Raw genomic sequence first — 115,343 nt, 5'->3', positions numbered from 1 at the left:
CAACGACGCCGAAGTCCCGCACACCCCGGACTCGATCTTCCCCAACAACTGGTGGAGCAGCCACCCCGACGGCACGCTGGTGCTGTACCCGATGCAGGGCCACAACCGGCGCCTGGAGCGGGACAAAGGCGTGCTCGACTGGCTGCGCGATGAGTACCGTGTCGAGCAGTTGCTGGACCTGTCCAGCCTCGAACAACAGGAAGTATTCCTCGAAGGCACCGGCAGCATGGTGCTCGATCGTCAGCAGCGGATTTGCTACGCCGGTTATTCCACGCGAACCCATAGCCGTGCCCTGGATCAGGTGGTCAGTCATCTGGGCTACGAACTGTGTGCGTTCAACGCCGTGGACCGTCAGGGCGTCGCGATTTACCACACCAACGTGATGATGAGTGTCGGTACGCACCTGGCAGTGGCGTGCCTGGCATCGGTCAGTAATCCCGGTGAACGGCTGGCCTTGCGCTCGCGGCTGGAGGCCAGCGGCAAACAGGTGATCGCGCTGGACTTGGCCCAGTTGGAGTCCTTCGCCGGCAACATGCTGGAAGTTCACAACGCCAACCATGAGCCGTTGCTGGTGATGTCGCGCACGGCCTGGCAATCGCTGGACGCAGCTCAGCGGCGTGTTATCGAAAGTCACGTCAAGCCGCTGCCGGTGAACATCGACACCATCGAACGCATTGGCGGCGGCAGCGCCCGCTGCATGTTGGCAGAAGTCTTTCTCCCCAAACATCTGGCCACTCAGGAGCAAACACGATGATCGTCCGTCCCGCCACACCGGCAGACCTGCCGGCCCTGTTAGCCCTGGCCCATAGCGCCGGCACCGGTTTGACCACATTGCCCGCGGACGCCGCACGGTTGCGCCAACGCCTGGATTGGGCGGCGAAAACCTTTGCCGGCGACGCCGAACGTGCCGATGCCGATTACCTGTTTGTACTGGAGAACGACCGGCAGCAAGCGATTGGCATTTGCGCCCTGGCCGGGGCCGTCGGGCTGCGCGAACCCTGGTACAACTATCGTCTGGGGCTGTTGGTTGCCGCGTCGAAAAACGTCGGGATCAACCAGCAGTTGCCAACGTTGTTCCTGGGCAACGACATGACCGGCCATTCGGAGCTGTGTTCGCTGTTCCTGCACGCCGATCATCGCAGCGGTCTGAATGGCCGCTTGTTGTCCAAGGCGCGGTTTCTGTTTCTGGCGGAGTTTCGCCAACACTTCGGCGACAAGGTAATTGCCGAGATGCGCGGTTACTCGGACGAAAGCGGCGTTTCGCCGTTCTGGGAGGGCCTGGGCCGGCATTTTTTCAAGATGGATTTCGCCGACGCCGATTACCTGACCGGGCTGGGCAACAAGACGTTTATCGCCGAGCTGATGCCCAAATTCCCGCTGCCTACCTGCCTGTTGCCGGAGGCGGCGCGCACGGTGATTGGCCGCGTTCATCCCAACACCGAGCCGGCGCTGGGCATGCTCAAGGCCGAGGGATTCGAGCATCGGGATTACATCGACATCTTCGACGGTGGCCCGTTGATTGAATGCGCCACCGGGGACATCCGTGCGGTGCGTGACAGCGAAGTGTTGCAACTGAGCATCGGCACGCCGGGGGAGCAGGCGCAGACGTATCTGGTGCATAACCGCCAATTCGCCGACTGCCGGATTACGGCGGCAGCGGCACGGGTGGCGGCGGGGACATTGATTGTCGAAGCGCAGACCGCAAAGGCACTGGGTTTGCGCGCCGGGGACTCAGTGCGGGCGGTGAGTCTGGCGGTTCCGGCGTCGCTCCGGTCGGCCGCCTGAATCCGCATGCCCGGCATCATCGCTTTTGTTGCAGCGCCACGCGCCGACCGCTCATGAAACACAGCGATCCGCCAATGGCGGTCAGTGCACTCAGGGCATAGAACATGGTCGGCGCCGGGGTGTGCATCAGCAAAAAACCGCAGATCACCGGGCTTAGCGCACCGCCGAGGGCCGCCAGGTTCTGCGCGCCGTAGTAGCTGCCGCGCAGCTCTTCCGGGGCCAGGGTGTCGACGAACAGGAACTCCGCCGGGTAAATGATCATTTCGCCGAGGGTGAAGATGAACATCGCGATGCACCAGCTCAGCAGACTGTCGGCCAGGCTGAAACCGATCAGCCCGACGATGAACAGGCTGGTGCCACCCGCGATCCAGAATCGCAGCTGCTCACGCTTGAGGAAACGGCCGATCTGGTATTGCAGGAGGATCACGCTGATGGCGTTGCAGGCGAGCAGGGCGGCCATGGTTTGCAGGGCTCGCTTGGAGTCGTGGGTCACCAGCAGGTATTGCGACAGGTACAGGGTGAAGCGACCATGGACCACGGTGCTGAACAGGCAACCGCCGGTGAACATGATCAGTGTGCGGTCGTTCTTCAGGGTGATCAGGGTTTTCATGAAGCTTTGTGGCTGACCGGCAGAGGCCGTCTGGGCCGGGTCTTTCGGAATGCCGATCATCAAGAAAATGCTGAAGAACGCTATGCCCCCGGCAATCAGGAACGGTGCAATCGGATACACCCCGGCGATCACCACGCCGAGCATGGGGCCGGTGGCGTAGCCAATGTTGGTCAGGGTGTAGCGCAGGGAAAACGCCTTGGCCCGTTGGCCCATGGGCAGTTTCTCGCTGAGGATCGCCTTGGAGCCGATAAGGAACAACGCTGACGCGGTTTCGGTAATCACCAGGGTGGCAGTGGTCAGGTAGAGGTTGTTGGCAAACGTCAGCAGCACAAAACCGATGGCGCTGGAGAGCATGGCCAGGATCAACAGCCGGCGTTTTTCCAGACGGTCGATGATGTAGCCGCCGTACAGGGCGAGCAGGGTAGCGATGAACACCGCGATGCCCAGCAACAGGCCGACGTCCTGTTGGTTGAGGCCCAGCTTGTTGCTCAGGAACAGGGTGAGCAGCGGGCTGGTGATGGCGCGGCTGACCACGATGGTCAGCGAGACAATCATCAGGCGCCGGATGACGAGCGAGTATTTGGCCACTGTACTGCGATGTCCTTATGCTGATTTTTTAGTGTTCGACTTGATATCGGGTTGCAGCCATTCGCGGGCAAGCCCGCTCCCACAGTGGATCAGGTTGCCAACAGGTCCTGTGACTGCCGCAACACCCCTGTGGGAGCGGGCTTGCCCGCGATGGGGCCAGATCAGCCGCCAATATGCTCAAGTCATCCACATCAATGACTAACAATCCCGATGATGCCCTAATGCTGATTTCTAGTGTTCGGCGTGATTTCGAGTTGCGGCCATCGCGGGCAAGCCCGCTTCCACAGTAAATCAGGTTGCCAACAGATCCTGTGACTGCCGCAACACCCCTGTGGGAGCGGGCTTGCCCGCGATGGGGCCAGATCAGCCGCCAATATGCTCAAGTCATCCACATCAATGACTAACAATCCCGATGATGCCCTAATGCTGATTTCTAGTGTTCGGCGTGATTTCGAGTTGCGGCCATCGCGGGCAAGCCCGCTCCCACAGTGGATCAGGTTGCCAACAGGTCCTGTGACTGCCGCAACACCCCTGATCTAGACACAAGCGGGCTTGCCCGCGATGGGGCCAGATCAGCCGCCAATATGCTCAAGTCATCCACATCAATGACTAACAATCCCGATGATGCCCTAATGCTGATTTCTAGTGTTCGGCGTGATTTCGAGTTGCAGCCATTCGCGGGCAAGCCCGCTCCCACAGTAAATCAGGTTGCCAACAGGTCCTGTGACTGCCGCAACACCCCTGTGGGAGCGGGCTTGCCCGCGATGGGGCCCTACCGGTCAGCACATTACTTGAGGTAATCCCGATAATGCCGCTCATACACCGCCGCCGGATGATCCTCGCTCACCTGCGCCGCCGAGTCCGCCCACCATTGCGCAACGTCACCCGCCGTGGCAATCCATACGTCATCGTGGCGTTGAATCCCCTCCAGCAACTCGCGCAACACGCCAATGCGTCCCGGTGTGGCAATGATTTCCGGGTGCAGGCGCAGCACATAACACAGGCCAAACCGGTGAAAGCCGGCGAAGTCCATTTGCAGGTTGCCCAGCGTATGGCTATAGGAAGCGATCCGCGATTGTGCTGGTGGCACAGCCGGGCTGAGGTTGAAGGCGAAGTACGGCTCGTCCTCCAGTTCGTAATGCAGCGGCAGATCGATCACTTGCGGCGCGGTGGGATGGGCGAACGGCAGATCATCGCCACGCCATGACGACGACCAGCGAATGCCTTCATCGCTTAGCGCTTCGATAAACCCAGGCGCGCCGTTGCCGGCCGGGAGGCGAAACCCGGTTGGACGCTGGCCGGTCAACGCGCTCAACGCTTCGCAACCCTTGGCGATGTCGGCACGCTGAGCCGCCAGATCGAGGTTGTCGTAGTTCTGATGGCGATAACCGGCGCAGGCAATCTCGTGCCCGTCGGCCAGGATCGCACGAATGTGCTCGGGGTTTTCCTCAGCGACGATGCCCGGAATACACCAACTGCTGGCGACGCCCAGCGTCTTGAACAGATCAAGTAACCGCGTCACCCCGCGTTGGCTGCCGTAGCGCCAGACCGACAGCGTCTTGTCGCGCCCGGCGACTTCCGGCGCCTGGGTCAGAATGCCATGAATGTCGTTGTAATCGACGGTCAGCACCACGGCGCATCGATAGCCCTGGGGCCAGACATTGGAGTCAGCCATGGTGATGCTCCTTCAGCCACCACTGGGCGACATCGCGGCAGGTGGCGAACCACACGTCATCGCGTTGGCGCATGTGTTCGAAGAGTTTTTCCAGCAACAGGATGCGTCCCGGTTTGCCGGTGATCTTGGGGTGAAACAGGGTGGTCAGGCACAGCCCTTCGTCCATGGCACCGTCGTATTCGCGGCACCAGTTATCGAGCGTCAGTTCATAGCTGGCGGTGCGGTCCAGCCCGGACGGGAAATCCGGTGCGCGGGTGTAGGCGAGGGAGGCGTAATCGTCCATTTCCCAGCGGCCGGGGATTTCCACCAGCGGTGTGGCGTGGCCTGGTACTTTCACCAGGTACGGCCGGTCATCGCCGCGCATGCTGCTGGAGTAGGTGACGCCAGCGTCCACCAGCATGGCCGGCGTCTCGGCGCGCCAGTCGCCGGACGGCGTCCGAAAACCCTCGGCGCGAATGTGCAGGTGTTTCCAGAACACCTCGCGTGAGCGCTGCATCACGTCTTTCTGCTGTTGCAGGTTCAGGGCGTAAAAGGATTCGTGTTTGTAGCCGTGGTACGCCACTTCATGCCCGCGTTCGACAATCGCCTGACATTGCGTCGGCCAGTTCTCCACGACCCAGGCCGGAACGAAAAAGGTTGTGGGAAGGGCGAATGCATCCAGCAAATCGAGCAGGCGCGGCAACGCACGATAAGGCCCATAGCCGCCGAAACCGAAGTACTCGGGCTTGCGCCAGATCGAGCCGTTGAGCATCGCATCGCCGGTCGGGCCGTCGAGGTCGAAGGCCAGGGCGAGACAGGCTTTGTAGGGAGCAGGCCAGGTGGGTTGGGGTGAGGAGGACATCGGTGGCTCTCCATTGATTCAGGGGCACAGCACAAGACTTGTGGGAGCGAGCCTGCTCGCGAAGAGGTCCTTTCAGCCATCAGTGATGTCGGCTGGCACAACGCTTTCGCGCGCAGGCTCGCTCCCACAAAGGGCATCACTCAGCGTTACTGACCGGCGTTGATCGTCACCGTCTTGATCGCACCCAACTCAAGATCCCACTTCTTCAAAATGGTCTGATAGCTGCCGTCATCGATCATGCTCTGCAACGCGCCCTTCACCGCCTCGCTCAATTCAGGCTTCTTCTTGCTCACACCCAAGCCGGTGAACTGCACGGTCAGCGGCAGGCCCACGGTCTTGTACGTGTCCTTTTCCTGATTTTTCAGGTACGACAAGGTCTCGCTGCCCTGTACTGCCGCATCAATACGGCTCTGGCGCAATTGCGCGCGGGCATCCGCCGAGCCTTCGGTGCCGATGACCACGATCGCAGGCTTGCCATTGGCTTCGCAGTTGATCTTGCTGGAGGCGGCGATTTCAGCCGGGAACGTGGTGCGGCGACTGGTGCCGACTTTCTTGCCGCACAGGTCGGTGATCTCGTTCAGGGCCTTGTTTTTCTGCAAGGTGTAGAACTGCGGACCGCTGGTGAAGTAGTCAACGAAGGTCACACTGGCCTGACGCTCGGCGGTGTCGGTCATGCCCGACAGCACCAGGTCCACACGGTCGGTGGTCAGTGCGTTGATCATTTGCTCGAAGCCGGTTTCCTGCCATTTGATCTTCACACCCAGACGTTCGGCCAAGGCGTTGCCCAGGTCATAGTCCAGGCCGGTGAGGGTGTTGGTGGCCGGGTCCTTGAAGTCCATCGGCGGGTAGTTGGGCATGATTGCCACAACGATCTCGCCCTTGGCCTTGATCGCGGCCGGCAACTCGGCGGCGAAGCTGACGCCGGTCGCCATCAGGCCGGCGAGTACTGCGGGGATGACAAAATTCTTCATGGTCGTTCTCTTATGAATGTTGTGAGCGCCAAAGGGCACTTAGGTTCGAACGGCAGAAATGAAGCTTTGGGTGCGCGGGTTTTGTGGGCTTATTAGAATTTCTTCGGGGCTTCCAGCCTCCACGATCTGGCCGCCGTCCATGAACACCATGCGGTTGGAGACTTCGCGTGCGAAGCCCAGTTCATGGGTGACGACGATCATGGTCATGCCGGTCTGCGCCAGATCGCGCATCACCGACAGCACCTCACCGACCAGTTCCGGGTCGAGTGCCGAAGTGGGTTCATCGAACAGCATCAGCTTGGGCCGCATGGCCAGCGCACGGGCAATCGCCACCCGCTGCTGTTGCCCGCCCGAGAGTTCGACCGGGTAGCTGTCGCGCTTGTCGGCCAGGCCGACGCGGGCCAGCAGTTCCAACGCTTCTTCGTGCGCCTCCTTGGGCGAACGCTTGAGTACCTGGCACGGACCTTCGATGATGTTTTGCAGCACGGTCATGTGCGGAAACAGGTTGAAACGCTGGAACACCATGCCGGTGGACAGGCGCTGCCGGGCAATCTGCGACTCGTTGAGCTCGTGCAGCTTGTTGCCGACCACGCGGTAACCGACCAGCTCGCCATCGACCCAGAGGCCGCCCTTGTCGATTTTTTCCAGCTGATTGACGCAGCGCAGCAAGGTGCTTTTGCCCGAGCCCGACGGGCCGATGATGCACAGCACTTCGCCTTGCTCGACTTCGATGTTGATGTCCCTGAGCGCGTGGTACTGGTCGTAATACTTGTTCAGGCTCACGGCCTTGACGATGCTTCTCATGTTCGACTCCTCAAGAACGCTTGCCGGCGCCGCGAGCGAAACGACGCTCCAGACGGCTTTGGCCGAAGGACAGGACCGTGACCACCGCCAGATACCAGATGCCGGCGACGATCAGCAGCTCCATCACGCGGGCGTTGGCGTAGTAGATGTTCTGGGCGTTGTAGAGCAGTTCCGAATACTGGATGACGCTCGCCAGCGAGGTCATTTTCACCATGCCGATGAACTCGTTGCCGACCGGTGGAATGATGATGCGCATGGCCTGGGGCAGGATAATCCGGCGCAGCGCTTGCAGACGCGGCATGCCGATGGATTTGGCCGCTTCGTACTGACCGGTGTCCACTGATAGCAGCCCGGCACGCACCACTTCCGCGGTGTAGGCGCCCTGATTGATGCTCAAACCGAGCAGCGCAGCCACGAACGGCGTCATCAGGCTCACGGTGTCCATTTCGAACAGGCCGGGAATGCCAATCGTTGGGAAAATCAGCGCCAGGTTGAACCACAACAGCAGTTGCAGGATCAGCGGCGTGCCGCGAAACAGCCAGGTGTAAGTCACCGCCACATAGCGCAGGATCGGGTTGGCCGACATGCGCATGATCGCCGTGATCACTCCGAAGACAATACCCAGCGCCATCGCGAGTACCGCCATGACGATGGTGTTGAGCAAGCCCCAGATGATCGCCTGGGAGGTGAGGAACTGGCCGATGTACGACCATTCGATCTTGCCTTCGGCAAACGCCCGGACCAGCCCGAAGATCGCGATGACGATCACGGTGGCGAAGAAAATCCGCCCGTAATAGCGCCGTGGCACGTGTTGGTACTGGGTAATGTCGAACTGGTTCTCCGCCAGTTTGCGCTCCGCCTGGAGTCGTTCTGCCTGAGTCTGGCTCATGTTGTTTCTCCGTACTGATTTTTCTGACCAAGCACAGTCCCTGTGGGAGCGAGCAAGCTCGCTCCCACAGGGGGTTGTGTCGTGGTTTAGAGGCGAAACCCCTGATAATCCTCGGTCCATTTCTGCTGGGCGGCGAGGGCGGTTTTCAGCCGGGCGATCTGTTCGCGCACCTGTTGCGGCGCGGTGCCGCCCCAGCCACTGCGGGCAGCAATGGCCGCTTCCAGCGTCAGGCTGTCGCGCACTTCCGGCGTCAGGCGCGGATCGATCTCGGCCAGCAGCGCCGGCGACGCTTCCCACAATTCGATGTCGTGTTTCTCACAGGCCTGAACCAGCGCGCCGGTGATTTCATGCGCTTCCTTGAACGGCACACCACGTACCGCCAGCCAGTCGGCGACTTCGGTGGCAAGGGTGAAACCCAGCGGCGCTTGCCGACGCAACTCTTCGACGTTGACCTTCATGCTCGCCACCATCCCGGCCATGGCCGGCAGCACCAGCAGCAGGGTGTCGACGCTGTCGAGCACGCCGTTCTTGTCTTCACTGAGATCGCGGTTGTACGACAGCGGCAGCGATTTGAGGGTCGACAGCAGGCCGGTGAGATTGCCGATCAGCCGGCCAGCCTTGCCCCGGGCCAGTTCGGCGATGTCCGGGTTTTTCTTCTGCGGCATGATCGAGCTGCCGGTGGCGTAGGCATCGTCCAGGGCGACCCAGCGAAATTGCCGGGACGACCACAGGCAAAACTCTTCGGCAAGGCGCGAAATGTTGATGCCGAGCATGCTGGCGATAAACAGGAATTCAGCAACGTGATCACGGCTGGCCACGGCGTCGATGGAGTTTTCACAGACGCCGCTGTAACCCATTTCCTTCGCCGACTGCTGTGGCAGGCGAGCGATGGCGGAACCGGCCATGGCGGCGGCACCGAGTGGCGACAGCGAAGTGCGCACATCCCAGTCCACCAGACGTTGCACGTCACGCAGCATCGATTGGGCGTGGGCCAGCAGGTGATGGGCGAAGACAATCGGCTGGGCCTGTTGCAAGTGGGTAAAGCCGGGGCAAATGCTTTCGATGTGCTGTTCGGCCTGCTCAACCAGCGCCTGTTGCAGGGCCAGCACTTCGACCGCCAGGGTACGCACGTGATCGCGCAGAAACAGGCGCAGGTCATTAGCGGTCTGGTCATTGCGTGAACGCCCGGCGCGCAGCTTGCCGCCGAGGGTGCCGAGGCGTTCGGTCAGCAGGCGTTCGATGAAGGTATGCACGTCCTCGTCGTCGAGGGTCGGCGCGATGCTGCCGGCGCGAAAGTCTGCACCGATGCGCTCCAGGGCGTCGAGCATCGTCAGGGTTTCCTGCTCGCTCAGAAGGCCGGCACGTTGCAGTTCACGGGCATGGGCCCGGGAGCCGGCGAGGTCATACGGGGTGAGGCGAAAGTAGCGCTCGGGGCAACGGGACAGGGCCGCCAGGGCTTCGGACGGGCCGCTCTTGAAGCGGGCACCCCAGAGACGGTCGGTGGTTTGAGACATTGTTGTTTTCCTCGTCGGTAACGCGAACTGAATGCGGCATGCAAAGCCTGGAACGCGGGTCGCGGACGATAAAAATCCGGCGGCCGGGGAGCGGCTTAAACGGTGTTCCAGGGCAGGGGAGAAAGCGCAGTTGCAAAAGGGCGAGAGCTGATCGAAGTGTCAGCTTTTAACAGTTCTGAATCAGTGAGTTGGCACTGATGTTCGGCTTTTATTAGCAGTTGCCAAGCCTTGTTTTCTGTGTTCATTATTATTAGTCGGCACTGTTTTTGTTGTTGGACACAGATTGTTGAATAGGGCACCCGAGGTCAATAAGCATTATGGAAACCCCACTTTCCAATTCCGGAAACCCGCCGCCGAAAACGACTCAGCGGGCACCGTTGGCGCTCAGCGGCCTGGACTTCAAATTGCTCAAAGTGTTCAAGGCGGTGGTCGAGGCCGGCGGCTTCAGTGCTGCGCAAAACGAGCTGAACGTGGGTCTGGCGGCCATCAGCAAACAAATCTCCGACCTGGAGATTCGCATCGGCATGCGCCTGTGTACCCGAGGTCGGGAGGGCTTTCACCTGACCGAAGAAGGGCGTCTTGTGTATCAGGCCTCCATCGACTTGTTCACCTCGGTGGACAACTTTCGTGATCGCCTTAGTTCGGCGCAGAACGAACTTGTCGGTGATTTGGGTGTGGGTGTTATTGACAATACAATTACCGATATCCATTCACCGTTAGTTTCGGCACTTAGAAGAATGAACGATGAGTCGCCGAAAGTAAGATTTCAACTTCAGGCCTCGCAACTGGACGAAATCGAAAGAGGTGTTGTCGAAGGTCGGCTGGTGGCCGGCATTGTGCCGGTTTATCAGAAAAGAGAAGAGTTTGATTACTACGCCCTGTACGAGGAGCGCTCAGAGGTTTATTGCGCCGTGGGCCATCCGCTATTCACCGTGCCAGACGCAGAAATCGGCAGCAACGTACTCAAGGATCACGAGTGCATCAACCATCGCTACGCGATCCATCGGGACAAACTGAGTTTTGCCCGTTACGACAGCTTTTCCGCGTCGGCCACCCAGGTCGAGGCCGTGGCCCTGCTGATCAAGACCGGTCGTTTTGTGGGTTTTCTGCCGCAGCACTACGCGGCCAATCTGGTCGCCCAAGGCCAGTTTCGAGCGGTGCGCCCGGACGTGATCAGCATCGTCACGCCGTTCAATCTGATCCTGCGGCACAACACCGTGCGCAGTCCGCTGGTCAAGGCGTTTGCCTTGGCGCTGGGGGCGGATTTGAAGGCGCCGGTTTGAGATCAGGGTAATTGCAGGCGCATGGCACAACGTCGTTCTGCGGGCAATCCGTAGGCGATTTCGTTACTTAATGCAGCCGCCAGGCGTGGATTGATTTGCTTGCCCGTTAATGTTTGAAAACCCAATCGTTGATAAAACGGTTCATTCCACGACACGTCGCGAAACGTGGTCAGGGTCACGGCTGTGAGTTGGCGTTGTCCGGCGTGTTCAAGTGCCGCTAACAGCAACTTTCGACCGGCCCCTTGTCCCTGAAACCCCTCGGCCACCGACAGTTCCTGAATATGCAGTTCATTGTCGATTTCAATGGCGCTGACAAAACCGATAAGTGGGCCATCGGCTGATTGCGCCACCCAGACATGTGCCGTTCCGATGGCATGCCGGTGATGCAGTACGTCGGGGACGTCCGCGTCCGCGAGCCAGGCTAATGAAGGATCTTTGCGAAACAATGCTGCTGCAGACTGCTCGATGGCGGGCAGGGCATCAGCGTCGACGAGGCGGGCAGGGCGAATAATAATGGTCATGGTGATATTCAGGTAGGCGCAGCCGCAGGCTGCGATCTTTTGATCTTTCAATCAAGATCGCAGCTTGCGGCTGCGCCTACAAGGCCTTGATCAAGGCAACAAATGCAGCAGCACGTAATCGTTTTTATCAAAACGCCCGGTCAAGACCGGCTGCAAACCACCTACTGGTGTGTCGCGAAGCGCTTCATAGCTCTTCTGGTCCATCATCAACCATAGGGGGCGCGGCAGGTTTTCCAGCTCCTGGGCTGACTCGCTGAAACGCGGTTGCAGTTCCTGTTCGATGTTGACCATGAACTTGATTGCCTTCGCATCCCTGCCCATGCCATAGAGCAGCAGTGGCGCAGGAGCCTGTTGCACCTGGGCCAGTGCGGCACGGCTGAAGGTGCGCGAATCGTAGAGCTGACGCTCGACCGGTTCAAACACCAGGATGTACACCGACCACAGTGCCAGGACCGCGGCAAAGGCCAGCGCCTGCGCGCGCCAGGCCGAACGGAAAACGACTGCCAGAGCGAACAGTTGCAATACGCCCAGTACGATCAATACCGGTGTCAGCGCGGTCAACTGCTCGGGAAAACGCCGCTGGGCAACCAACAACCCGGCAATCATCAGCCCCGGAAGTACCAGCCACAGTCCCTGCATCAAGACGCGCAAGGCCTTGAACAACCGGCCCTGAGTCGCCTGGAACGGATACGCCGCAATGATCGCCGCTATGGGCAACATCGGCAGCACGTAGCGTGCCTTCTTCGCCTGCGGAATAGACAGCCCGATCATCACGATCAAACCTGCCGCTGCGCAGTACAGCACCAATTGCGATTGCGCTCCCCATTGTCGCGGAGTGGTGAGTGCGATCGCCGCCAGTGCCAGCAATGCCAGCGGATAGGCCAGTGCGTAGTTGCCCATCGAACTGGTGAAGTAATACAGCGGATCGCTGACGCCTTCAGTGCCGTCCATGCGCCCCATGAACTGCATGCGGATGACGTCCTGCATGAACGCCGAGCCACCGCTGACCTTGGCCAGCAACAGCAGCACACCCACCGACACCACCAGCAACACCGCAGCCAGCGATCCGAAGACAAACAGGCGTTGCCACTGGCGGTTGAGCAGCAGATAACTGCACAGCATGCCGGTCGGGATCACCAGGCCGATCGGCCCGCGAATCCCGAAACCCAGCACCAGTAGCGCAAATATCAAGCCCCAACGGCGCGGTGCAGCGAAGTGATCGGCGGCATAACCCAGGTAGAACACCGAAAACGCCACCGCCGCGAGCATCAGGTCCAGTGACACGGCGCGTGCTTCGGTGATGAAGGTATTGGTCAACAGCAGCGATGCGATGCTCAGCAACGCCCAGCGACTGGAGTAGGGCGCCAGCAAGCGGTACATCAAGGTGACAATCACCGCACCTGCCAACGCGCTGGGCAACCAGGCGCTGAGGGCGTTGACCTGGCCGAATGGCAGCGACAGCAACCAGACGAACAGGGTGGTGAGGCCGGAGTAGTCCGCGTAAGGCTGACCATAGGTGGTCGGGAACAGCGTCGGCCCGTTGCGCAGCATTTCCTGTGCAAACAACACGAAGCGCGAGTCGAATCCGATGGCTGTTTGCTGGTAAACACCCGCGATGAACAGCACCAGCGCCAACAGCCCCAAACCAAGGGACTGTCGGCGGATCGCGTCAGTGGGTTGAACCGTCACCGTCAGGCGTCCACAGAGGTGTTAGGCCACTGTTGGGATGGAATCGGCAATTTGCGCGATTCGCCACGACCCATCGGGAAGTACAGGAAGCCGCTGCGAGCCAGGCGCTCGGCGTCGTACAGGTTGCGGCCGTCGAAAATCACCGGCGCCGCCAGACGCTCGCGGATCAGGTCGAAATCCGGTGCCTTGAACTGCTGCCACTCGGTACAGATGATCAGCGCGTCCGCGCCGGTCAATACCGATTCCGGTGTGCCCATCAGCATCAGTTTCGATTCGTGCGGATACAGATGTTGGGTTTCCTGCATCGCTTCCGGGTCGAACGCACGCACGTTGGCGCCGGCTGCCCATAGCGATTCCAGCAGCACACGGCTTGGCGCGTCACGCATGTCATCGGTGTTCGGTTTGAATGCCAGGCCCCACACGGCAAAGGTCTTGCCCGCCAGGTCGCCTTTGTAGAACGCATTGACGCGCTCGAACAGCTTGTGTTTCTGGCGTTCGTTGATGGCTTCCACCGCTTGCAGCAAGTCGCTGGAGCAGTTCGCTTCCTCTGCACTGTGAATCAATGCACGCATGTCTTTAGGGAAGCACGAACCACCATAACCGCAGCCCGGATAGATGAAGTGATAACCGATGCGTTGGTCGGCACCGATGCCCAGACGCACGGATTCGATGTCGCAGCCCAGGTGTTCGGCCAGTTCGGCGATCTGGTTGATGAAGCTGATCTTGGTCGCCAGCATGCAGTTGGCGGCGTACTTGGTCAGTTCGGCGCTGCGCAGGTCCATGAACATGATGCGGTCATGGTTGCGGTTGAAGGGCGCATAAAGTTCGCGCATGACTTCGCGAACTTCGTCACGCTCGCAACCGACGATGATGCGGTCAGGGCGGCGGCAGTCGGCGACGGCAGTGCCTTCCTTGAGAAACTCGGGATTGGAGACGATATCGAATTCAAGTTCGCGGCCGTCCAGCTTGCCCAGGATATGAGCGCGCAAGGTGTCGCCCGTGCCGACTGGAACGGTGGACTTTTCCACCAGAATCAGCGGTTGAACGCGGTGACGGGCCACGGCGTCGCCGACCGACAGCACGTAGCTCAGATCCGCCGAGCCGTCTTCGCTCGAAGGCGTACCCACGGCGATGAACAGCACTTCACCGTGCTGCACGGCGAGTTTTTCGTCAGTGGTGAACTGCAGGCGCTTGGCCTCAAGGCTTTCCTTGACCAGGCTGGCCAGCCCCGGTTCGAAAATGCTGACGTGGCCCTGTTTGAGCAGTTCGACCTTTTTGGCGTCGATGTCCATGCAAATCACATCGTGGCCGACTTCGGCTAACACAGCAGCCTGCACCAGGCCAACGTAACCGCTACCAAATACACTGATTTTCATGGGGTATTCCTAAGAACTGGCTTACGAGCAGGTCGAGAGTTGATGGTAATGACCCCGAGAATGACCAGGGCCACCCCAAGGCTTTTGGAAAGACTGAAATGTTCGTTGAACACTGGCAGCGTGGCAGCCAGCAGGTACACCAGCGCATAGCTGATGCTGAGCAATGAGTAGGCCCGGCCCAGCGGCAGGTCCTTCAGGGCAATCAGCCAGCAGAGCATCGACAGGGCATAGGCGAAGATCGCCAGCAGTACCACGCCGAGGGCGGCCAGATCGACCGTGCCATTGCTCAGGGCCGCCAGCCATTGTTCGGGTTGTGGCAGGCGGCTCATGCTCCAGCGCATACCCAGTTGGGCGCTGCTGACCAGCAGCACGCTGCCCAGCGCGAAGGTGATTCCACTGCGCAGGCTCATGCGTGTTGCCCCAACAAAACCACGCCACCCATGACCAGGGCGACACCGAGCCAGTGGCGACGGTCGACGGTTTCATGAAAGACGAAGCGGGCCACCAGGGTGATCAGCACAAAATTGAGGCTCAGCATCGGGTAAGCGACACCGACTTCAAGCCGTTGCAGCACCAGCAGCCACACCAGCAAACCGAATCCGAGGGACAGCAGTGCCAGCCACAACCAGGGCGAGCGCAGTTTCTCGGCCCAGCTGGAGTCTTCGCCGCGCCAGCTTTCTACCGCGTACTTCTGGGCAACCTGGCCCAGGCACGTCAGCAGGCAGGCGACCAACAACAGAATCAGGCTCATGAAGCGTCCTGCGGGAAAATAATGATCACCAGATTGCCTTGCTCGTAGCGCTTGCCGTCTTTGGGCAGCAGATCCACCTCCTGCAATTCATCGTCACCCTTGACGCGCATGAGCACACCCACCGAACCACTGCGACGTGCCTCGGTCATCCATTGCTGAACCATTTCGGTGGTGATGCGGCGGTTCTTCACGTCCGGGAAGTCCAGACCGTACTTGAGTTCGCCAACGGTGTTGTAAAGCGCAATTTCAGGGCGTTGCAGGCGCCAGGCGAGGGCCGCGGCGGCTCCCAGATCGTTACTCAACAGGTGGCTGGTCTGGCCGAGTTCCTGAACGTGTTCGAGGATGAATTGATCGGGAGTCTTGTTGGACACCACCGAGTTCGGCAGGCCGGCAGGTATCAGGCCAACGAAGATCAGGCTGCCAAACGCCGGCGCGGCCCAGCACTGCAGGGGTCTGAAGGCTTGCAGCAGGTTGGCCATGATCCAGCCGATCAGGCCGATGAACACCAGAATCAAATGGTGCAATTCAGCTTCGTATAGCGGCTTTTTCAGTTCCAGGTAAACCAGGGCCAACAGCACAACCACGCCCAGTACCAGGTTGAGCAAACCGTTGATTCCCACTGCCCGGCCTTTCTCAAGCTTGAGGCGGTCGGCCAACGCATTGCCCAGCAACAGGGCCAACGGCAGCAGGCACGGCAGGATGTACGCCGGCAACTTGCCCTTGCTCAGGCTGAAGAAAATCAGCGGCATCACCAGCCACAGCAACACAAAACCGATGTTTGCCTGCCGGCGGCTCTGCCAGGCCTGCTTCAATGCCGAGGGCAGCAACGCCGCCCAAGGCAGACTGAATGCCACCAGCATCGGCAAGTAATACCAGAACGGTGCGTCGTGCTGCGCATCATCGCCAGCGAAGCGACGAATGTGTTCGTGCCAGAAGAAGAACCGCCAGTAATCAGGCTCCTCTGCGTGCACGGCCAGCACCCACGGCAGGCTGATCGCGATGGCCACGACCACGGCGATCGGCCCGTAGACCAGCAGTTCACGCCAGCGTTTCTGCCAGATCATCCACGGCAGGGCAATCAGTACCGGCAGCGCCCAGGCGAGAAACCCCTTGGTCATGAAGCCCATGCCGCAGGCCAGTCCCACGGCCGCCCAGCCCAGCAGACGCTGGGTGCGTCCCACGCTGTCGAGGGCAAACCACAGGGCAACCAGGCTCAGGTTGACCCAGAACGTGAATTGCGGATCGAGGTTGGCGTAACCGGCTGCCCCGGCAATAACGGTGAAACTCATGTACAGCAAAGCGCAGGCAAAACTTTTGCGCGGCTCGTTCCACAGGCGGCGGGCCACCAGGAAACACAGCAGCCCGCTCAGCACAGTGCTCAGGGCCGAAGCAAAACGTACGCCGAACAGATTGTCGCCAAACACCGCCTGACCGATGGCGATCATCCAGTAACCGGCCACCGGTTTTTCAAAGTAGCGCAACCCCATGAAATGCGGCGACACCCAGTCACCGCTCAGGAGCATGTCCTGGCTGATCTGGGCATAGCGGGTTTCATCGGGAATCCACAAACCATGGCTGCCCAACGGCAACAGGTAGGCGATGGCGAAAATCGCCAGCAATAACGGTAATGCCCAGCGTTTGGTCATGCGCCTTGCACTCCCAGCCAGCCTTCACGGCCCTCAAGGGCGCCGCGCAGAACGCGACCGGCAGGCAGGGTAGCGATAGACTCGGGCAGCAAGTCGCCCAAGGGTTGGAAATGAATGTCGCGCTGGCGGGCATCGGCCAGCAGCTGACGAAAATCGTTAGCCATCAGAATCCCTTCTACCTCGGCATGGATCGTGTAGACGTTCAGTTGTTCAGGGGTGAAGCGGTTGAGGATGAATGCGTTGAAATCCTTGGCGGCCACGGTGGGGCCTACGACCTCGTCAAAGGTCGGCAGGTCCACCGGGATTTGCGGCGCGCCAAGGCTGCCATCGTTCAATGTCGGTCGAAACAGCGCCTGGCCCCGGCAATCGCTGTTGTAGCGAAAGCCGAAACCCTGCTTGGCCTCGATCACGCGCTCGTCCGCCCGCCAACCGGCGGAGGCCGAGCACTGCACCTTTTCCCCGAGGATGTCGCTGAGGGTGTCTACGCCCCGGCGAATCTGTTCGATCAGTTGCGCATCGCTCCAGCGGCCGGCATTGGCCTGCCAGCCGTGGTGATCCCAGGCGTGCAGGCCAATTTCATGGCCGGCTGCCTGGGCCTGGCGCATCAGGTGCCCCAGGTCGCGACCGATCGGTTTGCCGGGCCAGGCGGTGCCGGCCAGCAAAATATCCCAGCCGTACAGGCCGGCGGCGTTGGAACGCAGCATCTTCCAGAGGAATTGCGGGCGGATGAGGCGCCACAAGTGGCGCCCCATGTTGTCCGGCCCGACGCTGAAAAAAAACGTCGCCTTGACCTGGGCCTCATCGAGGATTTCCAGCAACCGGGGCACCCCTTCACGGGTGCCTCGATAGGTGTCGACATCGATACGAAGGCCTGCCTGCATCAGCGCTTGTCCGCGATTTCGAGCATGGCTTCACGCAGGAAGAAGTCCAGCGTGTTGCCGATGGTTTCGCTCATTTCAACGGTCGGTTCCCAATCCAGCAGACGCTTGGCGTTGGCAATGCTTGGCTTGCGGTGTTCCACGTCCTGGTAACCGGCACCGTAGAACGCCTTGCTTTCCACGTCGCGGAAACCGGCGAACGGAGGGAAGTTGGCGCGCAGTGGGTGCGCTTCGAACTGACGCAGCAGCTCTTCGCCCAGCTGACGAATGCTGGCTTCGTTTTCCGGGTTGCCGATGTTGATGATCTGACCGTTGCAGGCGTCGTTTTCGTTGTCGACGATGCGTGCCAGGGCTTCGATGCCGTCAGCGATGTCAGTGAAGCAGCGTTTTTGTTCGCCACCGTCGAACAGGCGGATCGGCGTACCTTCAACCAGGTTCAGGATCAGCTGGGTGATGGCGCGGGAGCTGCCGATACGGGCCGAATCCAGACGGTCCAGACGCGGGCCCATCCAGTTGAATGGACGGAACAGGGTGAAGTTCAGGCCCTTGGCGCCGTAAGCCCAGATCACGCGGTCCAGCAGTTGCTTGGAGACCGAGTAGATCCAGCGCTGCTTGTTGATCGGGCCAACAATCAGGTTCGAAGTGTCTTCGTCAAAGTTCTTGTCCTGGCACATGCCATAGACTTCGGAGGTCGACGGGAAAATCACGCGCTTGTTGTACTTGACGCAGTAGCGAACCAGTTTCAGGTTCTCTTCGAAGTCCAGCTCGAATACACGCAGCGGGTTGCGGGTGTATTCGATTGGCGTAGCGATGGCCACCAGCGGCAGGACCACGTCGCACTTCTTGATGTGATATTCGATCCACTCGGAGTGAATGCTGATATCGCCTTCCACGAAGTGGAAGTTCGGATGGCTGCGCAGGCGCTCGATGGCGTCGGAGCCGATGTCCAGGCCATAGACGTCGTATTTGTCGTCACGCAGCAGGCGCTCGGACAAGTGGTTGCCGATGAAACCGTTGACGCCCAGGATCAGCACGCGGGTGCGACGTGGGGTACGGCCGGATTCAGCGCCGCGCAGTACGGAGCCGTCTACCAGACCCAGTTCGGCGGCCAGTTGCGGGCCACTGAGGAACAGGCCGTTGTCGTTACGCTGACCGGAGGTAATGATCAGCGAGTCTTCGCCGCAAGCGATGCGCAGCGGGTCGACGCTGATCACACGGCCAGGTGCCTGACCTTCGTTGCCCTTGGCGACTTCGGCGCTCCAGACAATCAGTTTGTGCTCGCCCACGGCGCAGAACGCACCCGGGTACGGCTGGGTAACGGCACGCACCAGGTTGAACAGCTCTTCAGCCGGTTTCTTCCAGACCAGTTTGCCGTCAGCCGGGGTGCGGCGACCGTATACGCTGGCTTTGGACTCGTCCTGGGCGGTTTCGGTGATTTTGCCTTGCAGCAGGGTCGGCAGGGTGTCACGCAGCAGGGAAGCGGCGGCTTCGCGCAGCTTGCTGTGCAGGGTCAGGGCGGTGTCGGCGCGGTCGATGGCGACACGGTGCTGGGCAATGATTGCGCCGGCATCGGCACGTTTGACCATGCGGTGCAGGGTCACGCCGGTTTCGGTTTCGCCTTTGACCAGTACCCAGTTGGCCGGTGCGCGACCACGGTAGGTTGGCAGCAGCGAACCGTGCAGGTTGAACGCGCCTTTGCTGGCGGTGGCCAGCAGTGGCTCGCTCAGCAGGTTGCGGTAGTAGAAGGAAAAAATGTACTCAGGGTTGAGCTTGGCAATGCGCTCGATCCACAGCGGGTGGTTGACGTCTTCCGGGGCGTGTACCGGGATGCCTTTGCGAGCGCACAGCTGCGCAACGGAGCCGTAGAAGGCGTTTTCCTTCGGATCATCGGCGTGGGTGAAGACCGCACCGATTTCGAAACCTGCGTTTAACAGGGCTTCAATGCCGGCAATGCCGATATCGTGGTAGGCGAAGACAACTGCTTTTGCGCTCATGAGTGAACCTGATCTGAAGAAGTGGAAGTGAGACCGTCTACGGTAACAACGGGAGCAGGGGAGGCGGGCTGGTTACGCAGGACCTTCTCGATGAAGAACCGCGGGCGTGCCCGGACATCGCTGTACATGCGGCCCAGGTATTCACCCAGAAGGCCCATGCCGATGAATTGACCGCCAGTGAAAACGAACAGCACGGCGAACAGTACGAATGTACCGCCGCCCGCCCAGCCGGCACCGAAGGCCAGGCGCAGGACAATCAGCGCGATGGCGAACAGCACACCCAGACCGGCCATCGCGAAGCCGACGATGCTCAGCAGACGCAGCGGCGTGGTGGTCATGCAGGTGACCAGGTCAAACATCAGGTTGACCAGTCGCATCGGGCTGTACTTGGATTCGCCGTGTTCACGCTCGGCGTGCATCACCAGGATTTCCGTGGTGTGGCGCGCAAAGCTGTTGGCCAGAATCGGGATAAAGGTGCTGCGTTCGCGGCAGGCGAGCATGGCGTCGACGATGGTGCGGCGGTAAGCACGCAGCATGCAGCCGTAGTCGCTCATGGCCACACCGGTGGAACGCTGCACGGCGAGGTTGATCAGTTTCGACGGCCAGCGACGCAGGGCCGAGTCCTGACGGTTGTTGCGCACGGTGGCAACCACGTCATAACCGAGCTCGGCCTGGGCCACCAGGCGCGGGATTTCTTCCGGCGGGTTTTGCAGGTCGGCGTCGAGGGTGATCACCACGTCGCCCTTGCACTGCTCAAAACCGGCCATGATTGCCGCGTGCTGTCCGTAGTTGCGGTTCAGAATCACCGCCACCACGCAGCTGCCTTCGCGAGCGGCGGCGTCTTCAAGCAGTTGCGCCGAACTGTCACGGCTGCCGTCGTCAACCAGCACGATTTCGTACTCGTGGTTGAGTTGCGCGCAGGCTGCTTCAGTACGACGCAGCAGCTCTGGCAGGCTGTCTTCTTCGTTGTAGACCGGTATGACGATCGACACGCATTTGATTGGATAAGGTTTCAAAGGCTTCTGTCCATAATGGTTTCGATGGCGCCGACCACACGGTCAACGTCATCGGTGGTCATGTCGGGGAACAATGGGATCGAGCATAGCCGTGCCGAGTTCCATTCGGTATTGGGCAAGTAGATGTTCGGGAAGCGCTGACGATAATAGGTATGCAGATGCGTGGCAATAAAATGGATTCCTGTGCCGATATTCTGCTCCTGCAAAGCTTTCATGAACGCTTCACGGTCCAGTCCGCAACGTTCGGCGTCGATGCGCAGGATGAACAGGTGCCAGGCATGCTGTTGCGCATGTGTCGGAATGGCCAGCGGTTGTACCGGCGAGCCTTCCAGGCGTTGCAGGTAGTGCTGGGCCAGTTTGGTGCGTTTGGCGTTGATGTCGTTCAGACGCTCCAGTTGCACCAGGGCAATGGCGGCGTTGATGTCGGAGAGGTTGTATTTGAAGCCGGGTTCCATGACCTGGGCCTGCGGCTTGCGCCCACCGGTCAGCCGGTCGTAAGCGTCAACGCCCAGACCGTGGAACTTGAGCATGCGCACGCGGTTGGCCAGCGCTTGATCATCGGTAACGAACATCGCGCCTTCGGCGCAGGTCATGTTCTTGATCGCGTGGAACGAGAAAATCGCCGTGCCCTGGGAGCCGACATGACGACCTTTGTAAAAGGTGCCGGCTGCATGGGCGGCGTCTTCGATCACCGGGATGCCGTGCTTGTCGGCCAACGCGTAGAGCGGGTCGAGGTCGAAGGCGGCGCCGGCGTAGTGCACCGGGATGATCGCTTTGGTACGAGGCGTGATGGCCGCTTCGATGCTGGCGAGGTCGCTCATCAGCGTGTCGCGGTCGACATCGACAAACACCGGCGTCGCGCCGAGCAGACAGATCATGTTGGCCGTGGAGACCCAGGTCTGGGACGGCGTAATGACTTCGTCCCCGGGACCGATGCCCAGGGCCAGCAGGGTGATGTGCATGCCACCGGTGGCCGAAGACAAGGCCACGGCATGACGGCAGCCGACATAGGCGGCGAACTGCTCTTCCAGAGCCTGATTTTTAGGCCCGGTGGTGATCCAGCCGGAGCGGAGTACCTGCTCTACAGCTGCTATTTCTTCATCGCCGATACTGGGGCGCGAGAAGGGGAGAAAAGCCTGACTCATGGGGACCTCGGGGCCGGAACATCAACAATTTTCGGGTATAGAGCCTTGGATCCACATTAAGCGTAGACGCTAAAACGGAAGCTGCATCAATTAGTTACAGGGTAAATGTGACAAAATTCGTGGATTGACTTGTCGGTCCTTGAACGTCAGGTTGGGGGGATGGACATGGCTTGCTCAATGGCGCCGAGATTAAGACTAAAAATGTGAAAGGGACATGAAAAAGCGGTGGCCGATTCGTTTTTCTGCGCTCCAGACAGCAATAGTTCAGACTTCTGCCAATTTTTGTTACTTATCCGGGTCATTTTGCGATGGATTGCTTTGGAGGCCGTGCGTCACCTCTTTGATCGTTGTGTTGAATCGTTTTCATTCAGGACTGTTCGTTTGACTGACTTACCCGCTATCGACCCCGTGGCTGCCAAAGCCAACCCATTGACCCTCTATCTGGCACGTCTGGCGCCTTCCAGCCAGTTGACCATGCGCTATGTGTTGCAGGACGCCGCTGACCGGCTGGGATTCGACGAGATCAATATCGAGGAAATTCCCTGGCATCAACTTCAGCCGGAAGACGTCATCGCGTTGGTGGCGACCTTGCGCACCGATGGTTATGCGCCCAATACCTCTTCGTTGTACGTGAATGCGGTGCGCGGGGTGATGAACGAAGCCTGGCGCATGAGCCTGATCAATCAGGAACACCTGTTGAAAATGCGCTCGGTCAAAGGCATTGCCGGCACGCGGCTGTCCCAGGGACGCAATCTCAAGCGCACGCTGATTCAGGAATTGATGGCGGTGTGCGCGGCGGATCCGCGGCCCCAGGGCCTGCGGGACGCGGCAATCATTGCGGTGCTGTACGGTTCAGGCATGCGCAAGTCGGAATCGGTAAACCTAGACCTCAATCAGCTGGATTTCACCGAGCGCAGCTTGCGGATCACCGCCAAGGGTAATAAACAGCTGATCAAGTACGCCCCGGCCTGGGCGTTTGAAAAGCTGCAAGCATGGCTGGAACTGCGGCGCAATCAGCTCGGCGAAGGCATCGAGGACGATCCGTTCCTGTTCAACCGCATCCGTCGCGGCAGCCACATTACTCGCGAGCGCATCACCAAACATGCGATCTATTACATTGCCCGCCAGCGTGGTGCGCAGGTCGGGGTGAAGATCATGCCCCACGATTTCCGGCGCTCGTTCATCACTCGGGTCATCGAAGAGCATGACCTGTCGATCGCCCAGAAACTGGCGCACCACAGCAACATCCAGACCACCGCCAACTACGATGTGCGTGATGACAATGAGCGGCGCCGGGCAGTGGATCGCTTCGATCTTTGATGCCCACTGAATAAAAGCGCAGGAGCTGCCGCAGCCGGCGGCTCCTGCCGCGCAGATTTATTCAGGGGTTAGGAATAAACGCCACGCTCTGGTCTTCCCGGCCATGGAACATGCGCTGGCCGTTGGTAGGTGTGGTGGTGATGACTTGATGGTCTGCACTCAGGTAGTCCAGCGGCACCGCTTCGCCAGTGCGGTATTGGGCCACAATAATGGTGCGCTTCGGATCCCAGTGTTCACCACTGGTGGTCTCCAGCCATTTCATCAGTCCGGCGCTGTCGCCAGTGCGCGGGAACTCCTGGCTTTCCTGTACGTAGTAGAACGGTGTACCACCGGTTTGCAGGTACATCGGCACTTTGTTGTCGACTTCAATCATGACCATGCGCCACTCGTTCAACGGCGCACGTTTGCTCGCTTCAAGTTTGACGGTGTCACCGAATGCAATCGCGCCGCCACCGCCATTGGTCCAGGGATAGATAACGCCCAGTATCGCCACCAACAACACGGTGGCCGCACCGAAGCCGATTTTCCAGCCTTTACCCCCAAACCGGCCTTGCGCGTTGCGTTCAGCGAACCGTCGGGTCAGCCACCAGGCGCCGAGCAGTTGTGCGAAAGGCACCAATGGCAGCACGTAATAGCTGCGACGGCTGCCGCTGGCGGTGAAAAACACCATCAACAGGCCCAGGCCCCAGATCAGCCAGCGGGTATTGGGTTCAATAGTGCGCCAATTGCGCGCCGCGACCCACAACGCGAGCAGCCAGCACGGCGCCCACGGCAAGGTGTAGACCGGCAGGTAAATCAGGTAAGTGTAAATCGGACCGAACTGATCGAATGGCTGGAAGAAGCGCACCACGTTTTCGCGCAGTACCAGACCCAATCCGCTTTGACCGTAGGTCGGCGCGCCGTAGAAGTGGGACAGGACAAACGGCGTCATATAGAACGCGCCGGCAATCACCAGCGCTACGCACAGTCGCAGATTGAGGTGACGTTTCCAGCGACCCTCCTGCAACAAATGCGGCAACAGCAGCAGCCCCGGCAGAATGAAACCGATCAGGCCCTTGAGCAGCGAGGTCAGGGACAGCAACAGGAAAAAAACCAGATAGCGCGTCAGCCGAGTGTCGTCCGGTCCGCGCCAGTACCACCACACGGCGGCGAGTACGCCGCACACAGTCAGGATGTCGGCTGTGGCAACCCGCGCCCAGAAAATGAAATAGAACGTGGTCGCCAGCATCCAGCCGGCAATCAGCCCGGTGCCTTTGCGGAACAACTGCTCACCGAGCAGGTACACCAGCCACACGCTGAGCCAGGCGGAAAGCACCGAGGACAAACGCAGCGACCAGTGTCCCAGTTCGCCTCCGGCGAGCCAGGCCGTGGCGGTAATCAGCCAGTAGGAGGGCAGGGGTTTGTCGTAGTACGTCATGCCCTTGAGATAAGGGTCGAAGTAATCGCCGCTCTGGAGCATCTGCAGGGCAATGTTGGCCCAGCGGGTTTCCGCTCCCCACAGCTCACGCGAGCCCAGCCCCAAACACAACATCAGGGCGGTCGCGCCCAGCAGGAGCCATAACGCACCCCTGTCACTTGCCCAGAACTTCATTGAGGTTTTTTTCCTGTGTCAGCGTTTTAAGACGCGGGCGCAAACCTGTGGGAGCGAGCCTGCTCGCGAAGGGTGAATATCAGTCAACATTGGGTTAACTGACACACCGCATTCGCGAGCAGGCTCGCTCCCACAAGGGTTATGTGCTCATTTCAGTCATGCAGCTCAAGGCCGGCTTTGCGGGAAGATCAGGATCTCCAGATTGCCACGCTGGTAGCGCTTGCCATCCACCGGCAACATCGCGACCTCCTGGACTTCCTGCACGCTGTTGACGCGCATGACCACGCCCACCGCCCCCTTTTTACGGGCCTCGGTCATCCACTCGCCGACGTTTTCCTTGGTGACTTTGCGCGACGCCATGGCCGGGTCATCAAGGCCATATTTCAACTCGCCGACAGTGTTGAAGAGATCGACTTGCGGGCGTTTCAGTCGCCACGACAGGGCCGATGCCGCGCCCAGGTCATTACTCAGCAACGAGGTGGTTTCGCCCAGTGCGTCAATATGCTCGGCAATGAACTGATCCGGCATCTTGCTGTTGACGATCTGCCCAGGCATTGCCGCCGGCAGCAAAGCCACCAGCAACCAGATACCCAGCGCCGGAGCGGACCACAGCAACAATGGTCGCGAGATTTGCAGGGCGCTGGAGATAATCCAGCCCGCCAACACGATGTAGGCCAGCGACAGGCTGAACATCTCGGTGTTTTCGTATATTCCCCGGGTGGCCTGGAGATAAATCAGCGCGATCAGCGCCGCGCCGGCCAGTACCACATTGAATATGCCATTGACCCGGATCGCCCGACTTTTTGCCTGTTCAAGCAGGCCGACCACGGTGTGGCCCATCAGCAAGGCCAGCGGCAACAGGCACGGCATGATGTAGGTCGGCAGCTTGCCTTTGCTCAGGCTGAAGAACGCCAGCGGCAGAACCAGCCAGAGCAACAGGAAACCCGTCGCCGGTTGACGCTTGTTTTTCCAGGCATCGATGAGCGTCGACGGCAGCAGCGCCGCCCATGGCAGGCTCGATGCCGCCAGCAGCGGCAGGTAGAACCACCATGGGCGTGCGTGCTGTGCATCATCGGCGGAGAAGCGACGGATGTGTTCATGCCAGAAGAAGAACCGCCAGAAATCCGGTTCCTGATGGTGAATGGCGAGCACCCACGGCAGGGAAACCAGCGCCGCAACCACCGTGGCCACCGGCCCGTAACGCAACAACTCGCCCAGGCGGCGTTGCCACAGCATGTAGGGCACAGCGATCAGCACCGGCAGCAGCCAGGCGAGAAACCCCTTGGTCATGAACCCCATGCCGCAGGCGACGCCGAGCATCGCCCAGGCGCCGATTCGTTCACGGGATGAGCGGCTATCGAGGGCAAACCACAGCGCCACCAGGCTCAAGTTGACCCACAAGGTGAATTGCGGATCCAGATTGGCGTAGCCCGCCTGACCGGCAACCAGCCCGAAGCTCATATAAAGCAGTGCGCAGGCGCCACTCTTGAGCGGGTCGTTCCACAGACGCCGGGCAATCAGGTAGGCCAGCCACACGCTGACCCCGGTGCTCACGGCCGAGGCGATACGCACGCCAAACAGGTTATCGCCAAAAATCGCCTGACCGATGGCGATCATCCAGTAACCGGCAATGGGTTTTTCGAAATAGCGGATGCCCATGAAGTGCGGGGCTACCCAGTTGCCACTCAGCAGCATTTCCTGGCTGATCTGGCCATAACGGGTTTCGTCGGGGATCCAGAGACCGTGGGTCATCAGTGGCAGCAGATAAAACAACACGAACGCCAGCAGCAAGCCGGGAACAATCCAGCGTTCAACGGCGGTTGAGGTTCGGGAGGCGTTGCGGGCCAAAGGGTTGGCAGGGGGAGGCAATATTGTGTGATGGAGCGTCATGACTCGACCTTAACGCGGTAACGTTACTGGGTTCAGTGCAACAGCTCGGCGCAATCCTGCGAGAGCAGAGCACTGGATTAAATGAATGCAGGTATGTCGGCAATTGAGGTGCGTGATCTCCCTGATCCGAAGCACTATTAGGCTTACTAGCTGAACGGTTCCTGAAGAATTCAAGCTTGAAACGAAACCATGTCCAATAATTGAATGAAAAATTTCACTTTAAGCTAAGTTTTTTCGCCGGAAGTTGCATAGCTTGCTATGCAATATTCCTGATGGGTGAAGCACTCATAATCCGATAATTGACGTTAAAGGTTATAGGTCATTCGCCCTCTACTACTTCAGTGGTTTTTCACTCAACAGCGAAGACCAGTCACCGGGATTCAATATGCCCAGTACTTTAAGTTGGCCGCTGGCACCCATGCTGACGAATAACGAACTGCTGTACTCGCTGGCCGCCGCGTGTTTGAAACCGGTCTGGCGCTCGAAGTCGCTGATGCAGCCGCTGTGAGTGACCAAGACCATATTGCGTTCGGCAACCTTGTGCGCAATGACGTCGTTACGCAGGGTGTCGCCACAGCTGCGTAGCCACTCCTGACTGTCCACGTCCTTGCCCACGAGGGCGTCGGCTGTTTGCCGGGTGCGGGTCACTGGGCTGCTGATCACATCGGTTTGCGACATACCCAGTCGCGCAAACCCTTGGCCTACTGTGGCGGACGCCTCGTTACCTGATTTAGTGATGCCATCGGCAGGGCCCAGGCAAGGATTGCTGGAGCGATCGCAGCGCTCGGCATGACGCACCAGAACCACCACCTCACCTGCGCGCCAATGCCGCAACAATTCCTCTTGCGCCTGAGGCCCGGCGGCGGCCAGGTTGATCGGAGACCTGGGCAACATGAAAAACGCTGTCACCAGGATCGCCACAATCAACACGCCCCCTGCGACAGAAGCCTTGCTGATACGCGATCTCATCCATCGCGGGGCTGTATTGGCGGGTAATGCGGAGTCGACCACGGTCTTGCCTCTTTTTGGAACCGGTACGCTGCGCACGAGGCAGCAGTCGCCGGGAAAGTATCGACGGAATCGTAAATGGTTTACTTGCACGGCTAACAATGTCTCGCACACTAAAAGGGCGTGCGTATGAACGGGGTGAAATGGATGTGAAAAATTTGCCTGAACACACCTGAATGATTGATGAACGACTTCTGTTTAGTTCTGTTATGCAGAACAGCGTAGTCGCTTCTGGAAGAAGTGAAGGGCGCGCTTGCACATTGATAACAAAAGAAAAAGAATAGTTATTTCAAACTATTGCGGAGGGCATATCGGGGGTGCGCGAGGGCGGAGCAAGCGCCCGTACTCGACGTGTGACCACTGCGCGTTTGAACCGGCGAAGACGATTTTCAGCCGGCGGTCGGGCAGCCCTGACGATTCCCGGCGGCGGCCTGGGTAATCAGAACAGCCAGGCGTCTGACGTTGTTTTGCTGCGCCGTCACCAGCTCGTCGATGGACGTACCTGAAGGCGTTTGCAAGGTGCTTCGGCACGTGACCAGCGCATTATCCGTCTGCCCGGAAGTGCGCAGGCGCCACTTCACATCGATCAGCCCGTACTGACCGGGAATCGAATCGAAGCGCTGCACATCCACCCGCACTGACACCTTGCGCTGTGGGCTGGCATTGGCCAGTTGATCCACCAGCGCGCTGCGCAGTTCGTCGGCCAGGCTTGCGCCCCACCAGTCGGTTTCGAGGATCGCCAGACCGCTGTTGCCCTGGCGGATGACGATCTGTGGCCGGTCCACCTGGGGCGGCACGCTGATGCCTTCGATCTGGATTTCGCCGACGCCGTTGTGTGCGCCGCCCCCCGGTTGCGCCGGGGTCAGGGTGTGAAAGTGAATCGGATCACTGCGACAGGCAGTCAGCAATAACAGCGTGGCGAGCAACGTGAACTTCAATGCCATGGTCAATAGCTCCTTTGATCAGTTACGCGGCGGGCCTTGCATATCGGACGGCGCGGCGTTGTCGGGACGGCCGCGGATGAGCGATTCCGGGTGGCGTCCCAGGTAGTCCGAGAACTCACGCAACGAGCGCGACATACGTTTGAGCTCGTCCAGGGTCTGCGACAGCTGCTCACGTTGTGGCGAATCTTCGGCCAGGGTCGAGTTGGCCGATTGCAGGGTCTTGCTCACGTCTGCCAGCGTACTTTGCACGCTGGGCAGGGTCTTGGTATTGAACTGCACCAGGCTTTTACGCAATTCGGTCAGGTTGCCATCGAGGTTGTTGGCGATGCGTTCCACCGGCAGTTTGGCGATGCGGTCGACCATGGCCTGCAGCTTGTTTTGCAGCTCTTCGAGACTGCCGGGAATGGTCGGAATCACGATAGGGCGGGCGTTGACATCGAACGCAACTTTCTCCGCTTTCGGGTAGAAATCCAGCGCGATGTAAAGCTGGCCGGTCAGCAGATTGCCGTTGCGCGCCTGGGCACGCAGACCGTTTTCGATGAACGTGCCAATCAGGCGTACGCCGGCGGCTTCGTCGTCGGGATCATGCAACAGAGCCTTGACCAATTTGTCGTGTGCCCGCCCAAGCCGCTGCGGGTAGATCACAATGCCGACATTGATCGGGAAACTTTGTTTTTTCTCGTCGAAATCCAGATTGATTGCCACCACCTTGCCGATTTCAATGCCAAGGAATTCCACCGGCGCATCGACCTTGAGCCCGCGCAAGGCCTGGTCGAAACGCAGGCTGAGGTATTGCGGCTTGCCATTGGGCGGGGCGAGGGCGGTTTGCTGGTCGGGGAACAGCTCGTAGGCGTATTCCTCGGCGGCGGCTTTGTCGTTGGGGCTGTAATCCGGGGCGCGGAAGGCAATACCGCCGACCAGCATCGAGGACAGGGATTCGGTCTTCAGCGCAAAACCATTGGCGCCGACGCTGACGTCGATGCCGCTGGCGTTCCAGAAGCGGGTGTTTTCGGTGACGTAGGCATCGTTGGGCGAGTGGATGAACAAGTCGATATTGACGCCTTTGCCGTCCTTGTCCAGGGCATAACCGACCACCTGGCCCACCGGGATCTTGCGGTAATAGACCGGCGAGCCGATATCCAGCGAACCGAGGTCCGGGGTGTGCAGGGTGAAACGTTTGCCGGGCTCGCCATAGGTGATGGCCGGCGGATTTTCCAGGCCTTTGAAGTTTTTCGCGCGGTTATTGGCCTGGCCAATGTCGGCGCCAATGTAGTCGCCGGACAGCAGGGTATCGATACCTGACACGCCACCGGCACCAATGCGCGGGCGCACTACCCAGAACTGTGAGTCTTCGCGGGTAAAGCTTTCTGCCTGTTTGGACAGCTTGATCGTGGCGACGACGTTTTTCTGGTCGTCGGTCAGTTCCACGTCCGAGACATGCCCGATCACCACGTTGCGGTATTTGACCTCGGTCTTGTTGGCGGTCAGGCCGTCGCCGGTCTTGAACGTCACGACAATGCTCGGGCCTTCCTGCAGCAGGTTGTGCACCACCAGTGAAATCCCGATCAACACAGCCACGATCGGCACAATCCACACCAGTGAAATGGTGAAGCGGCGAGTCTTGATACTCGCCTGACCCGGGGCCTGCGGCCCGTCAGTGGCTTGCGACTTCATTCGAGACCTCATTGTTGTGTGGGGTTTCGCCCTGTTCATCCCAAATCAATCGCGGATCGAAACTCATCGCCGAGAGCATGGTGAACACCACCACCATGCCAAAAAACAGTATCCCCGGGCGCGGCTCGATATCCCCCAGTGCCTGGAACTTCACCAGTGCCGCCACAAGCGCCACGACGAGCACATCGAGCATTGACCAATAGCCGATCAGTTCGACAAAGCGGAACAACTTCGAGCGTTGTTTACGCGCCCAGTGGCTGTCGCGCTGCACCGTCACCAGTAACAGCGTCAGGGCCACGAACTTGATGCCAGGCACCGCGATACTGGCGATGAAAATGATCAGGGCGATGTCCCAGGCGCCGCCTTCCCAGAACTCCAGCACGCCGCTCATGATGGTGCTGTCGGCCCCGGCGCCGAGCAGCTTGGTGTTCATTACCGGCAGCAGATTGGCGGGGACGTAGAACGCCAGGGCGGTGAGCATGTAGGCCCAGGTGCGGATCAGCGAATTGGTTTTGCGCCGGTGCAGGGGGGCGCCGCAACGCTCGCACTCGTCGGGTTCATCGGTCATGTCGCAGGCCATGCCGCAGCTGTGGCACAGGCACAGGTTGAGTTCGCTGGCCAGCGGCGGGGTGCTCATAAGATGTCCCAGAGATCGCGAACATCGCGCCCGGCAATGCGGATCAGCAACAGGCTGAGGACGGCGAGGGCGAACAGGCCGATGCCAGGCAGCACGTCCAGCAAGCCGGCGAGTTTGAACACGGCGACCATGGCGCCCAACAGGCACACTTCGAGCATGCTCCAGGGGCGCAGGCTTTCCAGCCAGCGCATGCACTGCTTGAACGCCGGAGAACGGCGAGAGGCAAGGGCGAAACTCAAGACCCAGATCAACAGCAACAACTGGAACACCGGGGCGATGATGATGGAAATCGCCGCGACCATGGCGATGAAGGTGATCGGCCCCTGACTCAGCGCCACCACCGAATCCCACAGCGTCGCGCTGTTTTTCAGGCCCTTGAGGCTGATGCTCATTACCGGGTAGAAATTGGCGAACACCCACAGCACCACGGCAGCGAAGCTCAAGGCCAGACGCTGTTCCACTGACAGGCCGTTATAGCGTTGCAGGACGCCACCGCAGCGAGTGCACAGGGTTTTCTGATGTTTGGCGAGCGTGACTTTTTCATACACACAGTCACAGTGCTCGCAGATGATCAGGTGATCGGTCTTGGTCATCGGTCGCGCTCAACAGGAGGCAGGAAAGTCAGAGCACCCCATCAATATAGAAGCGCCTCGCCATAGAGCAAATTAAAAGACGAACCAGCCCCCCTGTGGGAGCGAGCCTGCTCGCGAAGGCGGTCTGTCAGTCAATATTGATGTTGAATGTAATACCGCTATCGCGGGCAAGCCCGCTCCCACACTGGATAACTGCCGGGCGTCAATTTTGTGTTCACTGCAGATCCCCCTGTGGGAGCGAGCCTGCTCGCGAAGACGCTGTGTCAGGCAACCCCATCTTCAGGTGCTCAGCCGAGCATCTCCCGCATCCGATACCACAACATTCCCAACGCCAGCAGCGGCGAGCGCAGGGCCTTGCCGCCGGGGAAGGTCATGTGCGGCACCGCGCTGAACACGTCCAGGCCCTGGCTGTGTCCGGCATCAATCGCTTCGGCCAGCAAACGTGCGCACCAGTGGGTCACGTTCAGGCCATGCCCGGAATAACCCTGGGCATAGAACACATTCGGGTACTGGCTCAGGCGACCGACCTGGGGAAAGCGATTGGCGGTGATGCCGATCTTGCCGCCCCATTGATAGTCGATGCGCACATTCGCCAGTTGCGGAAAAACCTTGAGCATCTGCGGCCGCATATAGGCCTCGATGTTCGCCGGATCACGCCCGGAGTAGTGGCAGGCGCCGCCAAACAGCAAACGCCGGTCCGCCGAGAGCCGGTAATAATCCAGCCCGACTTTCTGATCACACAGCGCCAGATTCTGTGGGATCAGCTCGGCGGCCATCTGTTCGCCCAGTGGTTCAGTTGCAATGATGTAACTGCCCGCCGGCAAGACCTTGCCACTCAAGCGCGGTTCGAGCTCTTCAAGATGCGCGTTGCAGGCCAGCACCAGGCTGCCGGCGCGCACGGTGCCACCGGCACAACGCACCTGCACCGTGCTGCCGTGGATCAACTCCAGCACTTCACTTTGCTCGAAGATCCGCACCCCCAGTGAGTGCGCGACCTGGGCTTCACCCTGCACCAGATTGAGTGGATGCAAATGACCGGAGCCCATGTCGATCAAGCCACCGGCATACACCCCGGCGTTCACCACCTGCTGGCGAATCTGCTGCGGCTCGACCAGACGGGTTTCGTGGGCATAACCCGACTCCACCAGGACTTGCTGCTCAGCCTTGAACGCGGCGAACTGCGCCGGGGTGTTGGCCAGCTCACAGAAGCCCCAGCGCAGATCACAATCGATACTGTGTTCAGCAATACGATTACCCACCAGCGCCACCGACTCGATCCCGGCGCGCTCCAGATACCGGACGCCTTCCTGACCGACATAGCGCGTAAAACCGCTGACATCGTGGCCAATGCCGCGAATCAACTGCCCGCCATTGCGCCCGCTGGCGCCCCAGCCGATCCGCCGGCCTTCCAGCAACACCACCGAGAGCCCGCGCTGGGCCAGCTCAATGGCAGTGTTGACGCCGGTAAACCCGCCACCGATGACGCAGACATCGGCCTGCAGATCTTCGGCCAACGAAGGCCATGGCGTGATGCCATGGGCAGACGCGGCGTAATAGGAGCGGGCATGTTCATTGCTGTACTGATTCATTTGTTGGACTTCACTTTGCTCCAGGAACGGGTCATCAAACGCATGATCGCCTGGGGCGGGGTGGTGGAAATATAGAGTTTGTCGAGCACGGACTGCGGCGGATACACCTCGGGATTGTTCACCAGCGCCTGATCCATGTACTGCTTGGCGGCCGGGTTCGGGTTCGCGTAACCGACCGAGGCGCTGACCTTGGCAATCACTTGCGGGTCGAGCAGGTAATTGATGAAGGCATGGGCTTCTTTCGGGTTGGCAGCGTCGGCGGGAATGGCCAGCAGGTCAAACCACAAGTTGCTGCCTTCCTTTGGAATCGCGTAGGCGATGTTCACGCCATTCTTCGCTTCCTTGGCGCGGTTCGCTGCCTGGAACACATCGCCCGAGTAACCGAAGGCTACGCAGATGTCGCCATTGGCCAGGTCCGACACGTATTTGGAGGAGTGGAAGTAGGTGATGTAAGGCCGGATGCTCAGCAACTTGGCTTCGGCCTTTTTGAAATCCTCAGGGTTTTCGCTGCGCGGATCCATGCCCATGTAGTTGAGGATTGCCGGGAACACTTCATCTGCCGAGTCCATCATCGACACGCCGCACTGGCTGAGTTTCTTGATGTTCTCGGGCTCGAACAGCACGGCCCAGGAATCGATGTGATCGATGCCCAGCACTTGCTTGACCTTGTCCACGTTGTAGCCAATGCCGTTGGTGCCCCACAGGTAGGGCACCGAATGCGTGTTACCCGGATCGTTTTTTTCCAGCAGTGCCAGCAGCTTCGGATCGAGGTTTTTCCAGTTGGGCAACTGCGAGCGATCCAGTTTGAGGAACGCGCCGGCTTTCACCTGACGGGCGAGAAAGTGGTTGGAGGGCACCACCACGTCGTAGCCGGTGCGGCCGGCCAGCAGCTTGCCTTCCAGGGTTTCGTTGGAATCGAATACGTCATAGATCACCTTGATCCCGGTTTTCGCCTGGAAGTCGGCAAGGGTGGTTTCGCCGATGTAATCAGTCCAGTTATAGACACTGACAGTGGGCTGAGCCTGCGCACCGACGCTGCACAGCAAGGCCAGCGCAGCCGGGACCATGGATTTCAATAGACGCATATCGACACCTCTTCGGGTTGTTGGATTTTTTAGGTGTTTCCTGGTGTTCTTTCAATGGCAAGTGAACGCGGTCCTGTGGCGAGCGAGCTTGCTCGCGCCGCGGTGCGTAGCAGCCCCAAAACCCTGGAGGACGAAGGTCATGTTGTGAGCGCTGCGCACTCAAGCGTGAGCAAGCTCGCTCGCCACAAGGCCGTGTTCACTCAAGTCCGGTCAGACGCTCAGCAACAAGAACTCCCGCTCCCAGGAGCTGATCACGCGTTTGAAGTTTTCGTGTTCGGCGCGTTTCACTGCGACATAACCACGAACAAACTTGCTGCCCAGATAACGGCCAACGGTTTCGCATTCTTCCATTTGCGTCAGCGCGTCCTCGATGGTGATCGGCAGGCGCAGATTGCGTCGTTCATAGGCGCGACCCTGCACCGCAGCGCTCGGTGCAACCTGTTCGACCATGCCCAGATAGCCGCACAACAGGCTGGCGGCAATCGCCAGGTACGGGTTGGCATCGGCCCCCGGCAGGCGATTTTCAACACGCATCGCTTCGGGGCCGGAGGTCGGTACACGCAGGCCGACGGTGCGGTTTTCTTCGCCCCATTCCACGTTGACCGGTGCCGAGGTGTCCGGCAGGAAGCGGCGGAACGAGTTGACGTTGGGCGCGAACATCGGCAGCACTTTGGGGATGTACTTTTGCAGGCCGCCAATGTGGTGCAGGAACAGCTCGCTCATGCTGCCGTCGGCGTTGGCGAAGATCGGCTGGCCAGTGACGATGTCGACCACGCTCTGGTGCAAGTGCATGGCGCTGCCGGGCTCGTCGCCAATCGGCTTGGCCATGAAGGTCGCGGTGACGTTGTGCTTGAGTGCCGCTTCACGCAGGGTGCGTTTGAACACGGTGATCTGGTCGGCCAGGTCCAGCGCGTCGCCGTGACGGAAGTTGATTTCCATCTGCGCCGGACCGTCTTCGTGGATCAGCGTGTCGAGGTCCAGGCCCTGGAGTTCGCACCAGTCATAGACGTCTTCGAACAGCGGATCGAATTCGTTGGCGGCGTCGATGGAAAACGATTGCCGACCACTTTCCGCTCGCCCGGAACGACCCAGCGGCGCCTTGAGCGGCAAGTCCGGATCTTCGCAACGCTGGGTCAGGTAGAACTCCATTTCCGGGGCGACAATCGGTTTCCAGCCCTTGTCGGTGTACAGCTGCAAGACTTTTTTCAACACGTTGCGCGGCGACAGTTCGATCGGGTTGCCGAATTTGTCGAAGGTGTCGTGGATGACGATGGCTGTCGGTTCGATGGCCCATGGCACCACGTAGACCGCGTCGGAAACCGGCTTGCAGACCATGTCGATGTCGGCCGGATCGAGCAGGTCGTAGTAGATGTCGTCGTCGACAAAGTCCCCGGTTACCGTTTGCAAAAGCACACTTTCCGGCAGGCGCATGCCTCGCTCATGCAGGAACTTGTTGGTGGGTGCGATTTTGCCGCGAGCGATGCCGGTCAAGTCGCTGACCACACACTCGACTTCAGTAATCTTGTGATCTTTCAGCCACGTGAACAGCTGATCGAAAGGGGCATTCATAAAGACCTCGTAAGTGGTTTTGTTAACGCGGGGGAGGGTGGCTGCATCAACCGAAGACTTCCCCTGTGGCGCGTTGGCGACTATCTTGGGCGAGCCTTGCCGTTCCATCTATCCACTTTAAGCAGCACCAAAACGCACCAAACGAGTGCGTAAGGTCATCCCATGTCAGTGTGCAACCCGTTACAGGTCCAGGCGTTCAATACCGCCGATGTGGCCGAACAAATCCGCGCCACACCCGGTTGGGTACAGCATTACCAGCAGATGTCGCCCGGGCATTTCGCGGGTCTGGTGCGCTATCTCGACTTGCAGGGCGTGGAGATTTACGAAGAACGCATGAACACCCGCGTCGAGCAGAATTTCAGTGCGCCACAAGGCTCACTGGCGTTCTGTTTTGATCGCAGCGACAACGCGCTGTACGTGTTGAACGGTGAAAGCCGCAACATCTGGATCACCCCTGAGAACTATCAGGAAATCGCCGTGGTGTTTGGCCCGGAGTTCGTGCAGCGCCATGGCTTGAACATCGCACGGCTTGAAGGGCTGTTCATGTCGCCGCTCAATTGCCAGCAGAATGCGTTGTTCAGTCGCTGGCTCAGCGGCACCCTGACCCGACTGGCGCAAACCTTCGACCCACCGAGCCGCGACGCCCTGACCGAGCAGTTGCTCGAAGACTGTCTGTACATCCTCGACAATGCCTGTGTGCGCCTGGACCGTGGCGGTTTGCAGCGCAGGAGCGATGAGCGAATGATCATGAAACGGGTCGGTGAATGGGCCGCGGATTGTCCGGAAGACACCCTGAACCTGCTGCAACTGTCGCAGGTGGCCGGTGTGTCGCTGCGCCAGTTGCAACATGCCTTCAAGGCCTACACCGGCATCTCGCCTACCCACTGGCTGCGCTTGCGCCGCCTCAACAGTGCCCGCCGCGAACTGCTCAGCCGCACGGCGCTGGAAACCACGGTGGCCGAAGTGGCGATGCATTGGTCATTCTGGCACCTGGGGCGGTTTTCCAGCAGTTATCGGGCGTTGTTCAAAGAGTTGCCCAGCGAGACGCTTAAACGCTCGCGCTGTGCAACGTCCCAGACGTCAGGACTGATCTATTAACGCAAGCTGTTATTGCGAACTGCATTCACAGCTTTTATTTATGTTTAACCCGTCAATCATTGTCTGTCAGACGCTTCCTGCAAGTATCTCTGGATGTTTCTGGATAAAATGCCTGCCACTTATATTTTCTTATAAATCAACGGCTTGAATATATTTAAAAGTAACAAGCCCGGTTTGACGCTGCGCAGATCTCTTCTAGTTTTCTGCCTGTCGATGCAATGGATGCATCGTTAAAATCAAATCGAGGTCATCAACATGGCAGTGCCTTTGAAAGACACGCAAAGCAGCAATAATCTTCCACAAGCCGTCCTTCATCTTATTTCCGGTGAATACCCCGGTGTTGCACGCAGCGCCGGTGTATTGACCAAAGAAGATGTGATCAAGATCAAACAGTATGTGAAGAAGGGCCTGGCGCTTCCCAGCGAGTTGCCGGAAGTCGAGTCCTACCTGAAATACACCAAGGTCAATATTGCCGGGCTTGAGCCAAGTGATATTCAGGTGCTGTTCAAGAAAATCCGCATTCACGCCTCCAGCTGGGATGCGGTGGAAAGCAAGATCATCCAGCAGAGCATTGACCTCAGTTCAGCGGCCAAGAACATCGTCAGCAGTGGCGGCGAAATCATTTCCGTGATCAAGGAAATGCCGATCATGGAACGCGTCAAGACCACGCTGGGGCAACTGAGCAATAACGATCTGGAGGGCATCAAATACACCTCCGATGACGGTGAAGTCGCTTGTGCCGTGACCGAAATCATCGAGCTGATGAAGGTCGATATCAAACGCCAGCAAGGCGCTACCCAGGAGCTCAAGGACCGCATTTCCAACTTCAAGATCGAGTTGTCGGGCGGCGAGCTGTCCACCGGCAAACGCGTCTTCGGCTTGCAGTCCGAGGTCAAGGGCAAGTACGACTTGATGGAGCGCAACAACTTCGTCGAGTCCATCGCCAGCACCAAAAAAACCATCAGTGAAAAGAAAGACCGGATCACCCAGTTGGACAAGGACTACGACTATTACGTCGGCATGTCGTTCTCGGGTGGCCTGCCAATTTTCTGGCCGATTTCAGGCTCGATATTCGGCCCCAAAGCCGAGACGGCGCGCAAAGAGCGCAACGCCTTGAAGACGGAAGTCGATGAGTTGCAGACCGCCGTCAGTGGCAAGGAAGGCTTGCAAAGTGCGCTGGAAAGTTCGATGTCGAACTTCGGCGATATCGGTATCCGCATGGCCGGCGCCGAAGCGGCACTCAATATCCTGAACACTATGTGGCAAACCATGTTGAGCAAGATCGACTCGTCGGTTGAACAGTTCGGCCGTATCGACAACGCCTTGCGCCTGACCTCGTTCGTTGCCGAGTTTGCGATGGTGATCGACCCGTGGCGCGACGTGAAGAACACCTCGGGCGAACTGGTCAAGATCTTCAATGAAGCGCTGGAAGAATACAAAAAGAGCTTCAACTAATTATTGCAAAATGACGATGGGATTATTGCCATGAGCAGTGTTAAACCGATTAACGAAAACAGCCTTCCCCGAATCGATGTGAAGAAGATCATTCAGACCATTCGGGACATTTCGCGCCTGGCCAACTTCAGGCATGAGCGCTCTGACGTGTTGCAGGAGCGGGCGCAACGGGTGGTCGCCTACCTTAACAACCTCGATAAAAACATGCGCGAGGCGTTTCCGGTGTTGCTGACCGCGCTCAAGGGCGCCTCGGGGCAGAACTATTTCAGTGCCCTTGAGGAGCTGAGCGGCGCCTTGACCAGCAATGACCTGAGCGCGCAGGATCGCGACCTGATCGAAGGTGAAGTCACCAATATCAAGGCCAACATCGAATCCATGCTGGATCGGGTTGCCGCAAAGTTCACCGCTCACGCGCTGCTGCTTGAGGGCGAAGTGCGCAGCCTGTACAAGATCGAAATCGATGAACGTGCCGATGAGCCACTCAAGGTCGCCAAGGAACGCAAGGCCAGGGTTCTGGCGCAACTCAATGAGCAGACGCTGGCCAAGGCGATCTGCGTGGAAAAACGCGACGTGCTGGTGAAGGCGCAAGACGTGATTCGCGAGTTCAACCTGGCCGAGATGTATAAAAACTACATTCCGGAAGGCAAGGCGCTGGATGACCTGGACATCGAAAATCCAAAGAAAGAAGCGGTCAAACAGGCGATAGAGCTGGTCCGCAAAGTCCTGGGCGTGGTGTCTACGGGCATCAAGTACATCGAACTGGCCAATTCGCGAAACAACCTGGACAAGGAAATCCAGTCCATTTCGCTGTTGATGGACGGCTTGAACAGCGACCTTCAGCTGGCCGAGGACACCTTGTCCGATGTCAGCGCCGTGATCGACATCAGCCAACAGCGCCAGGTAGTGGGTGATGAGATCATCTCGGTGGTCGGCATCTGGGCGGGTTTCCCGGTCGCGCTCGGCAGCCTGAAAAAGACCGACTACACACCGGCGCATCTATCCGTGTTGCTGAACCGCTACAAGGCCCATTTGCAGACACTGAGCGATGACTACAACAGCATCATGATCAACTGACCTGACTGCACACAAAAAACCCTGTGGGAGCTCGCTCCCACAGGGTTTTTTGTGTGATCTGAGATTCAACTCTTCCACGGTTTCAGCCACAGCCCCAACGCACCCAGCAATATCGCCCCGCCCATGATGCTGATACCCAACTGCAACCAGACATTCGCCAGCGGATGCAGCAGCACGGCGGCCAGGCCAAGTAACACCACGCTCAGCCCCCACAGCAACGGCCAGCGCAGTACGCCAAGCAGCTGCTGGCGTTGCATGAGCTGCACATTCGTCAGCAGCACGCCACCGAGCGCCGCGATCGGAATAGCGGTCAAGCCAAAAAACATCGGCAGCACCGCGAGCAGGATGGCGTTGAACAGACTGCCCAGCAATTCGCATTTCAAGGGCATGCGGGTATCGCCGGCTGCATAGGCGTAACGCGCCAACATGGCGTTCCAGGCACCGAACACCAGCGGCGTGGCAAACCATCCCAACAGTGCCGGCAGCGGGCCGTTCGCACTTTGGGCCGGTAACAGAAAATGAATCAACGCCGGGCTCGCACCCACCAGGCCGAAGGCGGCGGGCAGGCTCAATAACGTCGCCGCATCCAGCCCGCGGCGCAGCAAGACCAGTCGCTGTTCGCCTTGCTTGCCGCTCATCAGCCCGAGCAACACCTGATTGAGGCTCATCAACGCAATCAACGGCAGGTTGATCAATTTGCGCGCCAGGTTGACCCAAGTGACCACGCCTTCGCCCAGGTAACTGGCCACCAGACGCTCCAGCAGTGCCAGGCCCTGACTTGCCAGATTGCTGGCCAGCAACGGACCGATGCGCCCGACCAGCTCGCGACTGGCACCGGGTTCTCCACGCATTTGCCAGGGGCGCCAGCCGAACTGCCAGAGCGGCGGCAACAGCGGCAGGCACATCAGCAGGCTGCCGGCGAAAAACGCCATCGACAACTCGGCGCTGACGCTGGAATGGCCGCGCACAAACAGGTAGAGCACCGGGGGCAGATTGAACAGCAGCGACCCCAGCCCCGGCAGGACAAACCGCTGTCGGGCCTGCAAGGCAATGCTGAACAACGCGTGCACCAGCAACCCCGGCACACAGGCGGCCAGCCACCGCAGATTGGACGCTGCTTCGGCATGGGCATCGCTGTCCAGACCGGGGCCGATCAACCGGACCCAGAGCGGCGAAGCCAACGCCAGCACGGCATACAACACCAGTCCAAACGCCAACAGGCGCGGGGTCAGGCCGTTCAGCCAGACGCGCTGGCGCAGCTCGTCGCGTTGTTGATAAAGGGGCAGGGCGGCGGCGGCGAGCAACCCGGCGGCGAGGGTCATGCGCACGGCTTCGGGAATGAACACCGCGACCAGAAACGCATCGCTGCGATTGCCCGCGCCCCACGCCGCCACCAGCAGCCATTCGCGGGCAAAACCGGCCACCAGCCCGGCAAGGGTTGCCAGGGTCAGCCACAGGGTGCTGCCGAACATTAATGAAACAGGGTGAACAGGCCCTTGCCACCCACCTTGTAATTCAAGTCGTGGGGGCGCTCGCCCATGGACTTGGCGCCGCTGCCGCCAACGATTTTGTACGGTGCAATATTTTTCGCCACCAGGGTATTGGCCGTCACCACGGCGCCGCGTCCGATGCGGGTGCTGTGACCGATCAATGCCCGCGTGGCGATCCAGGCATAGTCGTCAATGTAGATCGGCCCGGACACGGACCAGAACTCGGGCGCGGCGGTGTCATGGCTGCCGGCAATGATCAGTACATGCGAGGCAATCGCCACATGGTCGCCGATGATCAGCCCGGCACGGGCGTCGACCTGGCAGTGCCAGGCAATCACGCTGTCGGCGCCAATCACCAGATTTTCAATGCCCAACACTTCGGTGTTACGCCAGATGCTCGAACCCTCGCCGATTTTCGCACCGCCCAGGCGTAGCCAGGCCAGTCGCACATGGTGGCTGGGGATCTTGTTGATCAGGATGTTGTAGGCCTGCTCCCAGGCCCGCAGCCAGCGGTCTTTGAGGGTGATCCAGTTCTTGCCGTAACGCGGCACGAGGGTCGTCGGGATGTCCTTGCGCAAGCGTCCGTAAAGGCGCTGCGCCAGAGGGTCTTCAATGATCGCCTCGATGTCCACCGAACAGATGCTGTAGCGCAGGCTTTCACCTTCGCCCTCGACGAAGAACACGTCGTGGCTCATCCCCCACGCGTAGGCCGTCATCAGTTGATCCAGGCTGACACCCAGTTCAACGGCCAGTGATGGCAGGCGTTCGGGCAGGTCGGTCGAATGAAAAATCCGATGTTTCATGCTGGGCTATCCTTGGGCGCTGGAAGGGAATGAACAATCGTCGGACGCAGGCGGACCTGTTGCAGGCTCAGGCCCATCAACAGCCAGAACAGCCCGATCAGGACGAACGTGAAACTGAAGTAATGGTCGAACAAACCGGTCAGCAGCGCCGCCAGCAGGCCGGCAACGCAGCCCAGCCACAACGCGTTTTCGGGGTTGACCTGACGCACCAGGGCCAATGGCCGTACTTCACGCCACCACAGCACGGTGATGGTGACGAACAGCAGCATGCCGGGGATGCCGATTTTGTAGATGAAGTTCAGCCACAGGTTGGAAATGCCCGGCAGACCACTGCCCGGAACGGGCGGATCGATCTTGAAGCCGATGCCCAGCGGATAGCGGGCCATGACCTCGGGGAACTTCGAATACTCGTCAAAGCGCACTTCGGTACTGGCGTTGGTCGCCGAGAAAATCGTCAGCAGGCGTTCCTGCAACGGCGGGTAAAACATCACCAGCGCCACGGCGAACGCCGCGCCTATGCCGATGATCCGGCCGCTATAAGGCACACGCTTGTAGGTCAGCCAGATCAATACCAGCACCAGCGCCAGGATCGCCCCACGGGAAATACTCAGCAGCAGGCCGGCGCAGCCCAGGACTGCCACCGCCAGGCCCAGCGCACGGCGCAGGCCTTTTTGTGTCCAGCCATACAACAGCGCCATGGGGATGAACAGCACCAGCACGCCGCCGGTGAGGTTAGGGTGAACCCAGGGTGACGCCATGCGCTGGTAGTTGGCGGAGAAGATGTCCTGCACTGCCTCCGGGTGTGCGTATTTGAGGTCGGTGAGAATCGGGATCATCGACATCGCGTTACGGGTCTTGAGGAACATGAAGATCGACAGCAGCAGCATCGCCAGGTTGCCCAGCAACAGCGCGATCACCAGTTTGTCCCGGTCGGCGTCACTGCGCAGCAGCAGCGGCACCATGAACAGCAAGGACAGGTTCATCAGCCAGCGCACCCAGTTCACCGGGCCGTTGCCCTCGGCGTGGATGATGATCATCCCCCAGAGGAAAGGGATGATGCTGAACAGCATCAACCAGGCCATGGCGCGTTCCGTGGGCCGCCAGAGCAGCAGGTTGCGGGTCTTGCCGATAAAGGACTGCCAGAACACGCCGACCCAGGTCAGCCCCAGCACCGCTTCACTGATCGTGGTGCGCACCCCCAGCTCCAGCGTGGTGTAGGGGATGCTGGTGGCCAACAACGCAAAAATCAGCAAGCCCCATAGCGGTTTGCGGACCAGGGTAAGGGCGACCGCAAGGCCAATCACCACGAAGATGACTTTGGCGGGTGGCAGCGCCCACAGCAGAACGCCGAAGACGAGGCCCAACAGCAGCGCGATGATTTTTCCTGGCAGCATCAGCGATACAACGCTCTGAGTAGGGTGTCGAGGCGATAGCGGTAGGCCGGTCCGTCGAACTTGCGGGCCCAGTCGCGCAGCGCTTGCGTATCGGCGGGCGTTTCGTCCTCTGCCTGATTGATCAAGGCGGCTTTGAGCTGGGCGCGGTCATGGGCGCCGAAACGTCGTGCCGATGGCGGCGCCACTTCATCCAGCGCCGAGCCCCTGGCCACGGCCACCGGTGTACCGACGCTCAACGCCTCGATCACCGGCAGGCCAAAGCCTTCGGCATACGAGGGCTGCCACAGGCATTGGGCGTGCACATACAGCGCGTGCAACTGGGCATCGCTGACGCCATTGACCCAGTGCAACCCCGGCAATCCGGCCAGTTCCGCGGGCAAATCACTGGCGTGACCGACCAGCACCAACGGCGGGACACTCGGGTGCTCCCGTCGGCAGGCGTGCCAGTTCTCGACAAAAAACGCCATGTTCTTGCGTGGCTCGCGGGTGCCCACCACCAGCCAATAGCGCTCGGGCAAACCTTCGGGCAACACCCCTGGTTCCTCCTGGTACTCGGGAACCAGATTGTTCAGGACCCGGACCTTGGGTTTTGCCCACGGGAACAGCCTGACCGCTTCATTGCAGGAATAACGCGACGGGCACCAGACTTCATCGGCAATCCAGATCGACCAGGCAATCGAGGCGGCGTCAATCATGCGGTACGCCAAGGCCTTGGTCTTTGAGCGATGAAAGTTGTTCTGGGTCAGCTGGAACAGGTCATGCAGGATCAGCACGTAACGCGTCCCGGCCGGTTTGTGGCCCAGCGGCAAGCCCATGTTGGCGGTGGCGATATACAAGTCGATGGTGTGCTCACGCAAGGCCGCGGGCAGGAATTTACGCTCGAAGCGCAGCCGCACCTGAGGCCGTTGCAGGCCGTCGAGCGGGCTTGTCCATGGCGGGCAGACAGCGCTCAGCCGTTGTGGGTGGTCCAGCGGCGCTTCGCTGAACAGCACCAGTTCTGTGTCACCGCGCTCCAGCAACGATTCTTCAAGTGCCTTGACCTGACGGCCAATGCCCGACGAGGGCGCGACGGTGGCGGGACGGTAATCCAGGGCTACGCGCATAGTGGGCTGACCTCGGCAGATGGCAATGTCCGGTAGATCTTCTCCAGCTCATCGCCGGCCACCGACCAGTCGTGATAATCGCGGGCATAACGACGTGCCGCATCAGCCAGACGGGCGGCGAGCAACGGCTCGGTCAGCAGGCGTACCACCGCATCGGCCAGCGCTTGCGCGGTTTCGCCGGCCAGATAGTGTTCTTCTGCACGCACCACAAGCCCCGACGCGCCTTGCCCGGTACTGACCAGCGGCAGGCCGGCAGCCATGGCCTCCAGCACCTTGAGTTTGGAGCCGCCACCGTGACGCAACGCCGCAAGAAACAACGCACAACGCCCCTGCAAGGCGGGCAGGTCGGGAACAAACCCCAGCCATTCAATGCGCCTGTCAGGCCAGCGTTCGGCCCAGGCGGCCGGCAACGCATACCCGGCAACGGCCAGACGCGCCTCGGGGCAGGTTTGCCAGACGCGAGGAAAGATGTCCTCCAGCATCCATTGCACGGCGTCCAGGTTCGGGGCGTATTCGTAGTTGCCGACAAACAGCACACGCTGGCTGTCCGGGGCAGCGACCACCCCGGCGAAGGCGTGGCTGTCGACGCCGTTGACCACCACATCAACCGGCGTGGCCGTCAGTTGGCGCATGGCGTGTGCGTCTGTTTCGGTCACGGCCACAACGTGCCTGGCCGAGTTGAAGGCCTTGCGTTCCCAACGCCGGCAGCGCCACTGATCGAAACGCACAAAGGGCAGCGCCCATCCCGGAAAGCGATCATAGGTGGCACCGCCCAGGCTGGATTCGAGGTTGTGTTCGGTCAGCACGAAATCCCTGGACGTATTCAGCAGTGGTTGCAGATAGGGCTGCAAGCTGTAGCTGTGCTCGATTTGAATCACATCCCAGGGCTCGCGCAGCAGTTCGTCGAAGCATTGGCGCAAGGCACGGGACAGGCCATTGATGGTGGTCAGCAGCGGCCAGGGCGCAAACAGCCCGGCCAGTACGGTCATGGGGTGTTTGAGCGGACGACGCGGGATCACGATCAGGCGTTCGAGCCAGGGTTCAATCGCGGCCCGGGCGCCAGCGTCTGCCTCGGTCTTGGATTGCACCAGCAGGGTAATCCGGTGGCCACGTTCGCTGAGTGTCCGAAGCAGGTGGTATTGCCGGGTCTTGCCGCCGCTGGTCATGGGCCAGGGCAGATAGGGCAGAATCCAGAGGATTTTCAAATACGGCGCTCCATTTCAGCGTTGTCTACCACACCAGAATCTGCAGGGTCGGTTTTACCCCGGGCGTAATGCCGTCCGCCGCGTCGAGGTTTTGCTGCGTACCGGTCAGCGGGTCGTAAAGGCTGGCCTGATGAATCTCCGGCAATTTCAACGTGCCCGTTTCGGCACTCCAGAACATCAACAGTTGTTTGCCGTCATCGCGGGTCCAGGCCACGCTGTAGAAGCTGTCGGGCGCGCCTTCGAGCACGGGTGTCTTGCCGGGCTTGAGCCGTGGGCCGGTGATGTCGAGAAAGCGTGCCAATGCCTGATACACCGGTTTTGGTTCGCCGTTCAGATCAAGCAGGCCGTAGTGCTGGTCGCGGGCCGAGGCGCGATCATCGAGGTCGGACAGCGCGAAGAGAAATATCCGCTGATAGTCCTGGGTACTCATCAGCGCCAGGCGCCGCAAGGTGTAATCCGCCTGGCCATCAACGCCGATCAGCGCCTGCATTTCTCTTGGACCGGCGTAACTGGACCAGCCCCATTCGGTGGCCCAGACATTTTTCAGCCCGGCGTTGTGCAGCATGTCGTTGAGTTGCTTGCCGCGCAGCAGCACTTCGTTTTTGCCCGGCTCGTCAGTTTCCGGCGTCACGGAATAAGGGTGATAGGCCGCGACCATGCCAAGGCTCTGCACGCCGAGTTTGCCGAGGGCCTGGAACATCAGGGTTTTGCCCAGCGTCGGCATCTGGCTGTAGTAGGCCATGCCGCCCATGACCTGGGTTTTACCGGGCGCGACCTGGTCCAGCGCCTGATGGGTAGCCAGCAACAGTTGGCCGTAGGCGGCGGGATCGACCTGCGGGCGCCAGTTGTTGGGCAGGTTCTGCTCGTTCCACACCTGCCAGGCGTCAATGTTGGGGTAGCGTTGGGCAAGCATGGCCATGCGCGTGGCATAGACCTTGGGGTCTTTGGGCGGGTATTGATCCTGAAACGGCGCGCCGACCGGCGCCCGGGTAATGAACGGCGCCGAGCCGACCAGATAGAACACTGATTTGAGCCCGCTGGCGGTCAGGGTCTTGTCCAGCTCATCAAGCGTCGACAACTGATAGTCGTCTTCCTTCGGCTCCAGGCGATCCCAGTGCAGGTCCACCCGCACCCATTGCAGCCCCAGCTTCTGATAGGCGCTGATCTGCTTGCGGTACTGCGCCGGGGTGAACCACAAAAAGTGTGCATTCACCCCCAAATAGTCTTTCCATTCCAGGGTGCGTTCGGACGCAAGATTGATCGGCACTGCAATGGCTGGCTGGCTGAGCAAACCCGTAGCGCTGAACATCAGCGCCGCAACGACAGGCAGGAGAGGGCGGCGGCAAGAGGTCATAGGGTTCGCTCCTCACACGCCGCCTTGAACAGATCGGAAAAACGCCGGGCCGTTGCCGACCACTCACGCTGTTGCCCGGTTTCGCCGGCCCGAACCGCCCACTGACGCGCCAGGTCGGGGTCGAGCACCAGCCGGGTCAGGCAGTTGCTCAATGACTCGACATCACCTTGCTGATAGGTAATGCCATTGCCGGCCGCGACTTCCTCGGCAAAGGCACGGGCGTCGGAGGTGATCACGCCGCGCCCGCAGGCGTTGGCCCAGGACAGCGCGCCGCTGGTGCCACGCATCTGCCCCAGCCAGCCGAGCTTTTTCGATTCGCGGTAAGGCAGCACCATGACGTGGTGCGCCTGAATGGTGTGGGCGATCTCGCTGGATGGCAGGTCCAGTTGCCAGTCGACGATGTCGTCGAGTTGCAACTCGCTGATCCGTCGACGCAGCCCGTCAAGGTAGTTGCCCGCCGGGTCGAAGGTCATTTCCGGCGCGGTGCCGCCAGCCAGCGTCAAGCGCACGTGGCCGCGCGATTGTGGATGCGTCGCGAGCGTGCGGGCAAAGGCTTCAATCAGGTCTTCGATGCCTTTTCCTCGGTAGATGAAACCGAAATACAGCAGACGCAGCGGTTCCAGTGGTGGCAGTTCGACCGGCGTGATCGGCAGGTTGCCGTGCGCAATCACCGCCACCTGGTCCGCACGCAAGCCCATGCGCTGGCGCAGGCAGTCGCCGCCCAGGCGGGTGAGGGTGATCAGGCGCGCCATGCGTCTGGCCAGAAGTCGTTCTTCATGCAGAGTCAGTGGGTCAGCGAGCAGCGCAGCGGCCTGCGGCATCGGATGCGGCAGACGTTCGAGCAGGGTCAAGGGCCAGAACAGCCGGGCGCGGCGCCAGATCAGTCGTTCAGGGTCGTGCACCGTGGCGGTCAGGGGAATCTGCGGTTGTGTGCGGCTCAAGTAGTCGAGGGCCTGAAATTCACCGAATCGACCGCCACCGAGTTCGGCGTGCACCAGGTCAACAGTGCGCCAGTCCAGCGCCTTGAGGCGCGCCAGTTGCTGCGTCAGGTCGTGACAGCCGGCCAATGGCGTCAGCACCTCGATGCCCAGGCCGCGCAGTGCCGTGCTGAAATGCGCGGCATAGTCGGCAATCCCGGTTTGCTCAGGAGGCAGCGGGGCCAGCAGCACGATTCGCATCAGGCCGCTCCACGCCAGTTGTTCAGGCGCGCCAGCACCGAAGCCGGCACTTCGAAGCGGCGGCGATTGAGGATAAGGCCATCGACTTTGCCAAATGCGGTCGTGAGCAGTGACATGGCGTTTTCGATCATTGGCACGGTGCTGGTGCGCGCCTCGATCACCAGGGCGATCAGGTCGGCGCGGCGCAGCAGCAAGAAAGTTTCCTGATTCGATGACAGTGCCGAAGCGTCCAGCAGCAATACTTCGCCGGGCTGCGCAGGGTCGGCGGCGTTGACCTTCACCCGATGCCCGCGCTCCTCAATCAGATGGCGCAGTTGCTCGATGATGAAACTCACGCCTTCGCCATGACGCGCCGAGGTCAGGCCCAGCGCCAGGCCTTCGGCCTCGATTCGCTGCATGGGTAACAAGCTGTACAACCGGTAAATACTGGCCGTCATGGCCGCAGGCGTTGCATCGTCTCGGTCCGGCACGCTACCCCACAACGGCGTCTGGAACAGCTCCTGCAGTCGCGCCCCGTCGTGGATGCGCTGGTCCAGCAGGTAGCAGACATAGATGGTCAGCAGCCCCACCGCCAGGCCGGCGGGAATGGCAAACAGCAGGATCAGCAGGCTTTTGGGGAATACGCGAGCCGGGTTCAGCGTGGCATGCTCGATCAGCGCGATATTGCTGATCTGGCTGCTGTCCAGCTCGTGGTCGATACGCGCCTGCTCAAGATTTTCCGAATACAGCGCATAGCTTTTTTCAGCCGTGTTCAGTTGTTGAGTCAGGCGGTTGAGCACCGGTTCATCGGTCATTACCCGGTCACGTTCGGTACGCAATGCGTCGAGGTTCTTGTCGTAGTCGGCGATTTGTCCGACCAGTTTCTGTTGCTGCAACTGGGCGTCGATCACCTGCTGCCTGACGTTGGTCACCAGGCCGTTGGGCGCGGTGTTTCTGGAGCGTTCCAGACGAGTCTCTTCTTCGGCGCTCATGGTTTGCAGTGACTGGATGTTCTCTTCGATCTGTTTCACCGCTGGCGCCCCTGGCAGGTAAGTGCGCAACAGCCGTGCGCGCTCGACTTGCAGGGTGTTGATCTGGCGCTTGAGGTCGAGCTGGGTCGGGTTGAGGCTGGTTTCGCGCGTGGTCACCACTTCAGCCGGCTGGTCCTTGATTTGCTGACGGGCGTTGATCAGGAAACTGCTGAGGCCGGACAACTGATTCTGCGCATTGACCCGTGCATCGGTGAGGCGGTCGATCTGGCTGGTGAGGTTTTTCAGGCGGGCGTCGACGCTGATCGAATCGATCTGCTTCAGTCGGCCTTGCAGTTGTTCCCTCAGGCCGAGAATCTGCGAAGCCACCTTGTCGCCTTCGGTTTCATAAAACGCATACAGGCTTTTGCGGCCCAGCACGCGGGCGCGTTCCTCCAGATACGCATCGACCCAGATCTGCACGACCTGCTGCGCCACTTGCGGATCATCCCAGGTAAAGCTGACTTCGATCACTGACGAGCCCGGCTCGTGACTGGCCGAGAAGTTTTTCTCCAGGCGGGTGGCCAGGCGGTCGAGAGGGCTTTGCTCTTCGGCAAGTCCCACGAACTGCAATACGCTGCGCACGCCTCCGATCACGCCACCCGCGGCCTTCTTGGCGTAAAACTTCAGGGTTTTCCAGAAGCCCTCGGGCGGCGCGTCGGCGGTCATTGCCAGGTAACGCTCGGCGACCATGTGCACGATAGGCCGGCCGGTGAGCATTTTTTCCTCATCGACGATCGGATCGTGCTGGGTGCTTGGCGCGATCAAGGTCTGTCGGTTGCCAGCCTCGATCGGCACCGTGGTGCTTTCGCGCCCGGGCTTGACCAGCAGCCGCGCGTTTGACTCATAGCTGGCCGGCAGCAGGAAAGCGCCCAGCACCGCGACCACGATCGTGGTAATGACCGCCAGCCGGAACTCACGGCGGAAGATGAAGAACAGTCGTAGCAGGTCGCGTAGAGAGCGTATTTCGATCACAGGATCACTCCGTTGATGACGCGGTAAACAGTGGCTGATGAAAACAGATCACGTGAGCCGGTCCTGTCGCCTAAGGTGCAGTGTTGAAATAGTTGTTGGTGTTGCCGCTGTTCTTCACGCCCTGATTGTTCAGGTCATAGTTGAAGCCGACGCCAATGCCTTTGTTGACCGGGAACAGCCGCGTGAAGTACATGTCCACGGCTTCGACGGTGCTGCCGATCCGCGACTGCGGCACGTAGATCAGGTCACCCCGCTGCAAGGTCACCATCGGGTGATTGGGGTCGCTGAGCAGGCTGCTCAAATCGACGAAATACATGGTGTACTTGCCGTTGGCGCCGGTTCTGAGCAGGGCGATGTTGGAGCTGTCCGCCGACGGCAACACGCCACCGGAACTGAGCAGCGCCTGCTCGATGGAGACGTTGCCGGCCAGGTTGAAGAACGCCGGATTGGCCACGGCCCCCCCAATGAACACCCGGTTACTGGGGGCGATGGCGATATTCACCGTCACTGCCGGCTCACGAAAGATCGTCTTGTAGCGGTCGGTGATTTCCTTGCCCAGGTCCTCGGGGGTGCGCTGCGAGGCTTTGATCCGGCCGATATTGGGCAGCGAAATGAACCCGTCGGGGCGCACCACGAACAAGGTCACTTCATCGGATTTGGCCGGCTCCTGGGCATCGCGCACGATGCGCAGGGTGTCGGCATTCTGAATCAGCACCTGGGCGGGTGGCAGGTCGGCGAGGGTCAAGGCCGCCTGATGTCGGGCCTTGACGGTGTCGCTGTCGGGCAGCGCAACATGCGCGGGCGTGGAGCAGCCGGCCAGCCACAGGGAGGCGGTCAGGATGCTCGACAGACACAGCGTTGAACGTCGGTTAGTGGTCGTCATTGACAGCTCAGGTCCAGTAGTTGGAAAACATGCCCAGGCGACGCTTGAGCGTCGTTGGCAGATGATGTTCAGCGTGCCCCAGGCGATAGCCCAGCAATTTCAGGGCACTGCGCAGTAGCACTTCCGGCACCCGGTGCAACGCGCCCGCTTCACGCAGGGCCTGCAATTCAGCCAGCACAAAGCGTTTGCCTTCGCCTCCGGCAGCACCGAATGTTTCGCCGATCCAGCGCTCACGGCCGTAGAACACGCCGATATCGAAATAGCGGCGAAATTCCTGCAGGAGACTGTAGTGGTGCGAGTGCTCTACGCAGGCGCTGGCGGCGTAGCGCACGAGGTAACCGTCAAGCAGCATGCGCGCGGCGACATAGGCGTCTTCGCTGCCGATCACATCGGCAGGAAAACCACCGATGGCGTCCAGCGCGCTTCGGCGATACATGGAAAACGAGTCCGAACTGAAGCACGTCTTGATACCCAGCTCAGGAGCATCGTCCAGGCTTTTGGTCCGGCTCTGGGCGGTGTAGTTGAATCGCCGCGCTTGCGCTTCCAGCACCCCGGCGCCGGGGTGGGGCAGTTGGCGACCGTAGGCGACACCGATACGCGGGTCCTGCTGCAATTCATCCAGCAGATTGGCAAACGTCTGCGCACTGGCCGGGATCGCATCCTGAGTCAGCATGATCAACGCGTCGGCATCGACCTGCTGGCTGGCCCAACGGCGGGTGCCGCCATGGTTGAAGGTGCTGGCAGGGATCACATGCACCTGCGCGCCGAAATCCCGAAAGCGGCTGACCGTGTCATCGGTGGAGCTGCTGTCAACCACCAGCACCGTATCCGGTTGCAGGGTCTGGGCCTTCAACGCGGGCAACAACCGGTCCAGATGCGGCTGCGCGTTGCGGGTCGGGATGATCAGTGCCAGGCGAGTCAAGGTTTCACCTGGGCAGGTGCGCGACCATAGATGTCATCGAAACGCACGATGTCGTCTTCGCCAAGATATTCGCCGCTTTGTACCTCGATCATCACCAGATCGATGATCCCCGGATTGCTCAGGCGATGACGATGCCCGGACGGGATGTAGGTGGACTCGTTGCTGCGCAACAGAATCTCCTGGTCACCGTTGGTGATCATTGCCGCGCCGCTCACGACGATCCAGTGTTCGCTGCGGTGATGGTGCATTTGCAGGGACAACGACTCCCCGGGCTTGACCACGATGCGTTTGATTTTGTAGCGCGAACTTTCCTCCAGCACGGTGTACATGCCCCAGGGTCGAGTGACGGTGCGGTGCAGGCTGAACGCCGGGTGATTCTGGCGTTTGAGTTCCTGGACAATGTGGCGCACGTCCTGGGTGCGAGAAGCATCGGCCACCAGAATCGCATCCGGCGTATCGACGATGATCAGGTTGCTGATGCCAACGGCGCCCAGCACCCGTTTGGGCGAGTCGATGTAGCAATTGTGAACGTCATGCAGCACCGCTTCGCCATTGATCTGATTACCCGATTCGTCACTGGGCGTGAGCTGGCGCAGCGCGTCCCAGGAACCGATGTCACTCCAGCCGATGTCGCATGGAACCACCGCGACGCGCTCGGATTTCTCCATCAGTGCGACATCGATCGAGACGTCCGGGGCGAGGGCGAAGCTGTCTGCGCCAAGCTCACGCTGGCGGCAACGCGGGTTGTCCAGGGTCACGCCGTTTTCAAGACTGGCTTTGGCTGCAGCCAGCACATCAGGCGCATGCAGCGTCAACTCTTGCAGCAGGGTGTCGGCGCGAAAGCAGAACATGCCGGCATTCCACAGGTGCTTGCCGCCATCGACATACGCTTGTGCAGTTGTCAGGTCAGGCTTTTCGACGAAGCGCGCAACACGAAAACCCTGAGTCAGCGCCGCGCCTTGTTCTATATAGCCGAAGCCGGTTTCGGCCTTGTCCGGGCGAATGCCGAAAGTCACCAGATAACCTTCGTCGGCCAGCGCACGGGCCTGACTGACGGCGCGCACGAACGCGTCCTCGTCCAGGATCAGATGGTCGGCCGGCATCACCAGCAAGTGCGAAGCCTCGCCCAGATGCGCTTGAACATGCAGCGCGGCGACGGCAATGGCAGCCGCTGTATTACGGCCGAAGGGCTCAAGCAGCAGGTCAAGGCTCAGGTGTTCGCTGTTGACGCTGCGGTAGTCGTCGAGTGTGCGAAACAGCAGTTCACGGTTGGTCACCGTCAACACGCAGCTCACATCGGGTAAATGCCCGGCACGAATGAAGGTCTTTTGCAGCAGACTCTGACCATCACGCATGCGCATGAACGGCTTGGGCATGTTCTGCCGCGAAACAGGCCAAAGACGCGAGCCCGAGCCACCCGAGATAATGCAGGGGATCAATGCAGTGAGTGCGCTCATCAATAGACTTCCTTCGTGGACAGAATGGCCGGGATCGTCATGAACACGATGTACAGATCCAGCCAGACCGACCATTTCGAGATGTACTCGAGGTCGTACTCGACGCGCTTCTGGATTTTGTACAGGGTGTCGGTTTCGCCCCGGTAGCCGTTGATCTGGGCCCAACCGGTAATGCCGGGCTTGACCCGATGGCGAGAGCTGTATTCACGCACAGCTTCCTCGAAAGGCACGCCGGCCGCCTTGGTCGCCGTGGCGTGGGGCCTGGGGCCGACAATCGACATGTTGCCCATCAGCACGTTGAACAACTGCGGCAACTCATCAATGCTGGTCTTGCGGATAAAGCGCCCGACACGGGTGATTCGCGGATCTTCACGGGTGGTCTGGCGCTCGGCGTTGCGGTCGGTCTGATTGACATACATCGACCTGAACTTGAACACGCGAATCAGCCGGTCGTTGTAGCCATAACGCTTTTGCCGGAACAGCGCCGGGCCCTTGGAGTCGAGCCGCACGGCGAGGGCGGTTGCCAGCAGAATGGGCGACAACAGGACAATGCCCACGGTCGCGAGTACGAGGTCTTCGCAACGTTTGATCAAGGGTGACCAGCCCTTTAGCGGCAACTCGGACGTATTGAACATCAGGATGCCGGCAACATCGGTGATGCGGTTGTGGCCAAAGCGCAGTGTGGTGATGTCGGGGACCAGTGCCACGTTCACCGACATCTGCCGCAAGCGCTTGACCAGACCGCCGATGCGCGCCTCTGCCGCCCAGGGGAGGGCGATCAGGACTTGATTGACCTGCTCGGAGCGAATCAGCTTTTCCAGGTCGCGGCTGTTTCCCAGCAGCGGCAGGCCCGACAGTTCGGTCGGTATGCGTTCGGTGCGGTCATCAATGAAGCCGATCAGCCCGGAACGGATATCGCCGTTGCGCTGGATATGCTCGGCGACAAACAGGGCGCTCTCGGTAAAGCCGAGGATGACGGTGCGTTGCAGGTACTTGCCGGTGTCCATCCAGTATCGGAACAGGTGCAGCAACAGCAAACGCTCGATGCCGAACATGATCAGGCTGGCGAAGAACCAGAGGGCCAGGTCACGCACACTGAAAACGGGCAGCAGGTGCAGCCCCTGGTACATGAACAGCAGGATGCAAAACGCTGAAGTCCAGGCCATCAGCATCACCCGGAAACGCAGGCGATTGCTGAAAAAATCCTCGCTGTACACGCCCAGCGCCTTGAACATGATGACCGTCAGTACCGCAAAGAAAACCAGCAGCCCGAGCACCGTGTGCCATACATCAGAGGAAGGAGATTCAAGGCAGAACAGCAGAATGACTGCCGGCAATGCTGCAGTCAGGGCGTGGGTGACTTTCACGCCGGCAATGAAGAGTTCCATGAAACCGGCGCGTGTCAGGAACCTGCTGTCTATCGACTTTTCAAGCATGTCAGCCCTTCACTGCCGGGACACCCCAGCTCGACTACGGATGAAAATTAAGGGCAGTGGCAGGTTGCAAATGCAGCGCTGTGCACCCGTGCCAAAGTGGCCGCAGGAATGATGGCGCTATGATGCTATCGGCATTTCCTTTGTGTCAATCATTTGACTTGAGTAAGGCAATGAAGAAACTTTCATTATTTCTGAATGACTTTCGACATTTATTTGACGATCGGTCATGTTGGTGCTCCCTGCATCCGCATGGCACTCACGTGGCCAGCCTGTCGCTGGCCGTTTGCTGTTTTTTGAGTCTGGTTCAGCACCTGCATTCTGTCCAATGAGGTGGCCGGACATTTCAAGGGCCCACGATGACAGGTTTTTCGGGGCCGCAGTCTCCTGGCAAGACTTGTTCAGAATCCTGAACGCCGTTTGTCACTCAGCCCCGTCGGCGATCGGCTCTTGTGTCGCCTCTGTCTCGTGATGGTGGGTCGAGCCAATGAACAGATACATGGCGGGCACCATGAAAAGCGTCAGCAGGGTACCGATCGAGAGTCCCGAGAAAATCACCAGCCCCATGTCGTGACGCCCCGCTGCGCCGGCGCCGGAGGCCCATACCAGCGGCACCACGCCCAGCACCATCGCCGCCGTGGTCATCAGGATGGGGCGTAAACGCACCCCGGCGGCTTCTTCGATGGCCTCGCGCTTGCTGTGACCGGCGCGTTGCAGTTCGTTGGCAAACTGGACGATCAGAATCCCGTGTTTGGTGATCAGGCCGAGGAGGGTGACAAGCCCCACCTGCGTGTACACGTTGATCGAAGCGAAACCCATGGTGATGAAAGCCAGCGCGCCGAACAGAGCCGGCGGCACCGAGAACAGGATCACCACCGGGTCGCGGTAACTCTCGAACTGGAACGCCAATGCCAGATAGACGATGAGAATCGAAAACAGCAGCAGGCCGACGAATCCGCCCGACTCCTGAATGAACTGCCTCGACTCGCCAGAGAAGTCAGACGAGTAACCGGAGGGCGCCACGCTTTTCAGGATACCGTCCAGTTTTTGCAGCAACTCGCCCTGAGCCGTGCCACTGACCCCGGAGATGGTCGCCGAGTTGAGTTGCTGGAAGTGGTTGACCGACTCCGGCTCTGTTGTCGTCTCGATGTGCGCCACCGTACGCGCCGGAATCATTGCCCCTGATGGCGTGCGAATGTAGTAATCGAGAATCTGGTCCGGGTTCAGGCGGTCGACCTGCAACACCTGGGGAATGACCTTGTAGGAGCGTCCGGCCGTCGAGAAGTAATTGACATAGTTGCCGCCCAACGCGGCTGACAGCGCGGCACCGACATCAGCTTGCGTCATGCCCAGCGCAGCAATTTTTTCCCGGTCTACGACCAGCTTGGCCTGCGGCTTGTCGAGCTTCAAATCCAGGTCGGAGAAATAGAACAGCTGCTGTTTGAGTGCCTCGGCCAACACCGCCTTGGCCACTTCATTGAGGTTGTCGACCGTGTCGGTGGTGGTAATGACGAACTGCACCGGCAGCCCCTGTGCGCCTGGCAACGACGGCAGCGGAAAGGCCGCGATGGTGGCGCCGGGCACCTGATTCCATTTCTGTTGCAGCTCCAGAATCAACTGCGCTTGCGAGCGGTCACGATCACCCCATGACTTCATCAACACACCGCCAAGTCCCTGATTGAGCGCCGGCAAGCCGGTGAGCTGGAACATCTGCGCGTATTCCGGTTCCTGTTTGGCGATCTGGAACGCCTGGTCGGCAATCCTTTCCATCTGTGTCGGTGAGGCCGTCGGCGGGCCCTTGATCTGCATGAACACCAGCCCCTGATCCTCGGTCGGCGACAGCTCGCTCTTGGCGGTCATGCCACTGGCCGCCACCAGCGCGAACAGCAGGAAGCCAAAGATCACCAGCACCGGCCAGGCATCCAGGCCGGCTGACAACACGCTGTGATAGCGGCCACGCAGCCAGTCGAAATACTGGTCAAGCTTGCGGGCGAATTTGCCTTCTTCCTGACCGGTCTTGAACAGCTTGGAGGTCATCATGGGCGACAAGGTCAACGCCACGACGGCTGACACCGACACCGCGCCCGCCAGCGAGAAACAGAACTCCTTGAACAGCGCCCCGGTGAGGCCGCTGCGAAGGCCAATGGGCACGTAGGCGGCAATCAGCACCACGGTCATGGCGACGATGGGGCCGCCCAATTCCCGGGCGGCGTGGATCGCGGCTTCGAATACGCTCTTGCCTTCTTCCTTGATATGTCGGTCGACGTTTTCCACCACAATGATCGCGTCATCGACCACCAGACCGATTGCCAGCACCAACGCCAGCAGGGTCAGCAGGTTGATGGTGTAGCCCAGCAGAAACATGATGAAGAAGGTGCCGATCAGCGACAGCGGGATTGCCACCAACGGCACGATCACGGCACGGAACGAGCCGAGGAACAGGTAGATCACGATCGAAACAATCACCATGGCCTCGGCCAGGGTCTTAACCACTTCCTCGATCGAGGTGTTGATGAAGGCCGTGGAGTCGTAGACGATTTCGCCACGAACCCCCGCCGGCAGTTGTGATTGCAGCTCGGGGAACACTTTGCGCACGTTATCGGCGACGTTCAGGATGTTGGCGGTCGGCGCCGTCTTGATACCGATGAATACCGAGCGTTTGCCGGAGAACGCCACGCTGCTGTCGTAGTTTTCTGCCCCCAGCGTGACGTTGGCGACATCTTCCAGGTACACCAGGGCGTCGCCGTTCTGCTTGATTACCAGGCGCTTGAACTCATCCACCGAGTGCAAATCGGTCCCGGCGGTCAGGTCGACGGTGAGCATCTGGCCTTTGGTCGAGCCGACAGCCGACAGGTAGTTGTTGTTGGCCAGGGCCACGGAAACGTCCTGCGCCGAAACGTTATGGGCCGCCAACTTGTCCGGGTCCAGCCAGGCCCGCATCGCAAACTGGCGTGCGCCGAGGATTTCTGCGGTCTGCACGCCTTCGAGTGAGTCGAGCTTGGGCTTGACCACCCGCACCAGATAATCGGTGATGTTGTTGGTGGGCAATGTGTCGCTGTAGAAGCCCAGGTACATGGCATCGGTGGTCTGTCCGACGGCGACCGTCAGCACCGGCTCCTGTGCCTGCGCGGGCAACTGGTTCTTGACTGAGTTGACCTGGGTGTTGATCTCGGTCAGCGCCTTGCTGGCGTCATAGTTGAGCCGCAACGTCGCAGTGATGGTCGAGGTGCTGGTAATGCTGGAGGAGGCCAGGTAGTCGATGCCCTGCGCCTGCGCGACGGCCGATTCCAGTGGCTGGGTGATGAAGCCGGCAATTGTCGAGGCGTCCGCGCCGTAGTAGGCCGTGGTGATGGTCACGACCGTGTTTTCGGTGCGCGGCCACTGATTGACCGGCAAGCCGAAGATCGAGCGCAGCCCCAGGATCAGGATGAACAGCGAGATGACGACGGCCCAGACCGGTCGCTTGATGAAGGTATCGGTAAATTTCATGGGACACCTTATTTTTCTTGTGGCGTCGGGGCGGCGTCGTTCAAGGGCGCGGCACTGTTATCGACCTTCACCGATGAGCCATTCTTGAGCTTCATCTGGCCACTGGTGATCACCATATCGCCTTCCTTCACACCACTGAGGATCGCGACCTGATCGCCGCGGGTCGGGCCAGTTTCGATGAACGTCTGCTGCGCCGTGAGCACGTCTTCGCCCTTGTCGTTTTTCGTCGTGGTTGCAATGAACACGGTGGTCCCGTAGGGGTTATAGGTGACCGAAGTCTGGGGCACGGTGAGGTAATGCTGCTTGGCGCCGGACTCGACAGACGCACGGGCAAACATGCCAGGCACCAGGCGTTGCGCGGAATTGCCGATGGTCGCCTCGACTGTGACGTTACGGGTGGTCTGGTCGAATTTGGTGTCGATGGACGTCACCTGGCCAGTGAACGTCTGCTTGGGCAAGCCGTCTGCCGTGACCGTCACCGGTTGGCCGATGGCAATCGCCTGCAGCTGGGTTTGTGGCACGTTGAAGTCGATGTAGATGGGGTCGAATGTCTGCAGGGTCGCGATCTTGTCGCCGGGATTGAGGTACTGGCCGGGGTTGACGCCGGTAATGCCGATACGTCCGGCAAACGGCGCGCGAATGCTTTTCTTCGCCACCAATGCCCGTTGCTGTTCAGCGGCGGCGAGTTTGGCTTTCAGGTCGGCATCGTCTGCATCGACCTGTGCTTGCGATACGGCATGCACCGCCAACTGCGCCTTGTCTCGTTTAAGGACAGTGGCCGCCAGGTCCGCCGTGGCCTCCAGCGAATGCAGTTGGGCGACGTCCGAGTCGGCATTCAGCTGCACGAGCAGTGCTTGTGCCGCGACTTCCTGGCCCGGTTTGAAGCCAATGGTGCGCACGATGCCGCCCACCTCCGTGGTGACGTCGACCCCGCGAACGGCCTTCATCGAGCCGACGGCAGACACGCTTGGCTGCCAATCGGCGAACTGCGCCTTCATGGCGGTCACTACTGAGGGTGGTTGCGGCACCTTTGACTGTGCGATCAGCTTGGAAATCTGGGTGTATTTCACGCCGGCGATGATTGCGACAATGATCAGGACCACGGCGATCATGATGATCATCGGTCGAAGCAGCCGCCGTTTACGCGGGCTGCCGGGTTCGGTCGACCGAGGGGGCAGGGGAGAGTCAGTCTTGACGTCGTCCATGGAGGTTCTCACTGTTTCGGTTGTTCGAGTCGAGCCGACACGGCTGGATCAGAAGTCGCGGGTGCTGCATGTTTGGGGGCCGGATCCGGCATGATTTCCTGTAGCGACGGCAGGCCGAAGCGGTCGGGTTTACCCGCCGTGGCCGGATCTACGTCGGTGCGGTTCCACCAGCCGCCGCCCAATGCCTGGAACAGCGCGGTGGTATCGCTGTAGCGCGCGGCCTGCGCCCGGACGCGGGTGACGATGGCGTTCTGATAGGTTTGTTGCGCGGTGAGCAGACTCAGGTAGTTGACCGCGCCGAGCCGGAACTGCGCCTGCGCCAGGTCCAGACTCTGCTGAGCCGCCTGTTCGGCGATCACCTGTTGATTGAGCGCATCGGCATCGGCTTGCAGTGCCCTCAGTGCGTTGGCCACATCCTCAAAGGCCGAGACTACGGTGCCACGGTAACGAGCCGCCGACTCATCGTAGGCCGCCACGGCGGCGCGCTTGCGATGCTCCAGCGCGCCGGCATCGAAGATCGGCTGAGTGATCGATCCGGCGAGGCTCCAGATACCGGTGCCCGACGAAAACAACCGGGTGCCGGCCAGCACCTCGGAACCCAGCGAACCGGTGATGCTGAACTGCGGCAACTGATTGGACACGGCGACGCCTATGTTGGCGCTGGCTTGATGCAGCTGGGCTTCGGCGGAACGCACATCGGGGCGCTGCAAGACGATGGCCGAAGGCAGGCTGAGGGGCAGTTGCTCAGGCAGATGCAGTGAAGCCAGGTCGAAGCGCTCGCCCTGATCCTGATTCGGGAAGCGGCCCAGATAGGCCATCAACTGGTTGCGCGTTTGCGCGAGTTGCTTTTGCAGCGGCGGCAAGGTGGCGCGGGTTTGCGCAAGGCTTGCCTGTTGAGTGAGTACGTCGGTGTCGGCGATTGCGCCCAGTTCACGTCGGGATTTGAGCAGGTCGAGCTGGTCGCTCTGCAGTTGGATGATTTGCTCGGTGGCCGTTATCTGATCGCGCAAAGACGCCAGGTTCACCGCCGTATTGACGACGTTCGAGCTCAATGTCAGGTAAGTCGCTTCCAACTGGTAGCGCTCGTACTCGGCTTGGGCAGCCGTTGACTCGATCTGGCGCCGAACGCCGCCGAAAACGTCCGGGGCATAGGAAACGTTCAGGGATGCTGCATTGACCGTCAAAATCGGTATTGAGCTGCTGCCCGAGGTGGACGAGCCAAAGCTGACCGGCGACACCTTCTCGCGGGTTTTCGATGCCGTGGCGCTCAGCGAGGGAAACAGCGACGCCTGATCGGCGTAGACCAGTTCGTTGGCCTGCCGCAGTGCTGCCTGAGCGGCGGCCACATCGGTGTTGGCGCGAAGGGCTTCTTCGACCAGCGCATTGAGGGTCGGCGAGCGGAACAGCGTCCACCACTGGCCGGGAATATCCATGCCGGCAACCAGCCGCTGTGCTGCGCCGCCTGCAACGTCGCCTGCGGAGGCGGTCGTTGCAGGCAACTTTTCCCGCGAGTAATCGGCGTTTTCAGCCACGTCGGGGCGGCTGAAGTTCGGTCCCACTTTGCAGCCAGCGAGCATTGCCAGGCACAGGCAACACACGAGGACAGGGACTCGAGTGAGAGGCTTGGCAGGGTGCCGGGCTTGGGGTTTCAAATTGACCACTGTTTTTACTCTCTCGGTAGTGCGGCGTGGGCACATGTGAGGAGGGGTAGCCAGAACCGGTCATGCCGGTTTTTTTGTGCAAGCTGTCCAACAGGATAGGTGAGTTCGCCAGTTTTGCTGTGGTCCTGGCATGAAGAACTGGTCAGCTGGCGGGGCACGATTGTGATGAGTGTCTGGTCGTGCGCTCGCGCAGCTTCGGATGCACTTGCGATCCGAAGCTGATACGACAGGAAGTCAGCGAGATTCAGCCCAGATCAGCGGCACTATGACGCTCCGGCACCTGACTCGATTCATCGCCCCACGTGCGGTTGACGCGCTGCCCGCGAATCACCGCAGGCCGGTTGGCGATGTCTTCTGCCCAGCGCTGCACATGGGTGTATTCGTCGGCGGCGAGAAACTCGGCGGCCGAGTACACGTTGTTGCGCACCAGTTGCCCGTACCACGGCCAGACCGCGATATCGGCGATGGTATAGCGGTCGCCGGCCAGGTACGGGGTTTCGCCCAGGCGTCGATCAAGGACATCCAGCTGACGCTTGGCTTCCATGGTGAAGCGGTTGATCGGGTATTCCAGCTTCTCTGGGGCATACGCGTAGAAATGCCCGAAACCGCCGCCCAGATAAGGCGCTGCACCCATCTGCCAGAACAGCCAGTTCAGGGTTTCGGTGCGCCCTGCCGGGTCGGTGGGCAGGAAGGCGCCGAACTTTTCCGCGAGGTAAAGCAGGATCGAACCGGATTCGAATACGCGAACGGCAGGCGTTACGCTGCGGTCCAGCAGCGCCGGAATTTTCGAGTTGGGGTTGATCTCGACGAAGCCGCTGGAGAACTGATCACCTTCACCGATGCGAATCAGCCAGGCATCGTATTCGGCATCCGTGTGTCCAAGCGCCAGCAGCTCTTCGAGCAGGATGGTGACTTTCACGCCATTGGGCGTGGCCAGCGAATACAGCTGCAACGGCTGCTGGCCAACGGGAAGTACCTTGTCGTGGGTCGGCCCGGCGACGGGGCGGTTGATGCTGGCGAACTGGCCGCCAGACGGGGCGTCATTTTTCCAGACTGTCGGGGGAACATACGGCGCTTTGCTCATAAGACGAACCTCATCGTTTGTTTGCTGTGGTCGCGTGGACCACACATGAAAAATGCTTGGGGCCACTTCGGGCGGGCCTACAGGGCCAGGCCCTGCAACGCGATTGCCAATGGAGCAGGGCCGCCGGTTTGCTGAACCGGCAGCGGGGACGCTGCCTGGGTGCGATAACTCAGCGGGCTTGTACCCCACTGCTTCTGAAACACACGCCGCATGCGTTCCTCCCGACCGAAGCCGACGGTTTCGGCAATTCTTTTGATCGGTTCGCGGGTGGTTTTCAGCAGTCGGCCGGCCGCTTCAAGACGTAAATTCTCCACGGCCTGGGCGGGCGTTTCGCCGGTGGCGGCGACATAGGCACGGGCAAAGTGACGTGGGCTCATGCCAAATTGCTCGGCCAGCCGCTCGACGCGTAAATCGCCATTCAGATTGCCGGCAATCCAGGCGTGCAGGCGGGCCAGGCGTACATCCGGATCGGTGCGCAGTGCCCTGGACTGTGCATCAAGCGATGCACTGAGTTGCGACTGCTCCGGGGATCGCCACAGGAACACTGTGAAATAGCGTGCCAGCGACAACGCCGCCTGGGGCCCGAGGTCTTGTTCGACCAGGCCAAGGGCCAGGTCGATACCGGCGGTTGCACCCCCGCAGGTCCAGAGGTTGCCGTCGTGCAGGTAAAGCCCGTCGGGTTGGCATAACACCGCCGGGTAGCGCGTCTGTAACTCTTCGGTGAATTTCCAGTGGGTCACGACCTTGCGCCCGTCGAGCAAGCCGGCGGCCGCCAGGGCAAACGCACCGGTGCCTATCGAGCAGAGGCGGCGGATTTCGGTGGCTCGGCGGCGCAACCAGTCGCGGGCGTGTTCGTTGGCCTCCAATGCGGCCATCCCCGGTCCGCCCGCCACGATCAGCGTGTCGATCTCGGGTGCCTGCTGGTCGATCTGTTCCAGTGAACAGGTGCTCACCGCGATCCCCGAGATCGACATGACCTGGCCACCTTGCGGCGAGGCAATCAACAGGCGATAGGGCGGATGCGCTGCGAAGTCGCCGCGCAAGATGCGCGGTATGGCGGCAAACACCTCCAGCGGGCCAGCGGCGTTGAGCAACAGATGGTCATCGAATGCCAGGACCACCACCGTGCGCAAAGGGGCGGATGCCGGGATGTCCGACATGGCAGCAAAGGAGGGGTGTTTGGCATGGAGCGGCACGGCGGGCCTCGACATACTGGATTCAACGTATCAATGAGAGCACGACAATGCCGCTAAAACCTTCTGCTGCCAAGCTCCCCGATGTGCCGAACGCGTCTTCAACCCGCCTGGACAGCACCACGCTCAGACGTCAGAAGACCGGCCTGACCGCTGTTGATCACGCCCGCAGCGCCGGTGGCTACACGCTGTTCGCCCCGCAAACGGCTGACGGCAATGTGTTCTTGATCAACCTTGATGGCGAGATCGTGCATCGCTGGAAATTGCCCCAGCGCCCCGGTCGCGATGCGGTGTTATTGCGCAACGGCAATCTCGGTTACAACGGCAATCATCCCGATTCTCCCGCGTTGTTCCCCGGCTGGTCGGTGTGGCATGGCGGTGCATTCAGCGAGGTCACGCCTGATGGCGAAGTGGTCTGGGAGCACACCGACCTGTTCCATCATCACGACGCCCAATGGCTGGATAACGGGCACCTGCTCTACACCACCGTCGAGCCGTTGAGCCCGGAGCTGGCGAGCCGTGTCGTGGGCGGGATTCCCGGCAGCGAGGCGGCCGGGGGCGTGATCTATGCCGACGTGGTCAAGGAAGTGGATCGCCAGGGTCAGGTCGTCTGGGAGTGGCGCAGTTGGGAGCATCTACGCCCCGAAGATTACCCGCTGCATGACGCCTTTGAGCGTTACCACTGGCCGATGACCAACGCCGTTTCCCCCGGCCGCGATGGCAAGGTGATCCTCAGCCTGCGCAGCGTGTCTTCGGTGATTACGATTCAGAGTGGCAGCGGTGAAGTGCTGTGGCGGTTGGGCCACGATCTGGTCGCGCAGCAGCATTGCCCGAGCGAGTTGGAGAACGGGCACATTCTGGTGTTCGACAACGGTATTTCCCGCCCGCATGTCAGCATGCCGCACTCGCGCATCCTGGAAATCGACCCGCTGACCCGGTGCATCGAATGGCAATACGCCGATTCGCCGGGCTACGCCTTTTTCACGCCGTTCATGGGCGGTGCACAGCGTTTGCATAACGGCAACACGCTGGTGACCGAGGCCAACTTTGGTCGGTTGTTTGAAGTCACCCGGGCCGGGGAAGTGGTTTGGGAGTACATCAATCCGTATTTCGCCGCGTATCCCGATCAGGCATCCAGGAACTACCTGCCGGGCGAGAACAACGCGATCTTCCGCGCGCACCGTTATCAGCGAGAAGACATACCGTGGTTGCGTGACTGAACGAGACGCCCGGAGCTTGAGGACGGAACTTCCCTGTGGCGAGGGAGCTTGCTCGCGCTGGACTGCGCAGCAGGCCCCTGTTTTTTTGAAGAGCGGGACCGCTTCGCGCTCCAGCGGGAGCAAGCTCCCTCGCCACGGGTTTATGGCTCGGCCCTGGACTACTTTTTCGGCGTTTTACCACTGGTGGAGATGTGCAGGTACGTCATCACACTTTCGGTCAGTGTGGCGAGGGAGCTTGCTCGCCACGGGGTTATGGTTCGACACCGGACTATTTTTTCGGCGTTTTACCACTGGTGGAGATGTGCAGGTACGTCATCACACTTTCGATCAGTGTGGCGAGGGAGCTTGCTCGCGCTGGACTGCGCAGCAGGCCCCTGCTTTTTTGAAGAGCGGGACCGCTTCGCGCTCCAGCGGGAGCAAGCTCCCTCGCCACGGGTTTATGGTTCGACACCGGACTACTTTTTCGGCGTTTTACCACTGCTGGAGATGTGCAGGTACGTCATCACACTTTCGGTCAGTGTGGCGAGGGAGCTTGCTCCCGCTGGACTGCGCAGCAGGCCCCTGCTTTTTTGAAGAGAGGGACCGCTTCGCGCTCCAGCGGGAGCAAGCTCCCTCGCCACGGGTTTATGGTTTGACACCGGACTATTTTTTCGGCGCTTTACCACTGGTGGAGATGTGCAGGTACGTCATGACACTTTCGGTCAGTGTGGCGAGGGAGCTTGCTCCCGCTGGACTGCGCAGCAGGCCCCTGCTTTTTTGAAGAGAGGGACCGCTTCGCGCTCCAGCGGGAGCAAGCTCCCTCGCCACGGGTTTATGGCCCGGTACCGGACTACTTTTTCGGCGTTTTACCACTGGTGGAGATGTGCAGGTACGTCATCACACTTTCGATCAGTGTGGCGAGGGAGCTTGCTCGCGCTGGACTGCGCAGCAGGCCCCTGCTTTTTTGAAGAGAGGGACCGCTTCGCGCTCCAGCGGGAGCAAGCTCCCTCGCCACGGGTTTATGGCTCGGCCCTGGACTACTTTTTCGGCGTTTTACCACTGGTGGAGATGTGCAGGTACGTCATCACACTTTCGGTCAGTGTGGCGAGGGAGCTTGCTTGCGCTGGACTGCGCAGCAGGCCCCTGCTTTTTTGAAGAGCGGGACCGCTTCGCGCTCCAGCGGGAGCAAGCTCCCTCACCACGGGTTTATGGCTCGGCACCGGACTATTTTTTCGGCGCTTTACCACTGCTGGAGATGTGCAGGTACGTCATCACACTTTCGGTCAGTTCAGTCGCCAGCTTCACCGCTTCTTCGTTTCGCGCCATGACGCCCGCAACCAGGCCTTCGATCAGCGCGAGCACGGCGATGTTGGAGCTGGTCAGGACCGGATGATCAGCGGGTGCGAACAGTGTGTGTTCGGCGATGCTGGTCAGCGGTGAGGCGGGGGAGTCGGTGATGGCCAGCACCGTGGCGCCACGCTCGTTGGCGAAGCGTGCCAGTTGCAGGGTGTCGAGGGAATAGCGCGGCAGGGAGATCGCCAGCAGCACGTCCTTTTCGGTGATCGCCGCGAGGCGGTACGCGGCGTTTTCGTTGCCGCCTTCCATGCTGATGGCGGTGGCGTCGGCACAGAACGGCATCAGGGTCGAAGCGGCAAGGCCGGCGAAATAGACGCTGTTGCCAAAGCCCAGGATGTAGATCTTGCGCGCGGTGGTCAGCCGGGTGACGAAGGCTTCAAAGGTATCGGCATGGTTATTGGTCGCCGCTGTCGCGAGGTTGCTGCTGGCGCTCTGAATCTGCTCATGCAGACCAAACGCGCCGCCGGGCCGATGGGCCAGTTCGTTGCGCAGCTTGTCGACCGGCGAGACCATCTGCTGCAATGTCGCCACCAGCTCGGCCTTCATGCCGGTGTAGCCCCCCAGGTCCATGGCCTTGGCCAGGCGATTGACGGCGGCGGTTGAGGTCAAGGTTTCGTGGGCCATCTCTTCGATGGTCAGTGTTGCCGCTCGCAGCGGATGACGCAGGATAAAGTCCGCGACCTTGCGCAGCGACGGTGGCAAATCGGCAACGATTTCCGCCAGTTTGCGCATGACCGGTGCGGCATAGACCGTGGTGTTTTTCGATGGGGTCGGCATGTGCGGCTCAACAGTTCCTGAGGGCATAAGGTTGGCTGGAGTGTATCCGAAGCCAACCGCTGGTGCGCAGCGCTGAAAATGAGCGAGCGCTATTTCAAACTGCCGGAAAGAAATTGCTGGAGGCGTTCAGACTGCGGATTGACCAGCACTTCGCGCGGGTCGCCGCGTTCTTCGACCTGGCCCTTGTGCAGAAACACCAATTGGTTCGAGACCTCGCGGGCGAAGCCCATTTCGTGGGTCACGACCACCATGGTCCGGCCTTCCAGGGCCAGGTCCTGCATGACTTTGAGCACTTCGCCGACCAGTTCGGGGTCGAGTGCCGAGGTGGGTTCGTCGAACAGCATCACTTCCGGTTCCATGGCCAGCGCGCGGGCGATCGCCACGCGCTGCTGTTCGCCACCGGACATGTGCGCCGGCCACGCGTCCATGCGATGGGCCACACCGACTTTGTTCAGATAGTGCTCGGCTTTTTCCCGGGCTTGTTTCTTGTCGATGCCAAGGACATGCACCGGGGCTTCCATGACATTTTCCAGCGCACTCATGTGCGACCAGAGGTTGAAGTGCTGGAACACCATCGACAGTCGCGAACGCATGCGCTGCAGCTGTTTGGGCTCGGCAGCCTTGAGGCCGCCGAGTTTGTTGCTCACCAGTTTCAGCTGTTCACCGTTGAGCACGATATTGCCGGCGTTGGGCTGCTCCAGCAGGTTGATGCAGCGCAGGAACGTGCTTTTGCCGGAGCCGCTGGAACCGATGATGCTGATCACGTCGCCGGCCTTCGCCTCCAGGGACACACCCTTGAGTACCTGGTGGCTGCCGTAGCTTTTGTGCAAGTTCTGAATTTCAAGTTTGTACATGCTGTTCACTCTTCTGGAATCAGTCGCTGAGCAAGCGACCCTGGCGAATAAGGCGGGTGCCGGCGACTTTGGCCAGCCACAAACCAGGCTGGGCAAAACGCAGACGTTCACGGGCATAGAGGATGCCGTCGGTGCTGGCGCGCACGATGCTGTGCCGGTCGGTCAGCGGGTCAAGCACTTCAAACAGCGGATCGCCGACCCGAACCCGCGCACCCAGCGGTTGCAGGAAACTCACCACGCCGGGGTGGGGCGCATAGGCGTACTGCGTGCCGGCGAAAGGCGTCGCTTCACAACAGGTCGTCGGCGCGGCCGGCCAGTCACCGCTGATCAGCCCTTGCTCGGCGAGATAGCCAAGAATGGCCTCGGCGCTGTCGACACATTGCTCACGTCCGGTGTCGGCCATGCCCCGTAATTCGAGGGTGGTGGCCACGCAGGCCAACGCAATACCGGCCTCAGGGAAAAGCTCGGCCAGACGCAACCAGGGGATAGCGCAGGCTTCATCGAAGGCACTGCCACCGGCGTCCTCGGCCAGCAACGCGGCGCCGGCCCCGAGTCGAGCGGCCAATGAACGCAAGCGTGGCCAGTTCTGCGGCATGGCGTAAAGCAGCATGATCGACTCGAAGTCGCAATGCAGATCCAGCACCACATCAGCGTCACACGCATGGCGCAGCAACAGGCGCCGCTGGCCATCGAGCTCTGACGTCGCGGGTGGCATGTCGGCGAGGACATCGAGCATGGCGCGACGGATCAGCGCGGTGTTAGCGTCAGCGTCGGCGCCCAGTTGGTCTTTGACCAGCGCCGCCACGGCTTCGGTCAGCTCCGGGAAGTCGCGGTTGAAATTCTTGCCGCTGGAAAACTCGAAGCGACCCTGATGGGCGGCCTGGAACATCTGCGCGATGCCGATCGGGTTGGCCATCGGCACCAACTCGATCACCCCGTTGAGCCGACCCTGTTCTTCCAGCACCCGCAGGCGCCGCTTGAGTTCAACCGCCACGCGCATCCCTGGCAGCTCATCGGCATGCAAGGACGCCTGGATATAAGCCTTGCGCGGCCCACTGCCAAAGCGAAACAGCGACAGACGCCGCTCAGTGCCCGACGCACTCCACGGCAACAGGTATTCGATGTGTTCCATAACAGCTCCTTAATGCTTGCGCGGTGCCAGGTACGCCAGCCAGCGGCGCTCGGCCAACTTGAACAGACGCACCAGAATGAAGGTCAGGGCCAGGTAGATGAGGCCGGCGGTGATGAATGCCTCGAACGGCAGATAGAACCGCGAACTGACCGTACGCGCGGCTCCGGTGATGTCCACCAGCGTGACAATCGATGCCAGGCTGGTGGTTTGCAGCATCATCAGCACTTCATTGCTGTATTGCGGTAATGCCCGGCGCAAGGCCGAGGGCAGCAGAATCCGTCGGTACAAGGTGAAGCGCGACATGCCCATGGCTTTGGCGGCTTCGATTTCGCCATGCGCCGTGGACTTCAGGCTGCCGGCCAGCAGTTCGGCACTGTAGGCACTGGTGTTGATCGCAAACGCCAGGCAGGCGCAAAAGGTGGCACTGGACAGGTAGGGCCAGAGCACGCTTTCACGCACTGCCGCAAACTGCGCCAGGCCGTAGTAGATCAGGAATAATTGCACCAGCATCGGCGTGCCACGAATGACGTAGGTGTAAAGCCAGGCCGGGAAACTGAGCAGCGGTGAGCGGGAGACCCGCATCAGCGCCAACGGAATCGCCAGCATCAGGCCGAACGCCAGGGAAATCAGCAGCACTTTGAGGGTCAACAAGGCGCCGTTGAAATACAGCGGCAGGTTTTCCCAGATCAGGTTGTAGTCGAGCATCAGCGGTGGCTCCCCATCACAATTCGGCGGCTTTGATGCCGACCGAATAGTGTTTTTCCAGATAGCGCAGCACCAGCAGCGACACGCTGGTGAGCATCAGATACAGCGCCGCCACCGCGAGGAAAAACGTAAACGGCTCGTGGGTCGCGTCCGCGGCGTTCTTGGCCTTGAACATCATGTCCTGCAGGCCGATGACCGAGATCAGCGCGGTGGATTTGGTCAGCACCAGCCAGTTGTTGGTGAACCCCGGAATGGCGAAACGAATCATCTGCGGCACCAGGATTCGCCAGAACACTTGCATGCCGCTCATGCCGTACGCCGCACCGGCTTCGGCCTGGCCTTTGGGGATTGCCATGAATGCCCCACGAAAGGTTTCGCTGAGATAGGCACCAAAGATGAAGCCCATGGTGCAGACGCCGGCAATGAACGGATTGATGTCGATGTAGCGGGTGTAACCGAGCCCGAGGGCGATGCGGTTCACCAGGTCCTGACCGCCGTAGAAGATCAGCAGGATCAACACCAGGTCCGGAATACCGCGGATCAGGGTGGTGTAACTTTCGCCGAGCATCGCCAGCCATTTGAGCGGCGACAACCGAAAGGCTGCACCGATCAGACCGAGGACAATCGCCATGGCCATCGAGGTCAGGGCCAGGTTTATGGTCAGCCAGGCGCCATCGAGAATGCTCGATCCGTAGCCGTGAAGCATGATGAAGTTCCTCAAGCGAGCGCCAGAAAACGCGCGAGTAAAGACCAAAGCGCTACCCGCAAGGGGTCGGCGCCAGGGTTGCGGTCAGGTGTTTATTCGCCGTAGATATCGAACGCGAAATACTTGCTCATCACTTGCTGGTACTTGCCATTGGCGCGGATCGCGTCAATCGCAGCGTTCAGGCGTGCCACGTTCACGGTGTCGCCCTTGCGCACTGCAATCCCGGCGCCGCGACCGAAGTATTTCGGGTCGTTGATGTCCGGGCCAACCAAGGCAAAACCGTTGCCGGCCGGGGTTTTGATGAAGCTCTCGTTGGTGTTGACGATGTCGGCAAGGGTGGCATCCAGACGACCCGATGCCAGGTCGAGAAAGGCTTCGTTCTGTGAGCCATAGCGAACGATTTCGACCCCGGCTTTTTCCAGCTGCTCGGTGGCAAAACGGTCGTAGGTAGAAGAGCGTTGCACGCCGACTTTCTTGCCCTTGAGATCCACCAGTGGGTCGGTGATCACGTTACCGGTCTTCATCGCGAACTTGCCCGGCGTGTGGTAGTACTTTTTGCTGAAATCCACCGATTTCATCCGGTCTTCAGTGATCGACATCGATGACAGCACGGCATCGATCTTGCGCACCTTGAGCGACGGAATCATGCCGTCGAACTCCTGAATGACCCACTCACATTTGACCTTCATCTCTTCGCACAGCGCGTTGCCGATGTCGTAGTCGAAACCACTGACATTGCCCTCGGGGGTCTTGTACGAGAAGGGCGGGTAAGCAGCCTCGATACCGATGCGCAAGCTGTCGTCGTCGGCGTGAGCCAGAAAGCTTGCGGCACACAGTGCCAGGGCACCTAGAAGTTCTGTCTTGTTCATATTGTTGACTCCTTGGAGGGACGGTGTGGGTGCAGTTACGTGCCGTCCGGATTGGCGCTGGAGCAGTCCTGTTGATTGTGCGGGGCTATAAATGACATGTTTTATTTCATTAATCAATCATCTGAAAATAAACGTATCGGTCGAGGGCGCAAAAAATCCCGGATTTACCGGGATCCTGCTTGTTGCCGCTGGCTCGGCAGTGGGTGCCAGAGCGGTTGCGGGCGGGTGAGTTCCGCCGGTCAGGATGAAGGGCGGGTGTGCATGTCACTCTCCCTTGCGTTCGCGATATGGCAACCACCCGCGGTGGCTACGCCACCGAGCGTCTTTTTCACTGTCGGGGGATTAGCGGCAAGTGCAAATACACGTCAGTGTCGGAATAGATTTTGTGTGAGTGCGTTTCATGAACGAACCATTGCCGGGACTGTTTCCTGAGGCATTTAATCTTGCCGTCAGACAACAAGTTTCGAAAGATATTTAAACAGTGGCTTGTACAGTTATAAATCTCCGTTTAGTATCCGCAGGCATTAAAGGGCATTTTGCCATCTGGGCATATCCAGAGGGGTCACAAGGATGAAGGCTCTCATTGTCATGAAGAAAAAAATCTAGAACGCCGGACTTTTTTCAGAAGTTTGCGCACTTGAATGTCGCTCTTCGTCGGCTCTTGCCAAGCGGATGTCTGACGCCGCGTGTTGGCCATAGCGTCAGTACCTGCTAGTACTATCGCCAGCGAAAAACATCAGTAAATCCCTGTTTTTAAAGGATTTATTAAAGATCAAAGGTGTGCAAAACCTGCACCGACAGACCGTAGATTGCTTCTTCTCGGTCGAGGCTTTGCCTGAAATACCCGTGTTTTACTGAACTAAATGAACTGCCGGGTTTAATTAGAGCTTATATTCTTCTTACGCACTTTTATGTGCGTGTACCGCTCGGTTAGTTTGCTGTTATTGCACTGACGGGTTTATTTAGTGATGTTGTACCGACAAGTTTAATTAAGGCAATGCATTATATTGAATGGCTCGAGAACGCCGCTCTGGAGTTCGCGCAGTGTCTATTCCGGTATGCAGCGCCGGGTTTAAGATAAGTGTTACAAGTTGTGACAAGTTTGTTTTGAATTGATTTTGGCTTTAGCCAGTTTGGCTGTTTCTCTTGTCCAGGTGTGCGAGCGCGGCGCCGTGTGCCTGATAAACAAGAAGGGTGTGCTTTGACTGAAGAGCGTGGGTCGTCTGCGGGTGTCGCAAACGGCGAGCTACATCGCTTTTCTCGGTTTCCATCTGCTAAGAACAAGGAGTGTCAGGATGAGCAACGACAACATGCTGAATCGGTCGGTCCCGTTATTGACCGACATCGGAATCGAGAAACTCGCAGCGTGCAGCGTGGTGATCGCTGGCTGCGGAGGGGTGGGAGGCGCGATGGCTCTGACGCTCTGCCGGATGGGCGTCGAGACGTTCAAACTGGCGGACCCCGGCGTATTCGACCCGCCGGACATGAACCGTCAGTGGGCCGCCACCGGGCGCACGATGGGTCGCAACAAAGCGCTGGTCTATCGCGAGTTGATCCTTGATTTGAATCCCCGGGCCAAGGTCGAGATTTTTGTCGAGGGCATCACTGACAGCAATCAAGGCGAGTTTTTGTCAGGGGCCGACATCATGGTCGACTGTCTGGACGCCAGTGTGCCCTACAGCCTGAGAGAGTCGTTGCACCGCAAGGCTCGCCAACAGGGCATTTTCAGCGTCGTCGGTCCGATCATGGGCTTTGGCTGCTTTGCCATTTGTTCCTCGCCCAAGGGCCTGGGGATGGAGTTCTGGACCGAGACACTGAAGGTGGCCAAGGAGCAGGGCACATTGCCGCCGGTCTTTGATGAGATATTTGTACCGCAGCATATGCAGGCGATCGTTAAAAGCCTTGAAGTCGGCAAGGTGCCGACCGTTGCAGTCGGGCCGTTGATCGCCACCTCGTTGTTGGCAACCGAGTGCGTGAATTATTTGTTGCATGGCACGGTGCCGGGATTCCGGGAGCCGATCGTTCTGCCGAAGGTGATGTTCTTCGATTTGAATCGGATGAACTACAAAGTCATCGACGTTTGCACGTTGAGCGAACCGGCATGAATGGCGTGGGGGATTCACCACAGACGCGTCGCAGCATCCTTGCGCAGGCGGGATTCAATCTCGATCTGGTCCCGGCTTGCCGGGTTGCCGATGACTATCAGACCGACAGTCTGATGAACGTTACCGTCAGTGCCCAGCCTTTGCCCGACGGGGACGACGGTCTCGATACGCGTTTGTCACAGTCTTTCAATGCCTTGTTCGGCATGCCGCTGGTCATTGCGGTGGCTCAGGGGCGAATGGCGGAAGCCATCCTCAGTAACGCCCTGGTTGTCCCCGGTGACCGTGTTCCCGGCAGCCTGCCGTTTCCGACAATGCAGGCCCACCTGCAGCGAAACGGCGCGGTGTCCGTGCCTGTCGCCGCTGCGAATGCGCAGCCCGACAGCGCGCTGTTCTGTGGCGATATAGACGTGGTCGCACTGGAACGCGTCATTACGCAGGTCGGTCAGCGAGTGCCGTACCTGTTGCTGGAGGCGTGTACCAATGCAATCGGCGGCCACCCACTGTCCGTTGAAAACCTGCGAGCCATCCGGGAAGTTGCCGATCGTCACGAGATTCCGGTGTTCCTGGATGCCACGCGAATTTTCAGCAATGCCAGCCTGATCCGCCAACGGGCGCCCGGATGGCAGGAGCAGAGTGTCGAAGCGATTGTGCTCGAACTGTGTGCCTTGGCCGATGGGTTGCTGCTGAGTGCAACCAAGGAGTTCCCGTGCTCCATTGGCGGCTTTCTAGCCACGCGAAATCGCGATGTATTTCAACGCTGTCTCGATCAGACCCTGTTGTTCGGCGCGGGCCTCGATGTGTCGGCAAAGCGCCGGCTGGTAGTGGCGATGTCGGATGCCCAGGGGCTGGTCGATGGCGTAGCCGAGCGTCTGCAGCGCGTTCGCAAATTTCAGGCATTGCTGGGGACGGATTGCCAGGCGACCCAACCTTCGGCCGCTCATGGCGTGTTCTTGAATGGCGGGGGGGCGCTTGAGGCCATACCCGGCCATCTGCATCCGGCCCGGGCCTTTCTGAATCACTTGTACGTGAAGTATGGAATCAGGGGGGCGCTCAATCCCGGAGCATCGGTTGAGAGCGGTGAGGCCTTGATTCGCTTTGCCGTGCCGATTGTCGGCAAAAGCGACAACGACGTCGAGACCGCTGCTCGGTGCATTCGAGCCGCGCTCGCGGAAGCTGACGAGTTTGTTGCCCTTGAGGAGGTCAGTCGTCCCGTGGGTGTGAGCGGAGCACTGATGGCCACCTACCGCCCCGTAGAGAGTATTGGATCGTGAAATATTTATTCCTGTGGTTCAGTCTTCTGTTCTCCTCGCTGGTCTTCGGTGCGGCCTCGCCGTCAACCCCCGAACCCAGAGACATCATCTTTCGCTCGGAAGAGCGGCCAACCGGCAACGACTCGGTTTCAATGCTGGTCATTACCTTGACCGACAAGGCTGGCGTCGGCAGAAAGCGCGGTTTTATCTGGTATCACCTGAGCGGTGAACTGGGTGCACGTGACCTGCAGAAGTTTTTCTTCCCGCGCAGTATCAGGAACGTGGCGACGTTCAATGAGGAAGTCAAAGGCGCGGAAGATTTGCAGTACCTGTACTTGCCTGCAGCCAGCAGGGTGCGTCGGGTTTCTTCCAAACACCAGACCTGGGTGGGGTCGGACCTGATTTACGAGGACCTGCAAAAGCTCAAGCTCGATGACTGGGATTTCAGCCTGGTGAGCAGCGCGAGCGAAGACGGATTTCCCGTTTACGTGATCGACTGTACCGCCAAGCCGTCGTCGAATTCAGCGTACGGCAAACGCCGCTACTTCATTCGCTCCGACGGTACGTATTTCCCGAGCCGGATCGATTTTTTCGATGCGAGCAATGCACTGATCAAACGCGTCGAGCGCAAAGATGTGCAGGCCTATGGTGATGCCCTTTATGAGCGGTTCGTGAATGTGACGGATTTCCGCAACGGGCATAGCACGTCGCTGGAGCGCAAATGGGTTCGGGTAAACACTGGCGTATCGGTGCCGATGGTCTCTCTTCGCCAGATGGAACGGGGCATCGAACTTTACTCGGAGCCCTCGGACATCATGCGTTTGGTCGATGACGAGATGAGCAGGATGACGGAATGAACTGGGCGCCTTTTACCCGGCTTCTCGGCCCGTTCGCCTTGATGGCCAGTAGCATCGCTGGAGCAGACGAAGCTGGCGAACCGTTCAGTTTCGCGCCGCTGAGTAATGGCCATACCACGACAACGGGCTTCCTGGACTTGCGCAGTGACGTCGGGCTTGGAAGCGGCGACAAGAAGTCGGGGGCCGGCAGCCTCAAGACCGATGTCGATAGCGGTTACAGAGGCCGAGGACGGTTTGAACTGACTCATCAGATGGAAACGACCCGTCTGGTGCTGTCCGGTGATGCGCAGCTTGAGCGCGAGCGTATGCGTGGTGGTCCGGACCACAATGAGCAGACGGCGCGTGTTTGGGAAAGCTACTTGGAAATCGATGGGGAAAAGCTCAGCTGGCGCATCGGGCGACAGGTTATCCAATGGGGTGTGGCCGACGAAGTCAGTGTGATCGACAGCTTCACGCCCCAGGATTTCCGTAGTTTTCTTGTTCAATCCAGGTTTGAGCGCAAGTGGCCGGTGACCGCCGTGAGCAGCCGATATTTTCTGAGTGGCGAGGACTTTGTCGAGGTGGTCTGGCTGCCCGAATTCAGGGAAGACCTGCTGGCCCGGCCGGGAGAGGAGTGGAGCCTGTTTGTGGAAAACAATTACGTCAGGGGCCTGGGTCTGCGTGAGCGTTCTAGCGCCACGCAGAACGGGCGATTGGGTGACAGCGTATTCGCTGTTCGCAGCATGACACGCCGGGAAACGTTCGATTTTTCGTTGAACTATGCCTATCACTTTGAGCAACTGGCGGCGTTTGAGGCGGACATCGAGGGTGTAGAACCCGATGGAAAGATGCTAGGGACGGTGCAGCCTTACCATGCTCGCCAACAGACCGCGTCCATGGCTTTCGAAACAGGGCGTGAGGGGATCGGATTACGCGGGGAGTTGGCCTATGTGACCGATTCGGGCTATGTCTCTTACGACATGAACGTACCGGGACTGGTTGAGCGGCGTGACACAGTAAGAGGGGTGGCGGGAATTGATTACACGTTCGCCTCGCGAACGTACATCAACGTTCAATACACCCTTGATTATATAAAAAACCATAATTCGATGATGCAGCCCGACAAATTTCGACCCAGTGTGACCTGGCGAGTCAATACGCCGTTGGTGGGCGAAGACCTGTGGTTGGAGTTTCAGGGGCGAGAGTTTTTCAACATGACCGACAGGTTCTGGCGTTTACAGTTGCGCTGGCGAGTGACGGATGACTGGGAGTTACGCGGCGGCGGCCTGCATCTTGCGGGCGCTGACGAGGGTATTTTCGGACAGTTTCGTGACAATGACCAAGTGTATGTGGGTGCTCATTATTACTTCTGAAAAACGCTTGATGCTCTGACACGTCGGCGGGTGCGCCGTCAGGGACCAGGTGAATGAGATGTCATGTGACTTGAATGAAGTGTTTTTCATTCTTGCGCCGTCGTACGGCCCGAGTTTCTTTTGGGAAGTGGTGAACGTTGTGGCTTTTATCAATTACACACAGGAGCGTGAACAATGAATGGTAATAACGAAACGTTGAACTCGAACGCCTATCAGGCCCGGATGAATGTTGCCAGGGAGCAGTTTGCCAGGCGTGAGGACGTCCAGCAGCTTTTCAATTCGCCGCTGGACCCGGAACTGCTCAATCTGTTCATGATCCACTGGTGCGCGATGAGTGCCGCCTTGACCACGCCTATCCCTGAGTACCTGGCGACTGCCGGAGTACGTTGCGAGGCCTTGGGCTTGACTGACCTGGCAGAGTTTTTCAAGGAACACACCGAAGAAGAGGATGGGCATCACGAGTGGGCGGCTGCCGATACTCACAAGTTGGTTAAACTGTGGAACGAGCAGCAGCCAGCGTTGCAACTTGATGCCGAGGAACTGTTGTTTACGAACATGACTGCTTCGGTGCGCAACTATCATCAACTGCACAGGGATGTTGTATCAGGTGATGCTCCCTGGGCGGAATTGGCGATTGATGTCGAAATCGAATTGATCACCACGCAATACGGTCCTCCACTGTTAAAAGCGTGTGCAAGCGCACTGTGTGAAGAGTCGCGTAAAAGCATTTCGTTTCTCGCTGAACACGTGAACTTCGACTTTGGGCACACCGATACCAACTTCCGGGTTGTTGCCGAATTGATTGAAGCCAAACCTGAGTTTACCGCCCATTTGGTCTCGATCGGTGAGCGCGCGCTCGATACGTATGGGGACTTCCTTGGCGAGGCACTGCACTTGGCCAAAAAGTCTTATGGCGTGCTGGAGCGCAATCGGACAGCGGTCGGCGCTTGAGCTGAACAGGTAATAACCAGGACAGGATAGGGATATAAGGAGCGGGTCGGTATGTCGAAAAAAGTTTGTGGTACGTGCTTGCTTACCGATGATGTCGAGGGTGTTGCACTTGATTCGGATGGCATTTGCAACGTATGCCGTATATGGCAGGGCGGCGGCGAGCAACGCCAGGAGCAGCAGCGCATGCATTTCCAGAAAGACCTGGAAGCGACATTGCGTGCAGCAAAGGGCAGTGGCAAACAGTATGACTGCATTGTTTCTTTCAGCGGAGGAAAGGACAGCTGTTACTTGCTGCATCGGCTCGTGGTCGACCATGGCTTGAAGGTGCTGGCTTATACAAGCGATTACGACATACCGCCCAGAACCTGGGAGAACATACGGCGAACGGTCAAGGCCCTGGGGGTTGATCACCATGTGCACAAGCCGTCGCTGACGCTCTACAAACGCTTTATCCGACATTTGTTGATGAATCAGGGACCCAAGGGTGCCGTTCATACCGTGTGTTACTTCTGGCTGGATATTCGCGAGGGCGACTTGCTGCGCTTCGCGTTGGACAAAGACATTCCGCTGATTTTTACCGGCTACTCGCCGGGGCAACCAGACCCTGAGCGGATGCTTTATGAGATGCCGCCGGCACGAATTGCCCGGGACTGGACGCCTCACGAACTGTTCCGCAGCGGCGTGTTCCAGGAGCATGAACTCGCGTTGTTCTGGAACCCCCGGCGTTATGCCGCCGGTGTGACGTTGCCCAGAATCCTGGCGCCGTTCCATGCCTGGGATTACGACCAGGCAAAGGTCACCGCCAAGGTCATCGAACTGGGGTTGGTACAGGACCGGATTCACGCCAATCCGGTGCTCAGCAATTTCACCCTGAACTGGCTGCTGATGTATTCCGATCTGAAAAATCTCGGGCACAACCCTTACAAGCCGGAGTTTTCCAAGCTGGTTCGCGAAGGCAAGGCCAAGCGGCTGCAGTGGCGGATCGTCTTCGCGCTCATGGACTTCATGGTGCGCAAGCAGATCCTGATGGGCCGTCATATCAAAAAGTCGCTGCAAGACCTTGAGCTTCAACTCGACGATCTGAAAATGGCGCCCCCGGCAGCCGTTACGCCGACATCGAGGGGCACTCAAGTGCATTCAGACACAATGGGCAAACCTCGGGATTACGCGTGATCGGCTGTGTTGTGTCCGTTCGCCCACCCCGTCGTGCACAGGGTGAGCGCCTCGAGTGGCCTGGCGTGAGGCACGTCTGCCGCTGGCGGTTTTTTGCCCGGTTTATTGTTTTGTGGGTATTCAAATGAACAACGATTCTGCGCGGGACGCCTTGTTTGACGGGTTCACCGAGTTCGAGTTTTCCCACGCCGACGTCAAGCGTGTGGTGTATCGCCGAGGTGAGGGGCCGGGCGTCATTCTGATGCATGAAGTCCCTGGGCTTCATGAGGGGGTCGTACGTTTGGCAAGGCAACTGGCGAGCGCGGGTTTGAGTGTCTGGATGCCCGTGCTTTTCGGCTCGCCCGGGGTGGCTGTGACACCTGTGTCGGTGGCGGTATGCATGGGAAAAGTCTGCATCTCCAGAGAGTTTCGGGTATTGGCAGGGCGCAAGACCAGCCCGATTACTGACTGGCTGCGTGCACTTGCCCGTCATGCGCATGCTGCTTGTGGTGGGGAAGGGGTCGGGGTCGTCGGGATGTGCCTGACGGGTGGTTTTGGCTTGGCCATGATGGCGGATGCCTCGGTCATTGCCCCTGTCCTGGCAAACCCTTCGCTGCCGTTCGCGTTGTCGGCGGGGCAGGGACGTGCCCTGGGGATTGATGAGCAAACACTCCAGGCGGTCAAGGAGCGCTCGGCTGTCGAGAACATACCGGTACTGGGCTTGCGCTTCACCGGGGACCCGGCGGTTCCGAATGCACGATTCGAACGGTTGCGAGAGGAGTTCGGCAGCCGGTTCGATTCATTTGAAATCGATTCATCGTCGAGCAACGCCCATGGAATCAGCCGCTGGGCGCACTCCGTGCTCGGGGTCAGTTACTGCGACGAAGAGAACCACCCGACCCGGTTGGCAGAACAGCGGGTAATCGAATTCTTGAAACGCCAGCTTGCAAAAGCCTAGGCAAAAGTATCGGTTTTGGGTGTGTCAGTGTTTTGGATATACGGACGTTATTTCAAGTGTAGGCAGGACCGCAGTGAGACGACGTTTGACAGCGTCCGTCAATAAGGGGGCGGGGCCGCTCCCTTCCATGCTGTGGCAAACGGACAGGCTTCAACTACTCGCGCAAGGATGAATCAGATGAATTCGGGAATCATATTCATACAGTTGCTCTTGATACTGTGCGTGGCTCATGCCCTGGGACGGGTAGCGTACTGGTGTGGCCAACCTGCGGTTATCGGCCATCTGCTGGCCGGTGTGATTGCCGGCCCGATGGTATTGGGCCAATACCATCCCGAGCTCCGGACGTATCTGTTTTCCAACGTCGTGGGCCTGATGGCACTCAGCAAAATCGGACTGGTGTTCATCATGTTCGGCCTGGGCCTGGAGGTGGGCAAAAGCGAAAAAGCGACGGGTGCAGTAAACGGTCGCGGTGTCGTCGCCATTGCGGTCGCCGGTTTCCTGGGCGCCGGACTGGCAGGCATGCTGCTGGGCTATTTCACTCACGGCACCTTCGCCGCAGGCACGGACCGAGGGCCATACATGCTGTTCTTTGGAGTGGCGATGGCGGCCACTGCCGTGCCGGTGCTGGCCGCCATCCTCGACGACAGGCGTTTTTTGCACCATCGCCTGGCCCCATTGGTTCTGAACGCCGCGGTGGTCACCGACATTCTTGCCTGGTTTGCCCTGTCGGTGGTGTTGGTTTCACTGTCCAGCGGTGGGCTCAAGGGTATCTTTTTCTCCAGTGTCACCCTCGTGGTACTGGTGATCGTGGCCGAATTCATGATCAGCCGCCGCTATTCGTCAGCCGCGTCTGCAAAGCCAGGGGCTGATTCGACAAAGGTGCTTGTTGCGGCGCTGATCGTTCTGTTTGCCTTCTGCGTCGTCACCGATCTGGCCAACGCGCACGTCACCATCGGAGCCTTTATCGCCGGCCTGGCCTTTCGCAAGCACAGCGTTCTGCGGGAGTTCTGGGAAAAAGGCCCGCACGCTTTAGTGAGCCAGTTCTTTACGCCGTTATTTTTTGGCACCGCGGCTATGAACGTGGCAATCAATGCAGCCGATTGGCCAGAACTGCTGATGTGGGCCGGCGTATTTTTCCTGGTGGGCGGGGCGGGAAAAGTAGGCATGTCTTATCTCTCTGCCAGGGTCACCGGTCTTTCGAAGTCCGACGCCTTGGTGGTCGCAACGCTGATGAATACCAAGGGAGTGATGGAGATCATCTTGTTGACGGTGGGACTGGAGATCGGGGTCATCTCTGCGCAGCTCTACGCCATCCTGATGGTCGTCGCGTTGGTGGCAACCGTTATCACCTTGCCGGTGGTTCGACTGATACCGCTCAGCAAGGCTGCGCCGAGTGCAACGAACATCGTCCTGCGTTCAGCTCACAAAGAATCGAAAAAGCGCCCATTGATGGACAGTGTCTGACCTATTGATCAGCGCACTCACTATCAGGGGGTTGAAGAAGGAGAGGGTGGTACTAACAGCCAATTGGCGATAACCGTGATCAATCTTGTTTCAGAACGCATTAGTCAAGATGGATCTGAAGAGCGAGGGATAAAGGATATGACACTAATAATGCCTTTGTTGAGTGCAGACGTAGACAGTCGATGTGTTGGCGAGGAGCATTTATCGGTACAGCAGTGCACCCTTATGGATGCTCCCGTTATGCCGATGTATGGGCGCATAACGGGCGGGCTTCATGCTGTCGAGAGTATTGCGCGGGTCATTGAATTGACGGAAGAACGACTGATCTTGCGGGCCGATACGTGCCTGGTCGTGGATACCCGGTACGAAGTCAGTATTCAGGATGATGTGGCCGGACGAGAGCTTTCATTTCAGGTCGTCATTACTTATGTCGAACCTGAGCAGACGCCAGGGGAGTGGTTTGTTCTCTGTCAGCCCGCTTGCGGCGGTGCAAGAAATGCCTGGTCACGAGATATCAGAAACCTGTGTCAGCGATTGCGTGTCGATCGGGCGATGGCGCAAGAAAACCGCCAACCGGGTGGTCAACTGGTCAGGTCGCTGGGCCATCACTCCCAGTCGTCCAGCGTCTGCTTCGGCAACGCCAGGGCCGTTGATGATCGAGAGGCTGCCTACCGACTGGTGTATGACGCCTATTTTCGCAAGGGGTTGGCGGAGCCCGCCGATAACGGGTTGTTTACCAACGAATTTCTACTCAACCCGGAGACCGTGACCTTTGTCGGCAAAGTGCTGGGCGAGGTTGCGATGACAGTCACCTCTATTGCCGACTCTGTCGACCAGTTACCCATGGATGCGGTGTTCGAAGATTGCCTGGCACCGTTGCGCAAGGAAGGGCGGCGCCTGGCCGAGTTCGGCATGCTGGCCGTCAACCCGGCATTCTTCGGGGCCATCGCCTACACCGTGCATGACCCAGACAAAATGGTCACGGTGTACTCGTTGTTTCGTATCGCATTGCAACATGCAAAGTTCGCAAAAAACTACACGGACATCGTATTTGCCATTCCGCCCAAGCATCAGGCGCTGTATCGATTCATGGGCGTTAATGCCATTTCAGAAGTTCGCTATTACAGCAAGTACAACACCCCGGCCGTGGCGATGCGGATTGACTTGCTGGCGCTGAATCTACGTCCACACGTTCGAGAGTTTCTCTTTGGTACACCGATTTCAACACTGAATGAAATCGGCCAAACGGAGTGGTCGGCAGACGCACTGGAAAGAATATTCGGGGGCGTCGGCGCAACGACTGCGCCGCTGGAACTTTGAGCTTCACGACAAGCGTCAACATCAGCAAGCCAATAGGGAGATACGTATGGATAGGGTAATAAAAGCGGTTAACGGCAGTTCGGCGTTTGACTTCCCCACGATTGACCTGAGCCACGACCCACAGATTGGCCGTGTGACCAGAATGCAGTATTGGGCCGATTTTTTGCGCCGGTATTACTTTGTCGGGCGCAAGGACCATGGTCCTTATGGAACACCAAAATGCGTCGAACGGACCAAAAGCATCGAGGCACGCGTACTCGCTCAATCCAGGGAATATGGCGACGCGCCAACCTTGCCCGTGCCTGAAGTCTCGATGAAGGATCTGACACCGGAGAACTTCCACAAGATCTATCTGGAGCCCAACACGCCGGTGGTATTTCGCGGGGCCGCAAAGGACTGGGAAGCGGTCAAGAAATGGACCCCGGAATTCTTTGCAGAACATTATGGAGACGTCAAGGTAGCGACTCGGGTACGGGGGACTGAACTCAACGAAAAGGCCCTGCAGTACATCGATCTGCCGTTGTCGGAAGTCGTGGAAAACATCAGGAACGGTGGTTCCTATTACCCGGGGCACACTGAGGACCTTTTCAATAAACACCCGGAACTCAGAAATGAACTGGACCTTGATACTCTGGGCAAGTACCTGAGCACCCGAGACAAACGCATCATGTCCACCCAGCTGTTTCTTTCAGCAGGTGGCGTTATTTCCGGTTGGCACTGCACCGGCGGTCCCAACCTGTTCACGATGGTCAATGGCGTGAAGAAGTGGACGTTCGTTCACCCCAAACACTCCATGTGGATGCACCCCATTACCCGCAAGGATATGTTCTATGCGGCGACCATGTTGGACTGGCGAAAAAGTCACGATGAGATCGAGGCTGACGGCTACCCGTTGTATCGCTACATTCCAAAATACACGACTACGCTGGAGGCGGGCGACGTGCTGTTTTCGCCGCACTGGTGGTGGCATTGCGTTGAAACACCGGTGCCTTCGATCGCCATTGCCTCACGAGCGATCAACAAGTTGGTGATGGGCAACAAGATGTTTTCCCTGATGTGGATTACGTCGCCGCGGTTCCGGCAAACCGTGATGACGGTGCTCAAGGACGGCTGGGGATCGGACAAGGCCACCGGTGCCAAGCTGGCTTTTGAATTCGATACCGAGGAATTCGTCAGGCGCGTATCGCGCTAAGCCGGGCAAATGATGTTTTAGTAGGCCCTGGTGTACCAGGTCCCGGTGGCTTTTTGTCGGCCGGGACCGCTGGGGACATGGAAGGCATCAACCCATTTTCTTAAGGAGCGAAGATGAACACCGTTTTGTATAGCTATGCGCTGTGTGTGCTGGTGTTGTTTGTGAAGATGTTTGCAATCTCCTGTTATCAAGGGGTCTATCGCATTGGTCGCCTGACCTTCAAGAATGCCGAGGATGCCAGGTTTGTCGGTCGTCCTGCCAGTGACCAGGAACTGCCCCAGGTCTCGCGTGCGGCGCAGGCATGGATGAATGACCTGGAGAATATCCCGTTGTTTTTTGCGCTGGGCGCGCTCTATGTCATGGTCGATGCTCCCGCAGAACCCTCCATCTGGTTGTTCTCCGTATTTACCGGTGCCCGCGTGGTGCACACCGTGACTTACCTGGCACGTTGGCAGCCGTGGCGTACGCTCTCTTACGCCGTGGGTATCGCGTGCCTCTTCGGTATGGCCGGGATCATCCTTTCAACACTGGCCGAGCGGACTGTCTAGTCGTCGATCAATTGTGACCAGGCTGCGCTGACAAGTGGGGTGACGTTGTGTACACAGCTTTATTGATTCGCTTTCTGGTGAAGTGGCGCAAAGCCAATGCGTTGGTGGCGATCCTTGCTATTTTCGCCATTTCTCCCGGTGTACTCCAGACGCGCTTCGATGCGTCGGTCGAGTCCTTTCTGCCCCAGGGGGATGTTGAACGTCAACGCTATGACAGTTTCAAGGAGGTCTTCGGTGATGACCGCATGGTGGTGGTTGCCTTGCCGCCTCAGACGGTGTTCAACGCGCAGGTGTTGGCGCAGTTAAAGGCAGCCAGCGAGAACATCGAGCGTTTACCCGATGTCGCACGAGCGACCAGTATTGCGACGGTCAACATCATTTATGGCCAGGACCAGTCGATTGACATATTGCCCGCTGCGGACGCCTTGGAGCAGCCGGCCCTCTATGATCCGCAGCGGATTATCGACAAGCTGCGCAACAACTCGCTGTATCAGCGTGACCTGATTTCTCTGGACGGTCAGGTCGCAGCCATTCTTGTTGAGGCTCGCACAGGCGGTGATAACGCCAGGTTCGAGCGAATCCTGCCCGTCATTCGCGAACAGATGCACGCGGCCGGTTTTTCCCGGTTCTATGTCGCCGGTGAGCCGGTGGTTGAACACCAGGTGACCAGCGATATGTGGTCGGACCTGAAAACGTTCATCCCGCTGACCTCGCTGGTGCTGTTTGTCTTGTTGCTGGTGCTGTTGCGCAACCTTGGCGACGTGTTTGTGGTGCTTGCGATCGTGACGTTATGCACGCTGCTGTTGCTCGGTGCCATGGGGACACTGTCTATTGCGGTGAACGCGGTGACGGTCGGATTACCCTCGGTGCTGATGTGTATCGCGGTCCTCGACTGCCTGCATATCCTCGACACTTACCGTCAGTCCCTGAGCAGCGCAATGACAAAAGTCGAGGCCCTCCAGCGCACCCTGACGGTTAACCTCATACCCTGTTTTCTGACTTCATTCACCACGGCCATCGGCTTTCTGACCCTCGCGATCAGCGAGGTAGCGCCCATCAGAGAATTCGGCGTGATCGCGTCGCTGGCAGCCATTGGCGCTTATGTCATCTCGCTGATGGTGATGCCGAGCCTCCTTGAGTGCATGCCCGTCAGGCGGGCGCGCAAGGCGCCTACTTATCATTATGCAAACTGGGTCAAACGGCTGGAACCGTTTTACCGGTCCCGTCGTCTCTTGCCGGTGCTGACCGCATTGGCGGTGCTGGCGGCAGTGATTCCGATCGGGCGGTTGCATGTGGAAGCCTCGTTCCTGAACTTTATCGACAAGCTGGCCCCGGTCAGGGTGTCGACAGATTTCATCGAACAACAACTGGGCGGCGTTGCCAGTCTGGAAGTCAGCCTGAGAACGGCACAGAAGGGCGGTGTGCTGGAGCCGGCCGCCCTGGAAGAAATTGCCGCCTTGCAAGCGTTCGTCGCGAAGCTCAATGGCGTGGACAAGAGCCTGTCCGTTGTCGACTTCATCAAAGACATTCATCGCGAGATGAACGGTGGCGACGCGCGTTACTACCGTCTGCCGGGTAACCGGGAGGCGGCCGAGCAGTATGTGTTCACCTATTCGCTTGCCGGGCCCGACCACGAGTTGAAAAGTTTCCTGGACTACGACAACCAGACGACCCGCGTTCGCATTCGCCTCCAGCAATTGCCTTATGCTGAAATGCAGCAGGTCATTGAGGCGGTGAAGGGGTATGCCGCCGCGCGTTCCTCAAGTGCTTTCACCTTCAGCCTGACGTCCTATTCGGTGATCCAGGCCGTGATGGTGCAGAAACTGCTCGAAGGCATGTTGTGGGGAATCGGCTTTGCGGTTGTTTCGATGTTCGTGGCATTCGTGATGTTGACCCGTTCATGGCGGATATCGGCCATCGCCGTCGTTGCAAACACATTGCCGTTGGTGGCGGTCTTTGGCTTGATGGGCGCCCTGGGGTTATCGATCAATATCGGTACTTCGATGATCGCCTGCATCATCTTTGGCCTGGTCGTGGACGCCTCGTTGCATTGCTTCTATCACGCCAAGCACTTCGCAGACGGCGCATCGACTGCGCAGCGGGTCAAGGCAATTTTCGAGGATACCGGGGAGGCGTTGTTGACGGGAGGTCTGGTACTTTGCGCAGGCTTCCTGGTGCTGGTCCTGGGTGAGTCCTATTTCACCCGACTGTTTGGCGCTTTTTGTGCCTTGGCAATACTGATCTCGGTGTTCTGCAACGCGGTCGCCATTCCCTACCTGATCTATCACTTTACTGACAGTGAGCGGCCAAGTACCGAGGCCAATCCCGTGTTGGGCACCTGAAAGGCCCGACCACAACGCCATGCCTGGATGAACACCTGTTCAAGGATGAACCAATGATCGATTTGTATACCTATGCGACTCCCAACGGCTGGAAGGCCTCCGTCATGCTGGAAGAACTCGCCGTGCCTTATCAGGTCAGGACGGTTGACCTGATGGCGAGAGAACAGCACACGGAAGCCTTTACGGCGTTGAACCCGAATGGGCGCATCCCCGTCATTGTCGACCGCGATGAGGATGATTTCTGTGTGTTCGAGTCGGGTGCCATCCTGATCTATCTGGCAGAAAAACATGACGTCTTGCTGCCCCGCGACCACAAGCGTCGATCGGTGGTGATGCAGTGGCTCATGTTTCAAATGGGTGGGGTGGGACCGATGATGGGGCAGGCCAACGTGTTCCATCGTTACTTTGCGGAAAAAATCCCCAGCGTCATTAGCCGTTATCAGAATGAAGCCAAACGCTTGTTAACGGTCCTCGACCGGCGACTGGCGACGCAAGAGTATCTGGCTGGCGATTACAGCATTGCCGACATCGCCAACTGGTGCTGGGCGAGGAGCCATGAGTGGTCGGGTGTCGAGATCCTTGACCTGCCTCATTTGCAACGGTGGCTGGCGGCAATCGAGCAGCGACCTGCCGCACAGCGCGGGGTCCGGGTTCCTTTCGATATCAGTGACGTCTTTGGCGCTGGCCGCCAGTCGGCATCTGCCGAAACGTATGCTCGCGCCGGTCAGACACTGTTTGTCCCCTGAGGCCCGCAAACGATCTCCTGGCCGATGCCGGGAGTTGCGGGCCATACCAGAACATCAAAATAACAAGGCTGGTTCTGCTCACTTGCAAGCACGTCGAGTGGCTAGCCAATCAGAACGTCAACCAACCCGTGTGTGGTGCCAGATGTCCCAGCAATCAGTTTTGTTAAACAGGGCAGGTCGCCCGAAGGATCAAGCCAAACGTAAAGCTGTTCTCGAAGCGGCGAAGTGTCTTTTTTTGCGAAAGGGGTATGAGGGCAGCAGCATGGATGCCATTGCCGCGGAGGCCGGGGTTTCCAAGCTGACTATCTATAATCACTTCAGCGACAAGGCAACGCTGTTCTCCGAGGCGATCACGGCCAAATGTGATGAGCAATTGCCTGAGCGACTGTTCGAGTTTTGCCCAAAGGCCAGTGTCGAGAGCGTGCTGCTCATGATCGGGCGCAATTACTATGAACTGATCAGCAGTCAGGAAGCGGTAGAACTGCAACGCATTGTGGTGGCAATGGCCAATCAGGAACCCAGGCTCGCCCGGATGTTCTACGAGGCGGGAGCGCAACACATGGTGCGCGAGATGAGCAAATTGTTGATCCAGGCGACGCATGCAGACCGGCTTCGAGTCGAAAATCCCGGAAAAGCGGCTGAGCGTTTTTTCTGTCTGCTCAAAGGAGACGACTATTTCCGCGTGCTGATCGGTATTTGCCCACCGCTTGTGGGGGAGGAGGCTGAACAGCATGTTCGCGAAGTGGTGGGGTTGTTCATGAATCTCTACCGTTGTAGCTGATCAGAGGATTCTTCGTCGCGGCATCTTGCGCACTGCTCAGTCGAGTGACCAGCACGCCGGGCCGGGCCGGTTCTTTTGATCCGAAGCCATGAACATGACAGTCGATCGGCGAATCGCTGGCAACTGGCTTGTTCGAGCGTACTGTTACCAGGCGTATAACGGTTTGGAGATCGGAATTCATTCGCGAGGTGCTTCATGACTGACGAATCGCGCCATGTGCTGCTGGTCCTGAATGCAGGGTCTTCGGGCATCAAGTTTTCGTTTTACCAGGCCAATGGTGATCCCGGACTCGAACCGAAATGCCTGGGCAATGGCAGCTTCACTGTGCATCACGACACCGAGCACCTGATCTTCCGAGCCACGGGCGTCCCAACCCAAAGGGAAGAACAATGGCCGCGTAACGATGCCTCGCCGCCCAGCGTTACGTTGTTCAATCTGATGGACTGGATCGAGCGCCATTACGGCTGGCAAATCTGTGCGGCGGCCCACCGAGTGGTTCACGGGGGCGACCGTATCGATGTCGCGCAGCGGGTCGACGATTCGGTAATGGCTCAGATGCAAGCGCTGATACCGATGGCCCCCCTTCATCAGGCCCCGTGCCTGGCGCCGATCATCTATCTGGCGCGTGAGCATCCGGGTCTGCCGCAGTTTGCGTGTTTCGATACTGCGTTCCACCACACCCTCGACACGCTGGAAGTGACCTATGGATTGCCCAGGGCGCTGACCGAACAAGGTCTGCGCCGCTATGGCTTTCACGGCCTGTCCTACGAGTACATCGCCAGTGTTCTGCCCCGATACGATAAACGGGCGGCAGAGGGCAAAACCATCGTCGCCCATCTGGGTAGCGGTGCCAGTCTGTGCGCAATGCACAACGGCGTCAGTCGCGCGACGAGCATGGGCTTTTCTACACTCGATGGCGTACTCATGGGCACACGGCCCGGCCATCTTGACCCCGGCCTCTTGCTTTACTTGATGGGTGAGCGCGGCATGAGCGTGCAGGCCCTGGAGCATCTGCTGTATCACGAGTGCGGGCTATTGGGTGTTTCGGGTGGCCTCTCCAGCGACATGCATGAGTTGCAGGCCAGCGCGACACCTGAAGCCCAGGAAGCCGTTGCCTTGTTCGTACGCAGCGTCGTGCGATTGATTGGATCGTACGCGGCGGTATTGGGCGGGGTGGATGCGCTGGTGTTTACGGGCGGCATCGGCGAACACGCGGCCCAGGTACGCAGCGCCATTCTCGACGGTTGCCAATGGTTGGGCGTGCGGCGCAGCGACAACGAGACCGGCGAATCGTCCGGCCGCCTGTCAACGCCTGGTAGCCCGGTGTCAGCCTGGGTCATACCGACGGACGAAAACCTGAACATGGCTCGACATGCCTTGCGACTGCTGCACAACGTTGACTGAAACCGTGGGTACGTGGGGTGGCATACACCCCTCGAAGCCTTTCTCAAGACAGCAAAGGAGCGTCGCGTAAACCATGCCCGAACTTCAAACTCCGTCCAACGGCCCGGCCGACGTGGTCTTCCTGCTGGACGTCGACAACACACTGCTGGACGGCGACCGCACCGTCGCGGATTACCACGAGCACCTGAAGCACGAACTGGGTGACGTCCCGGCCCGGCATTACTGGACAATCTTCGACCGGTTGCGCAAGGAGCTCGACTATGTCGACTACCTGGGCGCCTTGCAGCACTACCGGCTTGAGATCGAACAGGGCAGTGCCGACGAACAGCGGCTGTTGACCCTGTCTTCCTTCTTCATCGACTACCCGTTTGCTGATCGACTCTATGCCGGTGCACTGGACGTCATCACCCATCTGGACCACTACGGCCCGACCGTGATCCTGTCCGATGGCGACGTCGTGTTGCAGCCGCGCAAGCTACAGCGCTCGGGACTGTGGCGTGCCGTGCAGGGGCGTGCGCTGATCTATGTGCACAAGGAAAAGATGCTGCACGCCGTGGAGCGCCATTATCCCGCTCGCCACTACGTGATGGTCGACGACAAGCTGGGGGTACTGACGGCCATGAAGTCGATCTGGCAGGAGCGGTTGACCACTGTCTTTGTGCGCCAGGGACATTACGCGCTGGACCCAGCGATTATCGCCGCCCAACCGGCCGCCGACTTCACGATCGAGTGCATCGGCGATCTGGCCACGCTCGATCTCGCTCAGCTGTTTTCGCCCGTCATGGAGTGATGACGGGATTTGCCGGCCCCTCCATCGCGGCCGAATAATCCCCTAGCCGCGCAGCGCGGTTGCAGGCGGCGCGGTGCAGCAGCGCGTGCTGGGCCTGGGCCACGTTGCCGGGCTCGCCACGCCATATCTCGAGCGCCGGCTGCTGGATCGCGCGCGAGTAGGAAAACGTCAACGGCCAGGGCAGTCGCGTCTTGAAGCGCCGGTTCATTGCGCTCAGCCGTGCAGACGCCAGCTCGGCGCTCTGACCGCCTGACAGGAACGCGACACCCGCCACCGCGGCAGGCACGGCGCGCAGCAGGCCCGTCACGGTGGCGTCGGCCACCTCGTCGACGCTGTCCTGATGGCTGCAGCTCAGGCCCGGCAGCAGCATATTGGGCTTCAACACCATGCCTTCCAGCAACACGCCCTGGACATGCAATTGCTCGAACACCTCGTGCAGCAACTGCGCGCTGACGTCGGCGCAACGCTGCAGCGTATGGTCGCCCGTCATCAGCACTTCAGGTTCGACCATCGGCACAATCCCGGCCTCCTGGCAAAGGGCCGCGTAGCGCGCCAGTGCATGGGCGTTGGCCGCGATGCACGCGGCGCCGGGAATCCCGTCACCGATCGAGATCACGGCGCGCCACTTGGCAAAGCGCGCACCGAGGGCGGCATAGGCCTGCAACCGTTCGCGCAAACCGTCCAGCCCTTCGGTGACCTTCTCGCCTTTGTGGCCGGCCAGTGCCTTCGCCCCCGCGTCGACCTTGATTCCAACCACGATGCCGGCGTCGCTCAGCATTTTCACAAACGGCACACCATCGGCACTGCGCTGGTGGATTGTCTCGTCGTAGAGGATGGCGCCGCTGATGTTGTCGGCCAGGCCCGGTGTGGTGATGATCAGCTCACGCCACGCGCGCCGCGCCGCTTCGGTCTGCGCAATGCCGAGCGCCGCGAAGCGTTCGTCGCAGGTCGGAGTGCTTTCGTCCATCGCGATCAGACCCTTGCCGGCTGCCATCATCCGCTGTGCCGTGTCGACCAGTTGTTGAGTGTTCATGCGCGCGCCTCCCATTTCCAGTTGCGAATTTCAGGCAGATCTTCGCCGTGTTCGTCGATGTAGAGCGTGTGCTCGACCAGCTTGTCCCGAACCATTTGCTTCAGATAGTCGCCCCTGCTGCCCAGATGAGGCAGCCGGTTGACGACCGCCTGTACCAGATGAAAACGGTCCAGTTCGTTTTGTACCCGTATGTCGAAAGCCGTGGTAATCGTCCCTTCTTCCTTGTAGCCGCGCACATGCAAGTTGCGGTTGAATCGACGATAAGTCAGCCGGTGCACCAGACAAGGGTAGCCATGGAAACCGAAGATGATGTGCTTGTCCCTGGTAAACAGCGAGTCGTAGTCCGCATCGCTCAGCCCATGGGGATGCTCGCTGGCGGACTGCAGCTTCATCAGGTCGACGACGTTGATCACCCGGATCTTCAGGTCAGGCAAATGCTCGCGCAGGATGGACACGGCTGCCAGGATCTCCAGGGTCGGCGTGTCGCCGCAGCAGGCCATCACGACGTCCGGCTCGCTGTCCTGGTCGTTGCTGGCCCACTGCCAGATTCCCACGCCCTGAGTGCAGTGCACGACCGCCTCATCCATGGTCAACCATTGCGGCAATGCATGTTTGCCGGCGACGACGACGTTGACGTAATTTCGGCTGCGCAGGCAGTGATCGAAGGTCGACAGCAGGCAGTTCGCATCGGGCGGCAGGTAGACGCGAACGATGTCGGCCTTCTTGTTGATCACATGGTCGAGGAAACCCGGGTCCTGGTGGGTGAAACCATTATGGTCCTGCTGCCAGACGTGCGAGGCGAGGAGATAGTTCAGCGAGGCGATCGGCCGGCGCCACGCCAGCTCCTTGGTGACCTTGAGCCACTTGGCATGCTGGCTGAACATCGAATCGACGATGCGCACGAAGGCCTCGTAGCTGTTGAACACCCCGTGTCGACCGGTCAGCAGGTAGCCCTCCAGCCAGCCCTCACACTGGTGCTCGCTGAGCATCGAATCGAGGACCCGGCCAGTCGGGGCGAGAAACTCGTCGTTCGCAACGGTCGCCGCATCCCATTGGCGGTCGGTGGCCTCGAAGACCGCGCCGAGCAGGTTCGACACTGTCTCATCCGGACCGAAGAGGCGAAAGTTGCTCTTGTTCAGCTCGATGATGTCCTTGAAAAACTCACCGAGCACCACGGTGTCCTGGGCGAAGACGGCGCCGGGGGAGGGGACGTGAACCGCATGCAGACGGAAGTCGGGCATGTGCAGATCGCGTAGCAAGAGGCCGCCGTTGGCGTTTGGGTTGGCGCCCATGCGTCGCAGGCCTTTGGGTGCCATTTCGGCCAGTTGCTCGATCAATCGTCCGTTGGCGTCGAACAGCTCCTCTGCCTTGTAGCTCTTCATCCAGCTTTCAAGCTGCGCCAGGTGTTCGGGGTGTTTGGCATCGACCAGCAGCGGCACCTGATGCGACCGGAAAGTGCCCTCGACGGGCAGCCCGTCGACGATTTTCGGCCCGGTCCAGCCCTTGGGCGATCTGAGGACGATCATCGGCCAGCGCGGCCGAGTGGCCGTGTCGGTGGCACGGGCACACGTCTGCAAGTGTCGTATTTGTGCGATGGCCTTGTCTGTCACGGTGGCCATCAGTTCGTGCATCGTCGCCGGATCGTCGCCTTCGACAAAGTAGGGCGTCCAGCCGCAGCCGCGAAGGTACTGCTCCAGTTCGTCATGATCGATACGCGCGAGTACCGTCGGGTTGCTGATCTTGTAGCCATTGAGATGCAGGATCGGCAGCACCGCACCATCGGTTACCGGGTCGAGAAACTTGTTGGAATGCCACGCCGTGGCCAACGGGCCGGTCTCGGCCTCGCCGTCGCCGATCACACAGGCGACGATCAGTTGCGGGTTGTCGAAGGCGGCGCCGAAGGCATGGCTGAGTGAGTAGCCGAGCTCACCGCCCTCGTGGATCGACCCCGGCGTCGTTGGCGCGACATGACTGGAAATGCCGCCCGGAAACGAGAACTGCTTGAACAGCTTTTTCAGCCCGGCTTCATCCTGGCCAACGTTCGGATAGACCTCGCTCCAGGTGCCTTCGAGATAGACGTTACCGACGATTGCCGGTCCGCCATGACCGGGGCCGGCAATGTAGATCATGTCCAGATCATGGTTCTTGATCACCCGATTCAGATGGACGTAAATGAAGTTCTGTCCGGGTGTCGTCCCCCAGTGACTGACGACGAGCGGCTTGACGTGTGCCATTGTCAGTGGCTCGCGCAGCAGCGGGTTGTCGTACAGGTAGATTTGCCCGACCGACAGGTAATTGGCGGCTCGCCAGTAAGCGTTCATCCGCCACAATTCTTCTGCGTCCAACGTGGGAACACCGGCTGCAGGATGCTCTGCGACTTCGCGGTCTTCAGTCGACGTGAGTGCGTCGTTCATCGTCTCTGTTCCTTTGGTGAATTGGGAGGAGGGGAAGACTTCACCGGGGCCGCGCGGCAAATCGTAAGGAAATCCGCAGCTGTCAGGCTGGCTCCGCCGACGAGGACACCGCCGACTTGCGGCAGCGCCAGGATTGAGTGGGCATTGGATGCCGTGACTGACCCGCCATACAGGATGCGCAGCTGGTTGCCTTCAGCCCCCAGACGCTTGATCAGGCACGCCCTGATGTGCGCATGCATTTCGGTGATCTGCACGGCGCTGGGTATCTGGCCGGACCCGATGGCCCAGAGTGGCTCATAGCCGATCACGGTGTCGGCCGCCGCCATACCTTCGGGCACACTCCCGGCGATCTGATCACCGCAGACGGACAAGGCATTGCCAGCAAGCCGCTGCGCGTTGGTCTCACCGACGCAGATGATCGCCAGCAGACCGGCGCGGCGCGCTGCATTGGCCTTCGCCGCCACGATCGCGTCGGTCTCGCCGTGATGCTGGCGCCGCTCCGAATGCCCGACGATGACGGCGCGTGCGCCCGCATCCCTGAGCATCTCGGCGCTGAGGTCGCCTGTGAACGGACCGGAGATCTCGGCACTGCAATCCTCGCCGCCGATCGCGATGCGTCCAGCCGCCGCCTGCACCGCACGCGTGATCAGCGTTGCGGGCAGGCAGATCAGAACGTCGGCCAAGGGCAGCGTTGCCTTCACCGAAGCCGCCACCGCTTCGATCTCACCGAGCTGGGCCGCCATGCCGTTCATCTTCCAGTTGCCGGCGATCAGCGGTCGCATGTGCTTCATTAATGAAGCGGGATCGGCGTTTGGACCATGAATACCTTCTGCTGGGTCAGGCATCACCATGGAAATGAACCTCGGCCCAACTATCAGCGCTCCAACAGACGTAGTGCATCGTCGCTCTCCTGTGCCATTTCCCGGCTCCGGGCAACCATGACCTTGGCCCGACGGAACTGCGTGCGCTAGCGAACAGACACATGGATCGTGCATCCGTACAGTGCCTGAGATCATAGTCGGGAATCGTCGCACGAGACTTAACCGCGGGAGCATCAGGAGGCATATCTGCCTGATCGGCCTGGGTCCAAAGGGGATCAGCGCGGTTACCGTCGGTCTGTTAGCCTCGCTGGCGCGCGACTGCGATCTGCCTGAGCGGTCATAGCCGGGGGGCAGGGGAGCACTGCCATCGAGCGAGTGATCCGATCATTTTTGAACGGCTCGCCTCTTTCAAAATCGGCAGTGGATGAAGTCAGTCCAACAATACATGGCTACTTCAGGCCATCCTTGGCGGCGGACTGATCAGGCGCAAGAAAACGTACACAAAACCTTCTTTTATACCCAATGTCTTTGCGTTTGAGAATGTTAATTCGGAAAAGGAATTTGCGTCGTTTTTCCCGCAGGCTAGAGTCTAATCCCACAAGCACATTGATGTGCCTCTTGCACGGACTGGCGGCCCCCTCGTCACAGGCAGTCCGCCTTGAAACAAGGAAGTGTCATGAACAAGCCGATCAAGAATATCGTCATCGTGGGCGGCGGCACTGCGGGCTGGATGGCCGCCTCGTACCTCGTCCGGGCGCTCCAACAGCAGGCGAACATTACGCTCATCGAGTCTGCGGCGATCCCCCGGATCGGCGTGGGTGAGGCGACCATCCCGAGTTTGCAGAAGGTGTTCTTCGACTTCCTCGGGATACCGGAGCGGGAGTGGATGCCCCAAGTGAACGGCGCGTTCAAGGCCGCGATCAAGTTCGTGAATTGGAGAAAGTCTCCCGACCACTCGCGCGACGATCATTTCTACCATTTGTTCGGCAATGTGCCGAACTGCGACGGCGTCCCACTTACCCACTACTGGCTGCGCAAGCGCGAACAGGGCTTCCAGCAGCCGATGGAGTACGCGTGCTACCCGCAGGCCGGGGCGCTCGACGCTAAGCTGGCACCGTGCCTGCCCGACGGCACCCGCCAGATGTCCCACGCGTGGCACTTCGACGCGCACCTGGTGGCCGACTTCTTGAAGCGCTGGGCCGTCGAACGCGGGGTGAACCGCGTGGTCGACGAGGTCGTGGACGTTCACCTGAACGAGCGCGGCTACATCTCCAGCCTGCTCACCAAGGAGGGACGGACGCTGGAGGCGGACCTGTTCATCGACTGCTCCGGCATGCGGGGGCTCCTGATCAATCAGGCCCTGAAGGAGCCCTTCATCGACATGTCCGACTACCTGCTGTGCGACAGCGCGGTCGCCAGCGCCGTGCCCAACGACGACGCGCGCGAGGGGATCGAGCCGTACACCTCCGCGATCGCCATGAACTCGGGTTGGACCTGGAAGATTCCGTTGCTGGGCCGGTTCGGTAGCGGCTACGTCTTCTCGAGCAAGTTCACCTCGCGTGACCAGGCTACCGCCGACTTCCTCAACCTCTGGGGCCTCTCGGACAATCAGCCGCTCAACCAGATCAAGTTCCGGGTCGGGCGCAACAAGCGGGCGTGGGTCAACAACTGCGTCTCGATCGGGCTGTCGTCGTGCTTTCTGGAGCCTCTGGAATCGACGGGGATCTACTTCATCTACGCGGCGCTTTACCAGCTCGTGAAGCACTTCCCCGACACCTCGTTCGACCCGCGGTTGAGCGACGCATTCAACGCCGAGATCGTCTACATGTTCGACGACTGCCGAGATTTCGTCCAGGCGCACTATTTCACCTCATCGCGCGAAGACACACCGTTCTGGCTCGCGAACCGGCACGACCTGCGGCTCTCGGATGCCATCAAAGAGAAGGTTGAGCGCTACAAGGCGGGGCTGCCGCTGACCACCACGTCGTTCGACGATTCCACGTACTACGAAACCTTCGACTACGAATTCAAGAACTTCTGGTTGAACGGCAACTACTACTGCATCTTTGCCGGCTTGGGCATGCTGCCCGACCGGTCGCTGCCGCTCCTGCAGCACCGACCGGAGTCGATCGAGAAGGCCGAGGCGATGTTCGCCAGCATTCGGCGCGAGACCGAGCGTCTGCGCACGAGCCTGCCGACGAACTACGACTACCTGCGGTCGCTGCGTGACGGCGACGCGGGGCTGTCTCGCAACCAGCACGGGCCGACGCTCGCGGCGCGGGAAATCCGGTAGTGGAACGCACCTTGGACCGGGTAGGTGCATTCGCGGCCACGCACGCTGCCGTGGCGGCCTGCGACCCGCTGCAGGCGCGCTCGCTCGTTCTGCAACTGCCGGGCCTGAACCGTAACAAGGACGTGCCTGGCATTGTCGGCCTGCTGTGCGAGTTCCTCCCGGTGCGCGGCGTGCCCTCCGGCTGGGGCTTCGTCGAAGCCGCCGCCGCGATGCGGGACATCGGGTTCTTCCTGGGGTCGCTCAAGCGGCACGGACACGAGCCAGCGGACGTGGTGCCCGGGCTCGAGCCGGTACTGCTCCAACTGGCGCGCGCGACCGACCTGCCGCCGCGCGAGACACTCTTGCATGTGACGGTCTGGAACCCCGCGACCGCCGATGCGCAGCGCAGCTACACCGGACTGCCCGACGAAGCGCACTTGCTCGAGAGCGTGCGCATCTCGATGGCGGCCCTCGAAGCGGCCATCGCAGTGACCGTCGAGCTGTCCGACGTGCCCCTGCGGTCGCCTGCGTTCGTGCAAGGGTGCGACGAGCTGACAGCCTATCTGCAGAAAATGGTTGAATCGGTCGTTTACGCCTACCGCTTCATCTCGATGCAGGTCTTCTACGACGAGCTGCGCCCCTTCTACGAACCGATTCGAATCGCAGGCCACAGCTACCTCGGCCCCGGTGCCGTGGAAATGCCGCTGTTCGTGCTGGAGCACGTGCTGTGGGGCTCGCAATCGGACCACCAAGCTTATCGAGAATTCAAAGAGACGTACCTGCCCTACGTGCTTCCCGCGTACAGGGCGGTCTACGCTCGGTTCACTGGGGGGCCGGCGCTCGTCGACCGCGCGCTCGGCGAGGCGCTTGCGCTCGGGGCGCGGGGCGAGCCCGTCCGGGCTGGGCTGGCAGCCCTCGAGCGGGTCATCAAGGTCCTGCTGCGCTTTCGGGCGCCTCACCTTAAATTGGCGGAGCGGGCGTACGAAGTCGGGCGAAGCGGCCCTGCAATCGGCAGCGGGGGGTACGCGCCCAGCATGCTCGGCGATCTACTCACGCTCACGTGTGCCGCGCGGTCCCGCATCCGCGCCGCGCTCGACGAATCCTGACGCGCACGGCCAGGTGTTATCTCACAAGGAGAGTTTGCCCCCATGACTCAGAAGAGCCCCGCGAACGGGCGCGATAGCAACCATTTCGACGTGATCATCCTCGGCTCGGGCATGTCCGGCACCCAGATGGGGGCCATCCTGGCCAAAAAAACAGTTTCGCGTGCTGATCATCGAGGAGTCGTCGCACCCGCGGTTCACGATCGGCGAATCGTCGATTCCCGAGACGTCTCTTATGAACCGCATCATCGCTGATCGCTACGACATTCCGGAGCTCGACCACATCACGTCGTTCTACTCGACGCAACGTTACGTCTCGTCGAGCACGGGCATCAAGCGCAACTTCGGCTTCGTGTTCCACAAACCTGGCCAGGAGCACGACCCGAAGGAGTTCACGCAGTGCGTCATTCCCGAGCTGCCGTGGGGGCCGGAGAGCCATTATTACCGGCAAGACGTCGACGCCTACTTGTTGCAAGCCGCCATTAAATACGGCTGCAAGGTCCGCCAGAAGACTAGCGTGACCGAATACCACGCCGATAAAGACGGCGTCGCGGTGACCACCGCCCAGGGTGAACGGTTCACCGGCCGGTACATGATCGACTGCGGAGGACCCCGCGCGCCGCTCGCGACCAAGTTCAAGCTGCGCGAAGAACCGTGTCGCTTCAAGACGCACTCGCGCAGCCTCTACACACACATGCTCGGGGTCAAGCCATTCGACGACATCTTCAAGGTCAAGGGGCAGCGCTGGCGCTGGCACGAGGGGACCCTGCACCACATGTTCGAGGGCGGCTGGCTCTGGGTGATTCCGTTCAACAACCACCCGCGGTCGACCAACAACCTGGTGAGCGTCGGCCTGCAGCTCGACCCGCGTGTCTACCCGAAAACGGACATCAGCGCGCAGCAGGAATTCGACGAGTTCCTCGCGCGGTTCCCGAGCATCGGCGCGCAGTTCCGGGACGCCGTGCCGGTGCGCGACTGGGTCAAGACCGACCGCCTGCAATTCTCGTCGAGCGCCTGCGTCGGCGACCGCTACTGCCTGATGCTGCATGCGAACGGGTTCATCGACCCGCTCTTCTCGCGGGGGCTCGAGAACACCGCGGTGACCATCCACGCGCTCGCGGCGCGCCTCATCAAGGCGCTGCACGACGACGACTTCTCCCCCGAGCGCTTCGAGTACATCGAGCGCCTGCAGCAAAAGCTTTTGGACCACAACGACGACTTCGTCAGCTGCTGCTACACGGCGTTCTCGAACTTCCGTCTATGGGACGCGTTCCACAGGCTGTGGGCGGTCGGCACGATCCTCGGGCAGTTCCGGCTCGTGCAAGCCCACGCAAGGTTCCGCGCGTCGCGCGACGAGGGTGATCTCGATCACCTCGACAACAACCCCCCGTACCTCGGGTACCTGTGCGCGGACATGGAGCAGTACTACCAGTTGTTCAACGACGCCAAAGTCGAGGTCGAGGCCGTGAGCGCCGGGCGCAAGCCGGCCGAGGAGGCCGCGGCGCGGATTCACGCCCTCATCGACGAACGAGAGTTTGCCAAGCCGATGCTCGGCTTCGGGTACTGCATCACCGGGGACAAGCCGCAGCTCAACAACTCGAAGTACAGCCTGGTGCCGGCGATGAAGCTGATGTACTGGACGCAAACCAGCGCGCCGGCAGAGGTGAAAAAGTACTTCGACTACAACCCGATGTTCGCGCTGCTCAAGGCGTACATCACGACCCGCATCGGCTTGGCGCTTAAGCTTAAGAAGTAGCCGCCCGACGACGACACAAAAACGATGAACGACATCCAATTGGATCAAGCGAGCGTCAAGAAGCATCCCCAGGGGGCGTACGACGCGACCACGCGCCTGGCCGCGAGCTGGTACGTCGTGATGCGCTCGGACGACCTCAAGGACAAGCCGACGGAGTTGACGCTCTTCGGCCGTCCGTGCGTGGCGTGGCGCGGAGCGACGGGGCGGGCCGTGGTGATGGACCGCCACTGCTCGCACCTGGGCGCGAACCTGGCTAACGGGCAGGTCAAGGACGGGTGCATCCAGTGCCCGTTTCACCACTGGCGGTACGACGAGCAGGGCCAGTGCGTTCATATCCCCGGCCACAGCCAGGCGGTGCCCCGGCTGGAGCCCGTGCCGCGCGGGGCGCGCCAGCCGACGCTGGTCACCGTCGAGCGATACGGCTACGTGTGGGCCTGGTACGGCTCCCCGCAGCCGCTGCACCCGCTGCCCGAAATCGCCGCAGCCGACGTCGACAACGGCGACTTCATGCACCTGCACTTCGCGTTCGAGACGACGACGGCGGTCTTGCGGATCGTCGAGAACTTCTACGACGCGCAGCACGCGACTCCCGTGCACGCGCTCCCGATCTCGGCCTTCGAGCTCAAGCTGTTCGACGATTGGCGCCGGTGGCCGGAGGTTGAGTCGCTGGCCCGGGCGGGCGCGTGGTTCGGTGCCGGGATCGACTTCACCGTGGACCGGTACTTCGGCCCCCTCGGCATGCTGTCGCGCGCGCTCGGCCTGAACATGTCGCAGATGAACCTGCACTTCGATGGCTACCCCGGCGGGTGCGTCATGACCGTCGCCCTGGACGGAGACTTCAAATACAAGCTGCTCCAGTGCGTGACGCCGGTGAGCGACGGCAAGAACATCATGCACATGCTCATCTCGATCAAGAAGGTGGGCGGCCCCCTGCGCCGCGCGACCGACTTCGTGCTGTTCGGGCTGCAGACCAGACAGGCAGCGGGGTACGACGTCAAAATCTGGAACGGGATGAAGCCGGACGGCGGCGGCGCGTACTGCAAGTACGACAAGCTCGTGCTCAAGTACCGTGCGTTCTACCGCGGCTGGGTCGACCGCGTCGCGAGTGAGCGGTGATGCGTGAAGCCGAGCCGGTCTCGGCCGCGTCGCTGCGCCAGGCGCTCGCGAACCTGGCGAGCGGCGTCACGGTCATCACGGCGTACGTCGCGGCGGGCCCGCTTGGGCGCGCGGCCACCAGCTTCGTGTCGGTGTCGCTCTTTGCGAGGTATTCATGACGATCTGGCTGTTGCAACTCGTGCTGGTGATCGCGCTCTGCAACGTCTGCGGCCGCATTGCCGAACGGCTCGGCCAGTGCGCGGTCGTCGGCGAGATCGCGGCCGGTTTGCTGTTGGGGCCTTCGCTGTTCGGCGTGATCGCACCGAGTTTCTACGACATGTTGTTCGGCCCACGTGCGCTGTCAGCGATGGCGCAAGTCGGCGAAGTCGGCCTGGTACTGCTGATGTTTCAGGTCGGTCTGCATATGGAGTTGGGCGAGACGCTGCGCGGCAAGCGCTGGCGCATACCCGTCGCGATCGCAGCGGGCGGGCTCGCCGCACCGGCCGCGATCGGCATGATCGTCGCCATCGTCTCGAAAGACACGCTCGCCAGCGAGGCGCCGGCGCTGCCCTATGTACTCTTCTGCGGTGTCGCACTTGCGGTATCAGCGGTGCCGGTGATGGCGCGCATCATCGACGACCTGGCGCTCAGCGCCATGGTGGGCGCACGGCACGCAATGTCTGCCGCGATGCTGACGGATGCGCTCGGATGGATGCTGCTTGCAACGATTGCCTCGCTATCGGGTGGGGCTGGCTGGGCATTTGCGCGCATGCTCATCAGCCTGCTCGCGTATCTGGTGCTGTGCGCGCTCCTGGTGCGCTTCGCGGTTCGACCGACGCTTGCGCGGCTCGCATCGACTGCGCATGCGTCGCGCGACCGCTTGGCCGTGTTGTTCTGCTTCGTAATGGTGTCGGCACTCGCGACGTCGCTGATCGGATTCCATAGCGCATTTGGCGCACTTGCGGCGGCGCTGTTCGTGCGGCGCGTGCCCGGCGTCGCGAAGGAGTGGCGCGACAACGTCGAAGGTTTCGTCAAGCTTGTGCTGATGCCGGTGTTTTTCGCGTATGCGGGCCTGCATGCGTCGGTCGGCACGATCGACGACGCGGCCTCATGGATGTGGTTCGGTGTATTCCTCGCGGGCGGATTCATCGGCAAGTTCGGCGGCAGCTATCTGGGCGCGCGTGCCACCGGGCTTGCGCCACACGATGCGATGCTGGTGAGCTCGTTGATGAATACGCGAGGCTTGATGGAGCTAATCGTCCTGTCAATCGGTCTGCAGATGCAGATCCTTCCGCCAAGGGTCTACACGATCCTCGTGGTGTTCGCGCTGGTGACGACGGCGCTGACCGCACCGCTGGTTCGATTCACGCTGCGCGTGCAATCGCACGCGACGCCAGCAATCCCGGATGCCGGCAAGTGAAGCGCGCCAGACATGCATACGCCGATTGAAAATTGCCCCTCTAGAGGGGGTTGTGCCCATTTGGAGGCAATTACCAATGCTTTCGACGACCCGCGCCAGTTCGCACCCTGGTGGTTCGACGCCGAGCAATGCCATGCCTTTACCACAAAAATGAGCCAACAGGCCGCCTGAGCCAGCTTGAGGGGAGAGATCACCATGAATGCCGCCACCAAAACCAAGGCTCACGATTTGCTCGATGCCGAGGGCCGCGATGTCCGCGAACTGCGCAACTTGCTGGGGCAGTTCGCTACCGGTGTGACCGTGATCACCACGCACACCGCTGACGACCGCAACGTCGGTGTAACCGCCAACTCGTTCACCTCACTGTCGCTGTCGCCGGCGCTGGTACTCTGGAGCCTGGCACGCACGGCACCGAGCCTGAAGGATTTTTGCTCGGCGAGCCACTTCGCCATCAACGTGCTGGGCGCGCACCAGCACCACTTGTCAGAGCAGTTCGCACGGGCAGCAGCTGACAAGTTCGCCGGTGTAGCTCATTCCTATGGCAAGGCGGGAGCCCCAGTGCTGGACGACGTGGTGGCAGTGCTGGTGTGCCGCAACGTCACCCAGTACGAGGGCGGTGACCACCTGATCTTCATTGGCGAGATCGAACAATACCGATACAGCGGCGCAGAGCCGCTGGTCTTCCATGCAGGCCAGTACCGGGTTGCCGCCGCGCATCCGGCACTGGCGAGCTGACACTGCCGATCGTTTACCGCAAAAGGGGAGAACACCATGAAAATACGTTCGTCGGTAGCGCTGTATGGAGCCTGCTCGTTGGCCGCACATATGATTTTTACTAGTGGTTAACCTGGGGTTGCGCCTGAGCGGTCATAGCCGGGGGCAGGGGAGCACTGCCATCGCGGTCTTGGACGTTGTCGAACTTGCCGCTGTCAGCGGCGGGTTTACGTTTCGCAATCACCTCGAAAGTACGGGTCTATCGCCACGGCGACATGCTGTATTTGATGCTGCAAGGGCGTTACCGATGCAGCAGGGAAGTTGCAACGGCTGGGTGTTTGTGCGTCAGCGTACAGACTCGTCTAATGGTAGGGCACCGGGTCAGGTTTATTGCTAACTCAACTAAATGGATATTTAGTTGAGTTATATTTATTTGTTATTAATGGGGCAGGGTAGCTCATCAGATGATCGAGGGGTAGTTCATCCTTGTTCGTTATCTTCCAAGCATGTCCGTTATCTTTCAGGGTAGGTAAATCAGCTACCCTTTGGTAGCACGTGTAAACGGTAACAAGCCACGTAGTTCGTGGCCTGTAGCTTTTTTCCCCTCAAAGTTCGGGAGCAAGGAAGCCATGAATCCTGTACGTCTACCAAGTCATCAGGTCGTATCAGAAGCGCGTGTTTTTTTAAAGGCATCACGGCTCATAGAAAAGCACGCTCACAACGGCAATACAGACTTCTTTTGGCCAGCAGCAATGCATGCCGGATTAGCCTCAGAGCTGTACCTCAAGTCATTTCTGGTCGATTACGATCTTGCCCATCCAGGAGAGATTGATGACCCGGAATGGTTTTTGACTAGTGCTTCCAAAGGACACAATCTCGTTGCTCTTTATAAAGCGATTCCTCCTGAATACGCTGATGCAATACGCCTGATATCAGAACGTATTTCACCTGGTTTTCAGTTGGAGCGCCGCCTTGATGATTGCTCAAAGCTTTTTGTTGGGACTCGCTACACCTATGAACATGGTTCCATTCAAGGCTTAGATACGGACGTCTTTGAACTGGCTCCGCACCTGGAGCTGATCATCGCGGAAATGACGCAGACATCAATCGATTGAAGAGAAAGTCCGAAGCTCATTTTCGCGCCCGCGAAAACGCCGGCACAAGACAGTGCTTTTCTCGCATGCGAGAAATGATGCGAATGAAGAAGCACAGCGGCCATTGTTCTGCGGCAGTGTTGCTACTAGCAACACTCAGCGTTCACGCTTCGCCAGGTGGTCTATGATTAGGCTAATCGCGAAGCTTCACAGAGGGTTACGGTGACTTTCTGCTGTGTGAAAAAGGAAGGACACGCAAGCCATTGATTATTCAGGAGCTTCGTATAATGTATATTATGTTAAACGACAGGCTATGTCATAAATGTTCATGAGCTACCTAAGTCGCTGATTCGACAAAACCGCTGTGACCGTTGCGAAACGAGGACAAAACTAGTGATCGTCGCTCTGGAGGCCTTGTGAATAAAGGCGTTCAGCCCACTTATCCTGTGCCAAAAACTCACTTTTTTAACGAAATCAGGACACTGATCAGCAGGCATGGATTCTCTAACCCATTGATTTTTATGGAATCATGTTCAAACGATTGTATGAGGCGTTTCTTTCAATATCGCCTAATTGCGGACACTACCACCGAACCTGCGCGACGCTTCGGGGCCATCGAAACCCAATGAAACCGGGGCCTCTAGCCGATTTTTTGAGATATGAGGACAAAAACCGAGTCGCCGGCCTACTTTGCGAATCCAGTACAAAAACAGAAAACTGGCCGGTGAACGTCCGGATTCGTTTAGGGCCTTCAATTCAGGTTTATAAGCGTACACGCCGCTGTTTTCGGGGCTTTCAGAGTTTTCTTCAACGTTGAACTGCCGTGGCAGCATTCCCACGGAAATCTGGGTTGTCTTGACCTGCGGCCTGTCCCGAAGCGCTCGCTTGACGAATTCAGGACAAAAACCGCAACGCTTGGACGCTGCTTGACCAGGCGAAGCCCCTACCGACGGGGCATTCATCTATTTGGGCGAATTAAGGACAAAATCCGAATGGAAGATTTCATTCATGTATTAAGGACAAAAACCGAGGAGGAAAATCCGATCGTGGAACGGATCACTTAATATATGGCTAAAATTGCCTGGCTTTGCTGTCCCATATTCGTGACTGAAGCTTCCTGCCATTATTATCTCTATGTTTTAAAACATACGACTTTAATTGTCGGCGCGCGGCGCGCCAACTAAAGACGATTATTGGTGAGGGCTCATAGTTGCAGGATTCGACATGAGAATGAATGCTCGCGTGCGCATAAGCAACACTCTTGAAAGTGTCAAGCGATGAAAGTGAGTTATCAGATAAAAGGTGGATAGTTGCGGGGCTGTAAAGATGGCGGTAGTATCGGGTTTCCGATTAACTGTAATGTCAGCTTGAAGAGATGCTCGACTGGGAAGGGAGGATTGAAACTTCCTAGAACAGTCAGAATAGGAAGTTCTCATCAAACCGTTCATTCGTGCTGGACTGTTGCTTGTATGACCATTTCCACCTACCCACTATTTGAATCCCATGATGATTTTCTAGATCAGGATTTTACTGTGGGTCGGTCATCTATACGCAGCGTCAATGACTACTTGGAAAGTTTCGATGAAGAGCTTCTGGCCATCGACGGGTACCTGGCCGCGCGCGCGTATCTGCGGCATTATGCGGAAAACCCCCTGACATTTAGCACCTATCGCTGCCAAGTCGAGCGCCTCTTACTATGGTCGTTAAATGTTCTAAAACAGCCGATCACCGAACTCAAACGTCTTGATGCTGAGGCGTTTTTGGCGTTTTGTAAGAATCCGCCGGATAGTTGGGTTGGCCCCATTATCCGTAATCGCTTTCTTGATAATGACAACTCGGAGACTTCGCTGACACATCCTGTGGTAATGAACCCCAAATGGAGACCTTTTACGCAAAAGACGCCGAAACAATTCCGGGATGATTTAGTTAAATCCGACGTCCACGCGTCTCAAGGGTATCACTCGTCCAAAGGCTCGATGGGAAATGTCTTCAAAATTTGCAGTGGCTTTTATGAGTACTTGATTGAGGAAGATCTGGCTGGGACTAATCCGTTCCGTAAAGTCACCAAAAAAAATCAGTACAATGCAACTCCTGAGGAATGCGTAGTTACGCGTGCACTTACGCCGCTGCAATGGGACTATGTATTGGATACAGCTGAGGCTATGGCGGCTGCTGAGCCCAATAAACATGAGCGCACGTTGTTTATCTTGATTACGATGTTCAGTATGTATCTCCGGATTTCAGATATTGCAGGTCGCAGTAATTGGAAACCAACAATGGGCGACTTCCGCCGTGACCAAGAAGGTAACTGGTGGTTCCATGTCATCGGTAAGGGCAATAAATCTGCCAAGATCGCCGTGCGGGACGATTATGTCACCGGCTACCTCACGCGGTACCGTCGCTTCTTGGGGCTCTCGCCATTGCCGGAGTATCAAGAGAAGACACCGCTGATCACCACCCTGAGCGGTCGATCAGGCCTCTCCGATCGACAAGTGCGCGCCCTCCTCCAGGCGGTTTTTGACAACGCCCTGAACCGCATGCGCACTGAAGGCCGTGAAGCTTATGAGATGGACAGCCTGCGGGCAGCTTCGTCGCATTGGCTGCGCCATACCTCTGCAACGTTTGATGCGCCGTTTCGTAACGCCAAAGACTTGCAGAGTGATCTTCGGCATTCCAACCTGGCAACGACTCAGAACACGTATTATCACTCACACGATCAGGAGCGTGCACACTCAGTCAAGCGCCTAGGTTTACGCGATCGTGGCTAAACGTCTTTAGCTTCAAACGTGCCAATGCGTACCAGCGCGAGATGCTATGAGGTATCGGTCAGATCTTCCAAGAACAGAGGTCGAGTACCTCCAAGCCCATCCCCGCCATAGATTCCTGCGATATTGCCAGCTCTCTGGTCAGCAGATCTTCCACTTGCGGCAGTTCAATCCTCCTCAACCATTCTCTTGCGACGTGCTGCCTTTCGTAGTCCTGTGGCTTGTCCCATTCTTCCGCAATGATGCATTCGATCGCATCCATTGTTGGTACCACAATCCCTCGAGCTTTTATCGTCAGGGTGTTCATCCACCCTTGAGGGTCGTAATCAGGGAAGCATATGACATCAGTTACACCGGCCAGGGCCTTCGTAACAGCCGCAGCCGTGTTCTGAGGGCTTCCACGGAAAAGCATGGGTAAGCGCTTTACCTCATCCGGCCAGCGGTACTCGTGAATCGCAAACATGACTGCCAGATTCTCCACCAGCAGCACTCTCTCTGAACCATGTAACTCCTCAGCGGGGACGTTCAGGCTTCCGCCAATAGGGTGGCGATAGATTCCTGAAGCCAGCTCCAGCTGACCAGATAGCGATGCGACCATGACGACTCGATCTGCCGTCCTCAAGCGGGCCAGCTTTTCATTACGGGATTTCTTCGCAGTGTCGATGCGGTCTCCTTCCAGCTCACCCAAACTTTGGTGCAACGCATCAATTCCAGCGTCCCGCTGCAGCATCACCCTGAGGGTATGCAGGTCGCCCTCGCTCAGCGCCAAAGAACTGCTCCCAAACTTCGTGCCGATACCGTAGTCCGAGTGGAGGCGGCTCCAAGTCGCGTTCAGTTGTACCTTTGTAGCGTGTTGCCGGATCGCTTTTACGATGGGTGTAATCGATCTCCTAGTGGTGAAAATGCTCATAGCCGCCCTGCTCGCTCTAAAATCAGATCAAGTACAAGTCGGTTAGCTGATGCTCTCAGGAATGGTGCGTAAACCGGGTTCAATCGATAGTTGAGTGGCTTGTAACGTACCTTGCTCACAGCAGACTGCAGGCGTACGTAGCCATCTAGGGCATAGAGCCAAATGCTCATGGATATTCCCGGGGATCCATGTGCCTGCCAATACGCCACAGCAGACTGGGGCTCCTTAGTGTCAATCAAGCACTTGAGCATGCATTCTAGGTGATCACGAGCGAATGGCTTCTCTAGCACTTTCGTCGGTTCGTCTTTGGGTACAACAGGTTTCGACTCACGTGGCTTGGGCGGCTCCGTTATGCGCCGGGTTTTAGGTGCTGGGAGTGAAGCGATCAGCAATTCAAGCTCTTCAAGGCTCTCTCCCGCCTCGACGTCACAGTACACGCTGCCAATCAGCTCCATCTTGACTGCTGGAGCCCAGGAGGCAGCGTCTTTTCGGTCAAAAAGAGGCTCGAGGTCGATAGGATTTCCTGCTTGGAGAAATACATCGACTGCGTGAGCAACCTGGCGCATGTGGTTACGCTTGCGCACCGCTAGGCTGAGTCGATCAAGACGCCCGATCATTTCATCCAAAGCAAGGCGGTTTCGCGATACCGCGCCGAGAAGACTCTCAAGGAGAACGCGTCGCAAAGAGCGATCGCTGCGCGCGAGGCCTGCTAGGCCAACATGAGTGAACAGCCCCAGCTTGTCATGCAGGCGCTTAAGGCGATTGATTGCGTTGTTGATGTCACGCAGCCGATCCCTGAGGCGTGGTGAAAAGCCGTATCCACCCTCAATAAACGCACGAGTCTGGGCTTGCTCATTCCGCAGATGGTTCATGACCTGGCGGCAGCTGTGCGTCAAACGCTTGAGGTGTCGTTCGGCATCACTAGATAAGTCGGCAGCCTTGGCATCATGGTAGGCCTCACAGTGCTGCTGAATGGCAATGAGGGATTCCTGCAAGTCAGGAGCGACACGTTCGAACCCTTGAAGTGAAATCTGCGCGCCTACATCCAGCAGCAAACCACTGAGGTAGTAGAGCTCATCATCCTCTTCGATCAGTCCCTTGGACATGAGGTAGGAAACACCCTTAGTCCTTCGTTCGGGCAGTGCGATCCCATCCTCGTCTGCAATCGCCAATGCTTCCAAGAATGGCGCATTCCGCATCAGCGCTTCGCCCAACTCTGTCCAGTCTGCCTCTTTCACAAATCGAGCCCTCCCTGTTGCTCGCCCCCAGGTTGATCACTCGTGCCCACGTCAAGACTGAGCGAGTTGTATTCGGCTATCCATGCAAGGATCGTGTGTACGTAGCCCATTTTGCCTGTGGCTACATAGTTAGCGGATTCGCTGCTGCGCTTGACTAGGTAGCCCGCATCAGCCAAAGCACGTAGCACCAAGCTCAGCCTGTCCTTGTTGTCCTTTCCGCTTTTGGATTTACTGAAGAAGTCGTATCCACTCAAATCCCAAAGCTGCGTACGGTAGGTCACGTGATTCTCGATCGAATCGAGCATGTCGGCGAAGGAAATCGTGTCACCCGGGGCTAGGCAGGTCTCACTCCGGCCTGCGCGATTGATCAGCCGGATGAACTCGAGACAGGGTCTGAGCTGATCACGCAGTTCGACCAGCTGAGCCGTGGCTGCATCTCGGTCGACCGCTTCAGTGAGATCTACGTACCGTGCAAAGAACGTGTCCGGAGCCTCAGGCTCGCCGAAAGTCGCCAATTTCCGCCCTAACGGGGCAAGCGCGTTCTCAACCACTACCGCAAAGTCAGCATCGCGCATCTGTCGGTGCAGCTCTGGGTAGGTGTACTGGCAGATGAAGCTGCCGGACAGAAGCTTATGTAGAACATCTCTCAATGGGCTCACAGTGCACCCTCCCCGTCGTCATTTCCAAGCGCATCATTCAGATCATCAAGCTCGTCCACTTCTTGGATGCCGTATTCCTTGACTACGATTGAGTCGGTATCGGCCCTCCGCTCGAGGCTGTATCGATTATTGAATTGCCGCAGCAGCTCCGGAGCTCCTCCCGGGAAGCACGCGAGCATGGAAAGCCCGCGCTCATTGAAGTAATTGACCAAAGCTACATAGTTTTCTGGCGAGAGCTCCAGGGCCTCGTCGATCGGGATAGACATCTGGAAATCTGCCTCATTCCGTAGCAGTTCAAACAGCGAGACGTAGATCATGGCGACGATGATCTTGGTGAGCCCAGTGCTACTGAGGTGAATAAGCTCGGCGTTGTTCGTCGCTACCTTTACTCTGCCCTGGTCATTACATGTAACGTTCACGTCGAAGCAGTCCGACAGCTTGGAGGTGAACGCCCCTTCTTCAATCTGTCGCTCGATGGTGCGCAGCGCTTCCATGAAACCTTCTGTTGGAAGGTATTCGCCACCCATCGCATCCCACCGCTTGTATTGCTGCTCGTAGTTCGTCAGGTCATCCCAGAACGACATGTTGTGAATGCGTGATGAGACCTTGAATTCGAACTGGCGAATCTGCGCAAAGGAACCGAGCACCTCGCTCGCTTTTGCCGTTGCGTCACGACCTAGCTTCAAAATGCTTCGGTGCAATTGCTGCAGTTTTGAGCGACTATCGCAGAGCTCGTCTGACAGGTTTTTGGCTTGGATGATCAGCTTCGTCTTCTGATCTGGATGCGAGATTTCAATGTATTCCTGCAGGTTCGGAGCGGCTTCTAACCATGCGAGCTCAAGTTCATAAGTAGCGTTCGCGGCATGATTTATGATCTGTTCGATCGCAGCGCCCTGTGGTGTGTGGGCCAGACGATCTCGCTGGAAGCGTTTGTGAACTTCTCGATAAAGCTCCGTACCCTTCCGCTGACAATCGGCTCTCCGGCGCTTAAGCTTACCTACTTCATCCTCAATGTCAGACGCTTTAACTGTCAAGCTGAGCTGACCCTCTGTGGCTGCGTCGATTTGAGTGAGCTCGCGGAGGACACGCGTAACGGCTCCCAATTCCAGATCATCCTCATGACCCTGGATTACTAGAACCTTCCTGCGTTCGCTGATCACTTTTTGCGCAGTCTGCACTTCCCGTTGCCACAGATCGATGGAGCGATTGATCCGATCGAGCTCGGCCTTCGTCCTTGCCAGAGTGGCCTTGCGGTCGGATACCGCTGGCACAGCTTCTCTCACCCAGAGGCGGTAGCTATCGATCATTGATTCATGTGCGAGAAGATTCTTGACCTTCCCTGTTAACTCATCAATCTCCAAGTTGAGCCGTTTGCTCTCAGTGTCATCAACTCCAGCAGCCAGTAGCTGTGCTGCCAAGTCAATTTGTGCTTGTTGCAACGCCGCCGTTAGCGTTTTATCGATGCGCTCTCGTGTGGTATTCAGCTCCAGGTCAGCTTGATTCAGCTCCCCAGCCAGCAGCATCTGGCCTGCTTCACCATCAGCTTGTATGTCGCTAACTTCGCGCCTGTGCCTTTCTTTCACGTTTTCTAGCTGATGGTTTAGTCGTTCGAGGCGAATGTTCGCTTCCGAGACGCGGGCTTCTTGCAGCGCAAGCTCCTGGATTACCTCTTCGCGGGCTCGATCAATGAGCCCGGAGTGATCCCCTTTCAATGTTTCCAACTCGAGGCATGCATTGCTCAAGTCCTTCTGAGCTGCAGACACCTTCAGCCCGTGCTGGCGGAGCCGTTCTTCCACGCTGCGCTGCTGTTTCCCTACCGCATCCATTTCCGAGCTGAGCGATTGGATTTGCGCAGTCAGTGAGGCAATCTCGGCTTCAAGGGTCTGGGTGCTTGCAACCGCAGCTTGAGGGAGCACCTCAAGGTTAATCTCAACGCCATAAAGGCTTTGCTCAACCCCCTCGAGAAGTGCCGGATTTAGATCCGTGCGCATCAGCGTATCTACCGGGATGAGTCGAGCAATATTCTCCGTCCAGGTAGGATGATGGCGACGGAGAAAACCAAGCAGGGTCTCCGCGCCTGCCTTGAGTTGTTCCTTGAGGCTTTCGCGATCTCCGGTGAGCGCGTTCCTCCGTTGCTGCAAGCCGCTGAATTCTGCAGCGCGTACCAGTCGCTCCTGCGAAAAGCCCTCGATTTCTGCCGAAATAGCATTGAAGTGTTTCTGAAACTCGGCGACCACCATCATCTGGTCATCAATGCCACGCTGAGACTGATCCAGTTCACGTTGCGCGGCCGGCAGAACGCTGATGTTTTTAAGCTGTTCGGCGAATGCAACCTCGCGAGCATGGGTGCTTGTCGCCTGCAACTGTTCCTGGAGATGCATTGCAAGCTCAGTCTCGTGGGCTGTTCGAGTTTCTTCGAGCAGCTTTTCCTGAGTCGCCAGCAGTTCCTTTTGTCGTCTCTGAATAACTTGCGATGCCGAGGTATGCCTAGAGAAGGCAACATCCCTGCCGTCCGAGGCGACCTCTCTCGCCGCAGCCTCGAGCTCTTGATAAACACTACGAATATCTGCTCCTTGGCGATTGAGTTTGATCAAGTGTTCCTGCTTGAGATTCAGCTGAGCTCGTATCTCGGGTAGTTGATCAAACTGCTCTGAAAGCTGTTGGGTGCGATTTTGTTGGTACTCGGCACGCTTGTTTTCAAACCTTTGGAGCCATGCTTCCTGCTCTGCCAGCTCAGTGTTAACTTCACCTTTTTGGCCATTTAGGCCACTCATTCTCTCTCTACTCGAGATCTGAAGCTGTTCGTCTTCCTCGGATAGGCCAGCCAAAGCGATGACAAGAGCGTTCTGACGTTCTCTAAGCTGATCTTCGAGCATTAAAACCCGACGTTTTTGAGTACCCATCTGTCGAACAACAGCACGGAACTCATGGCATTGGAGGTTCATTTGATAAATGTCCGGCTTGAGCGATTCCATTAGCTCGTAACCAGCGCGGTTGTCGACCACATTCCTGAATGGTTGCGCGTTGAGCATCATCAGGGTGCGGCTAGGATCCGCATTTTCCTGCTGAAGAATCTCGGCCATGGTCGCCTTCATGGTATCGAAGGTGCCCCCGCTCTCCAGGAGCGCCAGCGTCACATAGTCAATTCCATTGAAATCCTTGCGTTTCGGCGCCAGCGAGAAGCTCATACGCAGACTTACGATCAACTTACGTTTGCCAGCATCTGCGATTTTTTCGAGATGGGCTGTCCCGCTGTTGAACTGGATGATTTGCCGGTAATGATACGGCTGCAGCTCAGGTGAGCAGGAAACACCTTTTTGTGCGAGATGGCCATACAGCTCGCCGGGTAGCACCAGTTGGCCTGCTTCGTAGTCGCGATACAGGAGCTCAGGGCTCCAGGGGCTTGAAACGAGACGGTACGAATAACCTTCCCCGCTACGGTGCATGATCGCGCACCGGGCGGCGCCAGCGTAGTTGATGTATTCGAAAACGATAAAGCTGGATGACCGCGGGAGGTACCAGTTCGCAAAGCTCTCGCGGTTGGTGCTTGCTTTGACCAAGCGCCCTGGAGATGCGCCGTAGAAGACTGGAATCAGCTTGATGAACGATGACTTACCGATGCCATTTTCACCGGTGACGCTGGTGTTCCCTTCCATGACGAGCTCAGCTTTCGCTCCCGCACAAAGCGAATCGATCAGCACGATTTTGACTAGTTGCGACATCGGACGCCTCTCTGGCAAAAACCAAGTCTGTAGCAGTACAGCGGATTTCTCACACGGCAGCCGCTTAAATTCAGCACCAATTCGGTTTCATGGCGCTTGCTCTCGGTTGGACAATATGTAGATATACTCGACACATCCATAGTGTTTACGCATACAGGTAAACTTTTCAGGCAGATGGAGGCCGATATGAAACGCGGAAAGTCAATTGAATCGGTGCGCTGGGATCTGGCGTTGAGGTATAGGTTGATCGAGACAGTCGCGTGGTGGGAGGGACGTTTGACGACCAATCATCTGATTCAGAGTTTTGGCATCAGTCGACAGCAAGCGTCGAAGGACATCAACACCTACATCGATGAGCATGCGCCAAAAAATCTGGAGTATGACAAACACCTGAAAGGGTACGTACCTAGCAAACACTTCAAGCCACTATTCATTGAAAACAGCGCCACGGCATATCTTCATCTGCTTAGTCAAAACCATGAGCGAGCTCCGCATATCGAGGGGCTGGCTCTTGCCTACGCTCACATTGATGTGCTCGATGTTCCGGATCGTTCCATACGTCCCGAGGTGCTCCGACCGCTACTGAAGGCTTGTCGAGAAGGTCAACGGCTTGAGTGCGAATACGCGTCTTTCCGGTCACCAGAAGGCGAGACCCGCCTCATAGCGCCCCACACGCTGATTCATACCGGCATGCGTTGGCATGTTCGAGCCTACTGCGAAAAGAATGCGGACTATCGCGATTTTGTGTTGAGTCGTTTCAGAGGCGTACCGGAACTGATGGATGACTATACAGAGCACTCCCGCACGCTCGATCCAGGGTGGACAACGCCGGCGACGGTCATCATCGAGCCAGATTCACGACTAAAGCCAGGACAGCGCGCGATCATTGAAGCGGACTACGGAATGGAAGACGGAAAACTCATAATTCAGACTCGCGGAGCCATGGTTCAGTACGTTCTTCATCGCTATCAGATCGACGCAACCAAGGTGCATGCAAAACCCATGGCGCAACAAATTGTCGTTGCGAATCTGGATGAACTGGGGCCTTGGTTGTACCAGTGAGTCGATGTCGGTGGGTATCGAACCAAGGTTTAGCATGTGTAAATAATTCACCCACGTTCAACTAGCCAAAACTGGAAAAAGCGAATACTGGATAGCCAACGTCTGTCTCTACCGGAGCCTTTGACACACGTTTCCCTCCTCGGTAAAGGGTGGCGGCACCGTTAACCCGCCGCCTTCTTCCCTTCATCACACCGATAGATCGGTGCAATTTGAACTGATCCAAGCTAGGTCACCGTTGTCATGAGCATTGAAGCAAAGCTACGTAAGCGAACGGCGAACCCACCTTGCCTGATTACGCCGGCTGCCACTTATGCGGCAGCAACTCGTCAAGAGCTACAAACATTTGCTGCGAGTTAGGCCAGTCGATGCTTGATCGTTCGTGGCCTAGCGGTAGAGATGACTCAGTCCAGGTGGCTGAAGTGAATCGGCTGCCGATTCCAAATCGAGTAAAGGTTTCGCCCATCCCAGTATTTCACCCTACCCTGATCATCCACTGACCGTTTTGCCCGAAAGACCGTATCGGCATTTTTAGCGGCCAAGATCTGGTTATCCAGCATGGGGACTTCATGCCCTTCGAGCCCATGGGAATCCTGGCTGATAATCTGCCTTGGTAGACTCATGAGCAGAGCTGCGTGCTTGGTTTCTTTGAGGACGAGCGCAAAGCTGTTGCCGATGGTGCGATAGCCAGTGTGAGCGTGAACGACTAGCGCGTGACTGCCACCTTCAATACGATGAAGAACCGATAGTAGATGCGCATCCGACACTAATACGGACTTGTCTTGGACAATACCCGCCTGCGCTTGCTGACACCACTGAGCGACGTCTGCAGAGGTCTTCAGCTCCAATACTCTAGACGATCGATGTGCGAAGTTCTCCGCACCCGGTAGATAACGCGAGGTGGTCACAAATATGCCCCGGTCGGCGCCGTCGTTTGCCACGGCCCCTCGCAAAGCTTGCACGGCCTCAAGGCCTATGGGGCGATTGGGCGCATATCGCTTGGCTTGGACATAGGCCAAGGTATCCCCTAACGGACTCCGCTGAAGTAGTTTGACATCAATCCCACCATCTCCTACTCCTGGCCCCAGCTCTGATTCATAGCCCAAGCTCTGGAAAAGG

Annotated in this window: 91 protein-coding genes and 1 pseudogene (2 of these 92 only partly in view); 34 read left to right on the top strand and 58 right to left on the bottom strand. The window is 59.1% G+C overall.

All coding sequences use genetic code 11. The features are described 5' to 3' along the window. Positions 1–754: the 3' portion of a citrulline utilization hydrolase CtlX gene (gene ctlX / locus POF45_RS02345; RefSeq protein ID WP_282314949.1), read on the top strand. Its footprint begins 185 nt before the window's first position; only the last 754 of its 939 coding nucleotides appear in the window; its start codon lies off the left edge, out of view; it ends in the stop codon at positions 752–754. Then, on the top strand, positions 751–1,785 hold the full coding sequence (astA, locus tag POF45_RS02340) for an arginine N-succinyltransferase (RefSeq protein ID WP_282314948.1): 1,035 nt from the start codon (positions 751–753) through the stop codon (positions 1,783–1,785). The genes ctlX and astA overlap by 4 nt, the downstream gene beginning before the upstream one ends. A 16-nt stretch (positions 1,786–1,801) precedes the next feature. Here astA and POF45_RS02335 read toward each other — a convergent pair whose 3' ends face one another. The 7 genes from POF45_RS02335 to argH all read right to left on the bottom strand — a co-directional run bounded on the left by POF45_RS02335 (position 1,802) and on the right by argH (position 9,677). Next, the gene (locus POF45_RS02335) at positions 1,802–2,983 is read right to left on the bottom strand and encodes an MFS transporter (RefSeq protein WP_259502963.1); all 1,182 of its coding nucleotides are present in this window, start codon (positions 2,981–2,983) and stop codon (positions 1,802–1,804) included. Positions 2,984–3,770: 787 nt separating this feature from the next. Further along, positions 3,771–4,658 carry a polysaccharide deacetylase family protein gene (locus POF45_RS02330; RefSeq protein ID WP_282314947.1) on the bottom strand — a complete coding sequence of 296 codons (888 nt, stop codon included), beginning with the start codon at positions 4,656–4,658 and terminating at the stop codon, positions 3,771–3,773. Continuing rightward, positions 4,651–5,499, bottom strand: a complete 849-nt coding sequence (locus POF45_RS02325) for a polysaccharide deacetylase family protein (protein ID WP_259502965.1) — start codon at positions 5,497–5,499, stop codon at positions 4,651–4,653. Before POF45_RS02325 ends, POF45_RS02330 begins: the two co-directional genes overlap by 8 nt. 146 nt (positions 5,500–5,645) lie before the next feature. Then, positions 5,646–6,470 (bottom strand): ABC transporter substrate-binding protein, encoded by an 825-nt coding sequence (locus POF45_RS02320; protein ID WP_282314946.1) that lies wholly within the window; start codon positions 6,468–6,470, stop codon positions 5,646–5,648. A gap of 39 nt (positions 6,471–6,509) precedes the next feature. Next, positions 6,510–7,274: an amino acid ABC transporter ATP-binding protein gene (locus POF45_RS02315; RefSeq protein WP_259502967.1), complete on the bottom strand. Its 765-nt coding sequence runs from the start codon at positions 7,272–7,274 to the stop codon at positions 6,510–6,512. A 10-nt stretch (positions 7,275–7,284) separates the two neighbouring features. Continuing rightward, on the bottom strand, positions 7,285–8,163 hold the full coding sequence (locus tag POF45_RS02310) for an amino acid ABC transporter permease (protein ID WP_259502968.1): 879 nt from the start codon (positions 8,161–8,163) through the stop codon (positions 7,285–7,287). A gap of 86 nt (positions 8,164–8,249) precedes the next feature. Continuing rightward, positions 8,250–9,677: an argininosuccinate lyase gene (gene argH, locus POF45_RS02305; RefSeq protein ID WP_282314945.1), complete on the bottom strand. Its 1,428-nt coding sequence runs from the start codon at positions 9,675–9,677 to the stop codon at positions 8,250–8,252. A 317-nt stretch (positions 9,678–9,994) separates the two neighbouring features. On the opposite strand from argH, the gene POF45_RS02300 reads away from it, so the two are divergent. Then, on the top strand, positions 9,995–10,960 hold the full coding sequence (locus POF45_RS02300) for a LysR family transcriptional regulator (RefSeq protein WP_259502970.1): 966 nt from the start codon (positions 9,995–9,997) through the stop codon (positions 10,958–10,960). A gap of 2 nt (positions 10,961–10,962) precedes the next feature. On the opposite strand, the gene POF45_RS02295 is transcribed toward POF45_RS02300, so the two are convergent. The 10 genes from POF45_RS02295 to arnB form a co-directional block, all read right to left on the bottom strand. After that, positions 10,963–11,481 (bottom strand): GNAT family N-acetyltransferase, encoded by a 519-nt coding sequence (locus tag POF45_RS02295; protein ID WP_282315989.1) that lies wholly within the window; start codon positions 11,479–11,481, stop codon positions 10,963–10,965. 90 nt (positions 11,482–11,571) lie between these two features. Next, positions 11,572–13,170, bottom strand: coding sequence for an ArnT family glycosyltransferase (locus POF45_RS02290; protein WP_282314943.1), 1,599 nt, complete (start codon positions 13,168–13,170; stop codon positions 11,572–11,574). Between the two features lie 2 nt (positions 13,171–13,172). Further along, on the bottom strand, positions 13,173–14,546 hold the full coding sequence (locus POF45_RS02285; RefSeq protein ID WP_259502973.1) for a UDP-glucose dehydrogenase family protein: 1,374 nt from the start codon (positions 14,544–14,546) through the stop codon (positions 13,173–13,175). Continuing rightward, positions 14,543–14,956, bottom strand: coding sequence for a 4-amino-4-deoxy-L-arabinose-phosphoundecaprenol flippase subunit ArnF (gene arnF, locus POF45_RS02280; protein WP_259502974.1), 414 nt, complete (start codon positions 14,954–14,956; stop codon positions 14,543–14,545). The genes POF45_RS02285 and arnF overlap by 4 nt, the downstream gene beginning before the upstream one ends. Then, positions 14,953–15,297, bottom strand: coding sequence for a 4-amino-4-deoxy-L-arabinose-phosphoundecaprenol flippase subunit ArnE (gene arnE / locus POF45_RS02275; protein WP_282314942.1), 345 nt, complete (start codon positions 15,295–15,297; stop codon positions 14,953–14,955). Before arnE ends, arnF begins: the two co-directional genes overlap by 4 nt. After that, positions 15,294–16,943, bottom strand: coding sequence for a lipid IV(A) 4-amino-4-deoxy-L-arabinosyltransferase (gene arnT / locus POF45_RS02270; protein WP_282314941.1), 1,650 nt, complete (start codon positions 16,941–16,943; stop codon positions 15,294–15,296). Before arnT (POF45_RS02270) ends, arnE begins: the two co-directional genes overlap by 4 nt. Further along, positions 16,940–17,824 carry a 4-deoxy-4-formamido-L-arabinose-phosphoundecaprenol deformylase gene (arnD, locus tag POF45_RS02265; RefSeq protein WP_259502977.1) on the bottom strand — a complete coding sequence of 295 codons (885 nt, stop codon included), beginning with the start codon at positions 17,822–17,824 and terminating at the stop codon, positions 16,940–16,942. Before arnD ends, arnT (POF45_RS02270) begins: the two co-directional genes overlap by 4 nt. Further along, the gene (gene arnA, locus POF45_RS02260) at positions 17,824–19,815 is read right to left on the bottom strand and encodes a bifunctional UDP-4-amino-4-deoxy-L-arabinose formyltransferase/UDP-glucuronic acid oxidase ArnA (protein ID WP_259502978.1); all 1,992 of its coding nucleotides are present in this window, start codon (positions 19,813–19,815) and stop codon (positions 17,824–17,826) included. The genes arnD and arnA overlap by 1 nt, the downstream gene beginning before the upstream one ends. After that, positions 19,812–20,831, bottom strand: coding sequence for an undecaprenyl-phosphate 4-deoxy-4-formamido-L-arabinose transferase (gene arnC / locus POF45_RS02255; protein ID WP_259502979.1), 1,020 nt, complete (start codon positions 20,829–20,831; stop codon positions 19,812–19,814). Before arnC ends, arnA begins: the two co-directional genes overlap by 4 nt. Further along, entirely contained in the window at positions 20,828–21,976 is a 1,149-nt protein-coding gene (arnB, locus tag POF45_RS02250; RefSeq protein WP_259502980.1) for a UDP-4-amino-4-deoxy-L-arabinose aminotransferase, read from the bottom strand. Before arnB ends, arnC begins: the two co-directional genes overlap by 4 nt. A 381-nt stretch (positions 21,977–22,357) precedes the next feature. Here arnB and POF45_RS02245 point away from each other — a divergent pair, with 381 nt between their 5' ends. Beyond that, complete coding sequence (locus POF45_RS02245) at positions 22,358–23,296, top strand: site-specific integrase (RefSeq protein ID WP_431978583.1); 939 nt, start codon at positions 22,358–22,360, stop codon at positions 23,294–23,296. A gap of 61 nt (positions 23,297–23,357) precedes the next feature. Here POF45_RS02245 and POF45_RS02240 read toward each other — a convergent pair whose 3' ends face one another. From POF45_RS02240 to POF45_RS02195, 10 genes are all read right to left on the bottom strand, one after another. Continuing rightward, complete coding sequence (locus POF45_RS02240; RefSeq protein WP_259502981.1) at positions 23,358–24,887, bottom strand: ArnT family glycosyltransferase; 1,530 nt, start codon at positions 24,885–24,887, stop codon at positions 23,358–23,360. Between the two features lie 165 nt (positions 24,888–25,052). Then, a complete protein-coding gene (arnT, locus tag POF45_RS02235) occupies positions 25,053–26,777 on the bottom strand; it encodes a lipid IV(A) 4-amino-4-deoxy-L-arabinosyltransferase (RefSeq protein WP_282314940.1) in 1,725 nt (574 codons plus the stop codon). A gap of 333 nt (positions 26,778–27,110) precedes the next feature. Further along, positions 27,111–27,788, bottom strand: coding sequence for a lipopolysaccharide core heptose(II)-phosphate phosphatase PmrG (gene pmrG, locus POF45_RS02230; protein ID WP_409077936.1), 678 nt, complete (start codon positions 27,786–27,788; stop codon positions 27,111–27,113). Positions 27,789–28,174: 386 nt separating this feature from the next. Beyond that, the gene (locus POF45_RS02225; protein ID WP_259502984.1) at positions 28,175–28,735 is read right to left on the bottom strand and encodes a PqiC family protein; all 561 of its coding nucleotides are present in this window, start codon (positions 28,733–28,735) and stop codon (positions 28,175–28,177) included. Between the two features lie 12 nt (positions 28,736–28,747). Next, the gene (locus POF45_RS02220) at positions 28,748–30,403 is read right to left on the bottom strand and encodes a PqiB family protein (protein ID WP_259502985.1); all 1,656 of its coding nucleotides are present in this window, start codon (positions 30,401–30,403) and stop codon (positions 28,748–28,750) included. Further along, positions 30,384–31,040: a paraquat-inducible protein A gene (locus POF45_RS02215; protein ID WP_259502986.1), complete on the bottom strand. Its 657-nt coding sequence runs from the start codon at positions 31,038–31,040 to the stop codon at positions 30,384–30,386. Before POF45_RS02215 ends, POF45_RS02220 begins: the two co-directional genes overlap by 20 nt. Next, positions 31,037–31,633: a paraquat-inducible protein A gene (locus tag POF45_RS02210; protein ID WP_259502987.1), complete on the bottom strand. Its 597-nt coding sequence runs from the start codon at positions 31,631–31,633 to the stop codon at positions 31,037–31,039. Before POF45_RS02210 ends, POF45_RS02215 begins: the two co-directional genes overlap by 4 nt. A gap of 287 nt (positions 31,634–31,920) precedes the next feature. Continuing rightward, positions 31,921–33,222: an NAD(P)/FAD-dependent oxidoreductase gene (locus POF45_RS02205; protein ID WP_282314939.1), complete on the bottom strand. Its 1,302-nt coding sequence runs from the start codon at positions 33,220–33,222 to the stop codon at positions 31,921–31,923. After that, positions 33,219–34,307, bottom strand: a complete 1,089-nt coding sequence (locus tag POF45_RS02200) for a polyamine ABC transporter substrate-binding protein (RefSeq protein WP_259502989.1) — start codon at positions 34,305–34,307, stop codon at positions 33,219–33,221. The genes POF45_RS02205 and POF45_RS02200 overlap by 4 nt, the downstream gene beginning before the upstream one ends. Before the next feature lie 210 nt (positions 34,308–34,517). After that, complete coding sequence (locus POF45_RS02195; protein ID WP_259502990.1) at positions 34,518–35,876, bottom strand: glutamine synthetase family protein; 1,359 nt, start codon at positions 35,874–35,876, stop codon at positions 34,518–34,520. A gap of 162 nt (positions 35,877–36,038) precedes the next feature. Between POF45_RS02195 and POF45_RS02190 the strand changes: the two genes are divergently transcribed. From POF45_RS02190 to POF45_RS02180, 3 genes are all read left to right on the top strand, one after another. After that, positions 36,039–36,974: a helix-turn-helix domain-containing protein gene (locus tag POF45_RS02190; protein ID WP_259502991.1), complete on the top strand. Its 936-nt coding sequence runs from the start codon at positions 36,039–36,041 to the stop codon at positions 36,972–36,974. Positions 36,975–37,229: 255 nt separating this feature from the next. After that, positions 37,230–38,429, top strand: coding sequence for an alpha-xenorhabdolysin family binary toxin subunit A (locus POF45_RS02185; protein ID WP_259502992.1), 1,200 nt, complete (start codon positions 37,230–37,232; stop codon positions 38,427–38,429). Between the two features lie 30 nt (positions 38,430–38,459). After that, a complete protein-coding gene (locus tag POF45_RS02180; protein ID WP_259502993.1) occupies positions 38,460–39,503 on the top strand; it encodes an alpha-xenorhabdolysin family binary toxin subunit B in 1,044 nt (347 codons plus the stop codon). A gap of 65 nt (positions 39,504–39,568) precedes the next feature. Here POF45_RS02180 and POF45_RS02175 read toward each other — a convergent pair whose 3' ends face one another. From POF45_RS02175 to POF45_RS02095, 17 genes are all read right to left on the bottom strand, one after another. Then, on the bottom strand, positions 39,569–40,975 hold the full coding sequence (locus POF45_RS02175) for a lipid II flippase MurJ (RefSeq protein WP_282314938.1): 1,407 nt from the start codon (positions 40,973–40,975) through the stop codon (positions 39,569–39,571). Beyond that, the gene (locus POF45_RS02170) at positions 40,975–41,796 is read right to left on the bottom strand and encodes an acyltransferase (protein ID WP_259502995.1); all 822 of its coding nucleotides are present in this window, start codon (positions 41,794–41,796) and stop codon (positions 40,975–40,977) included. The genes POF45_RS02175 and POF45_RS02170 overlap by 1 nt, the downstream gene beginning before the upstream one ends. Further along, on the bottom strand, positions 41,793–43,190 hold the full coding sequence (locus POF45_RS02165; protein ID WP_282314937.1) for an O-antigen ligase family protein: 1,398 nt from the start codon (positions 43,188–43,190) through the stop codon (positions 41,793–41,795). The genes POF45_RS02170 and POF45_RS02165 overlap by 4 nt, the downstream gene beginning before the upstream one ends. Next, positions 43,190–44,293, bottom strand: coding sequence for a glycosyltransferase family 4 protein (locus tag POF45_RS02160; RefSeq protein WP_282314936.1), 1,104 nt, complete (start codon positions 44,291–44,293; stop codon positions 43,190–43,192). The genes POF45_RS02165 and POF45_RS02160 overlap by 1 nt, the downstream gene beginning before the upstream one ends. Next, positions 44,284–45,498 (bottom strand): glycosyltransferase family 4 protein, encoded by a 1,215-nt coding sequence (locus POF45_RS02155; RefSeq protein WP_282314935.1) that lies wholly within the window; start codon positions 45,496–45,498, stop codon positions 44,284–44,286. Before POF45_RS02155 ends, POF45_RS02160 begins: the two co-directional genes overlap by 10 nt. 25 nt (positions 45,499–45,523) lie before the next feature. Next, positions 45,524–46,852, bottom strand: a complete 1,329-nt coding sequence (locus POF45_RS02150) for a glycoside hydrolase 5 family protein (RefSeq protein ID WP_282314934.1) — start codon at positions 46,850–46,852, stop codon at positions 45,524–45,526. After that, a complete protein-coding gene (locus POF45_RS02145; RefSeq protein ID WP_259503000.1) occupies positions 46,849–48,030 on the bottom strand; it encodes a glycosyltransferase in 1,182 nt (393 codons plus the stop codon). Before POF45_RS02145 ends, POF45_RS02150 begins: the two co-directional genes overlap by 4 nt. Then, a complete protein-coding gene (locus tag POF45_RS02140; RefSeq protein ID WP_282314933.1) occupies positions 48,030–50,012 on the bottom strand; it encodes a GumC family protein in 1,983 nt (660 codons plus the stop codon). Before POF45_RS02140 ends, POF45_RS02145 begins: the two co-directional genes overlap by 1 nt. A gap of 70 nt (positions 50,013–50,082) precedes the next feature. After that, positions 50,083–50,895, bottom strand: a complete 813-nt coding sequence (locus tag POF45_RS02135) for a polysaccharide biosynthesis/export family protein (protein ID WP_259503002.1) — start codon at positions 50,893–50,895, stop codon at positions 50,083–50,085. A 7-nt stretch (positions 50,896–50,902) separates the two neighbouring features. After that, on the bottom strand, positions 50,903–51,817 hold the full coding sequence (locus POF45_RS02130; protein ID WP_259503003.1) for a glycosyltransferase family 2 protein: 915 nt from the start codon (positions 51,815–51,817) through the stop codon (positions 50,903–50,905). Beyond that, complete coding sequence (locus tag POF45_RS02125; protein ID WP_259503004.1) at positions 51,814–53,274, bottom strand: mannose-1-phosphate guanylyltransferase/mannose-6-phosphate isomerase; 1,461 nt, start codon at positions 53,272–53,274, stop codon at positions 51,814–51,816. Before POF45_RS02125 ends, POF45_RS02130 begins: the two co-directional genes overlap by 4 nt. Beyond that, a complete protein-coding gene (locus POF45_RS02120; RefSeq protein ID WP_282314932.1) occupies positions 53,274–54,710 on the bottom strand; it encodes an undecaprenyl-phosphate glucose phosphotransferase in 1,437 nt (478 codons plus the stop codon). Before POF45_RS02120 ends, POF45_RS02125 begins: the two co-directional genes overlap by 1 nt. Positions 54,711–55,130: 420 nt before the next feature. Continuing rightward, positions 55,131–58,196, bottom strand: a complete 3,066-nt coding sequence (locus POF45_RS02115; protein ID WP_282314931.1) for an efflux RND transporter permease subunit — start codon at positions 58,194–58,196, stop codon at positions 55,131–55,133. An 8-nt stretch (positions 58,197–58,204) separates the two neighbouring features. Further along, entirely contained in the window at positions 58,205–59,317 is a 1,113-nt protein-coding gene (locus POF45_RS02110) for an efflux RND transporter periplasmic adaptor subunit (protein WP_282315986.1), read from the bottom strand. Between the two features lie 92 nt (positions 59,318–59,409). Next, positions 59,410–60,978, bottom strand: coding sequence for an efflux transporter outer membrane subunit (locus POF45_RS02105; protein WP_282314930.1), 1,569 nt, complete (start codon positions 60,976–60,978; stop codon positions 59,410–59,412). Between the two features lie 328 nt (positions 60,979–61,306). Continuing rightward, positions 61,307–62,146 carry a glutathione-dependent disulfide-bond oxidoreductase gene (gene yghU / locus POF45_RS02100; RefSeq protein WP_282314929.1) on the bottom strand — a complete coding sequence of 280 codons (840 nt, stop codon included), beginning with the start codon at positions 62,144–62,146 and terminating at the stop codon, positions 61,307–61,309. 77 nt (positions 62,147–62,223) lie between these two features. Beyond that, positions 62,224–63,357, bottom strand: coding sequence for a GlxA family transcriptional regulator (locus POF45_RS02095; RefSeq protein ID WP_282314928.1), 1,134 nt, complete (start codon positions 63,355–63,357; stop codon positions 62,224–62,226). Positions 63,358–63,389: 32 nt separating this feature from the next. On the opposite strand from POF45_RS02095, the gene POF45_RS02090 reads away from it, so the two are divergent. Beyond that, positions 63,390–64,559: an aryl-sulfate sulfotransferase gene (locus POF45_RS02090; protein ID WP_282314927.1), complete on the top strand. Its 1,170-nt coding sequence runs from the start codon at positions 63,390–63,392 to the stop codon at positions 64,557–64,559. Positions 64,560–65,762: 1,203 nt separating this feature from the next. Here the strand turns inward: POF45_RS02090 and POF45_RS02085 are convergent. The 6 genes from POF45_RS02085 to POF45_RS02060 form a co-directional block, all read right to left on the bottom strand. Beyond that, the gene (locus tag POF45_RS02085) at positions 65,763–66,671 is read right to left on the bottom strand and encodes a MurR/RpiR family transcriptional regulator (protein ID WP_282314926.1); all 909 of its coding nucleotides are present in this window, start codon (positions 66,669–66,671) and stop codon (positions 65,763–65,765) included. Positions 66,672–66,760: 89 nt separating this feature from the next. Beyond that, positions 66,761–67,525, bottom strand: coding sequence for an ABC transporter ATP-binding protein (locus POF45_RS02080; RefSeq protein WP_259503012.1), 765 nt, complete (start codon positions 67,523–67,525; stop codon positions 66,761–66,763). A gap of 19 nt (positions 67,526–67,544) precedes the next feature. After that, positions 67,545–68,657 carry a succinylglutamate desuccinylase/aspartoacylase family protein gene (locus POF45_RS02075; protein WP_282314925.1) on the bottom strand — a complete coding sequence of 371 codons (1,113 nt, stop codon included), beginning with the start codon at positions 68,655–68,657 and terminating at the stop codon, positions 67,545–67,547. A gap of 9 nt (positions 68,658–68,666) precedes the next feature. Further along, positions 68,667–69,362 (bottom strand): ABC transporter permease, encoded by a 696-nt coding sequence (locus POF45_RS02070; protein ID WP_409077937.1) that lies wholly within the window; start codon positions 69,360–69,362, stop codon positions 68,667–68,669. Between the two features lie 16 nt (positions 69,363–69,378). Beyond that, positions 69,379–70,068: an ABC transporter permease gene (locus POF45_RS02065; protein ID WP_259503014.1), complete on the bottom strand. Its 690-nt coding sequence runs from the start codon at positions 70,066–70,068 to the stop codon at positions 69,379–69,381. 92 nt (positions 70,069–70,160) lie between these two features. Next, positions 70,161–70,937, bottom strand: coding sequence for an ABC transporter substrate-binding protein (locus tag POF45_RS02060; RefSeq protein WP_282314924.1), 777 nt, complete (start codon positions 70,935–70,937; stop codon positions 70,161–70,163). 1,295 nt (positions 70,938–72,232) lie between these two features. On the opposite strand from POF45_RS02060, the gene POF45_RS02055 reads away from it, so the two are divergent. From POF45_RS02055 to POF45_RS01980, 16 genes are all read left to right on the top strand, one after another. Continuing rightward, the gene (locus POF45_RS02055; protein ID WP_259503016.1) at positions 72,233–73,042 is read left to right on the top strand and encodes a ThiF family adenylyltransferase; all 810 of its coding nucleotides are present in this window, start codon (positions 72,233–72,235) and stop codon (positions 73,040–73,042) included. Beyond that, positions 73,039–74,313, top strand: a complete 1,275-nt coding sequence (locus tag POF45_RS02050) for a beta-eliminating lyase-related protein (protein ID WP_282314923.1) — start codon at positions 73,039–73,041, stop codon at positions 74,311–74,313. The genes POF45_RS02055 and POF45_RS02050 overlap by 4 nt, the downstream gene beginning before the upstream one ends. Beyond that, positions 74,310–75,149, top strand: coding sequence for an outer membrane lipoprotein-sorting protein (locus POF45_RS02045; RefSeq protein WP_259503018.1), 840 nt, complete (start codon positions 74,310–74,312; stop codon positions 75,147–75,149). The genes POF45_RS02050 and POF45_RS02045 overlap by 4 nt, the downstream gene beginning before the upstream one ends. Further along, complete coding sequence (locus POF45_RS02040; protein WP_282314922.1) at positions 75,146–76,501, top strand: DUF1302 family protein; 1,356 nt, start codon at positions 75,146–75,148, stop codon at positions 76,499–76,501. The genes POF45_RS02045 and POF45_RS02040 overlap by 4 nt, the downstream gene beginning before the upstream one ends. Before the next feature lie 174 nt (positions 76,502–76,675). Further along, on the top strand, positions 76,676–77,452 hold the full coding sequence (locus POF45_RS02035) for a hypothetical protein (protein WP_282314921.1): 777 nt from the start codon (positions 76,676–76,678) through the stop codon (positions 77,450–77,452). Between the two features lie 51 nt (positions 77,453–77,503). After that, complete coding sequence (locus tag POF45_RS02030; RefSeq protein WP_282314920.1) at positions 77,504–78,625, top strand: adenine nucleotide alpha hydrolase family protein; 1,122 nt, start codon at positions 77,504–77,506, stop codon at positions 78,623–78,625. Positions 78,626–78,680: 55 nt separating this feature from the next. Continuing rightward, on the top strand, positions 78,681–79,562 hold the full coding sequence (locus POF45_RS02025; protein ID WP_282314919.1) for a dienelactone hydrolase family protein: 882 nt from the start codon (positions 78,681–78,683) through the stop codon (positions 79,560–79,562). Between the two features lie 177 nt (positions 79,563–79,739). Next, positions 79,740–81,026 carry a cation:proton antiporter gene (locus tag POF45_RS02020; RefSeq protein WP_282314918.1) on the top strand — a complete coding sequence of 429 codons (1,287 nt, stop codon included), beginning with the start codon at positions 79,740–79,742 and terminating at the stop codon, positions 81,024–81,026. Between the two features lie 75 nt (positions 81,027–81,101). Beyond that, positions 81,102–82,346, top strand: coding sequence for an N-acyl amino acid synthase FeeM domain-containing protein (locus POF45_RS02015; protein ID WP_259503024.1), 1,245 nt, complete (start codon positions 81,102–81,104; stop codon positions 82,344–82,346). Beyond that, positions 82,258–83,538: a cupin-like domain-containing protein gene (locus POF45_RS02010; RefSeq protein WP_282314916.1), complete on the top strand. Its 1,281-nt coding sequence runs from the start codon at positions 82,258–82,260 to the stop codon at positions 83,536–83,538. Before POF45_RS02015 ends, POF45_RS02010 begins: the two co-directional genes overlap by 89 nt. 113 nt (positions 83,539–83,651) lie before the next feature. Further along, a complete protein-coding gene (locus POF45_RS02005) occupies positions 83,652–84,086 on the top strand; it encodes an MAPEG family protein (protein ID WP_259503026.1) in 435 nt (144 codons plus the stop codon). 77 nt (positions 84,087–84,163) lie between these two features. Beyond that, positions 84,164–86,428 carry an efflux RND transporter permease subunit gene (locus tag POF45_RS02000; RefSeq protein ID WP_282314915.1) on the top strand — a complete coding sequence of 755 codons (2,265 nt, stop codon included), beginning with the start codon at positions 84,164–84,166 and terminating at the stop codon, positions 86,426–86,428. 53 nt (positions 86,429–86,481) lie between these two features. Further along, a complete protein-coding gene (locus tag POF45_RS01995) occupies positions 86,482–87,174 on the top strand; it encodes a glutathione S-transferase family protein (RefSeq protein WP_259503028.1) in 693 nt (230 codons plus the stop codon). Positions 87,175–87,316: 142 nt separating this feature from the next. After that, positions 87,317–87,955, top strand: a complete 639-nt coding sequence (locus tag POF45_RS01990; protein ID WP_259503029.1) for a TetR/AcrR family transcriptional regulator — start codon at positions 87,317–87,319, stop codon at positions 87,953–87,955. Between the two features lie 195 nt (positions 87,956–88,150). Continuing rightward, a complete protein-coding gene (locus POF45_RS01985) occupies positions 88,151–89,359 on the top strand; it encodes an acetate/propionate family kinase (RefSeq protein ID WP_259503030.1) in 1,209 nt (402 codons plus the stop codon). 73 nt (positions 89,360–89,432) lie between these two features. Beyond that, positions 89,433–90,149 (top strand): HAD family hydrolase, encoded by a 717-nt coding sequence (locus POF45_RS01980; RefSeq protein WP_259503031.1) that lies wholly within the window; start codon positions 89,433–89,435, stop codon positions 90,147–90,149. Here POF45_RS01980 and POF45_RS01975 read toward each other — a convergent pair. From POF45_RS01975 to tpiA, 3 genes are read right to left on the bottom strand one after another with little or no spacing between them, the layout of a single operon-like run. Next, on the bottom strand, positions 90,139–91,182 hold the full coding sequence (locus POF45_RS01975) for a class I fructose-bisphosphate aldolase (RefSeq protein WP_282314914.1): 1,044 nt from the start codon (positions 91,180–91,182) through the stop codon (positions 90,139–90,141). The two genes, POF45_RS01980 and POF45_RS01975, sit on opposite strands and share 11 nt — an antisense overlap. Further along, complete coding sequence (locus tag POF45_RS01970) at positions 91,179–93,596, bottom strand: phosphoketolase family protein (RefSeq protein ID WP_282314913.1); 2,418 nt, start codon at positions 93,594–93,596, stop codon at positions 91,179–91,181. Before POF45_RS01970 ends, POF45_RS01975 begins: the two co-directional genes overlap by 4 nt. Further along, complete coding sequence (gene tpiA / locus POF45_RS01965) at positions 93,593–94,447, bottom strand: triose-phosphate isomerase (RefSeq protein WP_282314912.1); 855 nt, start codon at positions 94,445–94,447, stop codon at positions 93,593–93,595. Before tpiA ends, POF45_RS01970 begins: the two co-directional genes overlap by 4 nt. 646 nt (positions 94,448–95,093) lie before the next feature. On the opposite strand from tpiA, the gene prnA reads away from it, so the two are divergent. From prnA to POF45_RS01915, 9 genes and pseudogenes are all read left to right on the top strand, one after another. Then, positions 95,094–96,710 (top strand): tryptophan 7-halogenase PrnA, encoded by a 1,617-nt coding sequence (prnA, locus tag POF45_RS01960; RefSeq protein WP_282314911.1) that lies wholly within the window; start codon positions 95,094–95,096, stop codon positions 96,708–96,710. Then, on the top strand, positions 96,710–97,795 hold the full coding sequence (prnB, locus tag POF45_RS01955) for a monodechloroaminopyrrolnitrin synthase PrnB (protein ID WP_282314910.1): 1,086 nt from the start codon (positions 96,710–96,712) through the stop codon (positions 97,793–97,795). The genes prnA and prnB overlap by 1 nt, the downstream gene beginning before the upstream one ends. 42 nt (positions 97,796–97,837) lie before the next feature. Beyond that, positions 97,838–99,548 (top strand): annotated as a pseudogene (gene prnC, locus POF45_RS01945) (monodechloroaminopyrrolnitrin halogenase PrnC). Positions 99,549–99,572: 24 nt separating this feature from the next. After that, positions 99,573–100,664, top strand: coding sequence for an aminopyrrolnitrin oxygenase PrnD (gene prnD, locus POF45_RS01940; protein ID WP_282314907.1), 1,092 nt, complete (start codon positions 99,573–99,575; stop codon positions 100,662–100,664). Next, on the top strand, positions 100,664–100,822 hold the full coding sequence (locus tag POF45_RS01935) for a PNPOx family protein (protein WP_282314906.1): 159 nt from the start codon (positions 100,664–100,666) through the stop codon (positions 100,820–100,822). The genes prnD and POF45_RS01935 overlap by 1 nt, the downstream gene beginning before the upstream one ends. Then, entirely contained in the window at positions 100,819–102,063 is a 1,245-nt protein-coding gene (locus tag POF45_RS01930; RefSeq protein WP_282314905.1) for a cation:proton antiporter, read from the top strand. Before POF45_RS01935 ends, POF45_RS01930 begins: the two co-directional genes overlap by 4 nt. 195 nt (positions 102,064–102,258) lie before the next feature. Next, positions 102,259–102,798: a flavin reductase family protein gene (locus POF45_RS01925; RefSeq protein ID WP_282314904.1), complete on the top strand. Its 540-nt coding sequence runs from the start codon at positions 102,259–102,261 to the stop codon at positions 102,796–102,798. Between the two features lie 608 nt (positions 102,799–103,406). Continuing rightward, positions 103,407–103,892, top strand: a complete 486-nt coding sequence (locus tag POF45_RS01920; RefSeq protein ID WP_282314903.1) for a HEPN domain-containing protein — start codon at positions 103,407–103,409, stop codon at positions 103,890–103,892. A gap of 1,448 nt (positions 103,893–105,340) precedes the next feature. Continuing rightward, positions 105,341–106,639: a tyrosine-type recombinase/integrase gene (locus POF45_RS01915; protein ID WP_282314902.1), complete on the top strand. Its 1,299-nt coding sequence runs from the start codon at positions 105,341–105,343 to the stop codon at positions 106,637–106,639. Positions 106,640–106,697: 58 nt separating this feature from the next. Here POF45_RS01915 and POF45_RS01910 read toward each other — a convergent pair whose 3' ends face one another. From POF45_RS01910 to POF45_RS01895, 4 genes are read right to left on the bottom strand one after another with little or no spacing between them, the layout of a single operon-like run. Further along, a complete protein-coding gene (locus POF45_RS01910) occupies positions 106,698–107,546 on the bottom strand; it encodes a DUF7281 domain-containing protein (protein WP_282314901.1) in 849 nt (282 codons plus the stop codon). After that, positions 107,543–108,784: a hypothetical protein gene (locus POF45_RS01905; protein ID WP_282314900.1), complete on the bottom strand. Its 1,242-nt coding sequence runs from the start codon at positions 108,782–108,784 to the stop codon at positions 107,543–107,545. Before POF45_RS01905 ends, POF45_RS01910 begins: the two co-directional genes overlap by 4 nt. Then, the gene (locus POF45_RS01900) at positions 108,781–109,443 is read right to left on the bottom strand and encodes a hypothetical protein (RefSeq protein WP_282314899.1); all 663 of its coding nucleotides are present in this window, start codon (positions 109,441–109,443) and stop codon (positions 108,781–108,783) included. The genes POF45_RS01905 and POF45_RS01900 overlap by 4 nt, the downstream gene beginning before the upstream one ends. Next, positions 109,440–113,165 carry an ATP-binding protein gene (locus POF45_RS01895; RefSeq protein WP_282314898.1) on the bottom strand — a complete coding sequence of 1,242 codons (3,726 nt, stop codon included), beginning with the start codon at positions 113,163–113,165 and terminating at the stop codon, positions 109,440–109,442. Before POF45_RS01895 ends, POF45_RS01900 begins: the two co-directional genes overlap by 4 nt. 186 nt (positions 113,166–113,351) lie before the next feature. Between POF45_RS01895 and POF45_RS01890 the strand changes: the two genes are divergently transcribed. Then, positions 113,352–114,227, top strand: a complete 876-nt coding sequence (locus POF45_RS01890; protein ID WP_282314897.1) for a helix-turn-helix transcriptional regulator — start codon at positions 113,352–113,354, stop codon at positions 114,225–114,227. A 401-nt stretch (positions 114,228–114,628) separates the two neighbouring features. On the opposite strand, the gene POF45_RS01885 is transcribed toward POF45_RS01890, so the two are convergent. Then, positions 114,629–115,343: the 3' portion of a restriction endonuclease gene (locus tag POF45_RS01885; RefSeq protein WP_282314896.1), read on the bottom strand. The gene runs 473 nt beyond the window's last position; 715 of the gene's 1,188 nt are visible here — the last part of the coding sequence; its start codon lies off the right edge, out of view; its stop codon occupies positions 114,629–114,631.

This window comes from Pseudomonas fungipugnans (assembly GCF_029955235.1).
Lineage (GTDB): Bacteria > Pseudomonadota > Gammaproteobacteria > Pseudomonadales > Pseudomonadaceae > Aquipseudomonas > Aquipseudomonas fungipugnans.
The sequence above is the reverse complement of the archived record's forward strand: the minus strand, read 5'-3'. Positions and strand labels throughout refer to the sequence as shown.

Excerpts from the sequence above, each read along its gene's own strand:
- arnD (WP_259502977.1), bottom strand. The coding sequence starts at position 17,824 with ATGCAGGCAGGCCTTCGTATCGATGTCGACACCTATCGAGGCACCCGT.
- POF45_RS02190 (WP_259502991.1), top strand. The coding sequence starts at position 36,039 with ATGTCAGTGTGCAACCCGTTACAGGTCCAGGCGTTCAATACCGCCGAT.
- POF45_RS02005 (WP_259503026.1), top strand. The coding sequence starts at position 83,652 with ATGAACACCGTTTTGTATAGCTATGCGCTGTGTGTGCTGGTGTTGTTT.
- POF45_RS02120 (WP_282314932.1), bottom strand. The coding sequence starts at position 54,710 with ATGCTTGAAAAGTCGATAGACAGCAGGTTCCTGACACGCGCCGGTTTC.
- POF45_RS02055 (WP_259503016.1), top strand. The coding sequence starts at position 72,233 with ATGAGCAACGACAACATGCTGAATCGGTCGGTCCCGTTATTGACCGAC.
- POF45_RS02020 (WP_282314918.1), top strand. The coding sequence starts at position 79,740 with ATGAATTCGGGAATCATATTCATACAGTTGCTCTTGATACTGTGCGTG.
- arnB (WP_259502980.1), bottom strand. The coding sequence starts at position 21,976 with ATGAGTCAGGCTTTTCTCCCCTTCTCGCGCCCCAGTATCGGCGATGAA.
- POF45_RS02170 (WP_259502995.1), bottom strand. The coding sequence starts at position 41,796 with ATGAAACATCGGATTTTTCATTCGACCGACCTGCCCGAACGCCTGCCA.
- POF45_RS02240 (WP_259502981.1), bottom strand. The coding sequence starts at position 24,887 with ATGAAGTTCTGGGCAAGTGACAGGGGTGCGTTATGGCTCCTGCTGGGC.
- POF45_RS01930 (WP_282314905.1), top strand. The coding sequence starts at position 100,819 with ATGACGATCTGGCTGTTGCAACTCGTGCTGGTGATCGCGCTCTGCAAC.
- POF45_RS02160 (WP_282314936.1), bottom strand. The coding sequence starts at position 44,293 with ATGCGCGTAGCCCTGGATTACCGTCCCGCCACCGTCGCGCCCTCGTCG.
- POF45_RS02110 (WP_282315986.1), bottom strand. The coding sequence starts at position 59,317 with ATGATCATCATGATCGCCGTGGTCCTGATCATTGTCGCAATCATCGCC.
- astA (WP_282314948.1), top strand. The coding sequence starts at position 751 with ATGATCGTCCGTCCCGCCACACCGGCAGACCTGCCGGCCCTGTTAGCC.
- POF45_RS02090 (WP_282314927.1), top strand. The coding sequence starts at position 63,390 with ATGCCGCTAAAACCTTCTGCTGCCAAGCTCCCCGATGTGCCGAACGCG.
- POF45_RS01935 (WP_282314906.1), top strand. The coding sequence starts at position 100,664 with ATGCGTGAAGCCGAGCCGGTCTCGGCCGCGTCGCTGCGCCAGGCGCTC.
- POF45_RS01910 (WP_282314901.1), bottom strand. The coding sequence starts at position 107,546 with ATGAGCATTTTCACCACTAGGAGATCGATTACACCCATCGTAAAAGCG.
- POF45_RS02310 (WP_259502968.1), bottom strand. The coding sequence starts at position 8,163 with ATGAGCCAGACTCAGGCAGAACGACTCCAGGCGGAGCGCAAACTGGCG.
- tpiA (WP_282314912.1), bottom strand. The coding sequence starts at position 94,447 with ATGGTGATGCCTGACCCAGCAGAAGGTATTCATGGTCCAAACGCCGAT.
- POF45_RS02195 (WP_259502990.1), bottom strand. The coding sequence starts at position 35,876 with ATGAATGCCCCTTTCGATCAGCTGTTCACGTGGCTGAAAGATCACAAG.
- POF45_RS02085 (WP_282314926.1), bottom strand. The coding sequence starts at position 66,671 with ATGCCGACCCCATCGAAAAACACCACGGTCTATGCCGCACCGGTCATG.
- POF45_RS02165 (WP_282314937.1), bottom strand. The coding sequence starts at position 43,190 with ATGCTGCCAGGAAAAATCATCGCGCTGCTGTTGGGCCTCGTCTTCGGC.
- POF45_RS01925 (WP_282314904.1), top strand. The coding sequence starts at position 102,259 with ATGAATGCCGCCACCAAAACCAAGGCTCACGATTTGCTCGATGCCGAG.
- POF45_RS02320 (WP_282314946.1), bottom strand. The coding sequence starts at position 6,470 with ATGAAGAATTTTGTCATCCCCGCAGTACTCGCCGGCCTGATGGCGACC.
- POF45_RS02200 (WP_259502989.1), bottom strand. The coding sequence starts at position 34,307 with ATGCGTCTATTGAAATCCATGGTCCCGGCTGCGCTGGCCTTGCTGTGC.
- POF45_RS02185 (WP_259502992.1), top strand. The coding sequence starts at position 37,230 with ATGGCAGTGCCTTTGAAAGACACGCAAAGCAGCAATAATCTTCCACAA.
- POF45_RS01980 (WP_259503031.1), top strand. The coding sequence starts at position 89,433 with ATGCCCGAACTTCAAACTCCGTCCAACGGCCCGGCCGACGTGGTCTTC.
- POF45_RS02215 (WP_259502986.1), bottom strand. The coding sequence starts at position 31,040 with ATGAGCACCCCGCCGCTGGCCAGCGAACTCAACCTGTGCCTGTGCCAC.
- POF45_RS02145 (WP_259503000.1), bottom strand. The coding sequence starts at position 48,030 with ATGCGAATCGTGCTGCTGGCCCCGCTGCCTCCTGAGCAAACCGGGATT.
- POF45_RS01975 (WP_282314914.1), bottom strand. The coding sequence starts at position 91,182 with ATGAACACTCAACAACTGGTCGACACGGCACAGCGGATGATGGCAGCC.
- POF45_RS02075 (WP_282314925.1), bottom strand. The coding sequence starts at position 68,657 with ATGGAACACATCGAATACCTGTTGCCGTGGAGTGCGTCGGGCACTGAG.
- POF45_RS02205 (WP_282314939.1), bottom strand. The coding sequence starts at position 33,222 with ATGAATCAGTACAGCAATGAACATGCCCGCTCCTATTACGCCGCGTCT.
- POF45_RS02180 (WP_259502993.1), top strand. The coding sequence starts at position 38,460 with ATGAGCAGTGTTAAACCGATTAACGAAAACAGCCTTCCCCGAATCGAT.
- POF45_RS02175 (WP_282314938.1), bottom strand. The coding sequence starts at position 40,975 with ATGTTCGGCAGCACCCTGTGGCTGACCCTGGCAACCCTTGCCGGGCTG.
- POF45_RS02065 (WP_259503014.1), bottom strand. The coding sequence starts at position 70,068 with ATGCTTCACGGCTACGGATCGAGCATTCTCGATGGCGCCTGGCTGACC.
- POF45_RS01985 (WP_259503030.1), top strand. The coding sequence starts at position 88,151 with ATGACTGACGAATCGCGCCATGTGCTGCTGGTCCTGAATGCAGGGTCT.
- POF45_RS01995 (WP_259503028.1), top strand. The coding sequence starts at position 86,482 with ATGATCGATTTGTATACCTATGCGACTCCCAACGGCTGGAAGGCCTCC.
- POF45_RS02315 (WP_259502967.1), bottom strand. The coding sequence starts at position 7,274 with ATGAGAAGCATCGTCAAGGCCGTGAGCCTGAACAAGTATTACGACCAG.
- POF45_RS02125 (WP_259503004.1), bottom strand. The coding sequence starts at position 53,274 with ATGAGCGCACTCACTGCATTGATCCCCTGCATTATCTCGGGTGGCTCG.
- POF45_RS02300 (WP_259502970.1), top strand. The coding sequence starts at position 9,995 with ATGGAAACCCCACTTTCCAATTCCGGAAACCCGCCGCCGAAAACGACT.
- prnD (WP_282314907.1), top strand. The coding sequence starts at position 99,573 with ATGAACGACATCCAATTGGATCAAGCGAGCGTCAAGAAGCATCCCCAG.
- POF45_RS01970 (WP_282314913.1), bottom strand. The coding sequence starts at position 93,596 with ATGAACGACGCACTCACGTCGACTGAAGACCGCGAAGTCGCAGAGCAT.
- POF45_RS02210 (WP_259502987.1), bottom strand. The coding sequence starts at position 31,633 with ATGACCAAGACCGATCACCTGATCATCTGCGAGCACTGTGACTGTGTG.
- POF45_RS02095 (WP_282314928.1), bottom strand. The coding sequence starts at position 63,357 with ATGTCGAGGCCCGCCGTGCCGCTCCATGCCAAACACCCCTCCTTTGCT.
- POF45_RS01920 (WP_282314903.1), top strand. The coding sequence starts at position 103,407 with ATGAATCCTGTACGTCTACCAAGTCATCAGGTCGTATCAGAAGCGCGT.
- POF45_RS02330 (WP_282314947.1), bottom strand. The coding sequence starts at position 4,658 with ATGGCTGACTCCAATGTCTGGCCCCAGGGCTATCGATGCGCCGTGGTG.
- arnF (WP_259502974.1), bottom strand. The coding sequence starts at position 14,956 with ATGAGCCTGCGCAGTGGAATCACCTTCGCGCTGGGCAGCGTGCTGCTG.
- argH (WP_282314945.1), bottom strand. The coding sequence starts at position 9,677 with ATGTCTCAAACCACCGACCGTCTCTGGGGTGCCCGCTTCAAGAGCGGC.
- POF45_RS02105 (WP_282314930.1), bottom strand. The coding sequence starts at position 60,978 with ATGCTCGCTGGCTGCAAAGTGGGACCGAACTTCAGCCGCCCCGACGTG.
- POF45_RS02220 (WP_259502985.1), bottom strand. The coding sequence starts at position 30,403 with ATGAAGTCGCAAGCCACTGACGGGCCGCAGGCCCCGGGTCAGGCGAGT.
- POF45_RS02040 (WP_282314922.1), top strand. The coding sequence starts at position 75,146 with ATGAACTGGGCGCCTTTTACCCGGCTTCTCGGCCCGTTCGCCTTGATG.
- POF45_RS02030 (WP_282314920.1), top strand. The coding sequence starts at position 77,504 with ATGTCGAAAAAAGTTTGTGGTACGTGCTTGCTTACCGATGATGTCGAG.
- POF45_RS02115 (WP_282314931.1), bottom strand. The coding sequence starts at position 58,196 with ATGAAATTTACCGATACCTTCATCAAGCGACCGGTCTGGGCCGTCGTC.
- POF45_RS02010 (WP_282314916.1), top strand. The coding sequence starts at position 82,258 with ATGAAATCGGCCAAACGGAGTGGTCGGCAGACGCACTGGAAAGAATAT.
- arnT (WP_282314941.1), bottom strand. The coding sequence starts at position 16,943 with ATGACCAAACGCTGGGCATTACCGTTATTGCTGGCGATTTTCGCCATC.
- POF45_RS01915 (WP_282314902.1), top strand. The coding sequence starts at position 105,341 with ATGACCATTTCCACCTACCCACTATTTGAATCCCATGATGATTTTCTA.
- prnA (WP_282314911.1), top strand. The coding sequence starts at position 95,094 with ATGAACAAGCCGATCAAGAATATCGTCATCGTGGGCGGCGGCACTGCG.
- POF45_RS02325 (WP_259502965.1), bottom strand. The coding sequence starts at position 5,499 with ATGTCCTCCTCACCCCAACCCACCTGGCCTGCTCCCTACAAAGCCTGT.
- POF45_RS02295 (WP_282315989.1), bottom strand. The coding sequence starts at position 11,481 with ATGACCATTATTATTCGCCCTGCCCGCCTCGTCGACGCTGATGCCCTG.
- POF45_RS02080 (WP_259503012.1), bottom strand. The coding sequence starts at position 67,525 with ATGTACAAACTTGAAATTCAGAACTTGCACAAAAGCTACGGCAGCCAC.
- POF45_RS02070 (WP_409077937.1), bottom strand. The coding sequence starts at position 69,362 with ATGCTCGACTACAACCTGATCTGGGAAAACCTGCCGCTGTATTTCAAC.
- arnE (WP_282314942.1), bottom strand. The coding sequence starts at position 15,297 with ATGAGCCTGATTCTGTTGTTGGTCGCCTGCCTGCTGACGTGCCTGGGC.
- POF45_RS02060 (WP_282314924.1), bottom strand. The coding sequence starts at position 70,937 with ATGAACAAGACAGAACTTCTAGGTGCCCTGGCACTGTGTGCCGCAAGC.
- yghU (WP_282314929.1), bottom strand. The coding sequence starts at position 62,146 with ATGAGCAAAGCGCCGTATGTTCCCCCGACAGTCTGGAAAAATGACGCC.
- POF45_RS02150 (WP_282314934.1), bottom strand. The coding sequence starts at position 46,852 with ATGACCTCTTGCCGCCGCCCTCTCCTGCCTGTCGTTGCGGCGCTGATG.
- arnT (WP_282314940.1), bottom strand. The coding sequence starts at position 26,777 with ATGACGCTCCATCACACAATATTGCCTCCCCCTGCCAACCCTTTGGCC.
- POF45_RS01990 (WP_259503029.1), top strand. The coding sequence starts at position 87,317 with ATGTCCCAGCAATCAGTTTTGTTAAACAGGGCAGGTCGCCCGAAGGAT.
- POF45_RS02135 (WP_259503002.1), bottom strand. The coding sequence starts at position 50,895 with ATGACGACCACTAACCGACGTTCAACGCTGTGTCTGTCGAGCATCCTG.
- POF45_RS01890 (WP_282314897.1), top strand. The coding sequence starts at position 113,352 with ATGAAACGCGGAAAGTCAATTGAATCGGTGCGCTGGGATCTGGCGTTG.
- POF45_RS02285 (WP_259502973.1), bottom strand. The coding sequence starts at position 14,546 with ATGAAAATCAGTGTATTTGGTAGCGGTTACGTTGGCCTGGTGCAGGCT.
- POF45_RS02035 (WP_282314921.1), top strand. The coding sequence starts at position 76,676 with ATGAATGGTAATAACGAAACGTTGAACTCGAACGCCTATCAGGCCCGG.
- arnA (WP_259502978.1), bottom strand. The coding sequence starts at position 19,815 with ATGAGCGCAAAAGCAGTTGTCTTCGCCTACCACGATATCGGCATTGCC.
- POF45_RS02050 (WP_282314923.1), top strand. The coding sequence starts at position 73,039 with ATGAATGGCGTGGGGGATTCACCACAGACGCGTCGCAGCATCCTTGCG.
- POF45_RS01895 (WP_282314898.1), bottom strand. The coding sequence starts at position 113,165 with ATGTCGCAACTAGTCAAAATCGTGCTGATCGATTCGCTTTGTGCGGGA.